Below are 84,327 nucleotides of genomic sequence, written 5' to 3'. Positions count from 1 at the left end.
TACGTCCTCGACCACGGCAAGATCACCGAACAGGGCGACCACCACACCCTGATGTCCCTCAACGGCCTCTACGCCGACCTCTACACCCTCCAGGCTGCCGCCTACCGCTGACCCTCTCGTGACTTGCACAATGTTCAAGTCCTTCCTATCGTCGGACTTGAACATTGTGCAAGTCGTCGTCCCGGGAGGGCCCCATGCCGGTTTCCGTCGTCATCGCGTCCACGCTGCAGTACGCGCTCGCGGTGCTGTTCCTCGTCCTGCCCGTCCTCGTCCACACGCACGGGGAGCGGGCCCAGCGCGCGGCCGAGGCGGTCGTGACCCGGCAGGGCCTGCCTGCGGGGGTGCTTGCCCGGCACGGGGTCAAGTTCGCCGAGAGCGTCGTGGAGCTGCTGTTCCCCCTCGCCATCTGCGCCGCCCTGGCGACGCTGGCCTCACTCGGCCTCGCGGGCAGCGGGGTGGGCCGGGTCCTGTCGTGGATCGCCGCCGCGCTCCTCATGACCGCGGGCGCGTTCGTCACCGGCACCCAGGTCTTCGCGTCCCGCTACGTCGAGGCGGCCTTCAAGAAGTCCGAGGAGCCGGGCGTGCGGGAGCTCGACGGGAGAGCGGTGGTGCGCGCGGCACGGGAGGCGTTCCCCGCGATCCTGCGACCGCTGATCGTGCTCCGGTTCGTGCTGACGGCCGTGGGTTCGGCGGCCGTCATCGTCCTGCTGGCGACTCCGGCCGCGAGCGCGTACTTCCATTAGCCAGCCGCGCGTCCAGCCCGTCGAGGATCGTCCGCAGCCCGAACTCGAACGAGTCCTCGTCCGGCAGGGAACGGGCGGCCTCCACCGACGGCGTGGCGCGGGCCCGCAGCCGGGGGAACTGCTCGGCGATCTCGCTGATGCGCGCGACGGTGGCGCGCAGCTGCTGCTCCTCGTCCGCCCCCGCCCTGCGGAGCCGAGCCCGCCACGCCAGCTCGGCCGCCTCACCCTGCGCGGCGCCGATGACGAACATGAGCACGGTCGCCGCCGCCTGGTCCACGTCCGGCCCGCTGAACCCGGCGGCCTCGTAGACGGCCAGGCAGCGGTCGTCGTAGCGGGCCTTGTTGGGGCCGTGGAGGAGGTGGGTGCTCATGGCCGGGAGCATCCAGAAGTGCCGGCCCAGCATGCCGTGCGCACCGGCGGCCAGCGCCGCCGCGGCCGCCCGCCAGCCGACCTCGTCGGGGTCGGGCAGCTCGATCTCGTCCCACACGTGGTCGGCGGCCAGCACGACCAGCTCGTCCTTGCTCTTGACGTGCCAGTACATGGCCGTGGCCGCCGCGCCTAGCTGGGTGCCCAGACGCCGCATGTTCAGCCCGTCCACACCCTCGGCGTCCAGCACCGAGACGGCGGCCCGGACGATCTGGTCCCGGGTCAGGGTGTCACGCGGCATGCCCCCCAACCTACCGCCCCGCCTGCGCACTCACCGGCTCGCACGGTCACCGGCCTGCGCGGTCACCGGCCCGCGCGGTCATCGGCTCGCACGGTCACCCGCTCGCACGGTCAGCCGCCCGCGCGACCATTGGCCGCACGGTGCTCACGCCCGCAGTGCCCACCCCGACAGCCGCCCATCTCGCGCCCGCCTACTCCGCGCCCGCCCATCCCACTCTCGCGCCACCGCTCCACCCGAGCGCCTGCCCCCACCCGAGCGCCTGCCCGTTGCCCGGGTCGCTGGCTCCCGGCTCGTTGCTTCCCGAGCCATTTGTCCCGAATCACGCGAGCCCATCGCCACCCGGTCGCCGACGACGGACCTCCCGCGTGCCAGTCACAGGGACGGGCACCAGAGAGGTCCGTGAGGCGGAGGGCTCGGGCAACGGGGATGGGGGTCAGCAGGAGGTGAGCATGCTGCCCAGTGCCGCCTTCTCCGTGCTGTCGGTGCTCAGCCCCCAGTACCACTTCACCTGGATCCAGGCGCGGGCGTACCGGCAGCGTTCGGCGGTGCGGGGCGGCTGCCACTCCGCCGGGTCCTGGTCCGACTTGGACTGGTTGACGTTGTCCGTGACGGCCCACAGCTGGGGCCCGCCCAGGTCGTTGGCGAACTGCTGGCGGCGGGAGGTGGTCCACGCCCAGGCGCCCGAGGCCCAGGCTTCGGCGAGCGGGACCATGTGGTCGATGTCCACGTCGGAGGCGGCGGTCCAGGTAGCGCCGTCGTACGGGCTGTACCAGGAGCCGGAGGTGGCGGCGCAGGAGGAGTTGGTCACGACGTTGGTGCCGTCGCGCTTGAGCACTTCCTCGCGGGTGTTGCAGGAGCCGCTGATCGTGATCCAGTGCGGGAACAGGTCGCGGTCGTACGTGCTGCTGTGAGATTCGGCCGCCACCGTGAGCTCGGCGAGGCGGGCGGCGGCGGTGCCGGCGGAGGGGATGTTCGGGGGGCTCGCGGCGGCGGGTTGGGCGGTGGCGGTGAGGGTGAGGGTGGCGGCGCAGGCAATGGTCAGGGCTGCGGGTAACACGCGGTCGCGGTACATGGGGGGGTGGGCCCTTCTGCCGCCGTCCTCGGCCGGCCACAGGTGCCGGTCAGGGGCGAGGAGGGCGGGCACCTCGACCGTGTCATTGTCCGCATTAGTCCATATATGGCCAGGTTTGCCGAGCTCGCATGGAGGCGTCGGGCGACTACTGACATGAACGGTCATGCAGTCACAAGTCCGCCTGTCAATGTTGGAGCGGCGTTCATCGCCCTGTCATTGCGTACCTGGAGCCGCGACCGTCGGCGTCCTCTCGTTGCGAGTACGCCGGACCTCTGTCGAAGGCCGTGCGCGACAGGGCGCGGAGTCGGGATCCGGACGGTTCGGCTCGCGTCCCCGCCGCCTCGACCGGGGGAGGCCGGTGACTGCGCGCCACGTTGCCGCTGTTCTGGTTGACACGTCGTCGAAGGCCAGAAAGTGGCCGTCGAAACGGGCTTCGACTGGGCGAATATTCCGGTAATTCGCTCGGCCGGGATTCAGAGTGGGTTGTGTCGATGAGTTTCGCCCATCCGGGGTTGCCGAGCCGACGATTTGGGTGGTGGTGGAGAATGGCGCGGGCGTAATCGGAAGCCCCAGGTCGCCGTAGGCGTACCCGTAGTGTGATCAAGGCTTGACGGGGAGCGTTCGGACCGCTAAACGACAGACATGGCGAACGTCAAGGCGCGGCTCCGTGCCGCAGTCTCCAACGTGGATCTCGGCATCGTGCTGCTCGTCGCCGCTGCCGTCAGTGTGCTCGATCTGCTCGATGTGCTCAAAGACGGACAATCGGACCAGCTGATTCTGCCGGTGCTGGCCCTGCTCGCGTTCGTCTGGATCAGGGACAGGAACAGGCAGGCCCGGGTGGCCGACCAGCTTGATACTGTCGCGCGTACGACCGACGGAATGTGGCGATTGCTGGCCAGCGGCGATTCGGTCAAGTCGCTCAACGGGGCGGCCATCACCCGGCTTCTTGAGGAGGCGCGGGCGGGCAGCGATATGTGGCTGTTCAAAGGGGGCACGGGCACGTTTATCCGGGCGGTGACGCTGCCCGAATGCGTTGAGCGGGCCAAGAGGAAGCGCAGCAAACTGCGTTTCCTGCTGGAATTAATCGATCCGACGGACGAACCTCTGTGCGCGGAGTACACCCAGCTGCACCTCAGTCTCGCCGACGACGGCGCCGAGGAGAAAGGGTGGACGTCTCTGGGCACGCGCAAGGACGTCTATTCGACGATCCTGGCCGCCTGCTGGTACCGGCAGCACAACAGCCAGGTGCTGGAGTTGCGGATCGGCCTGTCCCGGACGATCTCGCTGTTCCGCTGTGACCTCACCAAGCACAATCTGGTGATCACCCAGCGCGGTCCTGAGTTTCCCGGCCTCGCCATTCCGCAGAACAGCCCGCATTACAACCCGTGGTCCATCGAGCTGCACAACAGCCTCGACCAGACCAAACTGCTGGACGTGGCGAAGGCGCCGCAGCTGAGCGCCCGGCCGACCGTGGACGAGACGCGTCAGCTGTTCGAGCGCCTGGGCATTCCGCTGACCGAGGAGTTCGAGGACTCCGATGTGGCGGACATCGCCAGGGGCGCGCTCAACCGCGTCGACCCGTACGAGGGGCGGGTGCCAGTCGCCGCGCCGTCGGTCAACTGACCGTGCGGGAGGGCCGACGACGGCGCGGTGGGTCTGGTTGCAGGGGTAAGGCTGTCAGGCCGGGTGCGGGCAGTGGGCGATCAGTGGTCCGGGGGACGGCGCGTGCGGGCGTGGTCGCCGTCGTGGTGGGTGTCGTGGTGGGCGTGCTCGCGGCCCGCGCGCTTGGTTGCGCTCACCGGTCAGGGTCCGCCCGGTTGGTACGCGCCGCACCTGACACGTGCGCTTCCCCGCGGACGCCGCCCGGACCGGATGGGCTGATGCCGGCCGTGAGCCGTGAGCCGTGAGCCGTGGGTCCACTGGTGCGTCGCTCTGGAACGTCGCTGCCCCGCCTGCGCGCTCAGTTGACCGACGGCACGGCGACTGGCGGTTGTGGGTTCGGAGCGGCGCGGTGGCCGGGGGCTGTGGGTTCGAGGTCGATGCTCGGTGAGTGGGCTCCCTCAGACCACCGTGCGGGCCGACGCCCGGTGAACGGCTCCCTCCGATGAGAGAAGCGCGCAGCTCAACAAGGGTCGCCGGCGTCGACGGGGCCGAGTGATTCGTGGGTCGTGCCGCCCAGGGCGGCGAGGACGGCCTCTTCCACCGTGGTGTGCACGTGCAGGACGGTGTGCGCCCACGTGAGTTCCATGATCCGGGCCAGCTTCGGATCGGGGGCGGCCAGGTGCAGGCTGCCGCCGTGCTGGCGGGCGAAGGCGTGGGTGTTGAGCAGGACGCGCAGACCCGCGCTGCCCAGGAACTGCGCCTCGCTGAGGTCGATCACCACGTGCTCGCCGGGCTGCCGCCTGCTGCCGCGGATATGACGATCGAGCTGGCCGGCGGTCGCGACGTCGACCTCGCCGGCCACCGAGATCACGCTCACGCCCGGCAATCTCTGAATGGCGAACGTCAGATCCGGCATGCGGTGCCCACCGATCGGAGTCCGGAGACGATGCACTGTTATGGCTTGCCCGTATCGCACCATATCCGGGCGCCCGCCTTTCGCCTAGACATCAGCACTTACTTCTTTCCGGCCGGGGCCTCGCGCCCGGCACGCCCGAGGTGAGCAGGGGATTCATGGAACCCACACGATCCGTGCAAGACCGGCCCGGCACAGTGGAACGTACGGGACGAGTGATTGGCGGTCGGACATATTCAGCGCGCGGGAACGGACGGAAATACGAATATCCGCGACGCCGCGAATTTCGGTGTCGCTCTCCCCGAGTTTGACCGTGCTCGCCATGATCACGGATGCGCTCGCGGGCCGTTATCGCGGTCTGCCCCAGTCGTGGCGAAGGGCGGTTCAGGCACGGTCCGGCTGGCGGTCGAAGGAGGCGGCGCGGCCGCTGGGCGCACCCGGCCATGCGGTGGTGCCGGACAGCGTCATGCCGTGTGTCCCCGTCGGCGACGTATCCGTCCAGGAGCAGATCGATCGCTTGCATGACATGCCGCCCGACCTCCTGCTCAAGGACCTGGAGCAGGCGTTCGGGCCGCTGCCCGCGCACTGGCGGGCCGCCGCCGACCGGCCAGACCGCTGGCTGCGCGGGTACGCGGGCGCGCTCGCCGACGTGTGGGCCGTCGCCGAGCCGCTGTGGAGCAGGGCGCGCCCGCTCCTTGACAGGGAGGTCGCGCGGGTGGGCGTCGCGAGCGTGCGCGGCGGGGCGGACGCGCTGCTCGGCTCGCTCGCCGGGCGGCTCGTCCGCGACGAGAACGGCCTGGTCATCGAGGGGGTCGCGGCCGGTGTCCACGAGCTGGGGGACCGGTCGCTGGTGCTCGTGCCGATGCTGGCGGGCAAGGACGCGCTGATCGTCGGGCTGGACGATCCGGAGACCGTGTGGATCGCGTATCCGGTTCCCGCGGCCGGGAGGCTGTGGCGTACGGACTGCGACGACCTCTCGGAGCTCGTGGGACCCGTACGGGCGGAGCTGCTGCGCACGCTCGACCGGCCCATGACCATGGCCACGCTGGCCGGCGGCATGAACATCCCGCCCAGCAGCCTGACGTTCCACTGTGACCGGCTGGTCGCGGCGCGGCTCATCGCCCGTGAGCGCCGGGGCCGCGAGGTGTGGATCGACCGCACACCCCGGGCGGGGGCGCTCCTGGAGCTGTGCCTCCGCTGAATCCCCCAAGGGGAACGGGGGCGCACGTGATCCGGCGCGCCCCCGTTCAGCGAACTGCTGCTCAGCCGGCCTTGGTGAACTGGTTGAACAGCGGGCCGTCGAGCGTCCAGCCCGGCTCGTTGGCCAGGATCTTCTGGGTGTGCGATTCGATGGCGAGGCGCCACTTGTTGTTGTTCGACAGGCGGAAGATCTTCACCGTCTCACCGGCGGAGGCCGCGGCGGGCGCGTACCCGAGGATGCCCTCGTAGCGGAACTTGCCCGAGTTCACGAGCGACTCCCGCTCCGTGACGGAGCCGGTCACGATGTAGGAGGCCTTGCTTTCCCAGCGCAGCCGGTAGAGCGGCTTGCCGCCGGCGAAGGGGGCACGCGAGATGTAGTACATCGGGGTCTGGGTCAATGACCAGCCGTGCTTGGTGATCGCGCTTTCCTTCTCCGCCTCGTTGCTGGTGTAGAAGAAGCCGCCGTCCTTCGTCACCAACTCGTAGACCTTCACCCGCTGCTCGGCGACGCTCTGCGCCGACGACGCCGTCGTGGCGGACGCCTGCGTGGCGATCCCGAAGGACAGCGTGGCGCCGAGCGCCACGGCGAGCCCGAGGCCGACGGGGCGGGTCATGCGGCCGAACGATATAGCCATGAAGCTGTTTCCCTCCATATGGATGGCAATGCCCGGCCAAGCTAACAGTGCGTTGTGTAACCGCCTTTTCCATTTCGAGTAACGTCTAAGGGTTACTCGGCCAGCCGTGCGCGCAGGCGGTCGGCGTCCGGGTGGTTGAGCTGCTCCAGCAGCTCCAGCGCGCGGCGGAACGTGTCGAGGGCGGCGGCGCGGTCACCGGCGGCGTCGTACATCTCGCCGAGGTGGACGGTGGTGTCGGCCTCGTGCCAGCGGTCGCCGACCTCCTGGAACAGGCCGATGGAGCGCCGGTAGAGCTCGGCGAAGCGGCCGAGGTGGTGGTAGGCGTAGGCGAGGCTGTCGCCCGCGCTGGCCTGGCCGTGCCGGTAACTCAGCTTCGCGTGCAGGTCCAGGGCCTCCTGGCAGTACGGGATGGCCTCCTCGTACTCGCCGAGCAGGACGAGCTGGTAGCCGATCGAGTTGAGGAACAAGGCCGCGCCCGCCTCGTTGCCCGCCTCGCGGTGGAGCGCTAGGGCCTGATGGAACTGTTCGAGGGCGGCGCGGGGCCGGTCCTGCTTCTGGTGGATGAAGCCGAGGCCCAGATGCGCACGGGTCCGGCCGTCACGGTCGCCCAGCTCGGTGAACAGGGCGATCGCCCGCTCCAGGTAGGCCCGCGCGTCGTCGAGCCGGCCGAGCCGGATGAGGGCGCGGCTGGCCCCGGCGTGGGACTGGGCCTCGCCGAACCGGTCCGCCTGCCGCCGGGCGACGGCGAGCGCGGCGCTGTGGGCGGCGAGCAGGTCGAGCCAGCGCCCCTGGCGGTCCAGGTAGTCGCTGAGCGTCCAGCCGATCTGCCACGCGCGGGTGCCGAGGCCGGTGTCGGCGGCGTGCCGGACGGCGGCCATGAGCGTGGGGTGCTCGGTGGCGAACCATTCCATCGCCTGGTCGTGGTCCGCCGGGTTCTCCGGGGACGTCCCCGGAGAGGGCTCGTCCAGGGTCAGCGGCTGCCGGCTGCGGTTGATGATCAGGGCTGCGGCGTGGGCCGTGTGCAGGTAGTGGTCGAGCAGGCGGCACGTCGCGGCCCGCCGCTGATCGGAGGAGGAGGAGGAGGAGGAGGAGCTGGGGCCGTAGATGGCGGGGTCGGCGGGGGAGGTGGGGAGGTCCTGTTCGGCGGCGTAGGCGCGTAACAGGTCGTGCATGGTGAAACGGTCGGCGACGTTCTCGGTGACGAGGTGCGCGCGTACGAGCTCCCCGAGCAGCGCCCGCACCGCGCCGCCCGTGAGCCCGGCCAGGCTAGCCGCCGCCGCGCCGCCGAGATCCGGGCCGAACGCGCTCCCCAGCAGCCTGAACAGGCGCGCGGCCGGCGGCGTGAGCGCCCGGTAGGACCAGGAGAAGACCGCGCGGAGGCTGGCCGTCTGCTCCCCGGCGTCCAGGAGGTCGAGCCGGGAGGAGTCCTCGCGCAGCTGCCCGGCGAGCACGGCCAGCGGGAAGCCGGGATGCATGCGGGCGCGGGCCGCGACGATGCCCAGCGCCAGCGGCAGCCCGCCGCAGCGGTCGAGCAGGTCGGCCACCGCGTCCGGCTCGGCCCGCACCCGCTCCTCGCCCAGCAGGCCGGTGATCGCCTGGCGGGCCTCCTCCGGGTCGAAGGCGTCGAGGGGGATGGGCCGGGCGCCGTGGCCGGTGATGAGGCCGGGCAGCTGACGGCGGCTGGTGACCAGCACCGCGCAGGACGGGCTGCCGGGCAGCAGCGGGGTCACCTGGTCGGTGTCGCGGGCGTTGTCGAGCACGATCAGCATCCGCTTGCCCGCCACCAGGCTGCGGTAGAGCGCGACCTGCGCCTCCAGGCCGACGGGCACCGCGGCGGCGTCCACGCCGAGGGCGTCGAGGAAGCCGCGCACCGCCGTCTCGGGCGGCATGGGCGCGTCGGAGGGGTCGAAGCCGCGCAGGTTCACGTACAGCTGGCCGTCGGGGAAGCGGGGCAGGTTGCCGTGCGCCCAGTGCAGGGCGAGCCAGGTCTTGCCGACGCCGCCCGTGCCGCCGATGGCGGAGATCACCACCGTGTTCCCGGACGCGGCCATGATCCGGTCGAGGGCGGCCAGCTCGCGCGAGCGCCCCGCGAACGACGGTGGCGGCGGGGGGAGCTGGCGGGGCACCGGTACGGGGCGCGGGGTGAGCGTGGTCTCGGCGGTGAGCATCCGCAGGTGCAGCCGCCGCAGGTCGGGGCCGGGATCGGCGCCCAGCTCGTCGGCCAGCCGGCGGCGGGTCCGCTCGTAGCGGTCGAGCGCCTCGGCCTGGCGGCCGTTGCGGTAGAGGGCGAGGATGAGCTGCCCGACGAGGCGCTCGTCGAGCGGGTGGCGATCGGCCAGTACGGCCAGCTCGGGCAGCAGCTCGGTGTGCCGGCCCAGCCGGAGCTGGACGTCGTGGTGGTCGAGCCGGGCGGACAGGCGTTCGGTCTGGAGCGTGTGGCGCAGTGCCGCCAGCCACGGGGTGTCCAGGTCGGCGAACGGCTCCCCGCGCCACAGGCCGAGCGCGACCCCGTACAGCCGGGCGGCCTCCCGGTCGTCGCTCGCCCGCGCCCGGGCCAGCAGCGCGCGGAAGCGGTGGAGGTCCACCGCCTCCTCCCGCACCCGCAGGAGGTAGCCGGCGGCGCTGCGGTGGATGCCGTCGGAGGGGGACAGGATGGAGCGCAGGCGGGACAGGTAGCTGTGCAGCGTGCCCGCGGCCCGTTGCGGCGGGGCGTCGCCCCAGACGCGGTCGGTCAGCTGGTCGAGGGAGACGGGACGGTTGGCGTCGACGAGGAGGGCCGCCAGCACGCAGCGTTGCCGCGCGGGCCCGAGGTTGATCGGCCGGCCGTCCGCCCACGCGCTGACCTCGCCCAGGATCCCGAACTCGACCCCCACGGGACTCATCCTAGGGCGCGGCCGTCACCGCGGGCCGTCACTGCGGGCCGTCACCGGGGCAGGAGCGGCTTGGACAGCTCGAACACCCCGCCGATCCCTCTGCCGGGGATGTCGAAGACGACGGCGGCCAGGTCCTTGGCGGGGATCACGTGGGTGCCGGTGGCGCCCCGGCGCGCGTTCGGGTCCCAGATGGTGATCGTGCCCTTCGCGGTGTCGTAGCCGTAGGCGACGATGGCGTGGCCGAAGTCGCGCTTCTTCCTGCTCCAGGGCAGCCGGTTGCCGAGGACCGCGACGATCGTGGGCTTCCCGAGCACGCCGACCGCCTGGGAGACCTGCGCCATCAGCGCGGCGGGGTCGCCCTTTGCGTACGTGAGCCGGAACTGGTAGCCCTCCGGCCTGACGTACGCGTTGAGCACGGCCAGCGTGTTCTCCCGCTTGGTCGAGCGGGCCTCGGCGCTCGTCTTCATCTCCTCGGCCAGCTGGTCCTGACCGCGCCTGACGCCGAACGCGCGCAGCACGATCGCGCTGGACGCCGGGGCGCAGTAGTAGCTGGTCCGCTGAGCCTGCCCCTTGATCCCCACCGAGACCGCGGCGGGCACCGCGAGCTGCACCCTGACCGGGGGCAGCACGGTCGCGGACCCGGCGACGAGCGACACGGTCGCGGACCCGGCGACGAGCGACACGGTCGCGGACCCGGCGACGAGCGACACGGTCGCGGACCCGGCGACGAGCGACACGGTCGCGGACCCGGCGACGATTGGCGCGGCCGCCGCGGGTGGGGTGGCGACGGGCAGGACAAAGGCGGCGAGGGCGGCGCCGAGGACGAGTCTTGCGGAACGCACGCGGTCTCTCTCCGTGTTGCAGGCGATACGGAAGTGACCAAAATACACACTTCAGCGGCTCAGTTGTTCGTTCATGATGAGGAACGCCCCCAGCCCGTGGAAGTCGTTGACCGGCCGGGCACGCCCGAAGTAGTAGGCGAGCGAGTCGCTGGCGTTGGTGCCTTCGCTGACGCCCACGAGGTTGGTCCGCCCGTCGGAGCCGAGCGACACCTGGGAGAGCACTCCCTGGTAGCCGCGTTCGGCGTTCGCGCGGTAGGAGGCGTCCACGTACCCGCGCTCGACCGCCCGCGAGATCGTGTACGTGTACATCGCCGAGCACGACGTCTCCGTCCAGTTCGACGGGTTCGACGGCTCGGTGACCACCTGCCACCAGCGGCCCGTGGCCGGGTCCTGCCAGCGGGCGTAAGCGGGCACGAGCTCGCGCAGGATGTCGATGAGCGCCGCCCGGCGCGGATGGTCGGCCGGGATCAGCTCGAGGATGTCGGTCACGGCCATCCCGAACCAGCCCATCGCCCGGCACCAGGAGATCCCGTTCGTGTTGCCCAGGGAGGGTTTGACCCAGGACGCGGTGGGGCCGCCCGGCTCGTCGTAGGCGTGGTACAGCAGCCCGGCGGCCTGGCCCGACGCGCGGCGCAGGTGGCTCCAGTAGATCTCGAGCTGCTTGGCCGGCTCGGCGCTGGTGAAGGAGTCGGCCGCCACCCAGGCGCCGTACCGGGCGAGGAACGGGTCGGCCATGTAGACGCCGTCACCCCAGAGCTGGCCCTCGCGGGAGGTGGAGGTGGAGTGCCACCAGCCGCCGTCGGAGGTGCGCGGGTACGTGTTCAGCCGGGTCCTGATCTTGGCCGCGGCCGTGCGGTAGCGGGCCTGCCCGGTCTCCCGGTAGAGGGCGAGGAGGACGTTGCCGGCCTGCATGCTGTCGAGGTTGCCGAAGGTCTGGGAGATGCCGCCGGAGGAGTCCACGAACCGGTCGGCCCAGTCCTTGATGTACTGCAGGTAGCGGGGCTCGCCCGTGCGCTGGTAGACGAGGTACTGGCCCCAGAGGTAGAGGCCCTGCGGGTAGCTCCAGCCGCCGAGCGTGCCGGGGGAGAAGCGGGCCATCGTGGAGTCGACCATCGCCCTGGACCAGTCGGTGCCCGCCGAGGAGGGGTCCACGCTCAGCGAGTCGAGGTTAGGGCCGCCGTTGGACGTGGTGGCCGTGGCCTTGACCGCGTTCGCGCCGGCTGTCAGCGTGACCCGTACGGTGACGGTCCGCCAGGTGGTCCAGGCGCCGGTGCCGGGGAAGGACAGGGTGGTGCCGGTGCCGCCGGCGGTGACGGTCATCGGGCGGTCGGCGGCCGTCCCGTTGGCGTAGCGGAGGGCGAGCGTGACCGGGCCGGGGTCCGCCGCCTGGATGGTCCACTCGACGGAGGAGCCGGTGACGTTGTCGAGGTTGACGAACCCCGAGCCGGTGAACCCGGCGTGGTTCGACTCCACGACCCCCTGCGAGATCGTCCCGTTCTCGGCCTCGTAGAGGGTGGCCGCCGCGGCCGAGCTGACGGCAACCGGTTGCAGAAATAACAGGCCGCCGAGTGCCGTGGCGGTGATTGCGCGAAGACGTCCCATGTATCACTCCGGGTCTGACGAGCTGTGATGCCGTGCCGCCGGTGCGGTCCTGCACGATCGGAGGCCCATGGCTCCGATCTCCTTGCGCATTTCAGGGATACATCCCGGCGTGGTGCCCTGTCTACCGGTCAATGTCATCCGATGTATCGATGCAACAAAGTTAGGAAACTTTCCTAAGCAATGGACCGTTCCAACTATTGACGAGGCTGACGGTTTATGGCAAACGTTTGGAAAGCTCCCCTCTCTTACACCCGGCATCACTCTCAGCCAGGAGCGCCCGATGAACTTCAGCAAGTCCCGGGCCTGCGTCATCGCCTGCTTACTCGCCCTGGGAATGGCCACGGCCCTCCCGGCGGACGCGGCGCCCACCCGGTACGAAGCCGAGAACGCGACGATCTCCCAAGGCGTCGTCGAGTCCAACCACGCCGGCTACTCCGGCACCGGTTTCGTCAACGGGGACAACGTCGCCGGCTCCTACACACAATGGACGATCAACGCGCCCGCCGCGGGAACGGCCACGCTGGCCTTCCGCTACGCCAACGGCACCGGCGCCGACCGCCCCAGCGACATCGCGGTCAACGGCACGACCGTCGCCGCCGCCCGGTCCTTCCCCGCCACCGGCGCCTGGACCACCTGGACCACGATCACGCTGACCGCCCAGGTCACCGCGGGCACGAACACGATCAGGGCCACCGCCACCGGCGCGGGCGGCAACCCGAACTGGGACTACCTCGACGCCGAGGTCCAGTCCTCGAACTTCACCGACTACCAGGCCGAGTCCGGGACGATCTCGCAGGGCGTCGTCGAGTCGAACCACGCCGGATTCACCGGCTCCGGGTTCGTCAACTACGACAACGTCACCGGCTCCTACGTCGAGTTCGCCGTCAGCGCGGCCGCCGCCGGCACCCAGAGCCTGACCTTCCGCTTCGCCAACGGCACCACCACCGACCGGCCGATGACCATCGCCGTCAACGGCGCCGCGGTCGCCACCGCCCGGTCCTTCCCCGGCACCGGCGCCTGGACGACCTGGCAGGAGATCAGCGTGAACGCGCCGCTCAACGCGGGCGGCAACACGGTCAGGGCCACGGCCACCACGGACAACGGCGGCCCGAACCTCGACCGGCTGCGGGTCACCGGCCCCGGCGACACCGAGAAGCCGACCTCGCCGGGCCAGCCGACGTGCTCCGACATCACGCACAACGCCCTGACCCTGGACTGGCCGCCGTCCACCGACAACATCGGCGTGGTGGCCTACGACATCTACCACCAGGGCCAGCAGATCGCGACCGCGACCGCGCCGCCGTACCGGCTGACCGGGCTCAACCCGAACTTCTCCTACCAGCTGTCGGTCTTCGCCCGCGACGCCTCCGGCAACGTGTCGCTGAGCAGCCCCGAGGCGAACTGCCAGACGCTGCCCGCGCCCGCCGACAACCCGCCCTCGCAGCCGGGGCAGCCCACCGTCAGCGGCGTGCAGTCCGCCTCCGCCACCGTGACCTGGGGCGCCTCCACCGACGACAACGGCGTGCGGGCCTACCTCGTGCGCGACAACGCCACCAACGCCGTGCTCGCCACGGTGACCGGCACCCCGCCCGCCACGACGGCCAGTGTGCCGCTCGAATGCGCGCACACGTACCAGGTGCACGTGGTCGCGCGTGACAGCGCCAACCAGCTCTCCACGCCGAGCGCGCCGTCCGCGTCGTTCACCACCGGGACCTGCGGCACCGTGCCGCAGACGCCGACCAGCATCGCCGGCGGCTGGGACGTGCCGTGGGACATCTCCTGGGCGCCCGACGGCACGTACGCGCTGGTGACCGAGCGCGACACGTTCAAGGTCTTCAAGATCACTCCGTCGGGCACCAAGACGCAGGTCGGCACCGTGCCCAACGTGCAGACCACCGACGGCGAGGGCGGCCTGATGGGCCTGGACTTCTCGCCCACCTGGAACGGCACGAGCGACCAGGAGGTGTTCTTCATGCACACCGCCTCCGAGGGCAACCGGGTCGTGAAGATGAACTTCAACGGCACCGCGCTCAGCGGCTACGCCACCATCCTCCAGGGCATCGACAAGAACCGGTACCACAACGGCGGGCGCATCAGGTTCGGCCCCGACGGCTACCTGTACGTCACCACCGGCGACGCGCAGCAGTCGAGCAACGCCCCCGACCTCGACTCGCTCAACGGCAAGATCCTGCGCATCACCAAGACCGGCGCCGCCGCGCCCGGCAACCCGTTCGGCACCCGCGTCTACAGCTACGGCCACCGCAACCCGCAGGGCCTGGCCTGGGACTCGGCCGGCCGGCTGTGGGAGTCTGAGCTGGGCAACTCCTCGCGTGACGAGCTCAACCTCATCCAGCCGGGCAAGAACTACGGCTGGCCCACCTGCGAGGGCACCTGCAGCACGTCCGGCATGACGAACCCGAAGTACACCTGGAGCGTCTCCGAGGCCTCGCCGAGCGGCATCGCCATCGTCAACAACACGGTGTTCATGGCGGCGCTGCGCGGCCAGCGGCTGTGGCGCATCGTGCTGAACGGCGAGAACGTCTCGACGGTCAACTCGTACTTCAACGGCACGTACGGCAGGCTCCGCGCGGTCGAGAAGGTGCCCGGCGCCAACGCCATCTGGTTCGGCTCCACCAACTCCGACAACAACGGTGACGGCTCGGCCGACACCATCCGCCGCTCCAACATCCAGTAGTCACCCCCCTCATCGCCGGCGGCCGCGCCATCGCGCGGTCGCCGGATCCACCCCCCGGAGCCTCCGATGCATCCCTCCAGAAGGGCCGTGCTCAAAGGAGCGCTGCTCGTCCCCGTGCAGGCGGGCGCCGTGCTGCCGCCGGCGCCCGCCACGGCCCAGCCGCTCGACTCCCCGTGGGACCAGGTGCCCGCGATCCTGGCCAGGATCGTGCCGCCGACTTTCCCCGACCGCACGTTCCCGATCACCGATTACGGTGCCAAGCCGGACAACTCCACCGACTGCACGGCCGCCTTCCGCTCCGCCATCGCGGCCTGCAACGCGGCGGGCGGCGGCACGGTGCTCGTGCCCGGCACCGGCAAGTTCCGCACCGGCAAGATCCACCTGCTGTCCGGCGTGCGGCTGCACGTCGAGGCGGGCGGCACCATCCGGTTCAGATCGGACGCGGGCTCGTACCTGCCGACGGTGTTCACCCGCTGGCAGGGGATCGAGTGCTTCAACTACTCGCCCTTCATCTACGCCAGGAACCAGACCGACATCGCCCTGACCGGCACCGGCACGATCGACGGGAACGCGGCGGCCGGGCCCTGGTTCGGCTTCGACGACCAGCGCGGGCCGGACTGGGACCGGTTGCAGCAGCAGGCCGTGGACGGCGTGCCGGTGGAGCAGCGGCAGTTCGGCGACGGTCACTTCCTCAAGCCGAACATGATCCAGTTCTACGGCTGCCGGAACATCCTCGTCGAGGACCTGGACATCAGGAACCCCGCGATGTGGACCATCCACCCCGTCTTATCCCGAAATATCACCATCAGGCGGGTCAAAATCTATAGCCGGGGCGCGATGGTGGACGGCGTCGACCCCGAATCCTCCTCCGACGTGCTCATCGAGGGCTGCACGTTCGACACCGGAGACGACGGCACCGTCATCAAGTCGGGCCGCGACATCGACGGCCGCCGCGTGGGCGTGCCGTCCACCGACATCGTCATCCGCGACAACACCTACTACGGCCGCTGGGGCGCGATCACGGTCGGCAGCGAGATGTCCGGCGGTGTCCGCAACGTCTTCGCCGAGAACAACCGCATCCTCGCCGGCTCCAGCTACCACTCGTTCTACGCCCTCTACCTGAAGACCAACAACCGGCGCGGCGGGACGGTGGACGGCGTGCACGTCCGCAACCTGACGGGCGGCCCGTGCGACCGGGGCGGCTTCTACATCGACATGAACTACAGCCTGACCGGCCCCGGCAACGGCCCGATCGTCAACCCGGTCATCCAGAACATCACCGTGGACGGCCTGAACATCGCCGGCTCGCCGTTCGCGATCAAGCTGTCGGGCTCCGCCGCCAGCCACATCCGGAACGTCACGATCGCCAACAGCACCTTCACCCAGATCGACACCCCCGCCCCGCAGCTCTCCAACGCCGACAACGTCGTGCTGCGCGACGTCCGCATCAACGGCGTCCTGTACGGGGGCTCGTCGCCGGGCAACCGGTACGAGGCCGAGAACGCGACGATCTCGCAGGGCGTGGTCGAGTCGAACCATGCCGGCTTCTCCGGCACCGGGTTCGTCAACTACGACAACGTGGCCGGCTCGTACGTCGAGTTCGCCGTGAACGCCGCCGCGGCGGGGACGGCGACGCTCACCCTCCGCTACGCCAACGGCACCACGGCCAACCGGGCGATGGACATCGCGGTCAACGGCACGGTCGTGGCGGCGGCCAAACCCTTCAACGGCACGGGCGCCTGGACCACCTGGCAGTTCACGACGGTCTCCGCCCAGCTGGCCGCCGGCGCCAACACCGTCAGGGCGACCGCCACCACCGCGAACGGCGGCCCCAACCTCGACTACCTGGAGGTCCAATGAGCGTGACCCGTCGCCAGCTCGGGGCCCTGGTGGGGGCCGCGTTCCTCGCCCCCGCCCTGCCCGTCAGGCCGGCCTCGGCCGGCACCTTGACCGTCGCCCCCGCCTGGAAGCTCATGTGGGCGCCCGACCCGGCCGCCGTCGGGCTGGGCGCGTTCGAGACGATCGAGGACGACCGCGCCGACTCGCATCCGGCCGGGCAGCCCCACATCTACGCCGAGGGCAACGCCTTCCGCTTCAACATGCACACCGCCGACCGCGACACGTCCACGGACCGGCAGCGCCAGGAGGTCACCGGCAACCGGAACCCGGACGGCTACCTGCGCTGGCTGACGGGGGAGACCTGGCGGGTCACGTACTCGATGTACATCCCGAGCTCGCTGAAGGCGACGACGACCTTCACCCACATCAGCCAGACCAAGATGCCGGGCACCGGCACCAGCCCGATCACCGTCACGTCGCTGCGCCGCGTGAACGGCGTGCAGACCATCGAACACAAGATCTTCGAGTCCGACACCCTGGTGGGGCGCACCGAGCTCGAGCCGCTGCACGACAAGTGGATCGACGCCGAGTACGAGATCAAGATCGGCGACGGCGGCTCGGGCTCGGTGCGGTGGGTCCTGCGCAGCGGCGGCGCCACGCTGGTGGACGCCACCAGGACCGGCGACACCTTCCTCGGCGACCGGGTCCGCCCCAAGTGGGGCATCTACCGCTCGCTCGGCGACACCTCCGGCTCGCTGCAGAACTGCTACCTGCTGCTGCGCGACATGCGCGCGTACAAGCAGGTGCAGGCCACCGCCACCCGGCTGGAGGCGGAGAACGCCACGATCTCGCAGGGCGTCGTCGAGTCGAACCACGCGGGGTTCTCCGGCACCGGCTTCGTCAACACCGACAACGCCGCGGGCGCCTACGTGGAGTGGCGGCACACCGCCGCCGCGGCCGGTCCCGCCACGCTGATCGTCCGGTACGCCAACGGCACGGGCGCCGACCGCCCCGCGGACCTGGCCGTCAACGGCCGCGTCGTGGCCTCCGGCCTGTCCTTCCCCGGCACCGGCGCCTGGACCACGTGGGCGTCCCGGAGCGTGGTGGCCGACCTCGCCGCAGGGGCCAACACCGTCCGCCTCACCGCCGCCACGGCGGGCGGCTGCCCGAACCTCGACTACCTGGAGGTGGTCCAGTGACGATCTCCCGGCGCGACCTGATCAAAGCGGGCGGCGTCCTCCTCGTCGGCACCGGCACCACCGGCGGGCCCGCGTACGCCGAGTCCGTCGCCCCGGGTGCGGCGGGCTCGGCCGCCACCGCCACCGCCGCCACCGCCACCGCCACGGCGGCGTCGCCGTGGGACCGGGTGCCCGAGATCCTCGCCAGGATCGTCCCGCCGACCTTCCCCGACCGCACGTTCACGATCACCGACTACGGCGCCAAGCCGGACAACTCCACCGACTGCACGGTCGCGTTCCGCGACGCCATCGCCGCGTGCAACGCGGCGGGCGGCGGCCGCGTGGTGGTGCCGTCAGGAACGTTCCGCACCGGCAAGATCCACCTGCTCTCGAACGTCAACCTCCAGGTGAACGGCACCATCAGGTTCCGCACGGACCCCGGCTCCTACCTGCCGACGGTGCTCACCCGCTGGGAGGGCATCGAGTGCTACAACTACTCGCCCTTCATCTACGCCAACGGCCAGACCAACGTCGCCATCACGGGCACGGGCACGATCGACGGCAACGCGCCCGCCGGTGACTGGTCGTCGTGGGGGAGCGGCGGCGCGGACCGCGACCAGCTCCGGTCCTGGGGCGCGGACGACCACCCGGTGGCGCAGCGCCAGTTCGGCAGCGGCCACAAGCTGCGGCCCAACATGATCGGCCTCTACAACTGCACGGCGGTGCTCGTCGAGGGCGTCAACCTGCGCAACCCGGCCATGTGGACCCTGCACCCGGTCTACTGCACCAACGTCACTGTCCGGAACGTCACCTTCTACTCCACCAACTCCCAGGGTGACGGCTGCGACCCCGACTCCTGCACCGACGTGCTGATCACCGGCTGCAAGTTCGACACCAACGACGACTGCGTCCCCATCAAGTCGGGCCGCGACCGCGACGGCCGCCGGGTGAACCGCCCCTCGCAGAACATCGTGATCCAGAACTGCAAGTTCAGCGGCCGGTGGGGCGGCGTGACCATCGGCAGCGAGATGTCCGGCGGGGTCCGCGACGTCTTCGCCGAGGACTGCGAGTGCAACGCGCCCGACTTCCCCGGCCGCTACCCGGTCAAGTACGCCCTCTACGTCAAGACCAGCTTCAACCGCGGCGGCTTCGTGGACGGCGTGCACCTGCGCCGCATCACCGGCCACGACCTGGAGCGCAGCGCCCTGTACGTCACGCTCAACTACGAGACCTCGGGCTCCCTGCCGCCGGTCGTGCAGAACTTCACCGCCGACGGCCTCACGATCGACGGCGCGGCGCAGGCGTACGACCTGGACGGCCGCCCGACCGACCACATCAAGAACGTCACGATCTCCAACAGCACGTTCACCGGGATCACGACGGCCACGCCGACCGCGTCGAACGTCGACAACCTCGTGCTGTCCCGGGTGAGCGTCAACGGCAAGGACATCTCCAACACCCAGCCGCCGGCCGGGACGCGGTACGAGGCCGAGGACGCCGTGATCTCCCAGGGCGCCGCCGAGTCGAACCACGCCGGCTACTCCGGCACCGGCTTCGTCAACACCGACAACGTGGCCGGCGCCTACGTCGAGTTCGCGGTGAGCGCGGCGGCGGCCGGCAGCAGGTCCCTCACGATCAGGTACGCCAACGGCACGAGCACCAACCGGCCGTTCGCGGTCACCGTCAACGGCACCGCCGCCGGATCCGCCGTGAACGCCCCCGGCACCGGCGCCTGGACGACCTGGGTGTCCGCCTCCGTCACCGTGCCCCTCGTCCCCGGCACCAACGCCGTCCGGCTCACCGCCACCACCGCCGGCGGCCTGCCCAATCTCGACTACGTGGAGCTCCAGCCATGAAACCGCTCGCCCGAGCCCTGCTGGTATGCGCCCTCGCCCTGCTCGGAGCCCCCCTCCCGGTGAGCCCGGCGCACGCGCTCGCCGAGTTCAACGTGCGCGACTACGGCGCCACCGGCAACGGCTCGACCAACGACGACGACGCCATCGACCGCGCCATCAACGCCGCCAGTGCGGCACCCGGCGGAACCGTCGTCTTTCCCTCCGGCCGCTACCGGGCCCGCACCATCCACCTGAAGTCCAACGTCACGCTCAGGCTCGACTCCGGCGCCACCCTCCTGGCCGCGAGCAGCGGCATGGACGCCGCCGAGTCCAACCCCAACGACGACTACCAGGACTACGGCCACAGCCACTTCCACAACTCGCTCATGTGGGGCAGCGGCATCACCGACTTCCACATCACCGGCACCGGCACGATCGACGGCGACGGCAACCTCATCACCGGCAACCCGTCCTCCGGCCAGGCCGACAAGGCGCTGACCCTCACCGAGTGCTCGAACGTCAGCCTCGAAGGCGTCACGTTCCGGCGCGGCGGCCACTTCGCCGCCCTGATCAACGGCTGCCACGACATCACGATTGACAACCTCAAGACGATCAACTCCAGCAGCGGCGTGCGCGACGGCATCAACCTGATCAACAGCTGGAACGTCACCGTCACCAACAGCCGCATCGAGGCCAGTGACGACGCCCTGGTGTTCAAGAGCGACTACGCGCTCGGCCACACCTACACCAGCCAGAACGTCCGCGTGCGCGACACCACCGTCTACTCGCACGAGAACAACGCGCTCCAGTTCGGGTCGGAGACCTGCGGGAGCTTCCGCGACTTCCGGTTCGAGAACATCACCGTGCTGGGCGCGGGCAAGGCCGGGATCGGCATCGTGTCCATGGACGGCGCGATCATCGAGGACGTCCACTACGACAACGTGACGCTCACCAAGACCACGTCGCCGTTCTTCTTCAAGATCGGTGAGCGGAAGCGCTGCCCCGGCTCGCCCCCCGCCGGACGGATCCGGAACATCACGATCTCCAACGTGACCGGGACCAACCTGACCGCGCCCGTCGTCACCGGCACCGTGGGAGCCTCCGACTACACCAGCACGCTGACCGGCACGCCGTCCGTGGACCTCGGACCCGGCATCACGTTCCAGAACGTCGACCTCACCGTCCCCGGCGGCCACCCCGCCTCGGAGGCCACCCGGGTGCCCGGCGAGTTCCTCACCACCTACCCGCCGCGCGACTACGGCGCCCGCCCCTCGTACGGCTACTGGATCAGGCACGCCACCGGCATCACGCTCAACGGCGAGACCCGGTTCGACGACAACGACAACCGGCCCTACGCGATCGCCGACGACGCCTCCGACGTGCAGGTGAACGGCGTCGTGGCGCAGCGCGGCAGCGGCAGTGCCTATGACGTCGGGTTCAGCGGCGTCAGCGGCTACGCCGTGCGCGACAGCGCCGACACCTCCGGCGGCGCGCTGCGCGTGCGCGCCACCAACTCCACGCCCGTCCCCGGCACCCCCGACAGCCTGTACGCCGAGGCGGAGGCGGGCACGGTCACCGCCCCCATGCAGACGGCCGCCGACCAGGCCGCGTCCGGCGGCTCGTACGTGACCGTCGCCGCCGGCAACAACAGCAAGTCCAGCGCGCCCTCCACCGGCTGGACGACGATCCCGTTCACGGTCGAGCACGACGGCACGTTCGCCGTCTGGGCCCGCGTGATCGCCGCCAACGACGGCGACGACTCGTTCTGGGTGCGCTCGGGCACCGGCTCGTGGACGAACTGGAACAACATCCCGATCGGCACCTCCTGGCACTGGGCCAAGCTGCCCGTCACGTACGACCTGGCGGCCGGAGCGCGCACGATCACCTTCGCCTACCGCGAGGACGGCGCCCGCCTCGACCGGGTCGCCATCAGCAGCGACCCGGCGTTCACCCCCGGATCCTAGGAGAGCATTATGAGACGCACGGCGATGCTCGCCGTCCTGGCGCTCCTGCTCGGCCTGCTCACCGCCCTCCCGGCGCGGGCCGACCTGCAACACCCGCGCCAGGCGTTCCTGCGCAACTCGATCGCCGGCCTCTTCCTGCACTGGGGCGAGCGGACCTCGCCGCAGCACACCAGTTGCAGCGCGTGGGAGGCCGACGTCACCAACGGCGGCTGGAGCGCCTCCTACTGGGTGAACGAGGCCAAGAAGCTGCACGCCCAGTACATCGTGCTGGCCACCTTCCACAGCCGGCTCGGCTACGCCCGGCCGTACCCGTCGGCGATCCCGGGCTCCTGCCGCACCACGCGGGACTTCCTCGGCGAGCTGATCGACGCCGCCGACGCGCAGGGCCTGAAGGTCATCCACTACATGACCGACGACCCGCAGTGGCACAACGAGGGCCTGTCGTCGGGGTCGTGGCTCAACTCCTCGGCCTTCTCCAGCTACGTCGGCCACGACGTGGACCTGACCACCCGCGACGGGTTCGGCGAGTTCAGCTACCTGCAGTTCTTCGAGCAGATGCAGCGCTATCCCAAGCTCGCCGGGTTCTGGATCGACAACGACAACGCCTACTGGGAGCGCAACGACCTCTACGCCAAGATCTACCAGCAGCGCCCCGACATGACGATCTCGAACAACAACGAAGACACGCCGATCATGGACATGATCAGCAACGAGCAGAAGACCGGCATGACGCCCTCGTACGACTACCCGCAGGCGGTCTACACGGCGCTGCCGCGGCTGATCGAGGCCGACTTCAAGCTGCCCACCGGCGGTCCCTGGTGGTACGGCGGCTCCGACCAGGCCGTGGACCGCAAGCTCACGCTCGGCCGGCTCATCACGAACGCGGGGTCGTCGGTCAAGGCGCTGATGGCCGAGACCGCCATGGTCAACGGCAAGTTCCCCGCTCAGCAGGCCGACTTCAACAACTTCGCGAACACGTACCTCTCGGCCATCTGGGAGTCGCTCGGCGGCACCGAAGGCGGCGGCTACATGTTCGGCGGGCTCAAGCCGGGCTTCTGGAACAACGGCGCGCACGGCGTGACCACCGTCGCCAAGGACGACCCCAACCGGCACTACATCCACGTGATCACGCCGCCGTCCGGCAGCACGCTGTCGCTGCGCGACAACGGCTACCGGGTCGGCTCGGTGACGAACCTGCGCACGGGCGCGCCGGTCGCGTTCACGCAGTCGGGCGGCACGCTGACGCTCAGCGGGATCTCCAGTTGGGACCAGTACGACACCGTCTTCAAGGTCGTCACCAGCGGCCGTCAGGGCATCTACACCGGCGTCACGCTGTCGGCGAGCTCGTCCACCAGCGGCCACGGCGCGGCGGCGGCGGGTGACGGGAACTACCTGACCTACTGGGACAGCGACGCCGCCGAACCCGCGCGGCTCACCTTCGACCTGGGGTCCGCCAAGCCCGTCCAGTATCTGGCGTTCAACCAGCGGGAGGACTCCACCGTCTACCCGTCGTCCGGGTCGGCGCGGATCTCCGGCTACCAGGTGCACGTCAGCAACGACGGCTCGACCTGGGGGAGCGCGGTCAAGACCGGGACCGTGCCGAACGCCCGCGGCGTCCAGTTCATCGACCTGAGCGGGGTCACCGCCCGCTACGTCCGGCTCTCCAAGACCGGGCACCACGGCGTCGCCCGCTGGCGGGTGGACGAGGCGTGGGTCGGCGGCCAGTACGCGGGCGGCGGCGGCTCCACCGGCACCCGCTACGAGGCCGAGAACGCGACGATCTCCCAGGGCGCCGTCGAGTCCAACCACGCGGGCTACTCCGGCACCGGCTTCGTCAACGGCGACAACATCACCGGCGCCTACACCGAGTGGACGATCAACGCGCCCGCGGCCGGAACCGCCACGATCGCGCTGCGCTACGCCAACGGGACGACGACCAGCCGCCCGGCGGCCGTCACCGTGAACGGCGGCACCGCCCAGAACCGCGACTACCTCGGCACCGGCGCCTGGACCACCTGGGCGACCGACACGTTCACCGTCCCGCTCAACGCCGGGGCCAACACGCTGCGGGTCACCGCGACGACCGACGGCGGCAACCCGAACCTCGACTGCATCGACGTCACGACGGGAGGCGCCTCATGAAAGCGGTGCTCATGAAAGCAGGGCTCATGAAAGCGGGGCTCACGGCGCTGGCGGTGGCCGCCACGTGCCTGACCCTGCCCGCGGCACCGGCCGCCGCCTCGGACAACGGGCTGTCGATCAGGCCCGCGATGGGCTGGAGCAGCTGGAGCTTCGTCCGCCGCTGGCCCGACGAGACCAAGATGAAGGCCCAGGCGGACGCGCTGGTCAGCAGCGGGCTGGCCGACAAGGGCTACGTCTACGTCAACCTCGACGACTTCTACCAGAAGTGCGACTCCAACGGCTTCGTCGTCGACGACTACGGCCGCTGGGCGGTCGACACCGCCAAGTTCCCGTCCGGGATCAAGGCGCTGGCCGACTACGTGCACGCCAAGGGGCTGAAGTTCGGCTTCTACGTCACCCCGGGCATCGCGAAGAACGCCGTCACGGCCAACAAGCCGATCGAGGGCACGTCGTACCACGCGCAGGACATCGCGGACACCTCGCAGACCCACAAGAATTACAACTGCAAGAACATGTACCGGCTCAAGTACTCCCACCCGGGCGCGCAGGCGTTCATCAACTCGTGGGCCGACCAGATGGCCTCGTGGGGCGTGGACTACCTCAAGATCGACGGCGCGGACGCGTCCACGGTCGCCGACGTGGAGGCGTGGGACAAGGCGCTGCGCCAGACCGGCCGGCCGATCAACTTCGCGCTCTCCAACAACCTGCCGATCGCCCAGGCCACCACCTGGAAGCGGCTGGCCAACAGCTGGCGCACCCAGGGCGACGTCGAGTGCTACTGCGGGTCCGGCCCGAACGGCAGCGGCTACCCGCTCACCGACTGGTCCCACGTCGTCAGCCGGTTCAACTCGGCCGCCTCCTGGCAGCAGTACGCCGGTCCGGGCGGCTGGAACGACTACGACTCGCTGCAGATCGGCAACGGCGACCAGGTCGGGCTCACCGCCGACCAGCGCCGCTCGCACATGACGCACTGGGCGATGGCCGCCAGCCCGCTGCTGCTCGGCACCGACCTGACCGCGCTCACCTCCGTCGACCTGGCGATGCTGAAGAACGACCGGCTCATCGCGGTCAACCAGGACGGCGTGGCCGCCCAGCGCGTCGTCAACAGCGGCGTCAACCAGGTGTGGCGCAAGCGGGAGGCCAACGGCGACTACATCGTCGCGCTCTACAACACCGGTACGTCAGGCAACTCCACGGTGAGCGTCACCTGGGCGCAGGCCGGCTTCACCGGCCCGGCCGCCGTCACGAACCTGTGGTCGGGCGCCTCCGAGGGCACCGTCGCCACCTCCTACAGCGCCACCCTGCGCCCCGGGGAGACCCGCCTCATCCGCGCCCGGCCGTCCGCCGCCGCGACCCGTTACGAGGCGGAGAACGCGACGATCTCCCAGGGTGCCGCCGAGTCGAACCACTCCGGCTTCTCCGGCACCGGGTTCGTCAACGCCGACAACGTGACCGGCTCGTACGTGGAGTTCACCGTGAACGCCGCCGAGGCCGGCTCGCGCACCGTCACCATCCGGTACGCCAACGGCACCTCGGTGAACCGGCCGATGACCGTCGCGGTCAACGGCGCCGCCGTCCAGACCCGCGACTTCCCCGGCACGGGCGACTGGGACACCTGGGCGGACGCCACGCTCACGGTGTCGCTGAACGCCGGGGCCAACACCGTCCGCCTGACGGGGACCACCGCCAACGGCGGACCCAACGTCGACTACCTCGACGTCTCCTGAGACGTCCGCTGATCGGAAGGAACGCCTGTGCACCCCCCACGCTTACGCCGCCTCGTCATCCTGGCCGTCGCCTGCCTGGCCGTCACCGGTCTGGTCGCGTTGCCCGCCCGGGCCGCGACCGTGCGGTACGAGGCCGAGAACGCCACCAACGTCCAGGGCGTCGTCGAGTCCAACCACGCCGGGTTCTCCGGCACCGGCTTCGTCAACAGCGACAACGCGGCGGGCCCGTACACCGAGTGGACGGTGAACGCGCCCGCGGCCGGCACCGCCACGCTCGCCATCCGCTACGCCAACGGCACCACCACGACCCGCACCACCGACGTCTCGGTCAACGGCACGGTCGTCTCGGCCGGGCGCACGTTCGGCCCGACCGGGGCCTGGACCACGTGGGCCACCTCCACCCTGACCGCCACGCTCGCCGCGGGCGACAACAAGATCCGCGTCACCTCGACGGCCTCGGGCGGCAACCCCAACCTCGACTACCTCGAGGTCACCATGGCCGACGCGCCCGCGACCGAGTACCAGGCCGAGGCCGCCACGCTCTCGGAAGCCTCGGTGGCGACCAACCACACCGGCTACACCGGCTCGGGCTTCGTCGACTACGTCAACGCCGTGGGCGGCTACATCGAGTGGTCCGTCAACGTGGCCGAGGCCGGCACGCACACCCTCACGCTGAGGTATGCCAACGGCACGACCGTCAACCGGCCGATGACCGTCGCGGTGAACGGCGCCGCGGTCCAGACCCGCGACTTCCCCGGCACCGGCAGCTGGGACACCTGGGCGGACGCCGCGCTGACGGTGTCGCTGAACGCCGGGGTCAACACCGTCCGCGCGACCGGCACCACCGCCAACGGCGGCCCCAACGTGGACCGGCTCTCGGTCAGCGGCTCCGGCGGGCCCGACGGGCAGGCGCCGACCGTGCCCGCGGACGTCCGCGTCACCGGCACCTCGGCCGCCAGCATCACGCTGGCCTGGACGGACTCCGCCGACAACGTGGCCGTCACCGGCTACCGCGTCTACGAGGGGACGACCGTGGTCACGACCACGCCGACGGCCGGCGCCACGATCGGCGGGCTCACCGCCGGGTCCACGCACACGTACACGGTCACCGCGATCGACGCGGCGGGCAACGAGTCCGGGCACAGCGCCGCGGCCACCGGCACGACCGGCAGCGGCGGCACCGGGCCGACGGCCGACCAGCTCCTCGCGAAGGTGACCGCGTGCAGCCAGATCTCCAACGGCAAGTACAAGACGGACTCCGACGTGAGCTCGGCGACGGTCGCGGTGTGCGAGAAGACCGGGGCGGTGTTCTGGAAGGGCGACATGGACATCGACTGCGACGGGGTGCGCACGACGCAGTGCAACGAGAACACCGACTGCTGCTTCCAGCCCGACACGGCCTGTCACACCAGCGGGGACTCGCCGCTCAACGCGGCGCAGCTCGCGTACATGGTGGTGCCGAGCTCCAGCTCCATCTGGGACTACCGGACGAAGGGCATCGGCTGCGGCACCGTGGTGGCGATCGTCTACAACGGGCAGGTGGAGTACGCCGTGATGGGTGACACGGGGCCGAGCGGGATCATCGGCGAGGCGTCCTACCGGACGGCGGCCGACCTCGGCATCAACCCCGACCCGAGCAACGGCGGCACGGACACCGGCGTCACGTACATCGTCTTCACCGGCTCCGGCACCAAGGTCCAGACCATCGAGAACCACACCCAGGCCGTCACCCTGGGCCGCACGCTGGCCCAGCGCTTCCTCGACCAGAACTGACGCGCGGCGCCGCACTCTTGCGGCGCCGCCAAACCCCCATCCTTTACGGCTGCGCACGCTGGGCCGCGCGCCGATCTTCAGGCCCATCCTTTACGGCTGCGCACGCTGGGCCGCACGCGCCGACGTCGGTGACCGTCCGTCCTGGCCGGTCGTGAAGGCTCACGGGCCGCTCGCCGTGACGACGCGCATTCTGGGCCGGCTCCGTGGTTCTCCTGACTACGGAGCCGGTCCTTCATGATCGGCCGAGGATGCCGGCGGCCCGCTCGCGCATCTCCACCTTGCGGATCTTGCCGGTGACCGTCATGGGGAACGCGTCCACCACGTGCACGTACCGGGGGATCTTGTAGTGGGCCAGGCGGCCCGCGCAGAACTCTCTGACCCGCTCGGCCGTCAGCGGCTCGACGCCCGGCCGCATGACGATCCAGGCCATCAGCTCCTCCCCGTACTTCTCGTCGGGCACCCCGATCACCTGCACGTCGGCGACGTCCGGGTGGCCGTAGAGGAACTCCTCGATCTCTCGCGGGTAGATGTTCTCCCCGCCGCGGATCACCATGTCCTTGATGCGGCCCACGATGCTGACGTAGCCGTCGGCGTCCATGGTGGCCAGGTCGCCGGTGTGCATCCAGCGGGCGGTGTCGATGGCCTCGGCCGTGGCGTCCGGCTGGGCCCAGTAGCCGAGCATGACCGAGTAGCCGCGGGTGCACAGCTCGCCCGGCACGCCGCGGGGGAGCGCCAGCCGGGTCTCCGGGTCGACGACCTTGACCTCGATGTGCGGCATGACGCGGCCGACGGTCTCGGTGCGGCGGGCCAGGCCGTCGTCGCGGCGGGTCATCGTGGACACGGGTGAGGTCTCGGTCATGCCGTAGCAGATGGCGACCTCGGTCATGTTCATCTCGCTGACGACGCGTTTCATGACCTCGACCGGGCACGGGGATCCGGCCATGATGCCCGTTCTGAGCGTCGAAAGATCGAAATTTCCGGACCCGGTCAGCAGGGCCAGCTCGGCGATGAACATCGTCGGCACCCCGTACAGGGACGTGCACCCCTCGGCCTGCACGGCGCGCAGCGTCGCCTCCGGGTCGAACCCCGGCGAGGGCAGCACCACGCACGAGCCGTGCGAGGTCGCGCCGAGGTTGCCCATGACCATCCCGAAGCAGTGGTAGAGCGGCACCGGCAGGCACACCCGGTCGGCCTCGGTGTAGCCGAGCAGCTCGCCGACGAAGTAGCCGTTGTTGAGGATGTTGTGGTGGGACAGCGTGGCGCCCTTGGGGAAGCCGGTCGTGCCCGAGGTGTACTGGATGTTGATCGGGTCGTCGAACGTCAGCCGCGCCGCCCGCTCCGCCAGCAGGGCCGGGTCGGCGCGCCTGCCGCTCTCGACCAGCTCGTCCCAGCCGGGCCCGCCGATGAACACCGCGTCCCCGAACCCGATCTCGTCGATCATCGCCCGGTAGTCGCTGCTCTTGTGCGTGACCGCGCTGACGAGCAGCCGCATGCTCGACTGTTTGACGACGTAGGCCAGCTCGTGGGCCCGGTACGCGGGATTGACGTTCACCAGGATCGCGCCGATCTTGGCGGTGGCGTACTGGACGAGCACCCATTCGGCGCAGTTGGGCGCCCAGATGCCGACCCGGTCGCCCTTGCCGATGCCGCGGGCCAGCAGGCCGAGCGCCACCTCGTTCACGGCGGCGTCGAGCTGCGCGTACGTCCAGCGGCGCCCGGCCGCCACGTCCACCAGCGCCTCGCGCTCGCCGAACCGCGCCACGGTGCGCTCGAAGTTCTCGCCGATCGTCTCGCCCAGCAGGGGGACCTCGGACCCGCCCGAGGCGTACGAGAGCAGTGCGTCAGCCATGAACGGAGAATTCCCCCGGACCCGGCCCGGCACCACCCCCTTTCGGGGGTGGCTCTCCGCCATGGGCCTCGTCCATGCTGGACCCATGGCCGCACCGTACGCGCCCATCGATCGTGAGGCGTTCCAGACCGCCATCGGCCGGCTGCGCCGGGCGACGGGCCTGCCGGTGGTGTTCGGCGGCGTGGTGGGGTCCCGCTCGCTCGGCGTGACGCTGACGGAGTTCAGCGGCACCCTGACCGGCGCGCTGCGCGGCCTGGTCGTCGGCGCGGGCAACGGGCTCGGCGGCCGGGTGATCACCACCGCGCGCCCCGGCACCGTCGACGACTACGCCGCCGACCCGCGCATCAGCCACGAGTACGACAAACCCGTGATCGCCGAGGGGCTGCGGGCCATCGCGGCGGTGCCGGTCACGGTGGACGGCGGCGTTTCCGGCGTCCTGTACGGCGGGATCCGCGAGCCCCTGTCGATCAGCGACCGCGTGGTGGACGCCATGACCCAGGTCGCCGCGCGGGTGGGCTTCGAGCTGGCCGTCAGGCGGGAGGTGGAGCGGCGGCTGGCCGAGATGGAGACCGCGGCGATCACCCGGGCCGCCCGCGAGTCGCCGTCCGCCGGCGAGTGGGAGGCGGTCCGCCAGGCGCACGCCCAGCTCAGGACCATCACCCAGGACGTCGCCGACGCCGGGCTCCGGGCCCGGCTCCAGGACGTGTGCGACCGGCTGGCCCGCCCCGACGGCCGGATCCCGGAGCGGCCGAGCCCGCTGTCGCCGCGCGAGCTCGACGTCCTCGCCCTGGTCGCCGTGGGCTGCGGCAACGCGGAGACCGGGGAGAGGCTCGGGATCCGGGCCGAGACGGTCAAGAGCTACCTGCGCAACGCGATGCGCAAGCTGGGGACGCACACCCGCATGGAGACGGTGATCGCCGCCCGCCACCGCGGCTTCCTGCCCTGACCGGCGCTCAGTTGCCCTGCGGGTGCGTGCTCCAGTACTCGTCGGCGGCGGCCTGGATGTCCGTCAGGACCTTCTGGTAGGTGTCCGGCTTGACGACGAAGGCGCCGAAGCCGTCCAGCGCGGCGGTGAGCACCGGCGGCGGGGTGGCCTCGAAGTAGCGGTTCACCAGGCGGTAGTCACCGCTGCCCGCCGCCTTGCTGACCTCGGCGATGGCCTGGTCGGCGATGGCGACCTTGGGGTTGGCCGACACGTCGCCCCTGGCCGTGGCCCACTTCTCCTGGGCGGACGAGCTCACCCACCACTTGAGGTATTTGGTGCTCGCGTCGGGGTCGGGCGCCTTGGCCAGCGAGCAGAGCGGGCCGCTCTCGAAGATCATCGAGGTCTTGGGCAGCGCGGGGTTGACGTTCGGGATGACGAAGAAGCCGTAGTCGGTGCCCGCCTTCATGTCGCGCTGCGTCATGCTCGTGTTGAACCAGGTGCCGAACGACACCATCGCGGCCTTGCCGGTCTTGAGCACGTCGCCCGGGTCGGTCTTGTCGCCGGGGTTGTTGAAGTAGCCGGCGTCGATCATCGACTTCCACCGCTTCATCACGTCGACCACGCCGGGGTCGGTGTACTTCGCCTGACCCGTCGAGAGGCGGTCGTAGAGGTCGGGGTCGGTGCCGGCCAGGAGCTGCTCGAACCAGACGAAGGAGAACAGCACGCTGGTGTGGTAGAAGGCCTTGACGCCGTTCTTCTTCAGCGTCTCGGCGACCTTGACCAGCTCGTCCCACGTCGCCGGCGGCTTGAGCTGGTATTTGTCGAAGACGCTCTTGTTGTAGAACATGCCCCAGTACGCCGCGTTCAGCGGCACGCAGTACTGCTTGCCGCTCACCGTGTAGTACTTGGCCAGGTCGGCGGACAGGTCGCCGTTCTTGATCGCCTCCTGCCAGATGGCGGACGTGTCGGAGACCTGCTTCTGCGCGACGATCTCGGCCAGCCGCCCGCCCGTCGTCCAGGTGAACAGGTCGGGCTTCACGTCCGTGCGGAACGACGCCTTGATGAACGCCTGGTACGTCGGCTCGTCGGTGTAGCCGACCGGCTTCATGGACAGGCCGATCTGCTGCTTGGACAGGCTGCCCATCTCGTCGAAGTATTTGCTCCAGGCGCCCTTGTCGTTGTAGAGCTTCAGCTCCGTCTTGCCGACGGCCTGCTTGGGCGCGGATCCGCCGGAGGAGCAGGCGGTGATAGCGAGGCAGATGACGGCGGCGACACCAAGTGACCGGATCATGCCCGGCCTCCTCTTCGATCTTGGGGGGATTAAGTCATCTAATCACTTGATATCTTGGCTGTCCAGAGGGACGACGGCTCGCCGCGTAACCTCCCGGTAACATCGCGGGGCCATGCCGTACCGCTCCTGGAAGAGCCGGCCGAAATACGACTGGCCGGAGAAGCCGCAGCGCTGGGCGATCCGGCCGATGCCCTCCGTCGTCGTGGTCAGCAGCAGGGCGGCGTGCTCCAGCCGCCGCCCGACCACGAACCCGATCGGCGTGCACCCGTAGTGCCTTCGCATCGAGCGGGCCAGATGCCCCGGGCTGACGGCGGCGAGGGACTGCAGCCGGGGCAGGCCCTCGCGCAGGTTCTCCTCGCGCCGCATCGCGACGCAGGCCGAGACCAGCCAGCCGGGCCGCCGGTCCACGGCCGTCCCGTCGGCGCCCTCCAGCAGCGGGACGACCGCCGTCAGCAGCCCGACCAGGTCGAGCACGCGGGGCACGCCGGAGTAGGCGGCCAGCAGGCGGGCGAACTCCGCCGCCACCGGCCCGTCCAGGTCGGCGCGGGCCGACAGCGGGAGCTCCCGGCGGTCCCAGTCCGCCGGCCCCGCCAGCCCCGCCAGGTCGGCGAAGGCCCGCCAGCGCTCGCTCGGGAAGGCGATGTTGACGAAGCGCATGCCGTCGGCCGAGGCGAACTCGTGCCGGTCGTACGGCCGTACCAGCACCACGTCCCCGGCGCGCAGCGGCTGCTCCGCCTCGCCGACCCGCTGCACGCCCGCCCCCGCCGTCACGAGGACCAGCTCGTGGAAGTCGGCGTGGGAATGCGGCTCAGGCCGGTCCCTGCGGCCACCCTTCACCGGCACCAGGGCCGCGTGGTACGGCAGGCCGGCCGCGAACTCGACCCAGCGCAGGACGGTCGGCATGTCAGGAAATTAATACTTGTGGAGCGGTGATTGCTAGTAACCCGTCCCGCGAAGACCGAAGAATCCGAGTGACGCCCCACCCTCACAAGGAGCGCATGGTGAGAGTCGACCGGACCCTTCAGGACTACGACCGCGACGGCTACACGATCTTCCGTGACGTCCTCGACCCGGACCTGATCGCCGAGGCGAGCGAGCACGTCGCCTGGCTCCAGGCCAAGCACCCCCACCTGAACGGCGAGGACCTGGGCACCGAACTGGTCGCCCGCGACCCCTTCTGGGTGCGGCTGGTCGGCGACGACCGGCTGCTGGACATCGCCGAGCTCTTCGTCGGCTCCGACATCGCGCTGTTCGCCTCGCACTACATCAGCAAGCCGCCCTTCTCCGGCAAGCCGGTCCTGTGGCACCAGGACGGCGCGTACTGGCCGCTGGAGCCGATGCGCGTGGTCACGCTCTGGCTGGCCGTGGACGAGGCCACGACGGAGAACGGCTGCCTGCGCGTGATCCCCGGCTCGCACCGGCAGGACCTGCACGAGCTGCGGCAGCGCGACGACATCGACAACGTGCTCGGCTCGGAGAGCGCGGTGACGGTGGACGAGTCACAGGCCGTGGACCTCGTCCTGGCGGCCGGCGACGTGGAGGTCCACCACCCCAACATCCTGCACGCCTCCAACGCCAACACCTCGCCGCACCGCCGCTGCGGCCTGACCATCCGCTACATCCCGACCTCGACCCGGATCACCAGCGAGGAGCAGCCGTTCGTCTCGGCCCTGCTGTTCCGCGGGGACCCGGGGGTGAACGTCTACCAGCCGTTCCCCGCGTACGTGGAGGGCGAGCACATGCCCTTCGCCGCACCGCGTAGACATATCAACTGACATGTGGGCAAACTAACGGCTGTTACATTCTTTGCGCAACGGAAGGATGTGGGGCCGATGGCTGCGGCTGCATGGGGCCTGGGCGCGGCGGTGCTGCTGGCCTCGATCGTGGAGATGGTCGAAGCGATGACGATCGTCATGGCGATGGGCATGACGCGGAGCTGGCGATCGACGCTCATGGGCGTGGCGGCGGCCCTCGTGGCCCTGGCCGCCTTCACCGCAGCCGCCGGCTACGCCCTGGCGACCTGGCTGCCGGAGGCGGCGCTGCAGCTCGCGATCGGCTCCCTGCTGCTGATCTTCGGCCTGCAGTGGCTCCGCAAGGCGATCCTGCGGTCGTCGGGGCGCAAGGCCATGCACGACGAGGACCAGATCTTCGCCGAGGAGGTGGCCGCCGCCAAGGGCGCGGGCGAGGTCAGCGCCAAGGGGCTCGACTGGTTCTCGTTCATGATCAGCTTCAAGGGCGTCTTCCTCGAAGGCGTCGAGGTGGTCTTCATCGTGATCACCTTCGGCCTGAGCGCCGGCAACCTGCCGGTGGCGATCGCGGCGGCCGTCGTCGGCGTGCTCCTCGTGCTCGTCGTGGGCGTCGCCGTCAGGGGGCCGCTGTCGAAGGTGCCGGAGAACACCCTCAAGTACGGCGTCGGCCTGCTGCTGGCCGGCTTCGGGACGTACTGGTCGGTCGAGGGGCTCGGCATCTTCACCGGCAGCCGCGAGAGCCTGGAATGGCCGGGCGCCGACCTGGCGATCCTGGTGCTCATCGCCGCCTGGTACGGGCTGTCGCGCCTGATGGTGCGCGCGCTCAGGCGTCCGTCCGCGGTCGTGCCGACTGTTTCCGGGAGCTAGACATGGGGTTCATCCGAGGATTCGGGCAGTTCTGGTACGACCTGATCGTCGGCGACGACGGGAAGATCGCCGTCGCCGTGGTCGTCACGCTGGCCCTGGGCACGGTGGCGCTGCTGGCGTTCGGGCCACCGTCGGCGGTGCTCGCGCCGGTGCTCGGCGTCTGCCTGATGGCGGCCTTCGCCATCGCGCTGCGGATCGACGTGCGCGACCGATAGCCCGGCGCTCACCCGGCGCCGTGCTGGAAGATCGCGGTGTCCTCGGCCTCGTAGACCGAGGCGGCGAACTCCTCCAGCGTCCGCGCGCAGTCGTCGAGCGCCTTGACGACCTCCTTGCGCCGGGCCGCGCCCAGGACGTCGCGGACCGTGACCTTCTCGAACCAGCCCCTGAGCTTGGTGAGATCCTCCTCGTTCTCCTCAAGCTCGCTGTAGGTGAAGTGCTTGGCCCGCACCTCCTTGGCCACCTCTTCGTGGAAGTCGGCGCACTTGTCGAGGATCTCCTCGTACTCGTCGTCGCGGGCGGCGTTGTAGAGCGCGACCAGGTCGGACTCGCCGATGACCGACGAGGTGCTGACCAGGAACGCCTGGCCGGACATCGACTCGACGATCTCGCTGCGCAGCGCCCGCAGGGCCCGCTCGCTCTGCGGGGTGCGCGGCGCGGCGGCCGCGGAGTTCTGCAAATAGACGGCGCCGAGGTTGCGCAGCTTGCGCCAGACCGCGGCCCGCAGCCTGGTCGGCTCGGTGGGCACCCGGTAGATCAGCATGAGCCAGGTGACCGCCTTGGCCGGCCCGGCGGCCTGTGGCTCGCCGCCCTTCGGCTCCTCCGTGCCCGGCACCGCGCCTCCTTCTCCGAACGGGACCACTCGATCGTATCCGCGCCCGGCGGCGGGGCGGGCCGCCCCACAAGCCGGCCCGCCGGCGGGCTACCCCGCGCGGTAGGCGATGTCCCCGTCGAGCATGGTCAGCCACGCGTCCACGCCGGACAGCGCGTCCGCGGGCAGGCTCCGGACGTCGCCGTCCAGGACCACCACGTCGGCGAGCTTGCCGGGCGTGAGCGACCCGATCCGGTCCTCCATGCGCAGCGCGTACGCCGCGTCGATCGTGTGCGCGCGCAGCGCCTCCTCCAGGGTGATCGCCTGCTCAGCCCCGATCGGGCCGCCCTCCCTGGTGCGGCGGCGCACCGCGTTCGACACCGTCTCCATGGGCCGCAGCGAGGAGACGAACGAGTCGCTGGACAGCACCGGGCGCAGCCCCGCGTCCAGCTCCTCGCGGATCGGCTGCAGCCGGTGCGCGCGCCGCTCGCCGAGCCGGCGCACGAAGTCGGTGCCGCTGTCGTACAGGAAGTTGGGCTGGTTGACCGGGATCACGCCGAGCGCGGCGAACTCCCTGACCTGGCCGGGCGTCGGGTGACCGCAGTGCTCGATCCTGGGCCGGGCGTCGTCGCCGGACACCGCCACCGCGGCCCTGATCGCTTCGAGGGAGTAGCCCATGGCCCGGTCGCCCTGGGTGTGGATGCCGATCTGCCAGCCCGCCGTCGCGGCCCGCCGTACGAGGTCGACGAGCTGCTCGGGCTGGTGGTAGAGGGAGCCGGTGAAGCCCTCGCCGTACGGCTCGTCGAACATCGCCGTGCCGCCCAGCAGCGTTCCGTCGCAGTAGAACTTCATCGCGCCGAACCGCAGCCGGTCGTCGCCGAACGGGCCCGCCAGGCCGATCGAGGACAGCTCGTCCAGCATGTGCGACAGCGGCATGACCGCCGTACGCACCGGCAGCGTGCCCGCCTCCCAGGCGGACCGGTAGACCAGCAGCTCGCGGCGCGAGACCTGCGGGTCGCACACGGTCGTCACCCCGGCCCGCAGGTACGTCTCCCCGGCCAGCTCCAGCCACGACCGCAGCTGCTCCAGGGGCAGGTCGACGTGGAAGTTCGGGCCGTGGCAGCCGATGTCCACGGCCACGGGCAGGAGCAGCTCCATCGCCGAGTCCAGCACCATGCCGGTCAGCCGCCCGCCCTCGTCGCGCACGAACGCGCCGCCCGCCGGGTCGGCCACGTCGTCGCCGATGCCGCGCCAGGACAGCGCGGCCGAGTTGACCACCGCCTGGTGCCCGGACACGTGGTAGACGATCACCGGGTGCTCGGTGGTGGCCTCGTCGAGCTGCCGCCGGGTCGGCCGCCCGCCGGGGTACTTGGCGTCATCCATCCCGTAGGCCCTGATCCACTGGCCCGCCGGGGTCCTGACTGCCTCGGCGGCGACGGCGGCGACCAGGTCGGCGGCGCTGCCCACGGCCGGGTAGCGCGCGTCCACCGCCACCAGCGTCTCCGCGGTGGACAGCAGGTGGTTGTGCGGGTCGATGAAGCCGGGCAGCACGCTGCGCCCGCCCGCCCGCACGACCTCGGCCCCCGGGCCCGCCTGGGCGAGGACGTCCTCCTCGCGCCCCACGGCCAGGACGCGGCCGTCGCGTACGGCCACGGCCCGCGCGTACGGGTTCGAGGGGTCCATGGTGATGACGTTCCCGCCGGTGATGACGGTGGTGGACAATGCACTCTCCTATTCGGTGGTGATCGGAGCGGCCGGAACGTGGTCGCGGTGACGGGGCGCCACGGCCAGGCAGAGCACGCTGAGCGCGCACATGGCGACCAGCAGCGCCACGGCCGGCCACGCGGCGCCGCCGTACGCGCCGACGAGGGCGGTTGCGGCCAGCGGCGACAGGCCGCCGAAGATCGCGCCGGCGCCCTGGTAGGCGAGCGAGATCCCGGTGTAACGGACCTGCGGCGGGAACATCTCGGACAGGATCGCCGCCATCGGCCCGTACGTGCCCGAGGTGGCCAGCCGCATCACGCCGAGCATCAGGAAGATCAGGAACGTGCTGTGCGTGCCGAGCACCGCGAACTGCGGCACCGCCAGCACCGCCGTGGCGATCAGGAACCAGATGGCGACCTTGCGCCCGCCGAACTTGTCGCCCATCCAGGCGATGCCGAGCGTGGCCACCAGCTCCACGAACGCGGCGAAGCTCAGGCCGTTCAGGATGAGCTGCTCGGTCTCGCCGACCGACGGGCCCGTGGCGTACGAGAGCAGGAACGTGGTGAGGATGTAGTAGCCGCCGATGGCGACCGGCAGCGTCCCGATGCCGAACAGGACCGACCGCCACGACGTGCGGAAGACCTCCTTGATCGGCACCCCGGTCTTGTCGGTCTCCTCGAAGACGGGCGACTCCTCGACGCGGAGCCGGATGAACAGGCCCACCAGCACCAGCACGGCCGAGACGATGAACGGTGCCCGCCAGCCCCACGAGTGCAGCGCGTCGTCGCCGAACAGGGTCATCAGGCTGAACGCGCCCGTGGCCAGCAGCGCGCCCGCCGGGTTGCCGAGCTGGGCGAAACCGCCGTAGAAGGTCTTCTTGCCCGCGGGCGCGTGCTCGACCGCCATCAGCGCGGCCCCGCCCCACTCGCCGCCGACCGCCAGTCCCTGCACGAAGCGGAGCAGCACCAGGAGCACGGGGGCGAGCGTGCCGATCGACGCGTACGTGGGCAGCAGGCCCACGGCGAACGTCGCGCCGCCCATCATGAGCAGCGTGACCACCAGCGCCGACTTCCGGCCGACCCGGTCGCCGAAGTGGCCGAACACGATGCCGCCGAGCGGCCTGGCGAAGAAGCCGACCGCGTACGTGGCGAAGGACGCCATGAGCGCCACCGTGGGGCTGGAGGCGTTGGGGAAGAACAGGTCGTCGAAGAGCAGCGCGGCCGCCGTGGCGTAGACGTAGAAGTCGTACCACTCGATCGTGGTCCCGACGAAGGCGGCGCCGGCCGCCCGGGTGGCGCGATTCATGGATCCTCCGGGTCTCAGGGGGTGCGACGACGATAAGCGCAGGTCAGCCGGAGGGGGGCCGGGACGAAACGCACCACCGGCGGTGAATTAGAGTGCGGTATGCACAGCCCTGAGGAACGCCCATGGCGTTGACCGTCGCCCAGGCCATGACCCTGCCCGGCATGCGCATGCGGCTGCTGGCCGGGCGCGCCGGCCTGTCGCGCGTGGTCCGCTGGGCGCACGTGTCCGAGCTGGCCGACCCCGTGCCGTGGCTGCGCGGGGGCGAGCTGGTGATGACCATCGGGCTCGGCCTGCCGGGCGACCCGGCCGGGCTGCAGGCGTACGTCGAGCGGCTGTCGGGGGCGGGCTGCGCCGGGCTCGCCTTCGCGCTCGGCGAGGCCGTGACGGCCGTGCCGGAGGAGGTGCTGGCCGCCGCCGACCTCCAGGGGCTGCCGGTGCTGGAGATCCTGACCCCGTTCATCGCGGTGACCGAGGCCGTCGCCCGGTGGCACGCCGACGAGCGCGTACGCGGGGAGCGGCGGGTCGTCGCCGCCCAGGAGGCCATGGCGCGGGCCGCGCTGCTGTCGGGCACCTCGGGCATCCTGCGTGCCCTGGCCGAGCACACCGGCGGCGAGTCCTTGCTGCTGGACCCGCAGGGCAAGCCCAGGGCGGCCACGCCGCCGGGGGAGCGGCCCTGGCACGCCCGGGCCCTGGAGATGGCGCGGGGCGCGGCCCGGCTGAGCGCGGGCGTGCTGGACGACGGCATCCAGGCCGTCCAGGTGCAGAGCCTCGGCTTCTCCGGGCCGCCGACCGGCTGGCTGGCGGTGTGCACGGGCTCGCCGCTGGAGTGGCACGCCAGGATGCTGGCCAACCAGGCCGCCTGCCTGCTCGCCATGGAGCTGCTCGGCGTGCGGGCCGGCCGGGCCAAGGCGCAGGCCCAGCGGGGCGCGCTGCTGGCCGCCGTGCTCGACGGCGGGCTGTCGCCACGCCAGCTCGGCGAGCTGTGCCCGGTCGCGGCGCCGCCGTACGAGGTGGTCGTGACGGCGGCGCCGGTCCCGCCGGAGGCGGCGATCGAGGCGCTGGAGGAGGTGGCGGCGGACGCCGAGGAGCTGGCCCTCGTGTGCGTCCGGCCGGAGGGCACGGTGTTCGTGCTGCCGGAACGAACGGCCCCGGTTTCCCCGGGCGGGCGTTCGGCGGTGCCCTGGCGGGGAACGGAGCTGTGCACGCGGCTGGGCGTGCCGGGCGGCGGCTGCCGGGCGCTCGGCCTGGACGAGCTCCCCTCGGCGGTACGGCACGCCGCCACCCTGGCCGCCCGGGGCGACGCCTACCTCCATGTCGATGACCTTGAGGCGTCCGCGCTGCTCAGGGACGCCTTCGTGCCCGACGCCGCGCACCGCTTCGCCGCCGCCGCGCTCCGCCCGCTGCGCGAGTACGAGGCGCGGCACGGCGGCGACCTGGTCGGCTCGCTCCGCGCGTACCTGGAGGCGGGGTCGAACCTGGAGACGGCCGCGCGGCGGCTGGGCGTGCACCGCAACACCCTGCGCCGCCGCCTGGCCGTCGCCGAACGCGTCTCGGGCCGCCCCTTCACCGACCCCGGGCACCGGCTCCAGCTCTGGCTGGCCCTCTCCCTCGGCGACCTCGTGCCTCCCGGCTAGAGCCGATGGCCGGGCGTTCCTTCAGGGCGGGCGGGTGATCAGGTGGCGAGGGGGAGGGACAGGACGAGGCGGACGCCCCGGGAGAGGGGCTCGGCGCGGACCGTGCCGCCGTGGGCCTCGGCGATCTGGCGCACGATGGCCAGCCCCAGCCCCGAGCCGGGCAGCGAGCGGGCCGCCTTGGCGCGGTAGAAGCGGTCGAAGACGAACGGCAGGTCCTCTGCGGCGATGCCGGGCCCCTGGTCGGCGACCGACAGCGCGCCGGTCGCGGTCACCTCGACCAGCACCTCCCCGCCCGGCGGGCTCCACTTGATCGCGTTGTCGACCAGGTTGGCGGCGGCGCGTTCGACGGCGTCGGGATCGGCGTGGACCAGGCACTCGGCCAGCTCGTCCCGCAGCCTGACGTGCGGCGCCCGGCCCCGCGCCCTGGCGATCACGCGCTCCGCCACCAGGTCGAGGCGGACGTCCTCGGTGTGGATCTGGACGTCGCCGTACCTGGCCAGCTCCACCAGGTCGTTGACCAGCACCCGCAGCTCGCCGGCCTGCGCGCGGGCCTCGTGGACCAGGGCCGGGGCCTGCGGGTCGGCGGTGCCGCGCCCCTCGCCCAGCAGTTCGAGGTTGGTGATGAGGCTGGTCAGCGGGGTGCGCAGCTCGTGCGAGGCGTCGGCGACCAGGCGCCGCTGGGCCAGCAGGGACTCGTTCAGCGCGCCGGTCATCGTGGTGAACGAGCGGGCCAGCCGGGCGACCTCGTCGCGCCCGCTGCCGTCGAGCCCGCCCGCGGTGAGCGTACGGGTGGCGGTGACGTGCTCGACCACCTCGGTCAGGCGGCCGATGGGGCGCAGCACGCGCCCGGCGAGCAGCCGCGCCCCCGTCCCGGCGATCAGCGCGCCGCCCAGGATCAGCGCCCCCAGCAGGAGCTTCAGGCTGTTCAGCGTGTCGTCGTCCCGGTCGAGCGGGAACGCGGTGCGTACCAGCCCCTGGTCGACCTGGCCCAGCGGAGCCGTGTAGACGCGGTAGCGCGCCCCGCCGTAGCTCACCTCCTGGAAGTACGGCGAGAGCTTGCCCCACGCGACCCCGGTGTCCCTGTCGGAGAGCGGGACGAAACCGGTGGTCGGCCCCGGATTCACGGGAGGCGGGAAGAACTGGAGCAGCGTGTTGCCCACGGAGACCGGATAATCCGGCAGGGGCGCGCGGGTGGCCTTGAACGAGGCCAGCAGCTGGGGCGCCTGCCCGGCGGCCAGCACCAGCTCGCCGTCGTGCTGGCCGCCCAGCCCGCTCGCCATCGCCGGATAGACCACCAGCGAGGCGATCAGCAGGGCCGCCGCCACCACGGCCGCCCCGGCCAGGGCGACCCTGGTCCGCAGCGTCACGGCTCCTCCCGCAGCACGTACCCCAGCCCGCGCACCGTCTGGATCAGCCGCGGCTCGCCCCCGGCCTCCAGCTTGGCCCGCAGGTAGCTGATGTAGACCCACAGCGCGTTGGACGACGGGCCGAAGTCGTACCCCCAGACCGCGTCGAAGATCACGCCGCGGCTCAGCACCCGGTTCGGGTTGCGCAGGAACACCTTCAGCAGCGTGTACTCGGTCCTGGTCAGGTCGAGCACCCGCACTCCGCGGGCGGCCCGGCAGGCGGCGGTGTCCAGCTCCAGGTCGGCGAAGCGCAGCACCTCCTCGGCCGCGCCGCTGCGCCGCAGCAGCGCGCGCAAGCGGGCCCGCAGCTCCTCCAGCGCGAACGGCTTGACCAGGTAGTCGTCGGCCCCGGCGTCCAGCCCCGCGACCCGGTCGGCGACCAGGTCGCGGGCGGTGAGCATCAGGATCGGCGTGCGGTCGCCGCCGGCGCGGAGGCGACGGCACACCTCCAGCCCGTCCAGGCCGGGCATCATGATGTCCAGCACCACCGCGTCCTGCCGCCCGCCGCCGGCCGCCTCCAGGGCGCGCAGGCCGTCGGCGGCGGTGCTCACGTGATAGCCCTCACGGGCGAGCGCGCGCGTCAGCGAACGGCGCACCGCCTCGTCGTCGTCGGCCACAAGGACGTGCATGATCCCACTCTCCTCGCCGTGCCCGCCGCCGCCCACCCCTGAGCGCCTGCTGACGGCCGGGCGGGATGGCCGCCGTCCAGCCCCGCAGGCTGGTCGCCCGCCCGGCCGGTCAGGATCCCGGGGTCTTGACGGCGTCCGGCCCGATGTCCTCTCCCTGTACGAAGGATCGCTTGAAGTCGTCCAGCGCCTGGAGCAGCCGTTCCGCCGACACGCCCAGGCGCTCGGCTATCGCGGCGAACTCCGGTGATTTCGGATTTATACCGCCTTTCTGGCTGAGGAGGTTCAGCTCTTCCTCGGCGGCGGTCGCCCGGTCGAGCCCGACGCCCAGCGAGGCCGCCAGCGCCTTGGCCAGCATCCCGTTCTCGACGAGATGCTCCTGCTTCTTCACGTCCTGTTTCTTCACATCGGGCTTGTTCACGTCGGGCGAGCACTTGCCGTCGAGCTCCGCGGCCTTGGCCGCCTTGGCCTTGGCGATGTCGGCAGGCGTGCACGCCGCCGCCTTGGCGCACGGGTCGCCGGCAGGTGTGCACGTTGCGATCTTGGCGCACGGGTCGTCGGCGGGGTCCCGCTGGGACGAGGCCGCCAGCGCCCCCGACCCGCCCAGCGTCAGCACCAGCACCATGCCGGCGGCCAAGCCCAACTTGCGTCGGTCCATGTCGCGTCTCCTTCTCCCGACCGGCCGGCCGCTCCGGCCCGGTGGCTGCCGCCAGCCAACCCGGCCCACCTTCACCCAGCCGTCGGCGAACCTTAGAAACGCCCTAGAGCAGGCGGGGCAGCACATGGGCGTGAGCGCGGCCGGGTGGAAGGCGTCGGTGGTGGTGATGGCCGAGCGGACGTCATGACGGAGTGTTGGTGATTGCCCAAATATGTGTGGATAGCTCATGATTGGCGGCTGTGGACCGTTCCCGCACTGTCGTGCGCGAGCGCGCCGGGTCGGGTGGGGACTCGTAGATCAGGGGGTGCCATGCTCGACATCCAGGTCCTCGGACCACTCCAGGCCAGTCTGCACGGTCGTCACGTGGACCTCGGCCCGGCCAGGCAGCGGGCCGTGCTCGCGCGCCTGGTGGCGGCGGGCGGCCAGGTCGTGTCGGCCGACCGGTTCATCGACGACCTCTGGCAGGGCCAGCCGCCGCCCAAGGCGCTGGCCGCCCTCCAGGTCTACGTCTCGAACCTGCGCCGCGCGCTGGAGCCCGACCGCCCGCCGCGCGCTCCGGCCACGGTGATCGTGAGCGCCCCGCCCGGGTACCGGCTCCGCCTGGCCGAGGAGAACGTGGACGCGTGGCGGCTGCCCGGGCTGATCGACGCCGCCGGGAAGGCACTGCAGCAGGACGCGGCGGCGGCCGCGTACGACCTGCTCGACGAGGCGCTGGGGCTCTGGACGGGATCCGCGTACGGGGAGTTCGCCGAGGAGTGGGCGGTGCCGGAGGCGACCAGGCTGGCCGAGCTGCGGCTGATCGCCGTCGAGTACCGGGCCGAGGCCGCGCTCATGCTGGGCCGCCACGCCGAGGCGGCCCCGGAGCTGCGCCGGCACGTCGACCGGCATCCGCTGCGCGAGAACGCCGTGCGCCTGCTGGCCCTGGCCCACTACCGGTCCGGCGGCCAGGCGGAGGCGCTCTCGGTGCTGCGCCGGGCCAGGGAACAGCTGGCCGACGAGTTGGGGGTCGATCCCGGCCCGGTGTTACGCGCCCTCGAACAGGACATCCTGCGCCAGTCGGACTCCCTGAACGCGCACCCCGTACCCAGCCCGGAGCCCGCACCCGCGCAGGATCCGGTGCCCGCTCCCGGGCCCGCGCTCGTCGGCAGGGAGCGCGAGCTGGCCGTCCTCCGGGAGGAGGCCGCGCACGCCGCCCAGCGCACGGTCTGGCTCGGGGGCGAGCCGGGCGCGGGGAAGAGCGCGCTGGCCGAGGCGTTCGCGGCGGAGCTGGGGGAGCGCGGATGGCGGGTGGCCATCGGCCGCTGCCCGGAGATCGACGGCGACGCGCCGCCCGCGTGGGCGTGGAGCGAGGTCGTCCGCCGGCTCGCCGCCGCCCGCCCGCCGGACGACCCGGCCGGGCTGGCGCCCCTGCTGCACGACGGCGTGGCGATCCAGAACCAGTTCCGGCTGGCCCGGTCGGTGGCCGACTACCTGGCGGCCAACGCGCCGCTGGTCGTCGTGCTGGAGGACGTGCACCGCGCCGACGGCGAGACCCTGCACCTCCTGCGCCACCTCAAGCCCACGGCCAAGCTGCTGGTCCTCGCCACCCACCGGCCCGCCGAGGCGACCGACGACCTGGCCGCCACGCTGGCCGCCCTCGCCGCCGGGAGCAGGCACCTGGAGCTGCCCGGACTCGGCGAGTCCGACGTCGCCGCGCTGCTCGCCCGCCACTGCGAGCGCGAACTCGGGCCGGCGACCGTGCGCACGATCGCCGAACGCACGCTCGGCAACCCCCTGTTCGTCTGCGAGATCGCCCGGCTGCTCGCCTCCGAGGGGCCCGCCGCCGCCGAGGCGCTGCCGCCCGGCGTGCGCGACCTCATCCGGCGCAGGATCAGCCGCCTGCCCGCCAGCGCCCAGACCGTCCTGCGCAACGCCGCCGTCATCGGCAGGGACGCGGACGTGGACGTCCTGATCGCGCTGCACGACGGGGACGAGGACACGGTCTTCGACGGGGTGGAGGCCGGGGTCCTGACGGGGCTGCTGGCCGAGCCCGGCCCCGGCCGGCTGCGGTTCACGCACGTCCTGGTCAGGCAGGTGCTGTACGAGGACACCGCCAGGATCCGCCGTACCCGGCTGCACGGGCGGGTGGTGACGGCGCTGGAGCGGATCCGCCCCGGAGACGTGGCGGCGCTGGCCCATCACGCGCTGGAGGCGGCGGCGCCGAGCGCGGTGCGGTACGCGCGGGCGGCGGCCGTACAGGCGTCCGGCCTGCACGCGCACCGGGAGGCGGCGGCGCTGTGGCGGGCGGCGCTGGAGTTCGCCGAGGACGACGAGACCAGACTGGAGCTGCTGTGCGGGCTGGTGTCGGCGCTCGGGCACGCGGGCGACGTCATCGGCGCCGTGGCCGCCCGCACCACCGCCGTCGAGACGGCCCGCCCACTCGCGGGACGCGTCGCAGGCAGGCCTCTCGCCAGGGCCCTGACCTCGTACGACGCGCCCGTGATCTGGACGATCCAGCAGGACTCCCGCTACGACGAGGACTTCGTCGCGGCGGTGCGGTCGGAGCTGGCCGCGGGACCCGACGACGAGACGCGCTGCCGGCTGCTGGCGGCGCTCGTCTTCGCGCTGGAGGGCCACGATGACGTCCGGGTGGACGGCGCCGGAGCCGAGGCGGTGGCGCTCGCGCGCCGGCTCGACCGCCCCGAGCTGCTCTGCCTGGCACTCAACGCGCGCTACTTCGCCGTGCTCTCCCCGGACCGGCGCGACGAGCTGGAGGCCATCGGCGGCGAGCTGCTGGAGCTGGGGAGCACCCACCGGCTGGTCGCCTACCTCACGCTGGGCCACAGCGCGCTGCTCATGGCCGCGTTGGGCCGCAACGACGTGGCGGCCGCGGCGCGCCACGCCGACCGCGGCGTGGCGGTCTCCACCAGCGGCCAGCTCGGCCTGTCGCTGGTGATCCTGACACTCTTCGGCGCGCAGCGGAAGCTGGTCGAGGGCGACTTCGACGCCGCGGAGGCTATCTACACCGGGGTCTCCCGGCAGATGGCCGAGCGCGGCGGCGCGAACGCCGAGGCGCTGGGGATACTGGGCAGGTTCGTGGTGCGGCTGGCCCGCGGCAACGTGCGCGACTCGCTGGACGAGCTCGCCTTTTTGTGGGAGCACGTGCCCAATGACGGCACGGCCGAGCTGTACGCGGCGGCGCTGGCGGCGGCGGGCGAGCCGGAGGCCGCCAGGCGGGTCTGGCAGCCCGGGTCGTCCCAGTCGCGCGACTACTACTGGCTGCTGTGGGAGGGGCTGCGCGCGCAGACCGCCGTCGCGCTGGGGGACGTCGAGGTGGCCGTCCGCTGCTACCACAACCTGCGGCGGTGGGAGGGGGAGCTGGCCGGGATGCACAGCGGGTCCGTCACGCTCGGGCCCGTCGCGCTGCTGCTCGGAGACCTGGCGCGCCTGATGGGCCAGGATCCGGACGCGCACTACGCGCGGGCGGAGGAGGTCGCGGAACTGGTCGGCTCGCCCCACTGGGCCCGGGCGGCCCGTGAGAGGCGGGGTCACCTGCCGTAGCCGAAGATCAGCGCCTGGCGGCGCCGGTGACCGCGGTCGAGCACCCTGAGCAGGAGCGCGAGCACCGGCCCCGCCAGTTTGCGCAGCTCGGCCAGCTCCTCCGGCCGCGCGTACTGGCCGATCCGCGGCAGGTCGAAGCCGATGTCCCCGCCCTTGCGCACCTCGTCCTCGACCGACTTCCAGTCCGCCTCCGACACGTATTTCGCGATGACGGGGAAGAGCAGCCGCTCCTCCTCCTCGATGTGCTCGTCGAGGAGGTCGGCGAGCGTCGTCAGGGCCTTGGCCATCCGGCCCGCCGCCGCCCGGTCCGTGCCGAGCCGGGCAGCGGCGGCGGTGATCTCCTCCAGCAGCGGGTCGAGCTCGGCGTGGTCGTCGCTCAGGTCGCTCAGGTCCACCTCGGCGCCGGCCGAGCGCACGATGACGGGCCAGAGCACGTTGTCCTCGGCCTGGTGGTGATGGTGGATGCCGGCGCACAGCTTGGTGGCGAACGTGGCGATGGCGTCGAGCCGGGCCGGATTTGCCCGCTCCTCACCGGCGGCGAGCCCGCTCATCAACGTGGCCAGGCGGCGCGCGTCGCCGCGCATGGCGCGGTGCGTGATGCGGAATCCGAGCATGTTGGGGGCCATGGGATGCTCCTTCGATCGGGGGATGCCACCAGGGTGCGCCCCCGTACTTAGACCTCCCTTGGCGACGACTTGGCGCGGACTCATCGCCTCCGAACGGCGCCAATGTGGACAGCCCCTGAACCCCTCCGCCGCGTCCGTCACGTCACCAGTCGCGGGTCGCGATCAGCTCCTCCATGTCCGCGTCCGCGAACCCATAGGCCGTCGCCACGAACCAGAAGTCCTCGGCGATCACCTCGCGCGCCACCGTCTCCATCTGGCTGCCGGCCTCCAGGAACTCGACCGCCAGCTCGTTGAACTCGTCCGTCGCCGCCTGCGTGAGGACGTACAGCGCCGCGAGGTCCGACGGCCGCTCGGCCTCGATCCGCTCGCACAGGCGCAGCAAGATGTCCCTGCCCTTGTCGACGAGCCGGCGAGGGTAGTAGGCGTCGTCGTACATGCCTTTGAGGAAAGGGTGGCCGGTGGGTGGCACCTTGATCTCCTTCGCGCCGTGATCCGGTGTGCCGATCCTGCCCGACGCCACCGACAACGGCCAGTATGGAGCGCATGAACGCAAAGCCCGGGCGTCCGCGTCTGTTACGTGAGCTGAATGATCGAGCCGCGCTGGAGCTGCTCGGCTCGTCGGGAGCGCTGACCCGGGCGCAGGTGAGCGAGAGGACCGGGCTGTCGAAGGTGACGGCCAATCATGTCCTGTCCCGCCTGGAGGAGCGCGGCGTGGTCGTCAGGGCCGGTGTGCAGGAGGGCGGACGCGGGCCCAACGCCGTCCTCTACGGGCTCAACCCCTCGTGCGGCTATGTGATCGGGGTCGAGGTCTACCTGGACACGACGACCGCCGTGCTCGCCGACATCACGGGGCGGGTGCTGGCCGAGACGACGGTCCCGACCGAGGCCGCCGAGGATCCGGCAGAGGCGATGCACGCGATCGTGGAGCGCCTCACCCGGACCGCGCGGATCGACCCGGCGCAGGTGCGGGCATGCGTGATCGGCCTGCCCGCTGTCATCGATCCTGGTACGAGCCTTGTCCACTTCTGCTATGACATGCCCGCGTGGTGCGGGGACGTGCGCGAAGCCCTCCACCGGAGGCTGCGGCTGCCCGTCACGATCGACAACGACGTCAACCTCGCCGCGATGGCGGAGCGGGCGCTGGGGGCAGCGAGCGACGTACGCAACTTCGTCCTGGTCTGGATCGGACGTGGGCCCGGCTCGGCCGTCATGGTGGGCGATCAGCTCTTTCGGGGGACCGTGGGCGCGGCCGGTGAGCTCGGCTGGATGCCCGTCCCCGGGGCGGCCGTGAGCGACGGCGGCTTCGACCGCAGCCGCCATGAGGTGGGGGCCGCGTTCCAGTCCCTGGTGGGCTGGCGGGCGGTGCAGGAACTCGCCGAGAGGCACGGGATCGCGGCCGAGGACGCCGAGCGCAGCGTGGCGGGGGCGGTGGGGAGTGCGGCCGGGGCGGCGGGGGCGGGCTTCCTCGATGAGCTGGCCCGGCGGATCGCGTTGGGGGTCGCGTCCATCTGTGCCGTTCTCGATCCCGAACTCGTCGTGCTGGGCAGCCACGTCGGTTCCGCCGGAGGCGACGAACTCGCCGGCCGCGTCCAGCAGGCGGTGGCGCGCATGTGCCTGGCCAGGCCACGGGTGGAGGCGAGCGCGATCCTGGACAGGCCCGTGGTGCGCGGCGCCCTGCTGGTCGCGGTGGAGCAGGCACGTGAGCGGGTGTTCTTCACCGACCTGTGAACGGCGTCGGCCTGAGGGCTCGCCGACCTGGGCAGCGCCCGGAATGATCGCTAATCTGCCACAATGTCATCCCATTATCGAGCGCCTGGCGCGTTAGCACTCGCGGCGGCCGTCGCACTCACCACGACGTCGATCGCACCGGCGCACGCGGCGCCCACCGCCGCCGAGGATCGGGTCTTACGGGTCTACAACAACAACATCGAGAACCTGGTGAGGAACAACGCCGACGGCACGTGCACCCGGGTCTCGGGCCCGGACCACCTCGCCTCGATGCTGGTCGACGACGACGGCAAGACAGGCACCTCCGGCGTGCAGGCTCCCGATCTCCTGATCGTGCAGCAGGTGCGCGGCACCGGGCAGGCCACGGCCTACGCCGACCAGCTCGGGGGCATGTTCGGATATCCGGCGGGCACGTACAAGGCGATCGTGGCCTGGGACAACCCCGAGGAGTGGGGCAGCACGCACAAGTGCAGCCAGCAGTCGCTCGGCGACCTGAAGAAGCGGCAGACCAACGCGATCATCTACAACACCCGAACGCTGGGCCTCGCGGCGGGCGACATCTCGAAGTACTGGAGCGCGGGCTGGTTGAAGCCCGGGACCTCGTACGCCGGCGGGGCCGGTTGCACGCTGTACAAGCCGCCGGACAGCGACGACGGCACCACCAACCAGTACAAATGGAAGCGCACGAGCGCCATCGCGGCGAAGTTCACGATCAAGGAAACCGGGACGACGGTCTTCGCCGCGACCATGCACCTCCCGGAGCAGAACGGTGCGAACGCCTGCGCGGGCGCGGGCGACACGGGCATCGCGAACTCCGGCATCCACGTCGGCGCGGACGCCACGAGCCTCATGAACGCGTCGACGATCCGCGTGATCGGGATCGACGCGAATCGTACGAACATCGCCGCCACGACCCTCGGCGGCTTCGGCATGACCGGCTACGGAGCGAAGACGACCTCCGGTTCCAGGAAGATCGACTACCTCTTCGTCAAGGGCACCGTGCGGTCGTCGAGCATCGACCACACGGTGAGCAGCACGAAGTCGAACCATCTCGCGCTGTACGGCTTCATCGAGTTCTGACGGCGCTGGGTGCAAATTGGCGGCGCGCACCTGCGCGGGCGGCCCGCGCGCGCAGGTGCGCGGACGACGGAACGGCTCACTACACAGCCACTATAAGATCGCCACAAATCCGGTTCGGGTTCTGTCAAAACGATAGTGAAGGTGATCATCCCCGCCTTAAGATCACTTCCATGCTGATTCGCCGGACATTACGGATGATCACTGCTCTGGCCGCGACCTGCACCGTCGCGATCGCCGGGGGCGTGGGGACGGCCCAGGCCGAAGAAGCCCGCGTGTCATCCCAGGGGCAGTTGCTGTTCTACAACCACGCCTACAGCGTGGTGGACCGCGAGACGGCGGACGCCGTCGAGAACTCGGCCTACCTGCGCGAGTTCGCCAACTTCGAGGTCCGGACCACGACCGGTGGCGGCCTGACCTGGAAGGGCCGCTACCTCAAGGGCCGCGAGACCTACATGGAGCTGTTCGGCGAGGGCGACCTGCCCGGCCAGGACGCTCTCTTCGGCTCCGCCGGGCTGGCCGTCTCGACCGAGCGCTCCGGCGACCTGGCCAAGGTGACCGCGCAGCTGAAGGCCCAGGGCGTCTCCGACCCGGCCGAATACCGCCAGACGCGTGACTTCGGCGATGGCGTCCCGATCCCGTGGTTCGACACCATCCGCACCACCTCCGCCCAGTACGAGGCCTTCGACCCGTGGGCGATGGAGTACTTCCCCGAGTACTTCGCCGACCCGCGCAGCCAGACCGAGCCGGAGAGCTACCCCGGTGACGTCAGCCGGGAGCGCTACCTGCCCGACACGTACCAGGACCGCCTGATGCGGGACATCACCTACATCCGCATCGGTGTGACCGCGCGGGACCTGGCCATCGCGCTGCCGGTGCTGCGAGCCGGCGGGTTCGAGGTCGCGACCGTCGGGGGCGGCGCCATCGCGAGCGGCGGTGGCACCACCATCCAGCTCGACTCCGTCGCGCGTGAGCAGGCGGGCCTGAAGCGGGTCAGCATGTCGCTCAACCGCGCCGTGGAGACCCGGCACGAGGAGCGGATCGGACGTTCGACCCTCGCCGTGGGTCCTGGTGCCCGCGCCGAGTGGACCTTCGACGCCCCGCAGTAACACTTCCTCCAGGCGCCCGGCCGGCTGACGACGCTGATCGTCGCCGACCGGGCGTCGTCGTTCCGCGGGTCACCCAAGGCTCTCGTTCCGGCGTGCGCCCCACACCGCCAGCCCGGCCACCAGGACGAGAACGCCGGCCAGCCACAGGATGCCCTGGAGCGGCAAGGCGTCGACGATCGCGCCGCCGGCCAGCGCGCCGAGACCGATCGAGAGGTTGAACACCGCCACCCACAGCGCGGAGGCCTCCTCGACCGCCTGCGGCGCGACCTTGATCATCCACGTCTGGAGGCTCGTGGAGACCCCGCCGTACACCAGGCCCCAGACGACGAGCAGCGTCACCCCGCCCGCACCGGTGAGCCCTGCCACGGGGAAGAGCAGCACGGTCACCCCCAAGGTGACGGCGATGACGAGGACCGTGCGATGGAGCCGTTTCGCCACGACGGCGCCCGCGACGAAGTTCCCCACGACGCCCGCCACGCCGAATCCGAACAGCAGCGGCCCGACGAGCTGCTCGTCGATGCCGGACAGGTCCCGCAGCACGGGACCGATGAACGTGTAGGCCGAAAAATGGCCGGTCACGATCAGGAACGTCGCCAGGATGCCGACCCGGACGCCCTGGTTGCGGAGCTGACCGGCCAGCCGCCGCAGGCCGACGGGCTGAGCGGCGGTCAACGGTGGCAGCACGGCCAGCAACGCGACCAGCACGGCGAGCGCGAGGGCGCTCAGCGCGCCGAACGCGATCCGCCAGCTCGCCAGCCCGCCGATCATCGTGCCGATGGGGACGCCGAACACGTTCGCGGCCCCGACGCCACCGAAGATGATCGCAGTGGCCCGCGGTACGTGCGAGGCCGCGACGAGCCGTACGGCCAGACCGCCGGCGATGGCCCAGAACCCGCCGATCGCCACCCCGACCAGCACGCGGGCGGCGATCAGGAGCGGATAGTCCGGGGCCAGGGCGGAGGCCAGGTTGGCGAGCGTCATGAGTCCCATCAAGGCGACGAGCAGGATCCTGCGATCCAGCCTGCCGACGAGCACCGGCACGACCGGCGCCGCGACGGCGGCGACGATGCTGGGGACAGTGACCATCAACCCTGCCGCGCCCTCGGACACCGACAGCGCCGATCCGACGGGGGTGAGCAGCCCGATGGGGAGCTGCTCGGCCGTCACCAGGAGAAATGTGCCGAAGGCCACGGCGGAGACCGCGATCCAATGATTCCTCGCCGACGGGTCTCGCCCGGTCGTCGTGGGGTGCGTTGCCGTCACGTCGTATCTCTCCTCTCTCATTTGGGAGCGATCGCTCCCATATGACGACACACCCTAATACGGGAGCGATCGCTCCACAACGTTGGTAGAGTGGCGGCCATGGCACGGCCGAGGGAGTTCGACGAGCAGGACGTGGTCGCCAAGGCGACCCGCCTGTTCTGGCGTCGTGGCTACCACGCCACGTCGGTCCGCGACCTGGGCTCCGAGCTCGGGCTCAAGCAGAGCAGCCTGTACCGGACCTTCGACGACAAGCACACGCTGTTCTTGCGGACGCTGGACCACTATCGGGCGACCGAGTCCACTCAAGCCGAAGAGCTGCTCACCGCTCCCGGTCCCAGCCTCGAGATCCTGCGGGAGTGGCTGATCTGGATGATCAGCCACGAGGCCGGACTCGGTTGCTTCGTGGTCAACACGGCCGCCGAACTCGGCACCACCGACGCCGAGGTCCGGCAAAGGACCGAGGCCGCGTTCGACGTCACCCGGAAAACCCTGTCGTCGCTGCTGCGCCGCGGCATCCGCGACGGCGACCTGCCCGCCGCATTGGACATCGACGCCGCGGTGGAGGTGCTGTTCACGACGGTGCTCGGCCTGCGGGTACGCGAACGCGCCGGACACGACCCCCAACGGCTCGCCACGGCCATCGACTTCACGATCAAAACGCTCGCGACATCCGTGATCTGATTCGCATACGCCCGCCATCGCCGGAAGCCCGCCTGGCAGCGGCACGGCCGCTCTGGGATTCCCGGGCGCCGCGCGGTCGTACTCGGTGCTGCTGCTCACGCGCTCATGCCGTCCAGGATCGCGCCCGACCGCCTGCTCGGCGGCCGGAATGTGGGCCGGCGGGTCATCCGGCCACCGCGTACGTGGCCGAGACGGTGCCGGTCCGGTAGCTGTGCGAGGTCAGGAGCGTGCAGGTCAGCCGGTCGCCGTCGTCCTCTAACAACTTCCTGCCCTCGCGGACGACGACCGGGTCGATGAGCAGCCGTAGCTCGTTCATCCGATCCGCGAGCCCATGGAAGGGGCCGTGCCGCCGATCCGGCGATCCGACGACCCCGTCCAGCGACGAGAACAGCTCCGCAACGATCTTCCTCATCGACATTCCTCTGTTTCCTGGGGCTTCCAGCCTGGCCCGACAGGCCGTACCAGGACATCCGTGAAGATCACCCGACTACCACGGAGCCGACACTGATTCGCCGCTGAGAAGCACGTACGCCACAATGGGCCGCATGGTCCCTGGCGAGCCGCGGGAGGTCTCGCCCCGCGAGGCCGAGGTGCTGGCGGGCTTGGCCGAGCACCTGACGAACGCGCGGATCGCCCACCGGCTGCAGATCTCGGTCCGTACCGTGGAAAGTCACGTCTCCTCGCTGCTGCGCAAGTACGGCGTGGCCAACAGGGCGGCCCTGGTGGCCCTGAGCGGGCATCAGCCGTCCCCTTCGGCCAGGCCGGGGCACGTTGAGGGGATCCCGGTCAGCCACACGTCCTTCATCGGACGCCGGCAGGAGCGGCAGGAGGCGCTGGCGGCGCTGACAGACGGCGCGCCGGTCTGCCTGGTGGGGCCCGGCGGCGTCGGCAAGACCCGGCTGGCCGCCGTGCTGGCGCAGGCGGCCTCGGCATCGTTCCCCGCCGGCGGGGCGTTCATCGATCTGACCCCGGTCGGCGAGGGGTTCGTCCTGCGGACCGTGGCTGACGCGCTGGGCCTGGCCGAGCGCCTTCCCCAGCCGCTGGAAAGCGTGGTCGCCGAGCGGCTCGCGCTGGGACGGTCGCTGCTGGTCCTCGACAACTGCGAGCACCTGCTGGACGAGGTCGGCGACCTGGTGGAGAGACTGCGCTCGGACTGCCCCCAGGCGGGGATGCTGATCGCGAGCAGGGAGCGGCCGGGCCTGCCCGGCGAGCGGGTCATCACGGTGCCGCCGCTGGCGGGGGAGGCTGAGACGCTGTTCCTGGACCGGGCACGCGCGATCGATCCAGGGTTCGCCGCGGAGCCCGCGGTCATCGCCGAGGTGTGCGCCCGGCTCGACGGGCTGCCGCTGGCGATCGAGCTGGCCGCCTCGCGGGTCGCCGTACTGGGCATCGACGCTCTGCGGGTGGGGCTGCAGGACCGGCTTCGGCTGCTGTCGGGCGCGCGCGGCAGGCCGCCCCGGCACCGCTCGTTGCGCGCGGTCATCGGCTGGAGCCACGACCTGCTGGAAGAGGAGGAACGCGCGCTGCTGCGCCGCCTGGCGGTGTTCGCGGGCGGGTTCGACCTGGCGGCGGCCACGGCGCTCATGCCGGACACGCCGCCCAGTGCGACGGCCGACGTCATCGGCCGGCTGGCCGACAAGAGCCTGCTCGGGGTGGTGGGCGGTGGCCGGTGGCGGCTGCTGGAGACCATCAGAGCCTTCGCCGCCGACCGGCTCGCGGACAGCGGCGAGACCGAGAAGACCCTCCAGCTCCGTCTGCGCTGGGCCGCGGGCACGGCTTCGACGCTGGAATCACGGCTCGACGGCAACTGGGCACCGCAGTTCGACCTGGTGGCCGACGATCTGCGGGCCACGCTCGCCGGCACGCCCGCCGTACCGGACCGGCAGGCTCATCGCCTGGCCAGGTCGCTGGCGCATCTGACGTTCGCCCGGCGCTTCCATCGGGAGGCGATCGGCCACTACCTGGCCGCCGCCGACCGGGCCCGCGACGCCGCGGACGGTCACCAGGACCTCCTGAGCGCGGCCGCCACGGCCGTCTCGATCGCCGACGGCCCGCTGGCCTTCCGCCTGCTGATGCGTGCCGCCGACCAGGTTGAACCCGCCGACCAGATCGAAGAGGCCGACCAGGCTGCAACCGCCGGCCTGCGCGCCGCCACGCTCGCCTCCGCCCTGGTGGTCACCCACCGCTACAGAGGCGCGCACGACCGCGACCCGATGTCCGAACACCTGCCGGCGCTGATCGACAAGGCGACCGTCGGCGCCGCCCCTGCCGATTCGCGCACCGCGGCGCTGGTGGCGACCGCGCGGGCCTGGGACCAGGACGGCCTCGAACTCGCCCGTTCCGCCGTCGAGGCCGCCCGTGAGTGCGGCGACGTCATCGTCCTCCTGAGCGCGCTGGACGTGCTCACCCGCGCGTACGCGCGGGCCGGCCGGATGCGCGCCGTCCAGCGGATCTGCCGGGAGCGGCTCACGCTCATCGAGGATCTGCCGGCACACGAGCCGTCCGCCGCGGCCGAGATCGTCGACACCTTCCACTCCGCCGCGCGGGCGGAGCTGTGCGTCGGCGACCTGCCCGCCGCACTCGCCGTCGCCGACCGCGCGCAGCGCGAGGACCCCATCGGCGAACACCCCTACCTGTCCATCCCCAAGACCATCCGACCGCTCGCCCTGAGCGGTCGTTTCCCGGAGGTCTTCCAGCAGGCGCCCGCCATGTGGGAGGCCTGGCATCAGGCAGGCAGCCCGCGCAGCGCCTGGATGTCGACCGCGATCTCCGCCGCGGCGCTCGCCCACGGGCTGGCAGGCACCGGCGAGTTCGACCTCTGGCGCTCGCGCGCGCTGGAGATGGCCAGGATGGAGGACGCGGCCTCCTCGCCGGTCCTGGCCCCCTTCGCCGCCTTCGTCGACGCCAGGGTCGCCGTCCACACCCGCGCCTACCATCAGGCCGCCGCACTGGTCGAGCGCGCTTTCGCCCCCTTCGCCGTGCGCTGGTACGAGGCCTACGCGCGCTCCGCCGGAGCCGAGCTGGCGGTCGTCGCCGGTTTGCCGGAGGCGGCCGAACGGCTCGCCGCCGCCATGCCGTACGCCGAACAGAACGACTGGGCGGCCGCCTGCTTGGCCCGTACCCATGGGATCCTGCACGGCGACCGCGACGCGCTGGCAGAGGCGGTCGAACGGTGGACGTCGATCGACGCCCGATTCGAGCGCGCCTGCACGCTGCGTTTGCTCCCCGGCCGCAAACCGTAGGCTCGGGTGCGCGCCGACGGGTCAGCACCGGTGCGGCGAGACATCCTGAGCAGGGCAGCGGCCCGATCACCCAGCAAACCGGCTGCGGCCGGGCCGGGGGAGCGGTGGTCAGCTCGGGATCGGGCTGCCCTCGCAACCTCTGCCGATCCGGCCCGTCTCGAAGTACCGCACCACGTCGGCGGCGCACTTGGGCACCCGGGTGGTTGACACGTGCACGTCGTCGGCGACCGTGTAGACGGTGCCGCCGATGGCGCGCCGCGTCTGCAGCGTCCAGTCATAGGCGGACATGAACTCGTACAGGTGCCCCGCCAGCACCAGCGACCCGCTGCTCCGCTTCAACGTGGCCTGCTGCACCGGCAGCGGCCAGCCGGGACACATGGCAGGCACTCCCCAGGCCCGGCCGGTCGCCGGATGGCGCTTCACGAGCTGCTGGTACTGACGCCAGGCGGTGTCGAAACCGGCCCGGCTGCTGTCCTCGTTGCACGCGACGGCCAAGTTCATGGTCATGTTCAGCGTTTCGGGCGCGCCGGGAACGGACGGCCCCATCATCGGCGCGCCGAGCAGCTCCTTGACGGTGGCCGGGGCGGTGGAGCCCGTCGCCGTCCGCAACTCGGCCAGCGCCTTGCCCGCGCGTACCCACTCGGTCGAGTTGCGCCTGGCCAGGTCGGCGACGGCCGAACCGTCGACGGGCCGCTGCAGGTCGGTGTAGGTCTTGGGGCTCTTGTCGTACGCGCGGACCAGCTTCGCCACCTCCTCGCGCACCTGCCGAGCGGTGGCACCGAGACCGTAGGTCCCGTCGCGGCGGGCCAGCCAGGCGGCCATGCGCCCGAAGTTACGCTCGGCCGCCTCCGCGGCGCCCTTGGCGTGCTCGTCGATACGGGTCCACGGCGGCGCCACGCTGTCCAGGAAGGCCCGTCCGGTGTGCCCGGGATACAGGCTGCGGTACACCATGCCCAGGTAGGTGCCCCAGGAGAAGCCGAGCAGGTTGAGGCTGCGCTCGCCCAGCGCGGTCCGTACCACATCCAGGTCCTTGGCCACGTTCTCGGTGGTGAGCTGTCCGAGGAAGGCGGGGTCGGAGCGTCCGCACTTCTCGTTGGAGGCGACCTGGGCGTCGTAGATCTTCCTGGCCGTCTCCTTGGTCAGCGCGCCGGGCTCCTGCGGGCCCTGCGGTGAGAGGGGGCAGGCGACCTTGGTGCTGTACCCGACGCCGCGCGGGTCGAAGCCGATGATGTCGTACCGCTCGTTGAGCCCGGCCATCTCCTCGTTCCTGAGCGCGGCCCGCAGGACCGGGTCCAGGTATCCGCTGTTGCCCGGCCCACCAGGCAGGACGGCGACGGCGCCGAGCCGGTGGGCCTCGTCCGTGGCGGCCAGCCGGGTCACCGCGATGTCGATCTTCCGCCCGTCGGGGTCACGGTGGTTCAGCGGGACGCTGACCGTCCCGCACTCCAGGCGCTTCATCAAGGAGCGGAAGGCCGCGACCTTGTCCTCCGCCACGCCCAGGCCGCGGATCACCTCATCGGAGTAGGCCGGGCAGGATTTCCACTGCACGGAAGACACGTCGGGGTTCGAGGTGGCGCTCGCCGCGGAAGGATGCGCCACCAACCCAGCCAGCGCCAGGGCCAGCGCCGCCAGTGAAGTTCGGTACGTCATGCGGGCCAGTAATAGAGCAGGAGTTGTTTCCTCACCGTTTCCGTGAGGACGGTCGCCGATCGATGCTCCACCGGATTCGGGAGCCCGAGCATCACTCCAGGGGCAGGGGGCGGCGTGGTACGGGCGCGGTGTGGATGAGAGACGTGGTCGTGTGACCGTACGGGGTGAACAGGTCGAGGATCGGTTCGAGCTCGTCGACCGCCCGCAGGTGCATCGTGAAGTAGAAGCAGTCGTCGCCCGTCATCCGGTAGCACTCGACGATCTGGGGGACTTCCTGGGCGATCTTGGAGATGCGGTGCAGTTCCCGGAGCGCCGGGCGGATGCGAACCATCACGGTGACCGGAAAGCCCATGGCCCGCGGGTCGACCTCGGCGTGATAGCCGGTGATCACTCCGGTCTCCTCCAGCCGCTGCACCCTGTCGGCCACCGCGGGGGCCGACAGGGCGACCCGGCGGCCCAGTTCGGCGAAGCTCACTCTGGCGTCGATCTGCAGCTCGGCGAGGATACGAAGGTCGAGGGCGTCGATCCCCTTGGATTCGTATGCCCGCTCGGGTCTGATCTTTCGATTCGCCATTCTCCTAAATTACGGGCTGGCCGACGATAGGGGTCATGCCGCCCACCGGCCCTCGCACCGTCCTGTCGGCGGCGCCTCCATGGACCTACGGCCTCCGCGGTGAAAACCGCGCTCTCACAGGAAGGTAAGACGACATGCGATACGTGAAGCTGGGCTCGTCAGGACTGCGGGTCTCCCGGATCTGCCTGGGCATGATGACGTACGGCGATCCGGGTTCTCGGGAGTGGATGCTGCGCGAGGACGCGGCCGAGCCGATCGTGCGGCGCGCGGTCGAGGCCGGTGTGACGTTCTTCGACACCGCCGACATGTACTCCGACGGCGTGAGCGAGGAGATCACCGGGCGGCTGCTCGGCAAGCTCTTCGCCAGCCGCGACGACTACGTTCTCGCCACGAAGGTCTACTTCCCGACAGGGCCGGGCCCGAACGACCGAGGGCTGTCCCGCAAGCACGTGCTGTCCGCCATCGACGCCTCGCTGACCAGGCTCGGAACCGACTATGTCGATCTGTACCAGATCCACCGCTGGGACGACGAGACCCCGATCGAGGAGACCATGGAGGCCCTGCACGACGTGGTGCGGGCCGGCAAGGCGCGTTACATCGGAGCCTCCAGCATGTACGCCTGGCAGTTCGCCAAGGCGCAGCACACCGCTCAGGCGGCCGGCTGGACCCAATTCGCGTCGATGCAGAACCACTACAACCTCGTGTACCGGGAGGAGGAGAGAGAGATGCTCCCGCTCTGCCTGGACCAGGGAGTGGGCGCCATCCCGTGGAGCCCGCTGGCACGCGGACTGCTCACCGGCAGCCGCCACCGCGACGGCCGGCGGCGCACGGTCCGATCCGGCAGCGACCCGCTGGCCGACAGCATGTACGAGGACGCGGATTTCGACGTCGTCGACGCCTTGCGCGCGGTCGCTGACGAACGAGGACTGCCTCCGGCGCAGCTTGCGCTCGCATGGCTGCTCGGGAGACCTGGTGTGAGCGCGCCGATCGTCGGGGCGAGCAAGGTGGGTCATCTGGACGATGCCATCGCGGCGGTGGAGGTGTCCCTGAGCGAAGAGGAGGCGGCCCGCCTGGAGGCCCCGTACCGGCCACATCGAATCATCGGGCACTCCTGAAAGCCGGTCGCCGCCACTCCGCCTACCTCGAAGGATCTGCTCTGCCCCCAGCGCGGCAGTGCTGATCTGGCGGGGCCGGCGCGGTCCTCTAGTTCCCTCTCCCGTTCTGCGCTGCCCGGTCCGATTCGGGCAGTTGCCAGTCGGCCGTCCACAGCCGCGTTCCCGAGCGGCGGTCGAGGCGGCGCAGGAACGACAGGACGCCCGCGGTGCCGGTGCTCCAGGTGTAGGCCGCCTTGTCGAGGTCGTTGCCGGGGAAGACCGGCTGCGCCGGCTCGCCGCCGGCCCGTACCAGCATCTGCTCGGCGATGTTCTCGGCGTGGCGCCAGTAGTCGTCATCGCCCGTGACCATCGCCAGGTCGACTAGCGCTTCGCCGATGCCGGCCAGGCCGCAGCACTGAGAGACCACCCAGGCCTGCGGGGCGACGACCAGGCACGCCCGCGCGCCCCGCTCGGCCAGCTCCAGGTAGCGGTCCTCGCCGTACGCGCGGGCCGCGCGGGCCAGCGTGCCGGTGATGCCCGACATGCCCTGGCACCAGGAGGCCCCCATGGCTCGGGCATCCGGGCCGTGCAATTCGCCGATCAGCGCCTCGGCCTGGACGGCCAGCGCCGCCAGCCGCTCCCGGGCCGCCTCGCCCGCCGCTCGGTCGCCGGTGGCCGCGTGGTAGGAGAGCAGGAAGTCCGCGCAGCCCGCGTCGCCGTGGGCGTACGCCGTGTCGACCGACACGCCGGAGCCGGGCTGGGCGGGTGCCACGGCGTCCTGCGACCGCGTGACCTCCCCGGCGACCAGCAGCCGGGCGCACTCAGCGGCGATCCGCAGATGCCGGGCATCGCCGGGGTCGATGGCGGCCAGGGCCAAATGGCCCGAGCCGATGCCTGCCACGCCGTGTGCCTGGTCGGCCCGCTGCGGGCCGTCGATGGTGACGGGGGCCGGCGCCGCCAGATCCGGCGCGGCGCTCAGACGGGCCGCGGTCAGGAACAGCGCGGTGCCGGTACGGCCGAAGTACAGCGAGGGCGGGAGCTTGGCGGGCGGCATCACGCGGGCCGTCCACCGGGCCAGGTCGGCGGCCACGGCCTTGGCCTCCGGGTGGTGCAGCAGTTCCATGCCGACTCCGGCACTGCCGCCGTAGACGTTGGTCACCGGCGGGCTCTCCCGGCGGGCGTCCTCGGGCGCGGCCATCAGCTGCTCGGCGAAGGCCGCGCACTCGCGCACGGCGTGGTCGAGCGCCTTGGACAGCAGTTCCCCGGTGAGCCTGGGCGGGGAGGGCGGCTTCCACCGTCCCGCCTGCGGCTGTTCGGTGGCGGGCCGCCCGTCGCCGAGGCCGGTCACGGCCGGTACGGGACGCGGCCGGTCGGCAGGAGCCGGTGCTTGGGCGGGTCTGAGCTCGGCGGCGGCGGCGGTGCGGTCGGCCGGGTCAAGGCTCAGCAGGCCGGGCAGCAGGCCGAGGACGCCCGTCGTGACGTCCGGGAACATCCCCGCCAGGCACATGAGCGTGCGCTCGACGTTGCGGACCGGGTCCGGGCCGATCATGATCGGGTTCATCCCGGTGGCCGCGAAGAACAGGGTGGCGCCCAGCGAGAAGTAGTCGTCGGCGGGCACGGAGCCACGGTCGGTGTGCTGGTCGGGAACGCTGTAGCCGCGGCTCCAGCCGGGCAGCTGCAGCCCGTCGTACCTGCTGTTGCCGAAGTCGATCAGGGTGCAGCGGCCGTCCTCGCCGAGCACGACGTTCTTGGGCGACAGGTCGCGAATGACGACGCCGTGCGCGTGCACCGCGTCGATCACCTCCAGCAGCCGGACGGCGAGTGTGCCGAGGTCGCGCTCGCCGGTGGCGGGCTCCTCGGTGAACAGGCCGTTCTCCGCGACGAATCGGTTGAGGTCGCGGCTGCCCGCGTCGGTCATGACGAGGAACTCGTCCTCGCCGTGCCGGAAGTGGTCGATCGGCTCCGGAACGCCTGCCACGCCCGTGAGCGCCTGCAGGACGCGCAGCTCGTTGCGGAGGTACATCCGCAGGTCCCAGCCCTCGACGTTCTCCCCGACGTACGCGCGGGCCTCCTTGACCACGACCCGCCGCCCGGCGGCGTCGGTGGCGCGGTAGACGTTTCCGCGCGGGCCACGCACGACGCCGGACGTCACGCGGTACCGGCCGCCGATGAGCCGCCCGCTGCCTCCGTCGGCGGCCTGCCCGGTTGTCTGCGCGGGCGGCAGCGTTCCCAGCGTTCCCAGCGACGGCCGTTCGTCGGGCTCCGACGGGCCGGCCCCGGCAGGCTCCGTGGGACGGAACGGGTCGGTGGCCCAGGGCGGGCAGGTGAACTCGGGGCCGGCCGCGCCCGGCAGTTGCTCGCCGTCCGGCCCGATCACGATCAGCTCGAAGTCGCCGTTCTCGTCCACGCGATACTGCGGGGCGAACGGGGCATACCTGTAGTACACCGGAGCATCGGGACGGACCCGCCGATCGCTGACGATGCGCGGGGCCGACAGCCCGGACAGGGCGTCGGCGAGGGCGTGGCCCAGTGCGACCACCGCGTCCTGCTCCGGGTAGACCGTCATGGCCTTGCCCACGGCTCCCGGGTCGACGTCGCCGGAGTTGAGCTCCATGAGCCTGTGGGTGGACCGGGCGACCTTGAAGGCACAGCCGGTGCCGGCCAGGATCGGCAACGCGCGGTCAAGGGTGTCGTTGAGGGTGCCGGGACGTGCGGAAATGTGGATTTTCCAGCCCTGCAACGGAATGTCGTGGTGAGGGTCGTGAACGCTGATCCACGTGTCGTCCTCGTATATTTCCCTACCATTCGACTCTGCAAATTGGGTAAGGCGGTCGAGCACATTAAAGTCCACGGTCATCCCTCGATAACGGAGCGCATCGGCCTGATATGAGAAAAAGGCCATCAGAGCACCGCCGACGGCCTTTCCCCAGCACCTCTCGTCACCACGCTTGACCGCGTGGGATCAGGTGCTTCACACGATGGACGGGCAGCAAGGGAAGCTGCTGCAGACCGTACGCTTGCAGGTGTTGACGCAGGCCTGGGGGCCGTGGAGCAGCTTGTTCAGCTCGCCTTCGAAGTCGACGGCGAGGTCTTCGTACTCCAGGACTCCGGCGTCGCGGGGCTCCAGGGCGAGGACCGACATAAGGGCTCCTTCCTTGGCCACCTATGGGCGGCCGACGTAGGGATCCGAGCCTCGGGATGGCGCCGGTAGGCACCTTTCCCGCGCTCCGCCCGCGACCGGGAACTGGCTAGATGTCCCCGCGTCGCAAGCAAACGGACGCATTATGTGCATATATCCGGAAGCATGTCCAGAGGTAGCCGTAACAGCCAAAAATGTGTTTACATGCGCCTTTACAGTGGGAGTTGGATCTTCTAGATTGACGTGCGTGATGGGGGGATCTCTGGCGCGCCGGTTTCCGAACGGCGCCCTCGCGTGAGGCTCTGGCGTCGCCGACGCAGGACGAGCGTCCCGGACGACCGTTCGGGGCTCGTGGTCGCGTACTGGGAGAGCCACGACGAGCACCTGCTGACCGCCACCCTCGGTACGATCGCCCGCAGGCTGCCGTCCTTGGTGGCCGCCGCGTTGCGGATGGCGTGGGAGGCCAGTCCCCGCGACACGGTCGTGGCCCTGGCGGGCAACCTCGCGGCCGGCATCTTCACGGTCTTCGGCCTGGTGGCCACCTCCGACGTGCTGGCCTCGCTGCTGGCCGCCGGTCCCACACCCGACCGGGTATGGACCGCGCTGCCCTCGCTGCTGCTCGTGGCCGCCGCCACCGGGTTGCGCGGAGCGCTGCTGGCCGGTGCCGGATGGGCGCAGGCCAGGCTGAAACCGCTGGTCGAGCGGCTGGCCGAGACCCGCCTGTTCGAGCTCACCACCCGGGTGGAGCTGGCCGCGTTCGACGACCACGACTTCCACAACGCGATGCGCCGGGCCCGCGACAGCGGCGTGCCCGACACCGCCACCGTGGTGGAGACGACGATCGCCGCGGTCACCGGCGCGGTGGGCGTGCTGGCCTCGGCCGTGGCGCTCGGCCTGCTGCACCCGGTCCTCATGCCGTTGCTGCTGGTCGCCGCCGTGCCGGCGGGATGGGCCGCGGTACGCATGGCGCGGCTGGGCTACCAGGCGTTCTACCGGCTGTCCGCCGCGCGGCGGCGCAAGTTCATGCTGTCGGACCTGATGGCCGAACGGCAGCCCGCCGCCGAAGTGCGGGCGTTCACGCTCCGGGACTTCCTGCTCGGCCAGTACGCCAAGGTCGCCGACCTGGAACAGGACGTCCAACTCGACGTGGCACGGCGGCGGGCCGCGACCAAGGCGGGCGGCGACCTGCTGACCGGCCTGGCCACAGCCGGCGTGTACGTGGTGCTCGGCGTGCTGCTGGCCATCGGCGTGATCCCGCTGTCAGTGGCCGGCGCGGCCGTGCTGGCGATCAGGACCGGGCAGGTGTCGCTCACCGCCCTGATCCAGACCATGAACCGGCTCTACGAGGCGGGCCTCTACTTCGGCGACTACCTGGCCTTCTGCGAGATCGCCCGGGAGCGCGTCCCCCCGCAGCCGGCAACCCCTGCCGAGCCGGCGCCGTTCAGCCTGCTGACGGCCGAGAACGTCACGTTCACCTACCCCGGAGCCGACCGGCCCGCACTGTCGGGCGTCAGCGTGACGGTCGGCCAGGGCGAGGTCATCGCCCTGGTCGGCGAGAACGGCTCCGGCAAGACGACCTTGGCCAAGCTGCTGGCCGGGCTGTACCAGCCGCAGGAGGGCACGATCCGCTGGGACGGCGTGGACCTCGACGCGTTCGACGGTGACGCGTTGCGGCGGCGGATCTCCGTGATCGCCCAGGATCACACGCGCTGGCCGCTCACCGTCCGCGAGAACATCGTCATGGGGCACCCCCTGGAGGAGGATCGGCTTGCCGCCGCCTCCGCCGCGGCGGGTGCCGACGAGGTGGTGGCACAGCTGTCCGACGGCTACGACGCGCTGCTCGACCGCCGCTTCCGGGGTGGCCACGACCTGTCGGGCGGCCAGTGGCAGCGCATCGCCGTGGCACGCGGTTTCTACCGCGACGATGCCGCGCTGGTCATCTTCGACGAGCCGACCTCGGCCCTGGACGCCCGTGCCGAGCACGCCCTGTTCGAGCGGATCCGCGGCCACGCCGCCGGCCGCACCGTCGTGCTCATCACCCACCGGCTGGCCAGCGTCCGCTACGCCGACCGCATCTACGTGCTCGACGGCGGCGCGATCGCCGAGCAGGGCACGCACGCCGAGCTGATGGAACGCGACGGCCTGTACGCCGGCCTGTACGAGCTGCAGGCCTCGGCCTACCACCAGACGGTGCCATGATCGTCGCCGAGTCGGCGTACCTCGCCGTGACCGCGGTGCTGCTGGTCGCGGCGCTGGTCAAGCTGCGGGACGTGCCCGGCTTCGCCCGGTCGGTGGCCGGCTACCAGGTGCTGCCGGGCGGCCTGGCCAGGCCGGCCGCGGTGGGCGTGCTCGTGGCCGAGCCGGCCGCCGGCGCGCTGCTGCTCGCTCCAGGCGGCCGGCGGTGGGGCGCCGTGGTGGCGGCAGTCCTGTTCGCCGCGTTCCTGGCGGCCATGGCCTCCGTGATGCGGCGCCGGATGGCCGTGGACTGCGGGTGCTTCGGCGGCCGCGACCTCGTCGGGGCCGGCACGCTGCTGCGTACCGGCCTGCTGCTGGTCCTCGCGGTGACGGCAGCTTGGACCGGGCCGGTCGCGTTCGCGCCCGTCCAGCTTCCGGTGGCGGCGGTCCTGCTCGGGCTGGCCTTCCTGCCCGCGCGGCTGCTACGTGCGGAGAGAGCCTCGTACGGGCCGCGTCCCGGCACGCGCTTCGCGCTCAACGGCAGGCCGGAGCCGGCCGGCGACCGGACGATGTACGCGTTGGTCTCGCCGGCGTGCGGGTTGTGCAAGGCGATGCTGACGGAGTTCGTCGCGACAGCCGACCGCCTGGATGTCGCGCTGGTCAGCGCGGTGGAGGGATACGGTGGCGCCGGGCTGCCCGTGATCGTGGACCCGGAGGTCTTCGACCGCAACGACATCCCGTGGCCGCCGTACGTCGTGGTGACCGACCGCACCGGCACCGTCCTGTCGGCGGGCGGCGCGGCCGATCCGGCACAACTGGAGCAGGTGCTGTCTCGCGCCGAAGCGGTCGCTCTCCGAGACGGGCGATGACACGCGGGACGCCTGTCGTGCGCCGGCACCGGATCATGTCCTGGCGGGCCGGCTACGGCCCGGGACGCCGCGGTCGGGGGAGGCGGGGCGTCCCGGGCCCGGGAATCGTGATCGACCGGCTGATCGCCCGCCGGCCTCAGGCTTTGAGGGCTCGGTCGATGAGATCGCGCATCCGGCGTTCCTCCTCCGAATCGTCGCTGGGGTCGGGATCGAGGTTGAGCTTGTTCTTGAGTACTTGGGCGAAGGGCTTCATCGACCAGCTGGGGAGGACCTCCGCCGCGCGACGCAGCGCCGCGAGGGCGCCGTTCGCGTCGAGCGTTTCCATGCCTGGCATCGTGAAATCCTTCGCCTGCTCACCCAGGACCGTGAGGGCGTCGGGATCGAGGGATTTCACGCCTGTCATATTCGTCATCGCGATCAGCTCGCCGGCGAGATAGCGCAGGGTCTCCATCGAGACGCCGGGCGTCGGCGTCGCGAAGAACGTGAGGAGCATCGGCAGCACGTCCGGCTTGTAGCGCGCGTTCTGGCACGCGAACACGCAGTACGAGGCCATGATGCTGTCCCGGTACCGCGCGATGTCGGCATCGTCTTTGACGCCGCCCAGCGCTTTCCAGTGGTCCATCACGCCCTTCAGGGTCAGGCTGGTCTGAGTCGTCGGCTCGTTCTTCCCAGGGAGCGTGCCGGTGGCCAGGTGGCCGAACGCGTAGAAGTACTCGACCATCGCCTGCTTCGACTCCTGGCCGGTGTTGATGCGCGTGTACCAGTCCTCTTGTTGACCTTCTGTCGGTTTTCCCCACGGCCCAGGGATCAGGTCGACGAACGACGTCCGCAGGAACGAGAAGCTGCCGCGCCAGTCGACCAGGGCGAGCTTCTGGAACAGCGCGGTCATCTCGCCCCCGGGCTTCGAGCGCAGGAGCAGGGGGATGCCGTCCACGTACGGAGACCCCAGGTCCGTATGCGTGACCGGCCAGCAGAACCTGTTCACGAACTCGGCGTTACCGGCGGCGCTGCGCATCAGCGCCTGCTCGTCCTGGTTGCCGTGCTTGAGCATGTGTATCACGAGCTGTCCCTCGTCATGCCGGGCGAGATCGAGCTCTAGCTCCTGCAGCCGCGCCTCAGACTGCGTGCGCTGGGATTCGATGCTGTGCGTCTTCGACAACACCGTGAGGTCGCCGGCGGCGACCTTGCCGGTGCCGAAGGAGGCGTACTTCTGGAAGCTCTTGCACAGGAACACCTCGAGGCTGCCGTCGGCGATGACGTCCTTCAGGCCGTTGAGCACCTCGTCGAGCCGGGTCCGGCCGGTGGACGGGTCCAGCCCGTCCTCGACGGTGGTGTCGAGTATCAGCGCGAACGGCGGGTCATCCCGCTTACGTGTCTTCAGATCCTTGAGCACGCCATCGACGAGGTTCTTCGCCGATGACGACTCGAAGGGCGTGCTCGGGTTCAGCGCCGCGACCACGACATCCTTGCGCGGCTTCGTCACCTCCCCCTTCTTGAGGTTGCCGAGCAGCATCCCGGTCTCGAAGTAGTCGATGCCCTCGGTGGGACGCGAGACCTGGTCGGTGCGCCGCGACGACAGCGCGATGTACAGCGCCGTCCCGAGCGCGTCCATGCCGCTGGTCATGAGGTGGCTGCTGAGCTCGATCTCCCTGCCGACGTACGGTGCGATGCTCGGCGCCCGCTTCAGCAGGACGTCCTTCATCGTCGCCCAATAGTCAACATGTCCGTAGTTCTTGGCCACGGCGAGCACGACGGTGATCTCGTCCATCATGAGGTCGACCGCGCGCAACGCCGTCGACGGGTTCGGATCCTCGACGACGATGTCGAGGAGCCGGCGCAGCGAGCCCAGGGCGTCGGCGGTCAGCGCGTCGTAGCGGCCCGGGCCGAGCTTGTCGGTGAGGCCGAGCAGGAGGTGCTCGACCATGGCGCACACCGGCGCCAGCTCGCCCTTCCCGCGCGCGAAGTCCTGCAGACGGGAGAACGCGCTGGACGTGATGAGCTGCGCGAGGTCGGCGTGCGTGTCGAAGGCGAGGTCCGGCTTGGGCCGGGGTTTGTCCGCGTCCATGAGCTCGTAGAGCTGGTACGCCGACGGCGTCGCGCCGATCCCCTCCAGGATCTCCTTCCACTTCAAGGAGCTGTCGCTGGCCCCCCTCAGCACGCTGATGCCCGTCTCCCCCCTGAGCGGCCGGATCTCGAGTTTGGCCAGCACCTCCGGGCTCAGTACCATCTCGAGCTTGCGCAGCACGCGCGGGCTGTTGACCAGGATGTCGCCCTCTTGCAGCTTGTGGTCCGCCTGCAGCTTCGCCGCGAAATCATCCAGGGCTTCGCCGAAGGACGAGCGCCAGTAGCTGGACTCGAGGTCGTGCTGGGTCGTCAGGTTACTCTGGCCGGTGGTGCGCTTGCTGCCCGCCGTACGGAAGCCCACCTGCTTGGCGATGTGCTTCTGCGCGGGGGCCGCCACCTTCTTGAGCGCCGTGCGGCGCAGCCGCGAGTACGGCTCCTTGCCGCTGCTGATCAAGGTGATGTCGGCCAACGCCTTTTTGAGGTAGGCGATCGACGAGGCGTCGTCCGCGTCGTCGGTCCGCTTCGCGAGCTCGACCAGGTCGATGGCGCCCTTGACCGGCGTGGCCAGGTCGAGCGCCTCGAACGATTCGTTGCGGCCCGGCGCGCGATCGCCCTCAGGCTGCTTCTGCGGCGTCTTGGGCTTGACGAGACGAACCCCGGCGGTCGCCTTCAGGAAGTCGAGGGCGAGATTGCCTCTGAGTTGCGTCACGATGAGCCGCGACATCGTGCTGCGCTCAGACGCCGAGCGCTGGGCCAGCATCTCGGCCATGCGCTGGGCGGAGAACGTTCTGTCCTGCAGCGCCTTCGCCACCACCTTGGCGGTGGCCGGGTCGGGCTTCTCGGTGAACTTCTGCCAGCCCGGCGGCGTCGATGTGGAGATCGGTGCGGAGGCGACCGACACGTCACGCTTCGTGATAGGCAAGTCAGACATGTCGGATATGCCAGGCGTGATCTTTTCTGGTCCGCCGATCGTACGCCTGCGCTGACGCTTGTTCTTGGTCGCGCCGATGGTCGGTTTCTTTTTCATGACCCCCCAGCCATTCTGCTCAAGGCTCCCCCTGCCTGATGACCGATCGATCGTCCACCTTCTGGCCGAGCGTGCAAAGGTTCCCTGTCCGCCACATTCGTGGCGCGCTTCTCTGAGCTGCGGCTCGCTGATGCCCAGAGCGCCAACGACACCGGCTCCTGAAGGGCCCGGCCGACGATCGCGCGCCGCTTCATCGCATCCGGTGACTTGTCGACGCGCGCGAACCAGTGACGGGAGGGATGGTCCGCCGCTGGGCCGGGTGAGCACAGGTGGCTTTGTCGCCATATTCGTGGCGCGGTTTCTGCGCTTGTATCTGTGAGGGCGCGGGCCGCTCTGTGGAGTCGGTCCGGACTACACAGGCTTCTCTGAGGGGGGACGCATGGCGGGCAACGAGCCGATCCCGAGCTACGAGGAACTGTTCGACGACACGAATCTCGATCATCGGCAGGAGGACGAGGCCAGGACGGTCTACTCGCCGGGGGCCTATCTCGCGGATCTCCTGGGGCTGCTCGAGACCGTTCTGGAGCAGCCGTCGCTGCTCGGCGACGACCGGCGCGCCGACCTGAAGAGGGTCCTGCTGGACGGGGAGAACACCTTCGGCGAGGCTCCCTACCTGGACATCGTCATCGAGCTGCTGGAGAGGCTCGCCGGGGACCAGCCGTACGAGCGGATGCGGCAGCGGCTGAAGTACCCGTTCGGGATGCCGTTCTCGCTGGACGAGGAGCGCTTCAAGACCTACCTCCGGCACCTCAGGACCGGACCGGACGAGCTCTACCGGATCTTCGCTCCGGTGGCCGACGCCGACACGGTGGCCCGGCTGTTCCTGGGATTGTCCGCGGAGGCCGTCACGCATCTGACATCACCGGCGGACGAGGCGGGGATCAAGGCGTTCTACGGGCTCGCACCGCAGGATCCGCTGACCTCGCTCGCGGATGTGGAACGATTCAAGCAGACGACGGGCCTGTCGGCGCTGCAGTTGCGGGAGCTGCTCGGGGAGCCGGACGACCTCGTGCGCCCGCCCAAGGACTCGTACGTCAACCAGGGCAGCGAGCCGGTCACCATGTCGCCGGACGGTACGCGGCTGGAGGGGGCCACCTCCGGCTGGTACGACCGGATCAGCCGGATCGTCCGGCTGGCCAGGTGGACCGGGCTCGGCCTCAGCGACCTCGATCGCGTCCTGACCACGTGCTGCGGGGGCACGCTCGACGCGGCCGCGCTGCGGATCACCGCGCTCGCCGTGCACCTGCGGCAGGGCTACGACCTCACCGTCGACGCGGTGTGCGGGCTGGTGGCGGAGGTCGAGCCGGTGCCCGAGGAGCTGCCCGCCATGTCGGGCGACATCCTCGGCCCGCACAACAAGGAGTACCGCCGCAAGCTGGCCATCGGGATCGGGACCTCCGAGAGCGACATCGTGGAGACCGTGCGGCGCTACCGCGACCGCTACAGCGCCCTGGAGCCGAGCCCCTTCGACCGTGGTCCGATCGGGTCGTCACAGATCGCGCTGCTGCGGCGGACCGGCAGGCTGACCTCGGCGCTCGGCATGTCCGCAGGGGAGCTGTTCGACCTGCTGGGGGTGCTGGAGAGCGACCCGTCGCTGTGGCGGTATTCCACGTTCTCCCTCCTGGGCGGGGTCGAGCCGAAGACGCAGGACTGCTACCGCATCCTGGAGGGCGGCGACCCCGTCTCCGGCCTGTGGCTGGCCCAGACGCTGCTCGCGGTCGCCCGCTGGATGCAGGACGGCGGCTTCGGCGCCCAGGAACTGGCCGAGATCCTGGGGAGCGGGTCCAGTGGGTCCGGCGGGCCCGGCGGGCCCGGCGCGTCCGGCGGGGATGACCGGCTCGCGGTGCTGGAGGGCCTCGACCAGCGGTTCCAGGCGGTGGCCATGGAGCCGGCCATGTTCGAGGGCGAGCGCTTCGGGCCGCGGGCCGCGCAGGCCGTACACGACGTGCTGGCGACCCACACCGGCGCGGTGGTGTCGGAACGCGACGCCCGGCTGCTGCGCCTCGACCCGGACACGGTGGCCGTGGCCGCGCACGAGGCGGTCACCTCCCTCGGCATGATCGTCGACGACGACCTCATCGGACTGGGGCTCGGTGAGCGGCTGGCCGGCAAGATCCGTGCGCAGCTCGTCTTCAGCGGACGGCTGCGTGCTGACGGCACGCTCGTCACCGAGGGCATGCCCGAGACCGACTACGCCCTGAACCTGGAGCGGGACTTCGCGTCGTTCAAGGAGGCGCTGTTCAAGCTGATCAACAGCGTCGGCAACGGCACCTCGTCCTTCTATCCCTCCGATCTGGCCACGGTCGGCAACCTGTCCCAGGGCCAGCTCGACGAGCTGTACGACAACCTGATCTACCACGGGTACGTCGACGAGGAGGGCGCCGTCCAGGATCCGGCGTTCTTCGCCGACGAGGAGAACGTCGAGGCGTTCCGCGTCAACGCCGGCCTGTCCGACGTCGCCCCCGAGGTGCTCACCCTGCTGCGCCGGCGCATCGACGCCTTCCGCGCCGAGCCGCTCGTCCTCGACCCCGGGCTCCTCACGGGGCTGCGGCTCAGCGAGGCGCGGCTGGCCCGGCTGATGGACGGGCTGCGCTTCAACGGCTACATCGACGAGAACGGCCGCTATCTGAACAAGCAGGCGCTGGCCGCGCTCCGGCCCGCCGACTTCGCGCTGCCGCCGGAATTCCACCCGCACCGGAACGCCGTGCTCGACGCCGCGAAACGGCAGATCGGCGAGCTGGAGGCCGAGCTCTACACCTTCACCCCCGAGGACTTCACCGAGGTCGCGGACCTGGCGATGGCGCAGCGGGCGATGGCCGCGATGGAGGGCATCTATCTGAGCGACGGCTGGCCGGTCGCCGAGGTGGAGACGCTCGGCGACGGGTTCACCGCGGCCGAGACCGCCATCGTGGCCCGGCGGGTCGCCGAGTGCGCGCAGGACGAGCGGCCGTACCGGATCCACCTGGAGGCGCTGGGCGAGCTCGGCTTCGACGACGAGCAGCAGGGGCTGGTCGTCGAGAAGCTGATCGCGCAGGGACACCTCACCGACGGCCTGTCCGTGCCGCGCGAGGCGGTCCCCTTCTTCGCCAACCCGGCGAACGTCGTCAGCTTCGCCCTGCAGGGGCTGGAGGACTTCGAGCGGGACGTGTTCTTCCTGCTGCACGCGGTCGCCGTGGCGCTCGCCGAGGCGGTCGAGGAGGTGACCGCCACGCTGGAGAGCCGTGCCGGGCAGCAGCAGGAGGCGCTGACCTCCGCGCTGGCCGACGCGTTCGGGGTGCCCCAGGAGAGCGCCGCGGCGATCTGCGCGGGCGTCGCCGGCGGGCTGCCCGAGGCGATGGAGATCCTCATCCCGCCGGTCATCGCCGTCCCCCGGCGGCTGTCCGATCCGCACTTCCAGGCCGCCTACGAGCGCATCCGCCGCTTCGCGCTGCTGGCCGGCAAGCTCGGCATGGACGAGACCGAGGTCGCCGTCGCCTTCCACGACCAGGACCTGACCGGCAAATACCCCGAACCCCTGGCACTGCCGCCGGGCGTCGACGTCGTCGACGCGGTGCTGCGCAGCTCCGACGGCCATATCTACGTGTTCGCCGGCGACGTCTACTGGGCCTACTCCGCCGACACGTACGCCCTGCTCGACCCCAGGTCCAAGGCGCTGACCGAGCTGTCGCCCCGGTTCACCGGGCTGACCCGGGTCGACGCCGCCTTCGCCTTCCCCGGCGGCGCCGAGTGGATCGTCGGTCGCGCCGTCGAGCGGAACGAGGGTGACGAGGTCCCCGACCGGGAGGTGTCGCGGCTGTTCGTCAAGGAGCCGGGCAGCATCCGCTGGGCCCCCCGTGACCAGCTGTGGGGCAAGGTCAGGAACAACTTCGAGGCCCCGCGCCGGATCGACAGCGCGTACGTGGACGAGAACGGCAGAACCTACCTCTTCTGCGCCGACCAGTACATCCGATACTCGAGCCACGATTTCACGACAGTCGACGAGGGCTACCCGCGCGGCGTCGCCGAATGGTGGCAGGCCGAGGGCCACGACACGCCGCTGCCCGAGGCGTTCACCGGGGCGCTCGACGCGGCCTTCCAGGACGTGGACGGGCATGTCCACCTGTTCGCGGGCGGCCGCTACTTCGAGATCGGCGGGCAGGAGCAGCCGATCTCCGCCCGGTGGGGCCGCATCCGCAACGCCTTCGACGGCGCGCAGAGCCTCGACTGCGCGTTCACCGGCCCCGACGGCAGGACGTACCTGTTCCGCGGCAACCAGGTGGTCCGTTACACCGACAGCCTGGAGAACGACGGCGTGCGGGTGGACGACGGCTATCCGCGGCGTATCGAGACCGAGTTCGCCCGCCTGCCCGGCGAGTTCCACACCGGCGTCGAGGCGGCCTTCACCGAGCCCGTCTCGGGGATGGTGCACCTGTTCAAGGACGGCAGGACGGTCTCCTTCGCCGCCTCCGGCGGCGGCGTGCCGCAGCCGACGGCCGAGCGCTGGGGCAAGGTCGCCGACGTGCTGGCCGGTGGCGCCGTGGACGCCGGGCTCGTGGGCATGGACGGCAAGACCTACCTGTTCAGCGGCGAGAGGTACATCCGCTACTCCGGCGCCGACTACGCCGTCGTCGACCTCGGCTACCCGCGCAGGATCGCCGGCGACTGGGGAGGGCTGCGCAAGGTCGGCGCCGCTTTCGTGATGGACGGAAAGACGTACCTGTTCGGCCAGGGCGGCCACCTGTTCGACGTGCCGCTCGCCCAGGAGCCGGAGCTGAACGAGGGCCGCCTGTCGCCCGCGCTGCGCCGCCACTTCCTGGAGCACGGCCTGACCCTGGCCGAGAAGGCCACCGTCACCTCCGAGGGCACGGACGAGTACCGGACGTGGCACGTCGGCACCGAGCAGGGCATCGCGCTGACGCTCCGCAGGAACCCGCTGCACATCCAGGTGCACGCCGACGGCGGCGACTTCCACGTCCGCTACTCCACCAGGGACTACGCCACCCCGGACGCCGGCTACCCCAAACCGGTCTCCGACAACTGGTGGAACCTGCCCGCCTCGCTGGCCGACGACCCCCGCTTCGCGGTCATCGACGCGGTCTTCACCGACGGCACCGGCCGCACGTACCTCTTCGCTGGCAACAGCTTCGTGGTGTCCGACGCCCGGCACCGCTGGTGGTCGGAGCCGCGCACGATCGACGGCCACTGGGACAGCCTGCTGCCCTTCACCTGGGTGGACGCCGCCTTCGTCGGCAAGGACGGCCGGACCTACGTCTTCTCCGGCGACCGGTACATCCGCTTCTCCGGTGGCGACTACACCAGGGCCGACGACCGCTACCCGGCCTCGGTCCCGGCGTACTGGGGCAACGTGGTCAACAGGATCGCCCGGACGGGCCTGGTGGACGCCGCGCTGACCAGGACCGTGACGGAGGAGATCGACGGCAGGAAGGTGGACAACCACTACACCTACCTGTTCTCCGGCGACCAGTACGTGCGTTACCTGGGCACGGAGCTCGACCACGTGCAGGACGGCTATCCGGCCGCGCTGTCCGCGCTGTCGCGGGAGCCCGGGATGGCGGCCCTGGACGTCACGCTCGACGGCGTGGACGCCGCCTTCGCCGACCGCCGCAACGTCCACCTCTTCCGCGCCGGCCGCTGCCACATCGTGTCCGACGGCCTCTACCGCCGCTACGACGACGCCTCGTTGAGCGGGCTGAGCTGCGCCTTCCTGGAGGACGGCAAGCTGCTGGCGGAGGACGGGAACGGCTGGCGCCATCGCGCGGGCATCGAGGCCGTCGAAGGCTTCGGGTTTGCGCAGGAGACCGGTACGCCGCGGTCGCTGCGCGCGGCGCCGGAGGAGTTCCGGAGCGGGCTCGACGCCGTGCTGCGCGGCGCCGACGGCACCACGTACCTGTTCAAGGGGCCGAACTGCGTCAACACGCGGCTGAACAGGCCGTACCTCCTCGCCGAGGAGTGGGGCAAGCCACGTAACACGATTTATCAGGACAACAAGGTGGACGCGGCGTTCGTCGGCCGGGACGGCAGGACGTACCTGTTCAGCGGCGACCAGTTCGTCGCCTACGCCGACCCCGGGCCCGCCGACACCGCCGCCCCCAACCCCGGCCTCACCATCGACGGCGAGCCACGGCTCATCTCCGAGCACTGGGGCGGCCTGGACGACGTCGCGCTCGCGTACGTGCGCGGCACGAAGACGTACCTCTTCGAGTCGCCCGACGAGGAAGGCCGCATGCGCTACCTCGTCTACTCCGGCACGGACTACACCGAGCCCGACGGCGAGCCGCAGCTCGCCGACGAGAGCTTCTGGCGGGTGCCCGAGCAGTACCGCATACCCGGACACCCCGTGCCCGACGCGGTGCTGTTCGCGGGCGACACCATGCTCCTGCTGCTCGGCGAGCACTGCGTGCAGTACGACGAGCGGGCCGGCGCCTGGTCCTACCCGCGCCCGATCGAGCGGCTCTGGCCCGGGTTCGAGCGCATCCTCGAATCCAGCAGGGAAGACGGTGACGCGCTGCGCACGGCGTTCACCGCGCCGGACGGCTCGACGTACTTCTTCCTCTCCGAGCAGTACTCCCGCCATGACGGGCACGACTTCGCCCCGCTCGCCGTCATCCGCGACCGGTGGGGCAGGTCGCCCAACCCGTTCGTGCCCGACGACGCGACCGCCAGGATCGACGCCGCCTGCGTCTTCGGCGACGACACGACGTTCCTGTTCTCCGGCGACCGGTACGTCCGCTACACCGGCTCCGAATACCGTTACATCGATCCCGGTTACCCGAAGAAGATCGTCGGCAACCTGCGGCGCGAGGCGGCCTTCGCCAACCTGCCGGAGTCGTTCGACGACGCGGTCACCGGCCGCACGATCGACGCCGCCATCGCCAACGGCCGCACCGCCTACCTCTTCGCGGGCGGCTCCTGCCACGTCGTCTCCCGCGCCGCGACCGCCACCCGCGACCTCGCCGTCCTCGGCCGCGTCCGGAACAACCTCGTGGAGAGGGAGAAGGTGGATGCGACGATCGTCACCGGCGCGCACACCTACCTGTTCTCCGGCGACCAGTACGTCCGCTACACCGGCACCGAGTACGCGTACGCCGACGACGGCTACCCCCGCGCCATCCTCCCCGGCCTCGCCTTCGATCTGCGCATGCAGGACCCGCCCGCGGACTTCGCCGACGGCCTCGACGCGGCCTTCCGCACTCCGGGCCCCGCCGGCGTCGTCCACCTGATCAAGGGCGACCGCTGCCTGCGGGTCGGCGAACCGGCCGCGCAGCCTGTCAACGCCCTGTTCGGCAAGGTGCGCAACGCCTTCGCCGACGCCGGCCACCGGCTGATCGACGCCGCCTTCGCCGCGCCCACCGGCGAGCTGTACGCCTTCAAGGGCGAGCAGTACGTCCGTTACCGTCCGGGCGCGCTGGAGTTCGTGGAGGAAGGCCACCCCCGTACCGTCCGGGACGACTGGGGCGACCTGCCGGGCCGCTTCGAGTCCGGCGTCGACGGCGCCTTCGTCTTCGAGGACCGCACGTACCTGTGCAAGGGCGACGAATACGTACGCTACTCCCGCGGCTATCACGAGGTGGACCGCACCTACCCGCAGCGGTTCCGCTACCGCTGGGGCGGCACGGCCGACTACCGGCTGAGCGACGTGCACACGATCTCCAGGTTCATCGACCTCGCCCGCCGGCACCCGGACGGCCTGCCCGCCTTCCTGCTGGACCCGCCGGCCGTGGTGCAGGACCCGTACGCGTACCTGGGAGACCTGTTCGGCTGGGACGTCGACGAGATCAGGTGGGCCAAGCGCAACGCCGCGCTCCTGACCGCCGAACCCGAGGCCATCGCGGCCGCGGCGGTGAGCGCCGCACCGGTGCGGCTGGAGGAGGACCGCTTCGAGGTCGAGTTCCTGCTCCGCCTGGTCGAGCTGTTCACGCTCACCGACCGGATGGGGGAGGCCCCGTCCACGCTCTACACCGACGTGTGGCGGCCCGCCTTCGGCGACTCGCCCGCCCTGGCGACCGCGAACACCGCCCTCTACGGGATCATGGAGCGCCTGTACACCGGCGAGTGGGAGGCGCTGTCGGCCGCCGTCCACGACGAGATCAACGTGCTCAAGCGCGACGCCCTCGTCTCGATCGCCCCGGGCACCCCGGGAGAGCTGTACGACCGGCTGCTGGCCGACGTCGAGATGGGCGGCCAGGGCCGCACCTCAAGGGTGCGCGAGGCCATCGCCGCCGCCCAGCTCTACGTGCACCGCTACCTGCTCGACCTGGAGCGGGTGACGGTCCCGGACGGGCGGGACCCGGAGGAGACCAGGCGGCGGATCAGGACCTGGTGGGCCTGGCTGAAGAACTACCGCCTGTGGGAGGCCAACAGGAAGGTCTTCCTCTACCCGGAGAACTACCTGCGCCCCGAGCTGCGCGGCTCCAAGACGCCCGCCTTCCGTGCCCTGGAGGACGACCTGCTGCAAGGCGAGATCACCCAGGAGAAGGTGGAGCAGGCCTACAAGCGCTACCTCGACGAGTACACCGAGGTCTCCAGGCTCTCGATCGCCGGCGGTTACGTCTACCGCGCGGACGGCGCCGAGGCGGGCGTCCGGCGGCTGGTGCTGTTCGGCCGGACCAGGACCGAGCCGAGGCGCTACTACTGCCGCGAGGCGGAGTTCAGGGACGACGGGCGCCTGTCGGCCACCTGGGAGCCGTGGCTGAAGGTCGACGCGCAGGTCGAGGCCGAGATCGTCTACCCGGTGCACGCCTTCGGCCGCATCTTCGTCTTCTGGCCCACGGCCGAGGCGGTCGCGCCCGAGCCCGGCGCCCAGACCACGCTCACCGAGCAGCAGAGCGGCGACAACCGCACGCTCACCCCGCCGCCGCCCAAGTACCGCGTGCGCGTCAACTACTCCTTCCGCAACCTCAACGGCGAATGGGTGCCCTCGCAGGTCCTGCCCCTGGAGGACGTGCTGGACGCCCCCGTCGACGCCGTCAGCCTGTACGTCCAGGCGTCCGCCACCGTGCCGGTGCCGGACGGCGGCACGCACGACACCATCCTGATCCCCTGCACCTACACGGTCGCCAAGCCGGAGGGCCCGCAGAAGGTGCAGTCGGCGTTCGCGCTGACCCCCGAGCTGTACGCCATCCGCGCCGAGGGCGTGCCCGAGCCGGTGCGGCCGTCCCGGCTGGAGCAGATCTTCGGCGAGCCCATCGAGGAGTCCAAGGTCGTCCAGCTGACCCTGCCGGCCGGGGCCGAGAGCGACCCGTGGATCAGCGTCGACCACAAGGGCGGCAGCTTCCTGTGCCGGCCGATCGCCCCGGAGGGCAGCGGCGAGGAGCCGCGGCAGCTGAGCGGCAATCCTGACAAGCTGCCGGTGTGGTCCCCGATCCACGCCGCGGTCGAGCTGCCCGGCGGCGTCAGGTACTTCTTCAACAACACCGGTGAGAGCGGCTCCGGTCCCTACTACGTGGAGGTCTCCGCGACCCGGACGACCGCCACCCGCCTCAGCAAGCCGCTGACGGCCGAACGCTGGGGACACGTCCCCACCCCCCTGTACAACGACAAGGCCGGGGTCGACGCGGCCATCGTCAAGGACGGGTTCCTCTACCTGTTCTCCGGCGCGTACTACTACCGCTACTCCGGTGCCCCCTTCGGCAGGATCGACGTGGGCTATCCGAAGCTGATCAACGGCAACGAAGAGGGTTTCCCGCAGTGGGACAAGGTGGACGCCGCCGCCGTCGACGCGAACGGCGTGGAGTACTACCACTCGGCCGGACAGCACCTGTGGATGCGCCGCACCAGTCCCGGCAACCCCCTGGAGACCTTCCAGCCGCCGTGGGCGATCGGCAACACGCCGGTGGGGGCGCTCCTGATCCGCGGCGACGACGTCTTCCTCGTGAACGGCGACTCCTACCGGCGCGGGGACAGCCAGAACGAGCGCCCGATCCAGCTGCGGGGCAACAAGGACGGCCTGCCGCAGTCCGGCCCCGTCAGCGCCCCCTTCCGCCACGGCGAGAGCGTCTACTTCTTCAACAACGACACCCACACCTACCTGTCCATCACCCGCGAGGAACCCGGCAAGGGCCGGGGCCAGTCCGGCAACGGTTCCAGGGAATACGTCCAGAGCGAGCCGTCCCCCATCAAGCCCCTGGGCGTGGCCAGGACGGCCGTCACCGACGAGGGCGTCGACGCGGCCTACGTCGTCCCCGGCACCGGCGGCAAGGACGCCACGTTGTTCCTCGCCAGGAACCTCGAGTACGTCCGCTACACGCTCAAGGGCGGCGAGGTGGCCGCTCTGGCCGACCCCGGCTACCCCAAGCCCATGAGCCGCCGCGTCCGGGCCGTCTTCCAGCGCTCGGGCCTGCGCTACGTCTTCAGCGACCAGGACTACACGGTGCTGCGGCCCGGCGAAGAGCTGGCGTCCATGAAGGAGTTCTCCCCGGTCAGCGGCAACTGGGGCGGCCTGCCCGACGGCTGGGAGACGGGGCTGGACGGCGTGCTCGACAGCACCGACCTCTACCTGTTCCTCGGCTCCACGTACGTCACCTACCCCTCGTCGGTGAAGGTCCAGCGGCCGTACGAGATCGCCGCGCTGCCGCACGAGGTCATCAGGCTCACCTCCAGCACGGCGTACAGGCTGAACAAGGCGCTGCTGGAGGGCGGCGTGCCCGCGCTGCTCGCGCCGGAGATCCAGGAGCTCGACGAGCTGCCGTCCTTCAGCACGCGGGTCTCCGACGCCACCACGATCATGGTCACCGAGTCGACCGCGGAGCAGGGAGTGCCGGCCGGCACGCACCTGGACTTCAACAGCGGCAACGGCATCTACTACTGGGAGGTCTTCTTCCACGCTCCCACGCTCATCGCCCAGGCGCTCAACGCCGCCCAGCGCTTCGACGACGCCCGCACCTGGTACGAGTACGTCTTCGACCCCACCATGCCGCGATACTGGCGCTTCCTGCCGTTCCTGGCGGCGGACGTCGAGGCGCTGGTCCAGAGCTGCCGCCACGACCTGGCCGAGCTCGCCGGCCGAGGGGCCGACGTGAGCAAGCCGGCCGCCGACCTGGAGGCGATCCTGGTCAAGGTGGAGCCGATGGCCCCCGCCTTCCAGCACCAGCGCGAGCTGAGCCAGGCCGAGAAGGACTACCTCGCCGAGCTGCCGTCCGGCGGGCCGTCGACCGCCGGGGTGCCGCCGATCGAGGAGGCGCTCAACGCGCTGGAGGCGCCGCCGGGGGCCGGGCCGGCGCTGAAGGGCCTGCTGGAACGCATCGCCCTGCTCGGCCGGCTGCGCCAGCAGTACGACCTCATGGGCGACCGGGCCGCGCTGCTGAAGGCGTACCTGGAGGATCCGTTCGACCCGCACGCCATCGCCGAGTTGCGTCCGCCGGCCTACCGGCGCGCGGTCGTGATGGCGTACGTCGACAACCTGCTCGACTGGGGTGACCTGCTCTTCAGGCAGTACACCGCCGAGAGCGTCGACGAGGCCAGGATGCTCTACATCTTCGCCTACGACCTGCTCGGCCAGCGGCCGCCCGAGGATCTCGGCCCGCGGGCCCTCACGCCCGCGCTCACCTACGAGGAGCTGCGCCGGGCGCCCGCGGACGATGGGCTTCCCGAGCTCACCGCGGGCGGCGCGATGCTGGAGAAGGCGGGCGAGGTGCACGCCAGCGTCGCGGGACCGTACTTCCACGTCCCCGCCAACGGCGTCTTCCTGGAGTACTGGGACCGCGTCGAGGACCGGCTGCGCAAGATCCGGGCCTCGCTCGACATCATGGGCGTCAGCCGGCCGTTGCCGCTGTTCGAGCCGCCGGCCGACGTGATGGCGCTGGTGCGCGGGGCGGCGGCGGGAGCCTCGCTCGACCGGCTCGCCGCCGCCGCGACCCTGCCGGTGCCGCACTACCGCTTCTCCTCCGTCTTCCGCAAGGCGCAGGAGCTGGTGGACAAGCTGCGGCAGTTCGGCGGCGACCTGCTCAGCGTGCTGGAGCGCCGCGACTCCGAGGAGCTGGCGCTGCTCAACAACCGGCACGAGGGCACGATCCTGGCCCTCACCCGCGCCGTGCGCGAGGCGGAGGTGGAGATCGCCGCCCAGGGCCTGAGCGAGGTGCAGGTCAGCGAGCAGGGCGCGCAGAACCGCGTCGACCACTACGAGGGGCTGATCGCCGCCGGGCTGACGCCGCTGGAGCAGGCGCAGCTCGGCATGATGTCCGCGGCGGTGGTCGCCCACGTCGTCGCGACCGGTTTCCAGGCCGGCGCGGCCATCGCCTCGGGCCTGCCGGACGTCCTGCTGGGCCTGTTCATCATGGGCACCAAGCTGGGCCGCGAGCAGGTGACGGAGGCCCTGGAGCACGGCGGCGAGGCCTCGTCGTCGGCGGCCGAGGCGCTGAACGTCATCGGCGAGCTGCTCGGCATCCGCGCCGAGCAGGAGCGGATGGCGGGCGACTGGGCCTTCCAGCTCGCCGTCGCCCGCAACGACGTGGAGCAGCTCGGCCACCAGGTGAAGGCCGCCGAGTTCCGGCTCAAGGCCGCCCAGCGCGAACTGCAGATCCTGGATCAGCAGATCGCCAACCAGGAGGCCGTCGGCGCCTTCATGACCGGCAAGTTCACCAACCTCCAGCTGTACCAGTGGATGTCGGGGCGGCTGGCCGGGCTGTACTTCCAGACCTACTCGATGGCGTACGACATGGCGCGCTCCGCGCAACGGTCCTTCCAGTACGAGCGGGGCGTCCCCGAGGGGCAGGCCGACTACATCCAGCCGCTCTACTGGGAGAGCCGGCGCAACGGCCTGCTCGCCGCGGAAGGCCTGGGGCTGGACCTGGAGCGGCTGGGCAAGGCGTGGCTCGAGAGCGACCGCCGCGGCCTGGAGATCACCAAGAAGGTGTCGCTGCTGGCGCTGGACCCGGTGGCCGCGCTCGGCCTCCGCACCACCGGCCGCTGCGAGTTCGCCCTGACCGAGGCCCTCTTCGACCGCGACTTCCCCGGCCACTACCGCCGGCGCGTCAAGACGGTGTCGGTCACCTTCACCGGCCCGGAGGGGCCGATCGCTCTCAACGCCGTGCTGACCCAGCTGGACAGCAGGACGGTGCTCGCGGCCGATCCCAAGGCCGTCAAGTACCTCCTCGACCCCAAGGGCCCGATGCCGGCGACGTTGCGCGCCGACTGGCGCGGCGGCCAGCAGATCGCACTGTCGGACCTGGAGGAGTACAAGGACAACAACGGGCTCTTCGACCTTCGCTACGACGACGAGCGCTACCTTCCCTTCGAGGGCACCGGCGCGGTCTCCCGGTGGCGCCTGGAGCTGCCCTCCGGCGGCGCCCCGCAACTCCTGGACGTCACCGTCACCGTGAAGTACTCCGCCGAACAGGGCGGTGAGCTCTTCGCCGGCGCGGTCAAGGGCATGCTCAAGCCCTATGCCACGGCTCGCTATTGCGACATCCCGGCGGAGTTCCCCGAAGAGTGGTCGACGTTCGTCGACGGCTCCGACGACACGCTGACCCTCCCGTTCACCCCGGACATGTTCCCCGGCATGACCGGCCGCGCCATCACCGGCGTGTACGCCCTGTACTCGCCGGCCGGCGACGGATCGGCCCGCTTCCTCCTCAACGGCGAACGACGCCTGACCCTCAACGAGGGCAAGCTCCTGCCGACCCCCGGCCTCACCGCCGGGACCTGGCGTCTGGTCCTGGAAGGCGACAAGTCCGCTCTCGAGGGTCTCGGCCTGATCCTGTCCTACCGCGCCCGCTAGCGGGCTCTCCCGTGCCCCCGGCCAGTCCTGGTCGGGGGCACGGGCCATACCGCGTCCCGACGCCGCGCCCCCGGCACGTCCGGACCGAGAAGCCCGACCGGCCGCATGGGCCCAGACGCTCAGACAGCGACCGGGACGTGCTTGACGTATCAAATGAACAATCTTTAAATTCACTCATGGGTCGCATCGCGGGCGTCAGGGCCGCCGAGACGCGTGAGCGGTTGCTGAAGGCGGCTGCCGAGGTGTTCGCCGCACGCGGGTACGACGGCACGCGCGTCGCCGACATCGCCGCCGCCGCCGGGGTGAGCAACGGCGCGCTGTACGCGCACTTCGGTTCCAAGGCGGAGCTGCTCGTCGCCGCGCTGCGCGCCCACGGGCGGCGGATCCTGGCGGGCCTGTTCGCCGCCGACCCCGATCGGTCGGCCGCGGAGCTGCTCCTGGTTCTCGGGCGACGGCTGCCGCGGCCCCGTGAGGCTCCCGGTTACCTTGTCGTGGAGGCGCTGGTCGCGGCCAGGCGGGACGAGGACGTCGCCCGGCCGATGCGTGACTACGTGGGGGAGCGGGCCGACTGGATCGCCGAGCTGGTACGCACGGGCCAGGGAGACGGAGAGCTGGACCCCGGGTTGTCGCCGGACGCGCTGGCCCACTTCTGCCTGCTGCTGGCGATGGGCAGCGCGCTCATCACGCCGGACCTGCACGCCGTCGACGACGCCGAGTGGTCGGCGCTGCTGACCCGCGTCGTGGCCGCCATCGCCCCACCGGACGGAGCGGAGAACCCGCCCAACATTCCACCGGACGGAGCGGAGAACCCGCCCAACATTCCACCGGACAGAGCGGAAGACCCGCCCATCGCCCCACCAGAGAGAGCGGAGAAGCCGCAGTGAAAGTACAGATCGATCCCGGGCGCTGCCAGGGACACGGCCGCTGCTACGACCTGGCCCCGGGCCTGTTCGGCGAGGACGGCGAGGGCTACGGGCAGGTCGTCGGCGACGGCGTCGTGCCGCCGGGGGAGGAGCCGGCGGCGCGCCTGGCGGTGGCCAACTGCCCGGAGCGGGCGATCGACCTCGTGGAGGAGGCGTGAGATGACCGTTGACGACCGTTTCAGCCAGGACTTCCGGGGCACGGGAGACGACCCGCCCCTCGGCACGCGCAACGAGATCGTCACCGGCCCGGTGTCCGACTGGGCGACCGACTTCTCCCACCTGGAGCCCGAGTGGGCCGCGGACCCGTACCCCATCCAGGACGAGCTGCGGCAGCGCTGCCCGATCGCGCACACCGACCGCTTCGGCGGCGGCTGGCTGCCGACGCGGCACGAGGACGTGGCGGCCATCGCGTACGACACCGAGCGCTTCTCCTCGCGCTCGATCATCATGAGCAACTTCCGGCCGCACCGGGAGGTCGCGCCGATCGGCGGCTCGCCGCCGATCTCCTCCGACCCGCCGTTCCACCACGACGCGCGCAGGCTGCTGCTGCCGGCGTTCACCAAGACCGCCGTCGCCAGGCGGGAGGCGTCGACGCGGGCGCTCTGCCATGAGCTCATTGACGGGTTAGCCGGCCAGGACGTGGTGGACGCGGCCCGCGACTACGCCCAGCACATCCCGATGCGGGTCATCGCCGACATGCTCGGCTTCCCGCCCGAGGACGGGCCCCGCTTCCGCGAGTTCATCGAGAACGCGCTCGAAGGCGTGAACCGGCCGGCGGAGAAGCGCATGGAGGGGATGGAGCAGCTGTTCGACTACCTGCTCGTCCAGATCCGCGACCACGTGGACCACCCGCGCGACGACCTGACGACCTACCTCGTCGACGCCGAGCTGTATGGGCAGAAGCTGGAGTCCTCGCACGTGGCGGGGACGATGGCGCTGCTGCTGATCGCCGGGATCGACACCACGTGGAGCGCGATCGGGGCGTCGCTGTGGCATCTGGCCAAGACGCCGCGCGACCGCGAGCGGCTGGTGGCCGAGCCCGAGCTGCTGCCGGCCGCGATGGAGGAGCTCCTGCGGGCCTACGCGCCGGTCACCATGGCGCGGCTGGTCAAGGAGGACATGCGCTGGAACGGCGTCGACATGAAGGCCGACGACTGGGTCCTGCTGTCGTTCCCGGCGGCCAACCGCGACCCGGAGCAGTTCGACCGGGCCGGAGAGGTCGTCATCGACCGCGAGGTCAACCGGCACGCCGCCTTCGGCCTGGGCATCCACCGTTGCGTGGGCTCCCACCTGGCCCGCATGGAGCTGCGGATCGCCCTGGAGGTGTGGCTGGAGCGCATCCCGGTCTTCGGCCTCGACGACCCGGCGGCGGTCACCTGGGCCACGGGCCAGGTCCGCGGACCGCGTACGCTCCCGCTCCGCATCGGCTGACCACCGATACTTGATCATCTTCGGGGTGGCTCGCTAGGGTTGGGCGCCTTTGCCCGGTCCGAACCGCCCCCCGAGGATGTCCCGTGCGCCGCTACCGTTTCGGCCGGATCGCCGCGCCGCTCGCCCTCGCCTACGCGGCCCTGGTCGTCGCGCTCGGCGTCGTCGCGCTGGTCACCCGCGACCCCGCGCTGCTGCGGCGGCTGGTCGTGGGGGAGTGGGACCCGCGCGAGGTTCCGTTCGTCTGGTGGGCGGAGCTCCTGGTCGTGGCGGCCGGGCTG

General features: G+C 71.1%; 55 protein-coding genes (1 of these 55 cut by a window edge). 30 read left to right on the top strand and 25 right to left on the bottom strand.

The genetic code is table 11. The features are described 5' to 3' along the window. Nucleotides 1-194 precede the first annotated feature (194 nt). A complete protein-coding gene (locus AB0J87_RS55755) occupies nt 195-743 on the top strand; it encodes a hypothetical protein (protein WP_363982448.1) in 549 nt (182 codons plus the stop codon). Here AB0J87_RS55755 and AB0J87_RS55750 read toward each other — a convergent pair. Beyond that, nucleotides 697-1,410, bottom strand: a complete 714-nt coding sequence (locus AB0J87_RS55750) for a TetR/AcrR family transcriptional regulator (protein WP_355210295.1) — start codon at nt 1,408-1,410, stop codon at nt 697-699. The genes AB0J87_RS55755 and AB0J87_RS55750 overlap by 47 nt on opposite strands. 433 nt (nt 1,411-1,843) lie before the next feature. Beyond that, nucleotides 1,844-2,467, bottom strand: a complete 624-nt coding sequence (locus tag AB0J87_RS55745) for an HNH endonuclease family protein (protein WP_363982444.1) — start codon at nt 2,465-2,467, stop codon at nt 1,844-1,846. 657 nt (nt 2,468-3,124) lie between these two features. Between AB0J87_RS55745 and AB0J87_RS55740 the strand changes: the two genes are divergently transcribed. Further along, entirely contained in the window at nt 3,125-4,105 is a 981-nt protein-coding gene (locus tag AB0J87_RS55740) for a hypothetical protein (protein ID WP_363982441.1), read from the top strand. Nucleotides 4,106-4,604: 499 nt separating this feature from the next. On the opposite strand, the gene AB0J87_RS55735 is transcribed toward AB0J87_RS55740, so the two are convergent. After that, nucleotides 4,605-5,000, bottom strand: a complete 396-nt coding sequence (locus tag AB0J87_RS55735) for an STAS domain-containing protein (protein ID WP_363982438.1) — start codon at nt 4,998-5,000, stop codon at nt 4,605-4,607. 319 nt (nt 5,001-5,319) lie between these two features. Here AB0J87_RS55735 and AB0J87_RS55730 point away from each other — a divergent pair, with 319 nt between their 5' ends. Further along, on the top strand, nt 5,320-6,198 hold the full coding sequence (locus tag AB0J87_RS55730; protein ID WP_363982435.1) for a hypothetical protein: 879 nt from the start codon (nt 5,320-5,322) through the stop codon (nt 6,196-6,198). Nucleotides 6,199-6,259: 61 nt separating this feature from the next. On the opposite strand, the gene AB0J87_RS55725 is transcribed toward AB0J87_RS55730, so the two are convergent. The 4 genes from AB0J87_RS55725 to AB0J87_RS55710 all read right to left on the bottom strand — a co-directional run bounded on the left by AB0J87_RS55725 (nt 6,260) and on the right by AB0J87_RS55710 (nt 12,149). Further along, entirely contained in the window at nt 6,260-6,811 is a 552-nt protein-coding gene (locus tag AB0J87_RS55725; RefSeq protein WP_350742543.1) for a hypothetical protein, read from the bottom strand. Between the two features lie 113 nt (nt 6,812-6,924). Further along, the gene (locus AB0J87_RS55720; protein WP_363982431.1) at nt 6,925-9,705 is read right to left on the bottom strand and encodes a BTAD domain-containing putative transcriptional regulator; all 2,781 of its coding nucleotides are present in this window, start codon (nt 9,703-9,705) and stop codon (nt 6,925-6,927) included. A 50-nt stretch (nt 9,706-9,755) separates the two neighbouring features. Then, nucleotides 9,756-10,547: a C39 family peptidase gene (locus AB0J87_RS55715; protein WP_363982428.1), complete on the bottom strand. Its 792-nt coding sequence runs from the start codon at nt 10,545-10,547 to the stop codon at nt 9,756-9,758. A gap of 51 nt (nt 10,548-10,598) precedes the next feature. Beyond that, complete coding sequence (locus tag AB0J87_RS55710) at nt 10,599-12,149, bottom strand: glycoside hydrolase family 88 protein (protein WP_363982425.1); 1,551 nt, start codon at nt 12,147-12,149, stop codon at nt 10,599-10,601. Nucleotides 12,150-12,429: 280 nt separating this feature from the next. Here AB0J87_RS55710 and AB0J87_RS55705 point away from each other — a divergent pair, with 280 nt between their 5' ends. The 8 genes from AB0J87_RS55705 (at nt 12,430) to AB0J87_RS55670 (ending at nt 27,302) form a co-directional block, all read left to right on the top strand. Further along, a complete protein-coding gene (locus AB0J87_RS55705) occupies nt 12,430-14,844 on the top strand; it encodes a PQQ-dependent sugar dehydrogenase (protein ID WP_363982422.1) in 2,415 nt (804 codons plus the stop codon). Between the two features lie 66 nt (nt 14,845-14,910). Next, entirely contained in the window at nt 14,911-16,704 is a 1,794-nt protein-coding gene (locus AB0J87_RS55700; protein ID WP_363982419.1) for a glycosyl hydrolase family 28 protein, read from the top strand. After that, nucleotides 16,701-17,882 carry a CBM35 domain-containing protein gene (locus tag AB0J87_RS55695; protein ID WP_363982416.1) on the top strand — a complete coding sequence of 394 codons (1,182 nt, stop codon included), beginning with the start codon at nt 16,701-16,703 and terminating at the stop codon, nt 17,880-17,882. Before AB0J87_RS55700 ends, AB0J87_RS55695 begins: the two co-directional genes overlap by 4 nt. Continuing rightward, a complete protein-coding gene (locus AB0J87_RS55690; protein WP_363982413.1) occupies nt 17,879-19,717 on the top strand; it encodes a glycosyl hydrolase family 28 protein in 1,839 nt (612 codons plus the stop codon). The genes AB0J87_RS55695 and AB0J87_RS55690 overlap by 4 nt, the downstream gene beginning before the upstream one ends. Further along, nucleotides 19,714-21,660, top strand: a complete 1,947-nt coding sequence (locus AB0J87_RS55685; protein WP_363982410.1) for a glycosyl hydrolase family 28 protein — start codon at nt 19,714-19,716, stop codon at nt 21,658-21,660. Before AB0J87_RS55690 ends, AB0J87_RS55685 begins: the two co-directional genes overlap by 4 nt. A gap of 9 nt (nt 21,661-21,669) precedes the next feature. Next, the gene (locus AB0J87_RS55680) at nt 21,670-23,802 is read left to right on the top strand and encodes a discoidin domain-containing protein (RefSeq protein ID WP_363982407.1); all 2,133 of its coding nucleotides are present in this window, start codon (nt 21,670-21,672) and stop codon (nt 23,800-23,802) included. 26 nt (nt 23,803-23,828) lie between these two features. Beyond that, entirely contained in the window at nt 23,829-25,529 is a 1,701-nt protein-coding gene (locus AB0J87_RS55675) for a CBM35 domain-containing protein (RefSeq protein WP_363982404.1), read from the top strand. A gap of 27 nt (nt 25,530-25,556) precedes the next feature. Next, entirely contained in the window at nt 25,557-27,302 is a 1,746-nt protein-coding gene (locus AB0J87_RS55670) for a CBM35 domain-containing protein (RefSeq protein WP_363982401.1), read from the top strand. A gap of 232 nt (nt 27,303-27,534) precedes the next feature. On the opposite strand, the gene AB0J87_RS55665 is transcribed toward AB0J87_RS55670, so the two are convergent. Next, nucleotides 27,535-29,151 carry an AMP-binding protein gene (locus AB0J87_RS55665; protein WP_363982398.1) on the bottom strand — a complete coding sequence of 539 codons (1,617 nt, stop codon included), beginning with the start codon at nt 29,149-29,151 and terminating at the stop codon, nt 27,535-27,537. Nucleotides 29,152-29,236: 85 nt separating this feature from the next. Here AB0J87_RS55665 and AB0J87_RS55660 point away from each other — a divergent pair, with 85 nt between their 5' ends. After that, a complete protein-coding gene (locus AB0J87_RS55660; RefSeq protein WP_363982395.1) occupies nt 29,237-30,097 on the top strand; it encodes a LuxR C-terminal-related transcriptional regulator in 861 nt (286 codons plus the stop codon). Nucleotides 30,098-30,104: 7 nt separating this feature from the next. Here AB0J87_RS55660 and AB0J87_RS55655 read toward each other — a convergent pair whose 3' ends face one another. After that, the gene (locus tag AB0J87_RS55655; RefSeq protein ID WP_363982392.1) at nt 30,105-31,367 is read right to left on the bottom strand and encodes an ABC transporter substrate-binding protein; all 1,263 of its coding nucleotides are present in this window, start codon (nt 31,365-31,367) and stop codon (nt 30,105-30,107) included. A 42-nt stretch (nt 31,368-31,409) separates the two neighbouring features. Beyond that, a complete protein-coding gene (locus AB0J87_RS55650; protein ID WP_363982389.1) occupies nt 31,410-32,270 on the bottom strand; it encodes an AraC family transcriptional regulator in 861 nt (286 codons plus the stop codon). Between the two features lie 95 nt (nt 32,271-32,365). Between AB0J87_RS55650 and AB0J87_RS55645 the strand changes: the two genes are divergently transcribed. Genes AB0J87_RS55645 through AB0J87_RS55635 form a run of 3 tightly spaced genes read left to right on the top strand, consistent with a single transcriptional unit; the run spans nt 32,366 to nt 34,197 of the window. Continuing rightward, nucleotides 32,366-33,142 carry a phytanoyl-CoA dioxygenase family protein gene (locus tag AB0J87_RS55645; RefSeq protein ID WP_363982386.1) on the top strand — a complete coding sequence of 259 codons (777 nt, stop codon included), beginning with the start codon at nt 32,366-32,368 and terminating at the stop codon, nt 33,140-33,142. Nucleotides 33,143-33,199: 57 nt separating this feature from the next. After that, a complete protein-coding gene (locus AB0J87_RS55640; RefSeq protein ID WP_363982383.1) occupies nt 33,200-33,982 on the top strand; it encodes a hypothetical protein in 783 nt (260 codons plus the stop codon). Nucleotides 33,983-33,984: 2 nt separating this feature from the next. Next, on the top strand, nt 33,985-34,197 hold the full coding sequence (locus tag AB0J87_RS55635) for a hypothetical protein (protein WP_363982380.1): 213 nt from the start codon (nt 33,985-33,987) through the stop codon (nt 34,195-34,197). Between the two features lie 8 nt (nt 34,198-34,205). On the opposite strand, the gene AB0J87_RS55630 is transcribed toward AB0J87_RS55635, so the two are convergent. The 3 genes from AB0J87_RS55630 to AB0J87_RS55620 form a co-directional block, all read right to left on the bottom strand. Further along, complete coding sequence (locus tag AB0J87_RS55630; RefSeq protein ID WP_363982377.1) at nt 34,206-34,814, bottom strand: Chromate resistance protein ChrB; 609 nt, start codon at nt 34,812-34,814, stop codon at nt 34,206-34,208. Between the two features lie 87 nt (nt 34,815-34,901). Then, nucleotides 34,902-36,512 carry an amidohydrolase gene (locus tag AB0J87_RS55625; RefSeq protein WP_363982374.1) on the bottom strand — a complete coding sequence of 537 codons (1,611 nt, stop codon included), beginning with the start codon at nt 36,510-36,512 and terminating at the stop codon, nt 34,902-34,904. Between the two features lie 9 nt (nt 36,513-36,521). Then, complete coding sequence (locus AB0J87_RS55620; protein ID WP_363982371.1) at nt 36,522-37,799, bottom strand: MFS transporter; 1,278 nt, start codon at nt 37,797-37,799, stop codon at nt 36,522-36,524. A gap of 122 nt (nt 37,800-37,921) precedes the next feature. On the opposite strand from AB0J87_RS55620, the gene AB0J87_RS55615 reads away from it, so the two are divergent. Beyond that, nucleotides 37,922-39,433: a PucR family transcriptional regulator gene (locus AB0J87_RS55615; protein ID WP_363982368.1), complete on the top strand. Its 1,512-nt coding sequence runs from the start codon at nt 37,922-37,924 to the stop codon at nt 39,431-39,433. A gap of 38 nt (nt 39,434-39,471) precedes the next feature. Here the strand turns inward: AB0J87_RS55615 and AB0J87_RS55610 are convergent, their stop codons facing one another. From AB0J87_RS55610 to AB0J87_RS55600, 3 genes are all read right to left on the bottom strand, one after another. Then, entirely contained in the window at nt 39,472-40,800 is a 1,329-nt protein-coding gene (locus AB0J87_RS55610) for a HAMP domain-containing sensor histidine kinase (protein WP_363982365.1), read from the bottom strand. Then, nucleotides 40,797-41,468 carry a response regulator transcription factor gene (locus AB0J87_RS55605; RefSeq protein WP_363982362.1) on the bottom strand — a complete coding sequence of 224 codons (672 nt, stop codon included), beginning with the start codon at nt 41,466-41,468 and terminating at the stop codon, nt 40,797-40,799. Before AB0J87_RS55605 ends, AB0J87_RS55610 begins: the two co-directional genes overlap by 4 nt. A gap of 109 nt (nt 41,469-41,577) precedes the next feature. Next, the gene (locus AB0J87_RS55600; protein ID WP_363982359.1) at nt 41,578-42,123 is read right to left on the bottom strand and encodes a hypothetical protein; all 546 of its coding nucleotides are present in this window, start codon (nt 42,121-42,123) and stop codon (nt 41,578-41,580) included. A gap of 309 nt (nt 42,124-42,432) precedes the next feature. On the opposite strand from AB0J87_RS55600, the gene AB0J87_RS55595 reads away from it, so the two are divergent. Continuing rightward, nucleotides 42,433-45,663, top strand: a complete 3,231-nt coding sequence (locus AB0J87_RS55595; protein ID WP_363982356.1) for a BTAD domain-containing putative transcriptional regulator — start codon at nt 42,433-42,435, stop codon at nt 45,661-45,663. Here the strand turns inward: AB0J87_RS55595 and AB0J87_RS55590 are convergent. Then, a complete protein-coding gene (locus AB0J87_RS55590; protein WP_363982353.1) occupies nt 45,651-46,289 on the bottom strand; it encodes a hemerythrin domain-containing protein in 639 nt (212 codons plus the stop codon). The genes AB0J87_RS55595 and AB0J87_RS55590 overlap by 13 nt on opposite strands. 142 nt (nt 46,290-46,431) lie before the next feature. Continuing rightward, a complete protein-coding gene (locus tag AB0J87_RS55585; protein ID WP_355210375.1) occupies nt 46,432-46,758 on the bottom strand; it encodes a DUF5713 family protein in 327 nt (108 codons plus the stop codon). Nucleotides 46,759-46,832: 74 nt separating this feature from the next. Between AB0J87_RS55585 and AB0J87_RS55580 the strand changes: the two genes are divergently transcribed. The 3 genes from AB0J87_RS55580 to AB0J87_RS55570 all read left to right on the top strand — a co-directional run bounded on the left by AB0J87_RS55580 (nt 46,833) and on the right by AB0J87_RS55570 (nt 50,203). Next, nucleotides 46,833-48,017 carry an ROK family transcriptional regulator gene (locus tag AB0J87_RS55580; RefSeq protein ID WP_363982349.1) on the top strand — a complete coding sequence of 395 codons (1,185 nt, stop codon included), beginning with the start codon at nt 46,833-46,835 and terminating at the stop codon, nt 48,015-48,017. A 63-nt stretch (nt 48,018-48,080) separates the two neighbouring features. Then, the gene (locus tag AB0J87_RS55575; protein ID WP_363982346.1) at nt 48,081-49,097 is read left to right on the top strand and encodes a hypothetical protein; all 1,017 of its coding nucleotides are present in this window, start codon (nt 48,081-48,083) and stop codon (nt 49,095-49,097) included. A 170-nt stretch (nt 49,098-49,267) separates the two neighbouring features. Further along, nucleotides 49,268-50,203, top strand: coding sequence for a DUF5829 family protein (locus AB0J87_RS55570; RefSeq protein WP_363982344.1), 936 nt, complete (start codon nt 49,268-49,270; stop codon nt 50,201-50,203). A gap of 69 nt (nt 50,204-50,272) precedes the next feature. Here the strand turns inward: AB0J87_RS55570 and AB0J87_RS55565 are convergent, their stop codons facing one another. Then, nucleotides 50,273-51,466: an MFS transporter gene (locus AB0J87_RS55565; RefSeq protein ID WP_363982341.1), complete on the bottom strand. Its 1,194-nt coding sequence runs from the start codon at nt 51,464-51,466 to the stop codon at nt 50,273-50,275. A 99-nt stretch (nt 51,467-51,565) separates the two neighbouring features. On the opposite strand from AB0J87_RS55565, the gene AB0J87_RS55560 reads away from it, so the two are divergent. Further along, nucleotides 51,566-52,147 carry a TetR/AcrR family transcriptional regulator gene (locus AB0J87_RS55560; RefSeq protein ID WP_363982338.1) on the top strand — a complete coding sequence of 194 codons (582 nt, stop codon included), beginning with the start codon at nt 51,566-51,568 and terminating at the stop codon, nt 52,145-52,147. 163 nt (nt 52,148-52,310) lie between these two features. Here AB0J87_RS55560 and AB0J87_RS55555 read toward each other — a convergent pair whose 3' ends face one another. Then, nucleotides 52,311-52,559 carry a hypothetical protein gene (locus AB0J87_RS55555; protein WP_363982335.1) on the bottom strand — a complete coding sequence of 83 codons (249 nt, stop codon included), beginning with the start codon at nt 52,557-52,559 and terminating at the stop codon, nt 52,311-52,313. 133 nt (nt 52,560-52,692) lie between these two features. On the opposite strand from AB0J87_RS55555, the gene AB0J87_RS55550 reads away from it, so the two are divergent. Continuing rightward, nucleotides 52,693-55,389 carry a LuxR C-terminal-related transcriptional regulator gene (locus AB0J87_RS55550; protein WP_363982332.1) on the top strand — a complete coding sequence of 899 codons (2,697 nt, stop codon included), beginning with the start codon at nt 52,693-52,695 and terminating at the stop codon, nt 55,387-55,389. A gap of 108 nt (nt 55,390-55,497) precedes the next feature. On the opposite strand, the gene AB0J87_RS55545 is transcribed toward AB0J87_RS55550, so the two are convergent. After that, nucleotides 55,498-57,039, bottom strand: coding sequence for an alpha/beta fold hydrolase (locus AB0J87_RS55545; RefSeq protein WP_363982329.1), 1,542 nt, complete (start codon nt 57,037-57,039; stop codon nt 55,498-55,500). A gap of 91 nt (nt 57,040-57,130) precedes the next feature. Then, nucleotides 57,131-57,613 carry an Lrp/AsnC family transcriptional regulator gene (locus tag AB0J87_RS55540; RefSeq protein WP_363982326.1) on the bottom strand — a complete coding sequence of 161 codons (483 nt, stop codon included), beginning with the start codon at nt 57,611-57,613 and terminating at the stop codon, nt 57,131-57,133. 134 nt (nt 57,614-57,747) lie between these two features. On the opposite strand from AB0J87_RS55540, the gene AB0J87_RS55535 reads away from it, so the two are divergent. Beyond that, nucleotides 57,748-58,728 carry an aldo/keto reductase gene (locus AB0J87_RS55535; protein WP_363982323.1) on the top strand — a complete coding sequence of 327 codons (981 nt, stop codon included), beginning with the start codon at nt 57,748-57,750 and terminating at the stop codon, nt 58,726-58,728. 88 nt (nt 58,729-58,816) lie between these two features. On the opposite strand, the gene lanL is transcribed toward AB0J87_RS55535, so the two are convergent. Next, nucleotides 58,817-61,564, bottom strand: a complete 2,748-nt coding sequence (gene lanL / locus AB0J87_RS55530; protein WP_363982457.1) for a class IV lanthionine synthetase LanL — start codon at nt 61,562-61,564, stop codon at nt 58,817-58,819. A 114-nt stretch (nt 61,565-61,678) separates the two neighbouring features. Further along, nucleotides 61,679-61,849 (bottom strand): SflA family class IV lanthipeptide, encoded by a 171-nt coding sequence (locus AB0J87_RS55525; RefSeq protein WP_165974944.1) that lies wholly within the window; start codon nt 61,847-61,849, stop codon nt 61,679-61,681. 291 nt (nt 61,850-62,140) lie between these two features. On the opposite strand from AB0J87_RS55525, the gene AB0J87_RS55520 reads away from it, so the two are divergent. Beyond that, complete coding sequence (locus AB0J87_RS55520) at nt 62,141-64,045, top strand: ABC transporter ATP-binding protein (RefSeq protein ID WP_363982320.1); 1,905 nt, start codon at nt 62,141-62,143, stop codon at nt 64,043-64,045. Then, nucleotides 64,042-64,890, top strand: coding sequence for a MauE/DoxX family redox-associated membrane protein (locus AB0J87_RS55515; protein WP_363982317.1), 849 nt, complete (start codon nt 64,042-64,044; stop codon nt 64,888-64,890). The genes AB0J87_RS55520 and AB0J87_RS55515 overlap by 4 nt, the downstream gene beginning before the upstream one ends. 136 nt (nt 64,891-65,026) lie before the next feature. Here the strand turns inward: AB0J87_RS55515 and AB0J87_RS55510 are convergent, their stop codons facing one another. Next, complete coding sequence (locus AB0J87_RS55510; protein WP_363982314.1) at nt 65,027-68,248, bottom strand: hypothetical protein; 3,222 nt, start codon at nt 68,246-68,248, stop codon at nt 65,027-65,029. 112 nt (nt 68,249-68,360) lie between these two features. Here AB0J87_RS55510 and AB0J87_RS55505 point away from each other — a divergent pair, with 112 nt between their 5' ends. The 5 genes from AB0J87_RS55505 to AB0J87_RS55485 form a co-directional block, all read left to right on the top strand. Then, entirely contained in the window at nt 68,361-81,695 is a 13,335-nt protein-coding gene (locus AB0J87_RS55505; protein WP_363982311.1) for a hemopexin repeat-containing protein, read from the top strand. A 176-nt stretch (nt 81,696-81,871) separates the two neighbouring features. Then, nucleotides 81,872-82,579 (top strand): TetR/AcrR family transcriptional regulator, encoded by a 708-nt coding sequence (locus tag AB0J87_RS55500; RefSeq protein ID WP_363982308.1) that lies wholly within the window; start codon nt 81,872-81,874, stop codon nt 82,577-82,579. Then, nucleotides 82,576-82,776, top strand: a complete 201-nt coding sequence (locus AB0J87_RS55495; protein WP_350741656.1) for a ferredoxin — start codon at nt 82,576-82,578, stop codon at nt 82,774-82,776. Before AB0J87_RS55500 ends, AB0J87_RS55495 begins: the two co-directional genes overlap by 4 nt. Nucleotide 82,777: 1 nt before the next feature. Next, complete coding sequence (locus tag AB0J87_RS55490; RefSeq protein WP_363982305.1) at nt 82,778-84,049, top strand: cytochrome P450; 1,272 nt, start codon at nt 82,778-82,780, stop codon at nt 84,047-84,049. A gap of 83 nt (nt 84,050-84,132) precedes the next feature. Next, a protein-coding gene (locus tag AB0J87_RS55485; protein ID WP_363982302.1) for a hypothetical protein crosses the window boundary here: on the top strand, nt 84,133-84,327 show its start. 2,049 nt of this gene lie beyond the right edge of the window; the window shows 195 of its 2,244 coding nt (coding positions 1-195); its start codon is at nt 84,133-84,135; the stop codon falls past the right edge of the window.

This window comes from Nonomuraea sp. NPDC049625, assembly GCF_040675285.1.
Lineage (GTDB): Bacteria > Actinomycetota > Actinomycetes > Streptosporangiales > Streptosporangiaceae > Nonomuraea > Nonomuraea angiospora_A.
The sequence above is the reverse complement of the archived record's forward strand: the minus strand, read 5'-3'. Positions and strand labels throughout refer to the sequence as shown.

What these genes read in the sequence shown, in the direction of transcription:
- AB0J87_RS55755 (WP_363982448.1), top strand. Translation starts at nt 195, where the DNA reads ATGCCGGTTTCCGTCGTCATCGCGTCCACGCTGCAGTACGCGCTCGCG.
- AB0J87_RS55750 (WP_355210295.1), bottom strand. Translation starts at nt 1,410, where the DNA reads ATGCCGCGTGACACCCTGACCCGGGACCAGATCGTCCGGGCCGCCGTC.
- AB0J87_RS55740 (WP_363982441.1), top strand. Translation starts at nt 3,125, where the DNA reads ATGGCGAACGTCAAGGCGCGGCTCCGTGCCGCAGTCTCCAACGTGGAT.
- AB0J87_RS55735 (WP_363982438.1), bottom strand. Translation starts at nt 5,000, where the DNA reads ATGCCGGATCTGACGTTCGCCATTCAGAGATTGCCGGGCGTGAGCGTG.
- AB0J87_RS55730 (WP_363982435.1), top strand. Translation starts at nt 5,320, where the DNA reads ATGATCACGGATGCGCTCGCGGGCCGTTATCGCGGTCTGCCCCAGTCG.
- AB0J87_RS55725 (WP_350742543.1), bottom strand. Translation starts at nt 6,811, where the DNA reads ATGACCCGCCCCGTCGGCCTCGGGCTCGCCGTGGCGCTCGGCGCCACG.
- AB0J87_RS55710 (WP_363982425.1), bottom strand. Translation starts at nt 12,149, where the DNA reads ATGGGACGTCTTCGCGCAATCACCGCCACGGCACTCGGCGGCCTGTTA.
- AB0J87_RS55705 (WP_363982422.1), top strand. Translation starts at nt 12,430, where the DNA reads ATGAACTTCAGCAAGTCCCGGGCCTGCGTCATCGCCTGCTTACTCGCC.
- AB0J87_RS55700 (WP_363982419.1), top strand. Translation starts at nt 14,911, where the DNA reads ATGCATCCCTCCAGAAGGGCCGTGCTCAAAGGAGCGCTGCTCGTCCCC.
- AB0J87_RS55695 (WP_363982416.1), top strand. Translation starts at nt 16,701, where the DNA reads ATGAGCGTGACCCGTCGCCAGCTCGGGGCCCTGGTGGGGGCCGCGTTC.
- AB0J87_RS55685 (WP_363982410.1), top strand. Translation starts at nt 19,714, where the DNA reads ATGAAACCGCTCGCCCGAGCCCTGCTGGTATGCGCCCTCGCCCTGCTC.
- AB0J87_RS55680 (WP_363982407.1), top strand. Translation starts at nt 21,670, where the DNA reads ATGAGACGCACGGCGATGCTCGCCGTCCTGGCGCTCCTGCTCGGCCTG.
- AB0J87_RS55675 (WP_363982404.1), top strand. Translation starts at nt 23,829, where the DNA reads ATGAAAGCGGGGCTCACGGCGCTGGCGGTGGCCGCCACGTGCCTGACC.
- AB0J87_RS55665 (WP_363982398.1), bottom strand. Translation starts at nt 29,151, where the DNA reads ATGGCTGACGCACTGCTCTCGTACGCCTCGGGCGGGTCCGAGGTCCCC.
- AB0J87_RS55660 (WP_363982395.1), top strand. Translation starts at nt 29,237, where the DNA reads ATGGCCGCACCGTACGCGCCCATCGATCGTGAGGCGTTCCAGACCGCC.
- AB0J87_RS55655 (WP_363982392.1), bottom strand. Translation starts at nt 31,367, where the DNA reads ATGATCCGGTCACTTGGTGTCGCCGCCGTCATCTGCCTCGCTATCACC.
- AB0J87_RS55650 (WP_363982389.1), bottom strand. Translation starts at nt 32,270, where the DNA reads ATGCCGACCGTCCTGCGCTGGGTCGAGTTCGCGGCCGGCCTGCCGTAC.
- AB0J87_RS55645 (WP_363982386.1), top strand. Translation starts at nt 32,366, where the DNA reads ATGGTGAGAGTCGACCGGACCCTTCAGGACTACGACCGCGACGGCTAC.
- AB0J87_RS55640 (WP_363982383.1), top strand. Translation starts at nt 33,200, where the DNA reads ATGGCTGCGGCTGCATGGGGCCTGGGCGCGGCGGTGCTGCTGGCCTCG.
- AB0J87_RS55635 (WP_363982380.1), top strand. Translation starts at nt 33,985, where the DNA reads ATGGGGTTCATCCGAGGATTCGGGCAGTTCTGGTACGACCTGATCGTC.
- AB0J87_RS55620 (WP_363982371.1), bottom strand. Translation starts at nt 37,799, where the DNA reads ATGAATCGCGCCACCCGGGCGGCCGGCGCCGCCTTCGTCGGGACCACG.
- AB0J87_RS55615 (WP_363982368.1), top strand. Translation starts at nt 37,922, where the DNA reads ATGGCGTTGACCGTCGCCCAGGCCATGACCCTGCCCGGCATGCGCATG.
- AB0J87_RS55605 (WP_363982362.1), bottom strand. Translation starts at nt 41,468, where the DNA reads ATGCACGTCCTTGTGGCCGACGACGACGAGGCGGTGCGCCGTTCGCTG.
- AB0J87_RS55600 (WP_363982359.1), bottom strand. Translation starts at nt 42,123, where the DNA reads ATGGACCGACGCAAGTTGGGCTTGGCCGCCGGCATGGTGCTGGTGCTG.
- AB0J87_RS55595 (WP_363982356.1), top strand. Translation starts at nt 42,433, where the DNA reads ATGCTCGACATCCAGGTCCTCGGACCACTCCAGGCCAGTCTGCACGGT.
- AB0J87_RS55590 (WP_363982353.1), bottom strand. Translation starts at nt 46,289, where the DNA reads ATGGCCCCCAACATGCTCGGATTCCGCATCACGCACCGCGCCATGCGC.
- AB0J87_RS55580 (WP_363982349.1), top strand. Translation starts at nt 46,833, where the DNA reads ATGAACGCAAAGCCCGGGCGTCCGCGTCTGTTACGTGAGCTGAATGAT.
- AB0J87_RS55575 (WP_363982346.1), top strand. Translation starts at nt 48,081, where the DNA reads ATGTCATCCCATTATCGAGCGCCTGGCGCGTTAGCACTCGCGGCGGCC.
- AB0J87_RS55570 (WP_363982344.1), top strand. Translation starts at nt 49,268, where the DNA reads ATGCTGATTCGCCGGACATTACGGATGATCACTGCTCTGGCCGCGACC.
- AB0J87_RS55560 (WP_363982338.1), top strand. Translation starts at nt 51,566, where the DNA reads ATGGCACGGCCGAGGGAGTTCGACGAGCAGGACGTGGTCGCCAAGGCG.
- AB0J87_RS55555 (WP_363982335.1), bottom strand. Translation starts at nt 52,559, where the DNA reads ATGAGGAAGATCGTTGCGGAGCTGTTCTCGTCGCTGGACGGGGTCGTC.
- AB0J87_RS55550 (WP_363982332.1), top strand. Translation starts at nt 52,693, where the DNA reads ATGGTCCCTGGCGAGCCGCGGGAGGTCTCGCCCCGCGAGGCCGAGGTG.
- AB0J87_RS55545 (WP_363982329.1), bottom strand. Translation starts at nt 57,039, where the DNA reads ATGACGTACCGAACTTCACTGGCGGCGCTGGCCCTGGCGCTGGCTGGG.
- AB0J87_RS55540 (WP_363982326.1), bottom strand. Translation starts at nt 57,613, where the DNA reads ATGGCGAATCGAAAGATCAGACCCGAGCGGGCATACGAATCCAAGGGG.
- AB0J87_RS55535 (WP_363982323.1), top strand. Translation starts at nt 57,748, where the DNA reads ATGCGATACGTGAAGCTGGGCTCGTCAGGACTGCGGGTCTCCCGGATC.
- lanL (WP_363982457.1), bottom strand. Translation starts at nt 61,564, where the DNA reads ATGACCGTGGACTTTAATGTGCTCGACCGCCTTACCCAATTTGCAGAG.
- AB0J87_RS55525 (WP_165974944.1), bottom strand. Translation starts at nt 61,849, where the DNA reads ATGTCGGTCCTCGCCCTGGAGCCCCGCGACGCCGGAGTCCTGGAGTAC.
- AB0J87_RS55515 (WP_363982317.1), top strand. Translation starts at nt 64,042, where the DNA reads ATGATCGTCGCCGAGTCGGCGTACCTCGCCGTGACCGCGGTGCTGCTG.
- AB0J87_RS55505 (WP_363982311.1), top strand. Translation starts at nt 68,361, where the DNA reads ATGGCGGGCAACGAGCCGATCCCGAGCTACGAGGAACTGTTCGACGAC.
- AB0J87_RS55500 (WP_363982308.1), top strand. Translation starts at nt 81,872, where the DNA reads ATGGGTCGCATCGCGGGCGTCAGGGCCGCCGAGACGCGTGAGCGGTTG.
- AB0J87_RS55490 (WP_363982305.1), top strand. Translation starts at nt 82,778, where the DNA reads ATGACCGTTGACGACCGTTTCAGCCAGGACTTCCGGGGCACGGGAGAC.